Below are 115343 nucleotides of genomic sequence, written 5' to 3' on the forward strand. Positions count from 1 at the left end.
TTAAATTCAAACTTAAGATCATTATTATCGTAGTCATCTAAATCAATATTAAGTACGCGATATCCTGCTGTTAAACCAAGATCAATGAGTAGATTATCTGCAAATTTATATTTTACTTCTGCTAATGCGTCTGTGATTCGTGCATCATCAAAGTTTGTATAAGTTGCTTCACCTTTAGCACTTAGGCCTGTAAATGGAAGTTTGACTTCACCAGATAAATAAGCAATAGGATATGTTTTATTAATATCCACGCGCTTACCAGTATAAGCAGTAATATCACCATTTAGTACAGTTGCACCAAGTCCAGCATCTACACTCACAATATTGTCTAGTAACTCATAATAGAGAATAAAATCGCTATGATCTAAATCAACTTTATAGTTAGCTTGACCTAGAGTTTCTGATTTAGTTTGAGTATCTAAATTTACATAACGTATTTTTGCATTTGGAATAAATGGGATTGGGTGTTCTATTGCTAATGAGAGTTGAGCACTCCCTTTTTGATCTAAATCCTGATCTTCAGGGAATTGAGACGACATATTCGCTTTACCATCATAAAACCAGTAGCCTATATCTCCTTTTACTCCAACAAAGTCTGCTTGGGCAAAGCCACTTAAGCCCATCCCGAGCGTTAATAAAGATATTTTTAATATTTTCACTTTGAACATCCGCATAAAAGAAATCTTTGAGCGCATGATATAGACATCTTGCTACAGATGCATTGATAAAAAATATGAGTCTTAAGCGTATATTGTTAATAATTTTTCTAAGCTAGATAAAATATTAGTCATTTCAAATAATTAATATTTAAATTTTTCATTTGGATGACATTAGTCCTTTACAGATTTTAGTATAAATTTTGTCATATAAAAAATGGGTATTATCAAATTTTAATTGGAAATTAAGGAGGAAATTAATGGATAAGTCGAGTAATTAAATAGATCTTTTTAAGATTTGGAAGAAAATGTCATTGAACAATATTGTCTGACTATTTGATTTAAACGTAAAGATTAGCTGAAAAATAACCAATTGTGAAAAAAACTTAAAAAATTCGTAAAATTTCTGATGGAAATTACAGTAAAAAGAAATAAAAACAGGTATTGTTCAGCTATATAGGGGCAAAAAATGGACAAAAATCTTTAAGGAAGAATTTTCTATTTTTGCTTGTTTGAAATGAAAATAAAAATACTCACAAGGTGCCTTTTATTCTCAATCAAACACAAAAGTATTCTTTGGTTCTTTTTTTGCATGCGGAATAACAATCAACAATAGCAGTAAAAATAAGCAATCTTTTAACATTAGGTGTTTTATGACAGATTCTCGTGAAAACTGGACGTCACGATCTGGTTTTATTATTGCAGCCGTTGGTTCGGCTGTAGGCTTAGGTAATATTTGGCGCTTTCCATACGTTGCTTATGAAAATGGTGGTGGTGCGTTTCTTATTCCTTATCTATTGGCACTCATTACTGCTGGTTTACCGTTACTATTTTTAGATTATGCGGTCGGTCATCGTAGTACTGGTTCACCTCCAAAAGCATATCGGGCCTTATTTAAAGGTGGAGAAACATTAGGTTGGTGGCAAGTTTGTGTCTGTATCATTATTGGTTTGTATTATGCGAGCGTTTTGACATGGGCAGGTAGTTACGTTTACTTCTCTATTGGTCAAATGTGGGGAAGTGATCCGGAAGGCTTCTTCTTTAATACCTATTTACAAACCTCAAAAGCGACTGGTTTTGATTTACAGTTTGTAAGTCATTTATTCTGGCCGATTGTTGGAATTTGGGCACTTACTTTAATCATTCTTTATGGTGGGGTGAAAAAGGGTGTGGAATTATCCAATAAAATTTTCATGCCATTATTATTCATTCTATTTACTATTTTGGTGATTCAGTCATTGCGTTTACCTGGTGCAGTTCAAGGTTTGAATGCATTCTTTACGCCAAACTGGTCAGCAATGATGGACTATAAGGTATGGTTAGCCGCTTATGGTCATACTTTCTTTTCATTATCTGTTGGTTTCGGGATCATGGTTACCTATGCATCTTATTTAAAACCAAAAACGAATTTAACTGGTTCTGGCTTAATCGTTGGTTTTGCAAATGCATCAACTGAGATTTTAGCAGGGATTGGTATTTTTGCTGCGCTTGGTTTTATGGCACATGCAGCGGGTACTGATGTTAAAGATGTCGTGAGTGGCGGAATTGGATTAGCATTTATCGCATTCCCTAAAATTATTTCAAGCTTAGGCGCGGGGGCTGATTTATTTGGTCTTTTATTCTTCTCTTCACTTTTCGTCGCAGGTATTTCTTCGATGGTCAGTATTTTGGAAGTGCCGATTGCAGCAATGCAAGATAAGTTGAAATGGGGCCGTAAAAAAGCTGTAACGATTATTGGTGGTGGTAGTGCACTTGTATCAATTATTTTATTCTCAAGTGTAAATGCAATTAAGTTGGTTGATATTGTTGATCACTTTATTAATAACATTGGTATTATCGGTGGCGCATTAATATCAATTATTAGCGTAGCTTGGTTTAAACGTTCAGCTCTTAAAGAACTTAGTGACCATATAAATCGTATCTCAACCATTCAAGTGGGTAAGGGATGGGACTTCACTTTAACGGTTATTACATCTTTAATCTTGTTAACGACACTCTGTATGACTGTTTTTAATTTGATCAAAAATGGCTATGATACTTATAGTATGAGCTTACAAGGTGTATTCGGCTGGGGCAGTGTGATTTTCTGTGCGGTCGTTGCAATCGTGCTAAGCAAAATGAAAGATCGCTAGGAGGATAAAATAATGAATACTTCGGCAATCGTGATGATGGTGATTTCGATGGTGTTTTTATGGGGTGGGTTGGCTTTATCCATTCTTCATTTATCGAAACATCCTGAAGAGTTAGATGACGTTTTAGAAGATGTAAAAGATCAGCATACGCTTTGATGCTGGTCTAAAAAGCAGGCTTAAAGCCTGCTTTTTTTATGCAATTTTTTGAATTTTACAATAATAAAATCCGTCGCCAGATTGCGCTTGTGGTAATAATTGTCGACCATGAATTTGTTCAATTCCCCAATTCGCTTCAATCTTAATTTCTTTTGCATCAGTATGTTCTGCAAAGAAATTTATCATCTGCTGTTCATTTTCAGCTTTTAAAACTGAACAGGTAATATAGAGCAATGTGCCTCCAACGTTGAGTTGTTGCCACATGTGTTCCAAAATTTGCTTTTGCAGTTCAATCGTTTGAGCTATGTCGCTAGATTGGCGCAATAGGCGTATGTCAGGATGACGACGAATAACGCCTGTAGCGGAGCAAGGTGCATCAAGCACGATACAATCTACAGGTTGAGCAGGAGTCCACTTGGTTGCATCCGCAGCCAAAATTTCTGTTTGACTTTGATCAAGTGCTAAGCGATTTAAGTTCTCAGTTACACGCACTAAACGACTTGGGTCCTGATCAATCGCAATGAGCTGAGCAGGTTTAAATTTTTCAAGTAAATGAGCAGTTTTACCACCTGGGGCAGCACATGCATCAACTACTATTTTATCGTTCAAATCTGGCAATAATGTTGCACAAAGCTGAGCGTGTTCATCTTGTACGGAAAACCAACCTTGTTCAAAACCGGGTAGTTGAGTAATTTGTACAGACTGTTCAAGAACAATACCTGCCTCAGACAAAGTACAAGCACGTGCCTGAATTTCTAAACTCTGTAATTTTGCTAAATAAGCATCTCGACCAATATGACGCTGGTTCACCCTTAAGGTTAAAGGCGCGACTTGCTTCAAAGATTGGCAGAGAGATTCAGTTTGTTCACCCCAATCCTTTTTTAAGCGTTTGAAAAGCCAGCTTGGTAAACCATGCGCCTGCTGTAAGCCTTGCTGAAAGTCATCAGTTTCACGAGTAGCTCGGCGTAAAATTGCATTAACAATACCGCTAAGTGCAGGGAATCCAAGTTGTTTAGTCGCATCTACTGTTTCTGAAATAGCGGCATGCGCTGCAATACGCGTGCATAAAACTTGATAAAGCCCAACATACAGACAGGTTTCAACAGTTTCATTATTTAAAGGTTTGCTGAGCAAAGGTAGGCTAATTGATTTAAGAGCAAACCATTGGCGTAGCGTACCTAGAACAAGTTCATGAAATAGTGCGCGATCACGTTCTGCAACTTGATTCAGCTGTGTATTTAAAATACTAGCAAGTGATTGCCCTTGCTGGACTTTTAATAACGTCTGAACGACTTGAGCACGTAAGTTAAATCGTGACGAATTTGATGAAACCTGACTCATGGTAGAATTTGTCCTACGTGAAGTTTTTGAGTTTGTGCAATTTGTTGAGCATTCATTGCTTTACCACCCGGCCATTGCACGCTGGTCAGACAAATAAAAGAGTTTTGACCACAAGCAACATGTACGCCTTGTTTATCAATCGCGATAATTTCACCAGCTTGGGCATTTGCTTGGCTTTGAGTGGAAGTGGTTGAGTTCCAAACACGCAAAGCACTATTTTCATCTAACTGAATGAATGCAACTGGCCAAGGGTTGAACGCACGAATATTTCGGTCAAGTTGAACAGCATCATTTGACCAGTCAATACGAGCTTCTGATTTCACCAATTTGTGTGCATAGACAGTTAGGCTTTCGTCTTGGACTTCGCGTTCTGCCAAATATTTTTGTAGTGTTTCTTCTGACTCAAGTACGTCACAAATTGCTTCCGCACCTTGAGCTGCGAGTTTGTCATGTAAAGTCGCTGATGTATCTTCGGCTGTGATTGGACAGTAGGTTTTATACATCATATCGCCTGTATCTAAACCAGCAGCCATTTGCATGATTGTGATTCCGGTTTCTTTATCACCCGTTGCAATTGCACGCTGAATTGGTGCTGCACCGCGCCAACGTGGTAATAGTGAACCGTGAATATTTAAACAGCCATATTTAGGTGTATCGAGCACAGCTTGTGGAAGAATCAAGCCATAGGCTGCAACGACCATCACATCGGCACCTAAAGTTGCAAGTTCTTGTTGGGCTGCGAGCCCTTCTTCTGTAGATGCTTTAAAGTGAAGTGGTTGATAAACAGGGATACCATGTTCAAGCGCAAGCTGTTTTACAGGAGATGGCGTTAGTTTTTGTCCACGGCCTGCTTTACGATCTGGCTGGGTGTAAACGGCGATAATTTCATGGGAAGTTTTTAATAATGCCGCCAATGCTGTTGCAGCAAATTCGGGGGTGCCAGCAAAAATAATTTTCACAAATGCAATCCAAAAAGAGTTTATGGGTAGTATACGTGAAAAACGTTTGAAGCCCTAAACTCATGGCTATTGAGAGATTTGATTTTTAAATAGTGAACAAAAAATTATTCAAAAAATTTTATTGATAAAAAAAGGTTATGAAAAAATAAAAAATTATTCATGTAAGTTTTGCTAAATATTGACTGACTATTACTGTTCTTGGCTTTCCGAATATTATTTGCTTCTATAGAATGGAGAATGATCAAATTATGATGATGAGTCAATATTCCGACTGATCTAACGCTATATCAGTATCATTCAGCCAGAGTGGGAGAAATTCCGCTCAAGCACAACTTGTTGGAAACACTAATGCCTGACTATCGTTCAAAAACATCGACACACGGAAGAAATATGGCTGGCGCACGTGGCTTATGGCGTGCAACAGGAATGAAAGATGAGGATTTCGGCAAACCGATTATTGCGGTGGTCAATTCATTTACTCAATTTGTTCCGGGCCATGTACATCTTAAAGATTTAGGGCAACTAGTCGCAGCAGAAATTCAAGCGGCAGGTGGTGTTGCTAAAGAGTTTAATACGATTGCAGTAGATGATGGGATCGCGATGGGGCATGACGGCATGCTTTATTCATTACCATCACGTGATTTGATTGCTGACTCAGTTGAATACATGGTGAATGCACATTGCGCCGATGCAATGGTATGTATTTCTAACTGTGACAAAATTACTCCGGGAATGCTCATGGCTGCGATGCGCCTGAATATTCCAGTTGTTTTTGTGTCTGGCGGACCAATGGAAGCGGGTAAGGTCAAGTTCCGTGGTAATGAAAAAGCGATTGACCTTGTTGATGCAATGGTTGTTGCGGCTGATGAAAGTTATACAGATGAAGAAGTTGAAGAATTTGAACGTTCAGCATGTCCAACATGTGGTTCATGTTCAGGTATGTTTACTGCAAACTCAATGAACTGTTTAACCGAAGCTTTAGGTCTATCTTTACCGGGTAATGGTTCGATTGTTGCGACACATGCAAATCGCAAAAAACTATTCTTAAAAGCAGGCCAACTTATTGTTGAATTGGCTAAGCGCTATTACGAACAAGAAGATGCAAGTATTTTACCTCGTTCAATTGCAACCAAGGCTGCGTTTAAAAATGCGATGACCCTTGATATTGCAATGGGTGGTTCAACCAATACGGTTCTGCATTTATTGGCCGCGGCAAGTGAAGCAGAAGTTGATTTTACAATGGACGACATTGACGAGTTGTCACGTCGAGTTCCTGTATTGTCTAAAGTAGCGCCTGCAAAACAAGACGTTCACATGGAAGATGTACACCGTGCGGGTGGCATTATGGCCATTTTGGGTGAGCTTGACCGTGCGAAGTTACTTGATGTATCTGTACCGACTGTACACGAGAAAACTTTAAAAGATGCATTAGATAAGTGGGATATTATTCGTACTGAAGATGCAGATGTATATGAGTTCTATCGCTCATCTCCGGGTGGGGTTCCAACTCAAGTTGCGTTCTCTCAAAATCGCTACTATGCAACTTTAGATGGCGATCGTGAAAAAGGTGTTATTCGTAATGCAGAACATGCATTCTCGAAAGATGGTGGTTTAGCAGTGCTGTACGGCAACATCGCGCTTGATGGTTGTATTGTAAAAACTGCGGGTGTAGATGAATCGATCTTGAAATTTACGGGCACAGCGCGTGTATTTGAAAGCCAAGATGCTGCTGTAGATGCAATCTTGGGTCATGATATTAAAGCTGGTGATGTTGTTGTGATTCGTTACGAAGGCCCACGTGGTGGTCCAGGTATGCAGGAAATGCTTTACCCAACCAGCTACCTTAAATCGAAAGGTTTAGGAAAAGACTGCGCATTGGTGACAGATGGTCGTTTCTCTGGTGGTTCATCAGGTCTTTCGATTGGTCACGTTTCGCCAGAAGCTGCTGAGGGTGGTGCGATTGGTTTGGTTGAAGATGGCGATACCATCGAAATCGATATTCCGAACCGTACCATTCACTTAAACGTTGATGATGCGACTATGGCGCACCGTCGTACAGTTCAAGAAGCGAAAGGCTGGCATCCGAAAGAAGAACGTAAACGTAAGGTATCAAAAGCGTTAAAAGTTTATGCAATGCATACAACAAGTGCAGCGAAAGGAGCTGTACGCGTTCTATAAAATATTCAATTTTATTAATTGAATAGAAACTATGCATCCATTTGCACGATGAATTATTATCATGCTGATGGGTGCATTTTTTACATCTGTTCGAAAAAATAGGCTTGTAGATGAGGGTGTTGCAAGTCATTCTATGGGTTTGCCATAAAATGATGATAAAATCTTCACCGATGCAGGAATACGTGCAATAACATGAACTTTGTTCTGCGGTACTTTGTACTGCGATCAAAGCAGTTTTTTCGTCTTGCTTAGGATTTATTTTTTAGAGGCTCTACTCTCATGTCACTGCTACGCCGTTGGTTTGACCCTATCCGATCGAGTTGGTTTTACCAAAAACCTTCACGTCAAGCGGTGTTACCCACGGAAAATGGTTTAAGTATTTATTTACGACTTGATGATGTGTATAGCTATTTAGCTGTTCAACAACTGTCTCAGCTTGATGAGATTTTAAGTGATGAACTTAAGCCCTTAAAAATTATTATTTCCCATACGGCTTCTGAACCTCCGAATGGTATGTCGCATGAAGAATGGCAAAATTATTGTTTGAATGATGCCAAAATATTAGCCAAACAACATCGTTTTGCTTTTGATGAATTTCCAGAAATCCCAAGCCAAGAATCTTTAAAACAAGCCGCCATCATATTAAAAAGAACCCCATTACAAGGTCAGAATTTCTTACATTTACTTGAAGATATTTTTCACATGCTTTGGCAGCAGCAATACGGAAAGCTGCGTACTTTACATGCCATGGCAGTTAAACATCAGCTTCCTCAACATTTTTCAGAACGTATTTTTACGGATGAGCCTGTACCGGCAGCTTACTTTGAATTTGGTGGGCGTAAATATCATGCAGTAGATGATTTATTGCGTTTAACTCGTCGTCTAAAACAGCAAAAGTTACTGACTGGCAATCCGATCTTTTTAATTAATCATATCGAATGGCGTGAGCATTTAATTAATGATGCTGAAGCACTTACCGAAATTCAGACACTTCATCCTGAACTTGATTTATATATTGCCTTAGAAGATCCAATGAGTTGGCTATTGCTTGCTTATATTAAGGAAGAACTGGCTGATTATTATGATATTCAATTAAAAGTTTACCCTTTAAGCTACCAAGGCCGAGATTGGTTTGATTGGAGTTTGGCAACACGTGTTTCTAAACGAACAGATGTCGCTTTTACTCCTTTTTGCCGCCCTACCGAAGAAAGTGCGCTTGAAATGGCAAAGCTTTTCTATAGTGTGCAGGAAAATCAGCAAATCGATACGATTTTTACGATCTTGCAGGCCGTTTGGACAAAAGGCAAAGATTTATCTTTCCAAAAGCATTTCCAAGAATTACAGCATCAGCTGGGAATTGAGCAGTTAACCGAGCAGGATGTACCAGCTGTTTTGGCACAAAATGATGCTTTTTGCAAAGATAAGCATCAGCCTGATTTACCGGTTTTAGAGTTGCGTATTGATGGGCAAAGTTATGTATTTAATAGCTTGTACCGCGTTTGGATGATTGAAAGTATTTTTAGTAATGTTTTAGAAGAAAAATACAAAACGGCCTCAACTTCTAATTGAGGCCTACTCCTAAAAACAAGAATAGGGCAAAACCTGTTTTTTTCCGTAGCATAACCATGTAGGGAATCGGAGATAAACAGTGACTTTTTTAGTAATTATTATGATGGTGTTTGCCTTTGCTGGCATGATTAAAGGCATGATCGGTTTAGGGTTGCCCGCAGTATCGATGGGCTTACTCACCATCGCAATGAGTCCTTTTCAAGCAGCCTCTTTACTCATTGTTCCTTCAATGGTCACCAATGTTTGGCAGCTTTTTGCTGAAGGGCATGTCTGGGCTTTTATTCGCCGTTTCTGGACCTTACTCGTAGGCATTGTGGTCGGTTCAATATGGAGTTTTCTACCGACTTTAAGTCAAAGTCATGGGCACAGTAGTGAGATTTTATTGGGCTGTATGTTGGCCTTATATGGGCTCTATGGACTATGTGTCAAAAAGCTCCCGCACTTAGGAAAGCATGAACGTTGGCTATCACCGATCATTGGTTATATTGGTGGAGCAGTCACCGTAGCCACAGGCGTCATTATTATTCCTATCGTGCCATATTTGCAGTCTTTGCATTTAAAACGTGACGAGCTGGTACAGGCTTTGGGACTAACATTTACGGTGTCTACCATTTGTCTTGCCGTCTTTTTACACCACAACCCAATTTCAGGAATAACACTGGACTATCGGTTATCTTTTGCGGCTTTATTTGCTGCACTCGTTGGAATGTGGTTAGGTAAAAAAATTCGCTATCGACTCAATGAGCAGTTATTCCGTCGTATCTTTTTTATAGGGTTGGTGTCATTAGGGCTTTACATGATTCTACATTAAGCCGTTTTTTCAGGACGATGCTGCAATAAAAAATCTGCAAACTGTTGGTAACTGCTAGGCAGCTGGTTGAAGTTTTGTGTGGCTAAAAGGAGTTTACGATTTGCCCATGCACCTAGCAGTTGGATCGAATGAAAATCATAATCTGATTGCAAACGCTGTGCCGCACGAGCTGGCATAATCGCAATTCCCACGCCTTTGGCAACGACTTCAGCAATTGCACTAAAGTTAGGTAAGCGCAAACGGTATTGTATGTTAAAGCCTAATAGCTTAGCTTGGGTTTCGATAGACTGTTGCAAAGAGTGGTGGGGTTTAAGACCAATAAAACCATAGCTTAGAGCATCTACCAAATTCAGCTCTTGGTATTGAGCTAAATTGTGAGTAGTAGGGCAAATCAGAACTAACGGATCACTCGCAAATTCCTTAGTTTGCAAATGTCGGGTATCGAAAAAGCTTGAGACTAGACCGAGACTCGCAATTCCTTGGGTTAATGCATCTACAATTTCTGAGCTTTCTGCCTCATGCAAATCGATATTCATTTCAGGATGAAGCACTAAATATTGCGGTAATAATGTAGGCAAATATTCACTTTGAGCAGAAGAGTTACACCAAAGCGTTAATGCCTCTGTGGTAGGGTGCCTAAACCGCTGCATTTCTTGTTCGAGTTGATCTTTTTGTGCTAAAAGCTGACGAGCATGCTCTACAAAAGCATGTCCAGCTGTGGTGAGTTCTACCCCAGTGGTTTGGCGAACAAATAAGGGTGTCTCAAAATACTGTTCGAGTTTTTTTATACGCTCGCTCGCTGCTTGAAGTGAAATAGCAGAGCGATCAGCACCTTTAGTTAGGCTACCAGTCGAGACGATATGAAGAACCAACTGTAAATCAAAAAAATCAAAACGCATGATAGGAACGTATTGAAATGCAAAAATTCATCATACTAAATCGTAATGAAAAAAGGCAGCTTACGCTGCCTTTTTGAATTTAGGTTTTATCTTTTAAACTAAACAACCAATTTAGAATAATGGCCGCAAATGTTGCTGTACCAATGCCCCCTAAATTGAAATTACCAAACATTAATTCAAAATTTCCGGCACCTAAAATAATCGTCACAGAAGCAACAATCAGGTTTTTATTGTTAGAAAAATCAACTTTGTTTTCGATCCAGATTTTTGCACCTGCAATGGTAATCAAACCAAACACAACAATAGATGCACCTGTTAAGACAGCACTTGGAATCGTACTAATTACCGCGCCAAATTTTGGAGATAACCCCAAGAAAATAGCAAAGACACCTGCAATCACAAAAACAATGGTTGAGTACACACGAGTGACTGCCATGACTCCAATATTTTCGCCGTAAGTGGTCATACCTGGAGCACCCACACTACCAGAAAGAGTGGTTGCCAAACCATCTGCAACGAATGCTTTGCCTAATTGCGGCGTCAGGTTTTCACCAGTCATTGCACCAACAGCTTTAATATGGCCTAAGTTTTCTGCTACTAAAATAAGCGCAACTGGCGCAATAATCAGCATTGCTTTGGTATCAAAAGTAGGATGTGAAAAGCTTGGGATACCGAACCATGCAGCCTGTGAGATTTGGCTAAAATCGATTGGTTTACCAAAACCTAGCCCATTGGTGGTGATAGCATAAATTGCATACGCCAGAATTAAACCGACCAATAGAAGTAAACGTTGCAATAAGCCGCGAGTAAAGACTGCAATACTACCCATACAAAGTACGGTAATTAAAGCCATCCACATTTCAAATGGTTGGCCTGCAACACCTTTAATGGTAACGGGTGCGAGGTTTAGACCAATAATCATCACAATGGCGCCAGTCACCACAGGCGGCATGAGTTTTTCAATCCAGCGTGTACCCGTAAGCATCACAATAAAACCGATAATGGCATAAAACACACCACATGCTACGATTCCGCCTAAAGCCATCGAAAGGTTTGGATTGGCACCCGAACCTGTAATATGTCCCGTTGCTGCTGCAACCACACCAATAAATGCAAAACTTGAGCCTAAGTAACTCGGAACACGGCCACCCGTAATTAAAAAGAACAGGATGGTACAGATACCAGACATTAAAATGGCAAGGTTAGGATTAAAGCCCATGAGTAATGGTGCTAAAACCGTTGCTCCAAACATGGCAAACGCATGTTGAATACCTAAAATAGCACTCTGAACAGGGGGGAGATATTCGTTGGTAGAGACCGGTCGGTGGTCAATATCACCTTGGTAAGGCTGCCATTTTGGAAACCAATTGGACATAAAATAAGCTCATTATTCTTTAATTGGTGCCATGATACTCTTTCTTGAGAGTGCATTTAATCTCTAGAGAGAAGTATGTTAGTGAAAAGTAATTGTTTTTTAACGATTGGTATAATTTTATGAATTCTAAATATAAGGAATTAGTTATTTTTTTCTCATAAAGCCTATTTTTTTGATTTTAAAAAAATATTCAAAAAAATAGAAAATCGAGGAAAATTTAAGAAAAATAGAGAATTTTGCAAGTAAAAAGCAGCACATCAAGATGCACTGCCTTGTTAAACAATTGGTAAAATTAGCTTAGCCCGTATTACGTAAGCCAGCAGCAATACCCGCAATACTCACCATAAGTGCATGGTCAACAGGTGTGTTCTCTGCCTGACGCTCAGCAAGATAATCACGGCGGCGTTTCATGAGTTCAGCCTGCAAAAGATGCAAAGGAAGTAAGTACGGTTTACGAACTTGCATTGATTGATCAAGAACTTCGTTATTGCTAAGAAGCTTTGATTCATCTTTCAATTTAAGGAGTGTTTCAACAGCATCTTTTAGGCGCTGACGTAATTGATTGCCGAGCACTTTTAAATCTTCATCTTCAGTCAAATGAGACTCGTAATAGAGTGCAATGTTGGCATCAGATTTAGACAATACCATTTCCAACATATCAATAAGCGTCTGGAAATAAGGCCATTGCTGGAGCATTTCATCAAGCGTTGCTTTTTGCTGATCGGCAATCACTTCATTAATTGCTGCACCAGTACCTAGCCATGCAGGTAGCATCAAACGGATTTGAGTCCATGCAAATACCCATGGAATCGCACGTAAAGACTCAATACCTCCACTCACTTTACGTTTTGCTGGACGTGAGCCTAATGGCAACATTTGTAATTCGAGTTCAGGCGTAACGGTCCGTAAATACTTCACAAAATGTGGATTTTCACGCACTGTCTGGCGATAAACCTTAACGGAGTGATCTGTCATACGGTTCATGATTTCACGCCACTCGGCTTTAGGTTCTGGTGGCGGTAATAAGGTCGCTTCGAGAGTGGCAGCGGTATAGATTTCAAGGTTTTGCATGGCAATCCCTTCTAAACCGAACTTGAAGCGAATCATTTCACCTTGTTCTGTGACACGGATTGCACCAGAGATCGAACCCGGGGGTTGTGAAAATAGTGCCTGCTGTGTTGGAGCACCGCCACGACTAATTGAGCCACCACGGCCGTGGAACAGCGTCAACTGTACGCCGTGTTTTTGAGCAATTGCAGTTAGCTCTTCTTGAGCACGATATTGCGCCCAGTTAGCTGACATGAAACCAGCATCTTTTGCAGAGTCGGAGTAACCGATCATCACTTCGTGTTTACCCTGAATGTGCTGTTTATACCAATGCATATTGAACAGCGTATTCATGGTTGTTGCAGCGCCATCTAAATCTTTTAAAGTTTCAAATAGAGGAACTACACGTAAAGGGTGCTGAATACCTGCTTCTTTTTGCAATAACAACACCGCTAAAACATCACTTGGATATTCAGCCATCGAAATAATATAGGCACCTAAAGATTCAGGTGGTTGGTCTGCCAAAGTACGCATGGTTGCAAATACTTCTTGGACATCTGGGTGTCCAATCAAACTGCCTTCAGGTTCATTAATATATTTCGGTAAAAGCGGGCGCTTGCTCTGTAATTCCTGAATCAGGAAGTTTTGGCGTGCTTGTTCAGTCCACGATTCAAAATTACCTAAACCTAAATATTCGGTAATTGCTGAAATCGCTTGGCGATGACGACCTGATTCTTGGCGAATGTCGAGTTTAAGTAGTTCAATACCAAAACAGTTCACACGATAAATAAAGTCGAGGAGTTGACCATTCGCAATTTCAGGTAAGTTACTGTCGATTAAAGAGCGATAACAAAGCAATAGGGGTTGTAAAAGCTCATCTTTGCTTTTAATGACATTGCTGTCGTCTGCTTCTAAGCCTTGTAAGCGCTGTGCTAACCAGTGGCGAGTCGCTTTTAAGCGTTCGCGTGTAGCACGTAAATATTCACGATAAGGCTCTGCATGTTGGTTACCAATAGCCTGAATCATTTCTTCAGAACAGGTTTGGATTGAAAGTTCCCAACGTAAGTTTTCGATATCTCTTAGGTAAAGGTCGGCAGCTTGCCAGCGTGATAACCACAGTACTTCTTGAGTGATTTGGTGAGTAACATTTGGGTTGCCATCACGGTCTCCACCCATCCAAGAAGCAAAGCGCACTGGCGCAATGTTAAGGGGTAAGTTTTGTTGGCAATTATCTTGAACCAACTCATTTAATTCACGAATAAATTTAGGTACAGCATTCCAAAGTGTTTGTTCAATGGTTGCAAAGCCCCATTTTGCTTCATCAACAGGGGTCGGGCGGTGCTGGCGAATTTCATCTGTTTGCCATGCCGAACTGATTTGTTGCTTTAAGTTGGCAAGTGCATTTTGTCGTTCACGCGGAGTAAGTTTTTGCTGATCAAGCTGTGAGAGACATGCGTTAATATCGTCATATTTCTGAATCAGGGTACGACGACTCACTTCAGTTGGGTGCGCCGTAAGTACTAACTCAATATTGAGATCACAAATTTGCTGGAACAGTTTTTCTGTCGAAATACTTTTATCTTTAAATTTTTGAAATAGGTGAACAAGTGGATTTGGAGAATTAGCCTCCGAATCAAATTCTGCCTGTCTGCGACTACGAACCACATGGTATTGCTCGGCAATATTGGCAAAATTTAAAAAATGAGAAAAAGCGCGGGTAAGAGGCAATAGCTCTTCATCGGGCAATTCTAAAAATAATTGTTCTAATTGCTTTTCGGCTTCAGCTTGACCATCACGTGCACCTTTTGCAAGAGCACGGATTTGCTCGATCTGATTAAACAGTTCTTGTCCTGCATGTTGTTTTAGGGTTTCACCTAACAAATTGCCAAGTAAACGGACATCCTCACGCAGTGGCGCATCGATTTGCTGAACCATGCTATTTTCTCCTGTTCTTATTCTTATCGAATATAGCGCGATTAACAAACATTCCAAGCTTTGAGCGTAAGAAAATGTGAATTTTTGCTTAAAAAATAACATTTAATTCGCTTATGGCGTCTTAAAAGTAGACATGCACTCAGTGCGACTTTTGGCAATCGGACTTTGGTTTAATTCCGATATTTGAGCAAAAATAAATGAATTGCATCTCTAATAATGTGTTCTAGCTCTTCTGCGTTTGGTACGGCAATAATTCTAAGTAGAACCTTATGGTGACGTACACCAAGCAACAAAGTTAAAAGAAGCTCTGTTTGATAAATTGGATCATCGGCTTGGATAAACCCTAATTCAGCTGCTTTTTGGAAGAATGCGGCTAACTGATTTTGAAGTCGTGTATGTGATGCATCAAAAAACTGTTCAGCTAAAGGGCTTTGTTCTGCTGCGAGTTCAAATAATACATGTTCCAGCTTTAATGCTTCAGGTGAATAGATAATCTGTAAAGCGCGTGAACACACAATAAAGAGTGCTTGATAAAAGTCTACCGATGCATCTAATTCAAATTGTTTAGGATTTAGCGTCTCTTCACAGGTTTGCGTAATTGCACAGATAAACAGGTTTGCTTTGTCTTGAAAGTGATTATAAACCGTGAGTTTAGTGACACTTGCTTCCTGTGCGATCTGGTTCATGCTGGTACCGTGATAGCCAGATTTTAAAAAAATAGCTTTTGCGGCTTGTAAGATACGAGCACGTTTTTCCAGATCTTTAGGGCGACCACTTTGATTAACTGTTTGCACAAAATCCTCTGATAAAAATTTAAAAAGATAGCAATTTATAAGTTTTTCTTTAATTAATGTACCCATGGGTATATTAATTAAAAAATAAACAATTTATGATGCAAGCATATTGTGCCTTAAAAAATCAGTTTGAATAAGAGCGATAAGATATGAATCTGTTAAAACCTCTCATCATGAGTATGGTGATTGTTTGTACGGTCACATTAATGGGGTGTAGTAAAGAAGCTCCCAAAACAGAAGAAATACCCTATGTGATGGTGGCCCAACCCTTAACTACTCTCAATGAACAAAAAAGCTATGCAGGGGATGTGCAGGCTAGACAGCAAACAGCTTTAGCATTTCGGGTCGGTGGACAGGTTACGGCACGTTACGTGGATGTAGGTGATCGAGTTAAAGTCGGACAAGTTTTAGCAAAGCTTGACGTAGCAGATGCTCAGCTACAATTAAATGCCGCTAAAGCCCAACTGGACAATGCACAGGCTTCAGCAAAAACAGCAGCAGACGAACTTAAACGTTTTCAGCAATTATTGCCGATTAATGCGGTGAGTCGTTCGCAATTCGATACGGTAAAAAATCAATATGACGCTGCGCAAGCGGCTCTACAGCAAGCTCGTTCTAATTATGAAGTTTCTGCAAACCAAACTGGTTATAACCAACTCGTTTCTAATAAAAATGGGGTGATTACTGCGCGAAACATCGAGATTGGACAAGTGGTTGCTGCGGGTCAAGCGGCTTATCAACTGGCGATTGATGGAGAGCGTGAAGTTGTCATTGGTGTGCCAGAACAAGCGGTTTCCGAGATCAAGGTTGGGCAAGCAGCTTGGGTGACGTTATGGTCTAAACCGAATGATCGATTTGCTGGTTATGTGCGTGAAGTTTCCCCAGCAGCGGATCAGTCCCGTACATTTACAGTGAAAGTTGCACTCAAAGAAGGTCAATCTGCTATTCAGCTTGGACAAAGTGCACGCGTATTTTTTAGTTCGACTCAAACCAATGTGATGAGTGTGCCACTTTCGAGTGTTTCAGCAACAGATAATCAACCTTATGTGTGGGTGGTTAATGCGAACCAGACTTTGCGTAAAGTACCTGTAACGATTGGTGCATATGGCAAAGATAGTGTACCTGTGTTATCTGGATTGGCTCCAAATGATTGGGTTGTGATTGGCGGCGTACATTTGCTACGTGATAAACAGAAGATTCATCCGATTGATCGTGAAAACCGTGGGGTGAAAATTCAGGGAGCAACCCAGCCATGAAATTCAATCTCTCGGAATGGGCATTAAATAATAAAGGTATTGTCCTTTATTTTATGCTGTTGCTTGGCATTATCGGTGCAATCTCTTATTCAAAATTATCACAAAGTGAAGATCCACCATTTACCTTCAAGGTCATGGTGGTGCAGACCTACTGGCCTGGGGCGACTGCCAAAGAAGTTTCTACTTTAGTTACGGACCGTATCGAAAAGGAACTCATGACAACAGGGCAGTATGACAAGATCATGGCTTACTCCCGTCCGGGTGAGTCATTGGTCACTTTTGTAGCGAAGGATTCACTGACTTCTGACAAGATTCCTGATGTTTGGTACAACGTTCGTAAGAAGGTAAATGATATACGCCATGAACTACCAAACGGTGTACAAGGTCCATTTTTCAATGACGAATTTGGAGACACTTACGGCAATATTTATGTACTGACAGGCAAAGACTTTGACTATGCACTTCTTAAGGAATATGCAGATCGTTTGCAATTACAGCTGCAACGCGTCAAGGATGTCAGTAAGGTCGAACTCATTGGTCTGCAAGATCAAAAAATCTGGATTGAGATTTCTAACACCAAAGCGGTACAGCTTGGTATTCCAGTTACAGCGATTCAAGAGGCCTTACAAAAGCAAAACAGTATGGCAAGTGCAGGTTTTTTTGAAACAGGCACAGATCGCATCCAGATTCGAGTAAGTGGTCATTTACAAAACATTGATGAAATTAAGAAAATGCCTTTACTGGTAGGTGATAAAACCATTCAGCTCGGAGATGTCGCTGACGTCTACCGTGGTTTTAGTCAACCTGCTCAGCCACGTATGCGTTTCATGGGTGAAAATGGCATTGGTATTGCTTTATCAATGCGTAAGGGCGGCGACATTATTGCCTTAGGTAAAAATCTCGACACAGAATTTGCCCAGCTGCAAAAAACTTTACCTTTAGGCATGAAGCTCCAAAAAGTTTCTGACCAACCTGTAGCGGTACAGCGCAGTATTCATGAGTTTATAAAGGTACTCGCTGAAGCAGTTATTATTGTCTTGTTAGTGAGTTTTTTCTCTTTAGGTTTCCGTACAGGATTGGTTGTCGCTTTTTCTATTCCTTTAGTTTTAGCAATGACTTTTGCGGGGATGAATCTATTCGATGTCGGACTGCATAAGATTTCACTGGGTGCCTTGATTCTGGCGCTAGGTCTGTTAGTCGATGATGCCATTATTGCCGTCGAGATGATGGCAATTAAGATGGAGCAGGGTTATAGCCGAATTAAAGCCGCCGGATTTGCATGGAAAACCACTGCATTTCCGATGCTTACTGGAACACTGATTACTGCGGCTGGTTTCTTACCGATCGCTACGGCTCAGTCTGGTACAGGTGAATACACTCGCTCTATCTTTCAGGTGGTGACGATTGCCTTATTAGTCTCTTGGGTTGCAGCAGTTTTATTCGTACCTTATTTAGGCGAAAAGCTATTACCCGATTTTACTAAAACAGGTCATCAAGCGCCTTGGTATGTCCGTTTGTGGGCGAGATTAACCAAAAAACCGCAACCACAAACTGTAGCCATTTCACAGGACCATCACTACGATCCTTACCAATCTAATTTCTATTTACGTTTTAGAAAGATGGTCGAGTTTTGTGTGACTTACCGTAAAACCGTAATTGCGACGACGGTGGGTGTTTTTGTGCTATCTGTGCTGATGTTTAAGATAGTGCCTCAGCAGTTTTTCCCACCTTCAAACCGTGCTGAGATTTTAGTCGATTTAAAACTTGAAGAAGGCGCTTCTTTAACAGCGACAGAACAAGCTGTGAAAAAGGTTGAAAAATTCCTGTCTAAACAAAAAGGTATTGATAACTATGTGGCTTATGTCGGTACAGGTTCACCACGTTTTTATTTACCGTTAGACCAGCAATTACCGCAAGCCAGCTTTGCACAGTTTGTTGTACTTGCATCATCACTGGATGATCGTGATGAAATTCGACGCTCGTTAGACAAACAAATTAAGCAATTACTTCCGCAAGTTCGTACTCGCGTGTCATTACTGGAAAATGGTCCTCCTGTTGGCTATCCATTGCAATATCGTGTGTCGGGTGAAGATCAAAATCTGGTCCGTCAAGAAGCACAGAAAGTCGCTAAACTGATTAGCGAAAACTCGAATACCACCAATGTGCATTTAGATTGGGGTGAGCCGAGTAAGATTATTTCAATTCAAATTGACCAAGATCGTGCTCGACAAATGGGTGTCTCTAGTGTCGATTTAGCGAATTTCATTAATGCATCAATTACAGGTAGTGCGATTGAGCAATATCGTGAAAAGCGTGAACTCATCGAAATCCGTTTACGCGGCGATCAGAGCGAACGAGTTGAAGTGGCTTCCCTAGCAAGTTTAGCTGTACCAACGAACAACGGAACGACTGTGCCTTTAGCTCAAATCGCTAAAATTGAGTATAAGTTTGAAGATGGTTTAATTTGGCATCGTAACCGCTTACCGACCATTACTGTTCGCGCAGATATCCGCACTCAATTACAACCAGCTACAGTGGTTGGTGAGTTAGCTGAATCAATGGATAAGTTGCGTGCTGAATTACCAAGTGGTTATCTGGTTGAAGTTGGTGGAACTGTAGAAGAGTCTGCACGTGGGCAAAATTCCGTTAATGCGGGTATGCCACTGTTCTTGGCTGTGGTCATGACATTACTGATGATTCAGCTCAAAAGCTTATCACGCGCGACCATTGTGTTATTAACAGCTCCGCTTGGTTTAATTGGTGTGGTTTTATTCTTACTTCTATTTAACAAACCATTTGGTTTTGTGGCCATGTTGGGCACAATTGCGCTCTCTGGCATGATCATGCGTAATTCGCTTATTTTGATTGATCAAATTGAACAAGACAGGCAAGCAGGGCATCCAACATGGGAGGCGATTATTGAGGCGACAGTGCGTCGATTCCGCCCGATTATTTTGACTGCATTAGCCGCAGTTTTGGCCATGATTCCACTTTCACGAAGTATTTTCTTTGGTCCAATGGCAGTTGCGATCATGGGCGGCTTGATTGTTGCCACCTTACTGACATTATTTTTCTTACCTGCGCTCTACGCAGCGTGGTTTAAGGTGAAAAAAACCGCATAAAATACATAAATTTTTTGTGAATAAAGGTGCGAAATATTGAAAACTCCAATATAGTAGCACCTGTCTTTACACAAAAAATACAGGATTATTTCGCTGCATAAAAAATAGGCTAAGTGCAGTGAATTGAGGTGAAATACAGATGGGGCAAGACCATATCGAACAGCATCGCCGTTATATAGTAATTTCTTATGCGTTCATGTTTCTTGCATTGTTTACGGTTATTTTTGCGGCCTTTGCTTATTTGGTCGCTCGTAAAGTGGCGGTTGTAGATAATGCAGAAGTTTGGATTCATGCGCATGCACTATGGATTATGCGAAACGGGATTCTATTTCTTTGTATGGCAATTTTTGCTGTGGTCTGGTTTATTCCGCTCTTCTTCTTTGCATGGGACAGTAACCTCTGGGTAACCGCCTCTACGGTTGCGGGTGTGGTATTTAGCGCTATTGCGTGGTTATTTCTATTAAATGCATGGTTAAAAGGCTTGTCTAAATATTTAAAAAATAAGGCAGTTTTTTAATATATCTATTTTTTAAACATTTTACCCTTGTAAATTCGGCTAAAGCCCCCCATTTAGTCGGCAATAGAGTATTGATAAAATTCCGTGAGGAGCACCGCCAAAAATGGCTAAACGTGATTATTATGAGGTTTTAGGCGTTTCAAAAACCGCAAGTGATGATGAGATCAAAAAAGCCTACCGTAAATTGGCGATGAAATATCATCCTGATAGAAACCCTGACAATGCCGAAGCTGAAGAGAAATTTAAAGAAGCTGCTGAAGCTTATGAAGTTTTATCGGACAGCGAAAAGCGTAGCATGTACGATCGCATGGGTCATAATGCGTTCGAAGGCGGCTTTGGCGGCGGTGGTAGTGGCTTTGGTGGATTTAGTGCCGAAGACATTTTCAGCCAGTTCGGTGATATCTTCGGTGGTGCATTCGGTGGCGGTGGACGTCAACAGCGTCAACGTCGCGGATCAGATCTACGCTATGTAATGGAACTTACCCTTGAAGAAGCTGTAAAAGGGGTGAAAAAAACCATTACCTTTACTGCTCCAGCACCTTGTGATGTGTGTGATGGTAAAGGTTCAAAAAATCCAAAAGATGTTGAAACCTGTAAAACTTGTCATGGTTCAGGACAAGTACGTATGCAGCAAGGTTTCTTCTCTGTACAACAAACATGTGGTACTTGTCGTGGCCAAGGTAAAATTATTAAAAACCCTTGTCAGGCATGTCATGGTTCAGGTGTAGCTGATCGCCAGCAAACGTTGGAAGTTACAATTCCAGCGGGTGTAGATAATGGTGACCGCGTTCGTTTGAGTGGCAAAGGCGAAGCAATTCGTGATGGCCAATCAGGTGATTTGTACGTTGAAGTCGTTGTTCGTGAACACGAAATTTTCCAACGCGATGGTGCCGATCTTTATATGGACGTACCAGTGAGCATTGCTGATGCTGCACTTGGTAAAGAAATTGAAATTCCAACTTTGGAAGGTCGCGTTAGTTTGAAGATTCCTGAGGGAACTCAAACAGGTAAATTATTCCGTTTACGTGGTAAGGGCGTTCGTCCAGTACGTAGCAGCATGGTGGGTGATTTACTCTGCCGTATTGTGGTAGAAACACCGGTCAACTTAAATTCTCGTCAACGTGAATTACTTAAAGAGTTGCAAGCTTCTTTTGATGGCGAAGACAGTGCTTCTTCACCGAAGAAAAAATCATTCTTTGATCGTTTGTTCGATTAATGCTTGATTAGATAAGAAATTAAAAAGAAGGCGGATATTGATAAAATATCCGCCTTTTTATTGCGCTGATTCATCTTATTATTTTTATTCTGCTTAAAAGAAAATTACGTCTGCTTACTCTGTAGGATGAGCAACATCAATATCATTAACACTTACGGTCGGTTCGCTAGAAGCAAGAGTAGGAGCATTTTCGATTACTGTTGCGGCTACTGCGTCTGCCTGTACAGCTACTTTTGGCGCCTCTGCTGTTGTTTCGCCAATAATCGGGTCAATATCTTCAACTTTAACGTTAGTGTTGGCATCAGTTGCTACAGTTTGAGCTGTAGGTGTTGCTGTTTGAGTACTTACGTTAGTTGTAATACGTGCTTTAGATAAGCTTTCTAATGTGTCTCCTGGCTGGATTGCAGGCTCTGCAAATGCCACTGAACTCATAATCCCCATCATCACTGTAAAGCCAATAATTCTCGAATGCATGCTGAACTCCTTATAGTCATCTTTTTTTCATTCGTGGTCCGTAGTGTGCAGATCAATTCTTTAACTTTTGTGAAAACAGATTAAATTTCAGTTCATCTCAAAAAATAATTTTTACTTTTTATCGTGAGCAAAGAGTTTTGATATAGTAGACAAATTACGTAAAACAGAAGATTGGGAAGGATTATGTCAGCAGCTCCACGCATTGGTATTTTAGGTGCAGGCGGTCGTATGGGCCGTACGCTTATTCAAGCAGTTCAACAGGCAGGCTATCAATTAGCTGCTGCGGTAGAGCGTCCGGAAAGTAGTTTGGTGGGCACTGACGCTGGTGAGCTTGCTGGTATTGGTTCAGTGGGTGTGAAGGTTTCAGGAAACTTGGCAGAAGTTCTTAAAGACTGCGATGTAATCATTGATTTTACTGCACCAGTTGCAACTGCTCAGCATTTAAAGCTTTGTCGTGAAGCTGGGGTTGCCATGGTTATTGGTACAACAGGTATGTCAGATGAGCAAAAAGCTGAGTTAGACGAAGTTGCCACTCATACACCTGTAGTTTACGCTGCGAACTATTCAGTGGGCGTAAATGTATCAATCAAGTTACTTGAGCTTGCAGCAAAAGTATTTGGCGATACAGTAGATATTGAAGTGATTGAAGCTCACCACCGTCATAAAGTAGATGCGCCATCAGGTACAGCACTCATGATGGGTGAAGCGATTGCAGATACTTTAGGACGTAACTTAAAAGAAGTTGCTGTTTATGGGCGTGAAGGGCACACAGGTCCGCGTGACCGTCAAACGATTGGTTTTGAAACCATTCGTGGTGGGGATATCGTTGGTGAACACACTGTGATGTTCATTGGTGAAGGTGAGCGCGTTGAAGTGACTCATAAAGCAACGAATCGTATGAACTTTGCTTCTGGTGCAGTGCGAGCTGCTGCATGGGTTGTGGGCCGTGAAGCGCGTAAATATGACATGAAAGATGTTTTAGGATTGAACGACGTACAGGTTTAAAACCCTGTCCGTATTCCATGTGTAGCGAGAAAAACAAGATAGAGCAGAACATGAATAAAAAACAAATTGCCTTGACCACTCTTCTTTGCTTAAGCAGCCTCTGGACGGGGGCTGCTTCAACGGAAAAAGCTAAACTCAGCTTAGACCGTAATAATATTAAAGTCTGGACCTATCAAAAGACTGATAATCCAGTCTTTCAATATAAGGCTGAAACGACTTTTGATGTGCCACTTGAACGCGCTGTTGCTGTGATTTTAGATGTAAATCGTGCCGATCAGTGGGTGCCTTATATGGGCAAGGTTCAGATGTTGTCTCAAGATGAGAAAAAAGGTGAATTCACACTCTATATGCTGTTAGATTTTCCTTTTCCTCTAAAAGATCGCGATGTGGTTGTGAAAGGAAAAATGAGTAAAGCAGCCAATGGCCTCATTACCATTAAGAATACGGCGATTAATAGTAATTATCCGATACAACCTGATGTCGTGCGTTTAACACGCTATGAAGGGGATTGGACCTTCCAGAAACTTGCAAATAACAAAGTTAAAGTAACCACAAGTGGTTATGCTGATCCGGCTGGTGCGATTCCGCTGAGCTTCGTAAATATGTTTGTTCAACAGCAACCTTATCAGATGTTGCTGAAAATGAAGCGGGAAGTGACTAACCCGATTTATGAACAACCGAAATTACCAGATATTTTAAAATAAATAGCTTAAAAAAAAGCGCCTGAGATCAGGCGCTTTTTTTATTAATCTGAACACTGCTGTAATGCTTGGGCGGGACTATTCTCGCGTTTGATTTGGAATAAAACCAATAACAAACCTAACCCTGCTAGCAATGCACCAGCAAATGATACTGCGCTATAACCCCAACCTAAATCGAGTACTAAAGCACCTGCTGCTGCTCCAACTGCGTTACCTAAGTTAAAGGCACCGATATTTACTGAAGAGGCAAGGCCTGGTGCTTCGTGAGCGACAGACATTACACGCATTTGTAATGGTGGAACTAAAGCAAAAGTTGCAGCACCCCAGATTACTAATGCAATGGCTGCTCCAATCTGGCTTTGTGCAAGGATTGGGAAAGTCACCATCATTACAATTAACAGAACCAAGAAACCAATCAGAGTTTTGTTAATAGACAAATCTGCAAAGCGACCGCCTAAATGGTTACCAACCGAGAAACCGACACCAATCAACATGAGCATAAACGTAATGAAAGTCGGAGAAGCATGTGTAAACTCAGTCAAACTTGGCGCGATGTAGGTATAGAGCGTAAACATTGCACCTGCACCAAGCACGGTGGTAAGTAGAGCAAGTATTACAGGAGTGCGCGTTAACACTTTCAACTCAGCTTTCACATTCGGTTTTTGGGCAACCATACCTTGTGGTAATGCTTTCCATAAAGCGAGCATAGTAATCACACCAAGCAATGAAATCGCAAGGAAGGACATACGCCAGCCAATGTTTTGCCCAACCCATGTTGCCAACGGTACACCACCAATATTGGCAATGGTTAAGCCCATAAACATGGTTGCTACAGCACTGGCCTGTTTATGTGCGGGCACAATGCTTGCTGCTACAACTGAACCGATCCCGAAGAAAGCACCATGGTTAAGGCTTGTGATGAGACGCGCACCTAATAAGCTCATATAGCTTGGTGAAAACGCTGCTATCAGGTTACCTACCGTAAAGATCGCCATCAGAAAGATAAGCGCATTACGTCGTGCAAAACCACCAAACCACAGGGTCATGAACGGGGCACCTAGCATGACGCCAAGCGCATAGCCCGTAATTAACATTCCGGCTGTTGGAATTGAAATCCCTAAATCATTAGCGATATTCGGCAACAGCCCCATTGGTGAGAATTCCGTGGTGCCAATGGCAAAGGCACCAATTGCCAATGCCAATAACGAGAACGCCGTATTTGATTGAGTGTTCATGAGTTTAGTCCCAAACTGGTGCCCATGGCTCTGGGCTAACTTCACGACTGTTACGATCAAGTTCGGCAATCATTTGCATTTCAGCTGAAGTTAACTCGATATCCTGTGCTTTTAAGTTGCTAATCAGGTTTTCACGTTTAGTCGAAGATGGAATGACTGCAAAACCACGTTGCAATGCCCATGCAAGTGCAATTTGTGCTGTCGTTGCTTTATGAGCTGCTGCAATTTCAGTTAAAACAGGGTCTTGAAGCACTTTACCGTACGCAAGCGTCATATATGAAGTGACATCAATATTCTTCTCTTGTAAGAAATTTACAAGTTTATGGTTTTGAAGATAAGGGCTTAACTCAATCTGATTAGTTGCAATATTTTCAGCACCAATTGTGTCAATCGCTTGTTGGGTAAGCTCAATATTGAAGTTTGAAATACCAATTTGTTTAGTAAGACCTTGTTCTTTTGCTTCAAGTAAAAGCTTCATGATTTCAGGAATCGAAACGCCTAAATCTGGTGCTGGCCAATGAATCAAAGTTAAATCGACATGGTCAGTACGAAGCTTTTCTAAGCTTTCTTTTAAGCTTGGAATGAACTTATCTTGAGCAAAATTATCTACCCAGATTTTTGTGGTTAGAAATAAGTCCTGACGTGATACACCGCTTTCGGCAATGGCTTGACCAATAGCTGCTTCATTGTCATAAATTTGAGCAGTATCAATTACACGGTAACCTACGTCTAAAGCAGTTTTCACAGAATCAATGACTGCTTGTTCTTTAAGACGGAAAGTACCTAGACCAAAACGTGGAATATTCATGTGTTTTACCTAAATTTGAATAATCATTTAACTTGATGTGCATTTTGCTTTTTTTATTGTTGCGAAAAAATAGATGAATAAGCAAAATATCTTTGATCATTAGTCAATAATGGAATAAGACATGAAATCAACAATTGAAGAACTCGTCGCGTTTATCGCAATCGTTGATACGGGTTCTTTTGTTGCGGCAGCAGAGCATTTAAAACAAACACCTTCGGGAGTTAGTCGATCTTTAACACGCTTGGAAGCTAAGTTAGATGTGACTTTGTTAGAGCGAACGACACGTAAATTGAAACTCACTCAAGAAGGGCAGCAGTTTCTTATAAAGGCCCGTAAAATCTTAAATGAACTAAATGCGGCTGAAGAAGAACTACAAAAATCTGATCAGGGTACTGCGGGACTCATTCGTATTGATTCAGCAACGCCGTTTGTTTTACACGTGATTGCCCCATTAATGCATAAGTTTCGAGAGTGTTATCCAAATATTGAAATTGAGTTAAATAGTAATGATCAGGTGATTGATCTATTGCAGCATAAAACTGATGTGGCATTTCGGTTTGGGGAGCTTAATGATTCGAGTCTGCATGCCAAACTGGTGTGTAAAAGTCGCTTATTTATTGTTGCGAGCCCAGAATATCTAGCGATTAAGGGCACACCAACACAACCTGAACAACTCGAACAGCATGACCTGATTGGTTTTACCAGACCTGCCTATATTAATAGCTGGCCGATTAAAATCGGCGATGAATATTTTTTTGCAAAAGCAAATATTAAAGCTTCTAGTGGTGAGACGGTACGCCAACTCACGATTAGAGGCCATGGTATTGCACGACTATCTGAATTTGAAATTTGGAAAGATATTCAAGAAGGGCGATTGATTGCATTATTCGAAGATCAAATTGAGCATCAATATCAAAGCATCCATGCTGTGTATTATCAACAAGAGCATCTACCAAAACGAATCCGTTTATTCATTGAATTTTTGGCAGAACAGTTAAAAGATGGTTTTAAAAGCGCTCTCTAAAAGTAGCATAACCATCAGTTGGAAAATGAACTTCTAAAATTGGAGTGATTTGCCCCTCTGATGAATGCTGTGCCAGAAAATAGCTTTTTTGCTGTTGTCGGCAACTAAAATATAATTTGGAATAAGTCGAATTCACCATAACAACTTCATTTGAGCTATTACGCTTATATTGATAATGAGAAATCGTATTGGCTTCATCATCAGTGCGTTGCTCCATTTTATAGTCTTGTTGATTGGTCATTTTTAAATAACCTTCAATGAGACTTTGGCAAACCGTATGTCTGTACTGCTCGTTTTGTGGCTCAGTTTGGCAACCAGCTAAAACAATAGTAAATAACAATATAGCTTTTAATTTCATGATCTTGCTACTCTTTGAGTTGATTTCTATAGCGTAAAGGTGTTCTATAAACCAGTACAGATACAGAAATTTTTAAAAAAGCAGCACAGAATGACTTTTCAATATCAGGTTCTTGCCAATCAATTAGCACATCGAATTTATCAAGATGAGCTCAAGCCACATCAGAAGCTGATTTCATTACGAGATTTCGCTCGTCAGCACAGTATTAGCTTAAGCACAGCAAAAAGTTGCTATGAATTGCTTGAGGCGAGGGGCCTGATTTATGTAAAGCCGAAATCAGGTTACTTTGTGGTTGCTCGTAGTCAATCTAGCCCTATTCCTGATAGCCCAGATTTTTTGTCTTTACCTCGGCAAGTCTCAAATTTAGAGTTGCATAACCAAATTCAAGAAGCAGCCTTACAAAGCCATCTCGTACCGTTGGGTTCGATTCAGTTGACGCCGCATTTTATTCCGGTAGAGGGTTTACGTCGTTCTATTCAACGGGCTTTAAAAAATTGCCAGCCACAAGACTTTCTCTATTGTAATAAACAAGGACATGAGCAATTAAGAAAAGCGCTTTCTGATCATTGGCGCGAAGACGGAATCTTCATTGCAACGGAAGATATTTTTATTACCAATGGTTGTATCCCCGCTTTATCGTTAGTGATTCAGCACCTAACAGAAGTAGGGGATAGTATTTTAATTCCGACACCTACTTTTAATGGGCAACTACAGCTTTTAGCAAGTTTAAAACGGCAGATTATTGAAATTCCAGCGCATCATCGAGGCATTGATCTTGAACGTTTAGAATCATTGATGCAGCAGGGTTTGGCGAAGGTTTGCCTGATGACAGCCAACTATCAAAATCCTTTAGGATATTGTTTAAGTAATGCGGAAAAACAAAAGATTGCTGAATTAGCTGCAAAGTATCAGTGCTTTATTATTGAAGACGATATTTTTGGTGAATGCGGTTACAGCAATGAACGCCCGCTACCTATTCGCTACTGGGACCGCGAAGGCTATATCATTTGGTGTGGATCAGTTTCTAAGTCGCTGTCGAGCGCATATCGGGTGGGGTGGTTTTGTTTAAGCTCAAAGCTACAGCATTTAAAACTAGAGCTACTGGCAAGTAATATTGGCGTAAATACACCACTACAATTAGGCTTAGCTGATTTTATTTATAGCCGTGGTTATCGAGAGCATTTAGAGCAGCTACGACCAAATCTAATGCGACAGGTCGAGCAATATCGCAGTTGTATTTTAAGAGCCTTTGACGGCCTTCCAATTGCGTTAAGTCAGCCAGAAGGGGGTTACGCACTCTGGATACAGTTACCAAAGGGAGTGGATACCTTAGCGCTTTATTACACTGCGAAAGCTGAAGGAATTACTGTGGTACCGGGCCATGTTTTTGGTGAGGATGAACGATATCGACATTTCATTCGTTTAAATGCGGGTCATGAATTAACAGCAGATGTCCGCCAAGCAATTAGTGACTTGGCGGAATGGTCACGACAACAGATGAAAACCGTGAGTTAGTTTTATTCTGCGAAGTCTGCTTTCAACACAATGCGGTAGCGTGCTTGACCTGAGTGTAAACGTTCAATTGCCTCATTCAGCTGTGACATTGGAAATAGCTCAATTTGAGGTGCAATTTTTTTGCGTGCAGCAAACTTCAAAAGTTGACGTAGTGCAGCTGGTGAACCCGTCGGTGAGCCTGTCACTGACTTAGCACCACTAATAAGTGAACCTACAGAAACAGGAACAGGCTCCAGAGTAAGCCCCAAGAAGTGCAACGAACCGTTTGGTGCTAGCGTAGAAATGAAAGCACGCCAGTTTAGGGTCACGTTTACTGTGCTAAGCAATAAATCAAATTTCCCTTTTTGTGCCGTTACCGCGTCTGTATCGCGGCTATTCACGACATGATCTGCTCCCATTGCTTTAAGTTCCTCTGTTTTATCAGGGTTGGAACTAAATGCAGTGATCTCACAGCCCCAAGCTTTGAGTAGCTTAATGGCGATATGACCTAAGCCACCAATGCCAATCACACCAACATGATGTGTTGCTTGAATCTTATGTTTAAGTAGTGGGTCAAAAACGGTAATTCCGCCACAAAGTAAAGGACCAGCACTTTCAGCGTCTAAATCCTCAGGGAGGGGAATAGCCCACTGCCAGCCTGCACGGACTTTATCGGCAAAACCACCAGCATGCCCCACGATTGTTGCAACACTTCCGCCCGTACAAAGTACTTGCTGACCACCTATACACTCATCACAGGCTTGGCAACTTTCCGCGGTCCAGCCAATGCCGACACGTTGCCCGATTTGTAGACCTTTGGCTTCTGAACCCAAAGCAACAATTCGTCCAATAATTTCATGGCCCGCAACCACAGGGTACACAGTTGAACGCCATTCATTGTTCAGAACTGAAATATCAGAATGACATAAACCACAGTATTCAACTTTTACCTCAACCTGATGCGGTTGTAATTCACCTGCATCAAATTGGTAGGGAACCAGTTTCTCACCAGCCTGCATTGCAGCATAAGCCTGAATCGTATTATTGCTCATCGGAAACTCCTTAAGCGGATTTGAACCGTTCGAGTGGGTTATGAAGCTTTAAATTGACAATCGTTTTCATGATCATCGACCATGCCTACTGCTTGCATAAAAGCATAACAGGTGGTTGGGCCGACAAATTTGAAGCCATTCTTTTTAAGAGTCTTGGAAAGTTTTATGCTGAGTTCAGTTTGTGCAGGAGCCTGACGATAATCTACAACATTATTGTGTTGTGGAGCTGCATCTACAAACTGCCAAAGCCATTTAGGAACGTCACCGACTTGTGCTTTGAGCGCTTGCCAAGCAATTGCATTATCACGAATAGCTTTGAGTTTGCCTAAGTGGCGAATTAAGCCTGCATCGGATAATTTTAGTTCTAAAAAATCATCTGTGAATGAAGCAATTTCTGCAATCGGATGATTAAAAAAATGCTGACGGTAGCTTTCTCTTTTTTTCAGTACGGTAATCCAAGATAAACCAGCTTGCTGGCCTTCAAGGCAAAGCATTTCAAATAAACGTGCTTCGTCATGTTCCGGTTTGCCCCATTCTTCATCATGGTAGGCAATATAGAGTGGATCGTCGGAACACCATCCGCAACGTTGAGTTTTCATGATAATGCTCCTTATATTTATCTTAGAATTTTAAAGTTTAAACAGCACCCATTCATTTGGGCGAGTATCCCAATAATACAGTTCAGCTTGAGTTAAGTCTTCGAACTTTAGCCAAAAGTCTTTACCAACTTTATCTGAAAAACCGGTACTGATTAGCAGGGCATCATCGCTAATTTCCATGATCCAGCCTTGATAGCTATTGCCATTTAAAATGATCTTTTGCTGGTTGCCAGACTCGGCAAACTCTACTAAGCGATTGATCAGCGCTTCCGACATAAAATGTTCCTAGCGTAAATATGAATAAGGATTAACAGCACCACGTCCTTTACCATCTAGGTAAAGACCATAATGAAGATGAGGTGAAGTATAACGTGCATTGCCTGTATTGCCGACATAGCCAATTAGATCGCCTTTTTTGACATAGTCACCAACATTTAAGCCACGTTTATGGTCATCAAGGTGGGCATAATAATGCCATGTTCCAGCTGGACCTAAAATCCAGATGACTTTGCCACCTAAGTTGTTATTGCGAAGATCGGCAACGAGCCCTTCAGTTGCACTGTACACTTTGGTTCCACGTGGAGCCAAAATATCAATTCCTTCGTGACTACGACCCTGACTGCGAGCAGCTCCCCATGTGTCTTTTAACTCATCTCGATCGACACCTTTCACGGGTACGGGCAGTCGATTTGGAAGCTGCATACTTTTAAGTTTATTAACTTGAGCCGGTGGAAGTGGGGCAGGTTTTTTAGGTGTACTGGCACAGGCCGCCAATAGAATAATCAGAAAACCAAGTGAGAAATGAGAAACAAAACGTCGCACAAAATACTCCTTGTCACAGCCATATCAAAATTATTTTGCCCACTATGTCACGAACGGCTTGTCGAGATCAATTTTTTCATAGCTGTTGGTACACCTTTAGCAATAGCTTGTTCTGGGCTCAACCATTGGCCTTCAAGTTCAATTGACAGATGTTCTTTTTGATCAGGTTCCACGTGGAACATATGGGCATTAAGTAACCATGTAAAGTGAGTGAAGCTATGACTGATCTGAAAAGTTTGCGGTTGAGGTTGTAATTTAAATTGCTGACTTAAGCTCAGTCTTTCATGTTCATTTTCTAAAATAGGTAAACAGAATAGACCGCCCCATAGACCATGGGCTTGGCGTTGTTGCCAGAACCATTCATCTTCGCATTGAATAATAAGAACATCTGCGGTTCTAACAGGTGGTGTTTTTTTCGGTTTCTTAAAAGGTAATTCTTGTTCTAAACCTTGCTTATAAGCTTTGCAATGTTCTTGCATTGGACAATATAAACAAAGAGGCTTTTTGGGCGTACAGATAGTTGCACCCAAGTCCATAATGGCTTGCGTGTAGTCATGGTTACGATGTGTCGGGCAAAGCTCTTCAGCCAGTTTCCACATCTCACGTTCGTGCTGCGGCTTACTTAAATCATCTTCAATAGCAAAGAAACGGGCTAATACGCGTTTTACGTTGCCATCCATAATCACGCCGTACTGACGTAAACCCAAAGACATGAGTGCGCCTGCGGTAGAGGGACCAATGCCGGGTAGTGCAATCCATTCTTCTAGTGTTTCAGGAAACTTGCCCTGCTGAGTAACAAGGCCAGCAGCTTTATGCAAATTGCGTGCACGAGCGTAATAGCCAAGACCCGCCCAGTAAGGCGCTACTTCATCCCAAGTTGCATGACCTAACGTTTCTACAGTTGGGAAGCGCTCCATAAAACGGTCAAAATATTGCAGAACCGTTTTTACCTGAGTTTGCTGCAACATAATTTCAGAAACCCAAACTTTGTACGGATCATCTGCAACTTGCCAAGGCAAATCGTGACGACCATGTTGATCGAACCAGTTTAAAAGGGCATCAGAAAAAGAAAATTCAGGCATGAACAGCTATAGAAGAGAAGTAAGGGCTAAATTATAGCTGAAATTTAGATGAAATTTTGTTTAAAGCAGGCGAACAGCGAGAGTATGTTAAAACAGAGATTACCTGATAATGAGTAACCTCTGCTTTATTTATAAAAAGGATTAATCCTTTTGTACACCCCAACGTTGGTCAAGTTTCAACGGTTGGTTTTTGTAGTACGGAATGACATGAATGTGGAAATGATCAGAATTTTGTCCGAACACTTCACCATCATTGAAGCCAATATGGAAACCGTCTGGTTGATGGCGAAGTTGTGTTTCGTGGCGAGCAATTTCAAGAAGTGTAAGCAAGCCTTGATGTTCTTTAGAAGTGATATCAAAAAAAGAACGAACATGGCGCAGTGGCGTTACCACACAGTGGCCTTTAGATAGCGGATTAGAATCAGGCAAAATTACAGCAAATTCATTCTTATCAATGATGTCATATTCATCAAATTCGCAATACGGACATTTCTTGTCAGTCATTGTTGTATCCTCTCATGTTATTCCATTAAACCCCGAGTGCGGGAAATAAGACTAGGCTTTGCTCTAGCTCAACGGGAGTATAGTTATTGAAGTATGGTTTAAAAAATACAGTAAAAATATTGCAAAGTCATAAACATTTAAGGGAGCAAATGCGAAAAAACATTTGCTCCAAATTGGCTTCTTTTATTTTAAAGTACGATCTAACAACGCGTACATTTTAGCAAGGCCTTGTTTTTCCGCTTCGCTATTGTAGCCAAGGTCTACACCGTTCGCTTTAGCTTTTTCATCTGCAAGCGGGTTACTAAAGCCATGTTTAGCACCTTCTAAAACCACTACTTCGTGTTTAACCTCAGCAGCTTGCATCTCTTTTTCAAAATTAGCAACATCTTCTAAGGTGACCATGCTGTCTAGTTCACCATGTAGTACTAAAACTTCACCTTGAATGTTGCCTTTTTGAGCAGGTGCTTTCGGAGCTAATGTGGCATGGAACGTTATAATTGATTTAAGTGGTGCACCTGAACGAGCAAGGTCTAATACAACTTTACCACCATAACAGAAGCCAATTGCAGCAAGTTTTTCACTGTTTACTTCTGGTTGGGCCGCTAGAGTTTGAAGCGCTGCATTGGCACGATCGGTAACCGTATCTAAATTTTCAAATGTCTGCATCATCCATTCATAGGCTTGAGCGGCAGTCGAAGTTACTTTTTTATCGCCATACATATCAATTGCAAGCGCAGCATAGCCATGTTCAGCAAGCTCGCGTGCACGTTGTTCCGTATATTCGTTACGACCCCACCACTCAGGACCAACAATTACACCCGGAACAGGTGTTTCACTATCTGGAGCCGCAAAGTAACCAATTAAATGGCTTCCATCTGGTGCAGTATATTGAATTTCACGGGTTTTAATTGCTGTACTCATAACCTTAATCCTGAAATTTAAAGAGATTTAAACACGCTTGATTAAAGCATAAAAAGATAAAACTAATATAAATAACTGTGTAAGAATCTACATCAAAACAAAAGATAGAAATCTTCACGCAATAAAAAAGAAGGAAACCAGTTCCTTCTTTTTAAGTGATCATAATTAAGTTACGTTCTGCCTCGGGAAATGAACCCAATTACAGCGAGAATTACAGCCACAACTAATAAAATCACGGCAAAGTCTTTAGATAGTCCTGCAACACCACCAAACCCTAATAGACTGGCAATGAGTGCAATCACTGCAAAAATTATAGCCCAACGGAACATATGCTGTTCTCCTTATTTTTTCATTGTTGTTTAACTATATAGCTTGTTTTTTGCACCGAATGTGTCGTTTATGTGGTTGAAATGTATATTAAACAATCATTTTGTGATGCTAGGAATACAGCTTCTTTTTTCGTACAGACGACTTCAATGTTATACTTAGTCACTGTTTCATCTCATCAGCTGCTAAAACATTATGTCTACCGAGACCTCACTTCGACCACTCTTCTGGAAAAACTATCCATTAGAGCAACTCACTCAAATTGAGTGGGAAGCTTTATGCGATGGGTGTGGTTTGTGCTGTTTGGTCAAGCTTGAAGATGAAGATACCCATGAGGTGGCTTATACCAAAGTGGCTTGTAAATTACTCGATTGTGATACAGGACGTTGTACCGATTATCCAAATCGTCAGCAGCAAGTGCCTGACTGTTTGCAATTAACCCCAGAGTCTTTAAAAACAATTCATTGGTTACCATCGAGCTGTGCCTATAAGCGCTTGAACGAAGGTAAAAATCTACCTTCTTGGCATTATTTAAATACAGGTTCGAGACAAAGCGTCGTTAAGGCGAAAAAGTCAGTTGCTGGACGTTGTCTTTCTGAAGTTGATGTCCATGAAGATGATCTTGAAGATTATGTCGTACGATGGGTGCGTTAATATGCTCGTGATGGGCATTTTTAATTACAACGTATTATAAAGTAACATTTAATCGTAAATTTTTTGCTCATCTCCGTTATATAACAATAAAAACAAAAGGAGATAAGTGTAATGAGACGATTAGCAACCCCCTTATTATGTAGTAGCTTTTTTTTGTTAATGGCTTGTGGGTCTAATAATACAAATTCAAAAAATCTTGAAAAAAATACGTCTGCAAAAACAGAGCAGACCGCCTTAACCAAACAATCTTATCAAACTGAAATATTTGCCCAATTCAATGAACCTTGGGCTTTGACCAGCTTGCCTGATCAGCGTTTATTAGTCACTGAACGGCAAGGTAAATTAAAAATTTTTAACCCTAAAAATAAACAAATCTTAGATGTACAAGGCATTCCAGCAGTGAACTATGGGGGGCAGGGTGGTTTAGGAGATGTCATTTTGCATCCTGACTTTGCTAAGAATCATTGGGTTTATCTCAGCTACGCTACAAAAGGAGAAGGGGGATCTGGAGCAGTTATTTCACGTGCGAAATTAGATTTATCTAACCCCAATCAGCCAAAACTTACCGATATAAAGCAGATTTGGCAGCAAGTACCTAAAGTTTCAGGACAAGGCCATTATGGACATCGCATGCTTTTTGGGGTAGACGGTAAGCTTTGGGTCAGTTCAGGTGAGCGACAAAAGTTTGACCCTGCTCAAAACATGAAAACTAACTTGGGTAAAATCTTGCGTTTAAATGAGGATGGTTCAGCGGTTGTAGATAACCCTTTTTATAAGCAAGGCGGGGTTACTGCTGAAATATGGTCGCTTGGACACCGTAATCCATTAGGTATGGCTTTTGACCGTCAAGGACAGCTCTGGGTAGTTGAAATGGGACCTAAAGGTGGTGATGAGCTTAATATCATCGTAAAAGGTGAAAATTATGGTTATCCAATCGTTTCAAATGGAGACCATTATTCGGGCCAACCTATTCCAGACCACCACACTCGCCCAGAATTTAAAGCACCAGAAATTGACTGGACTCCTGTAATCTCTCCGTCAAGCCTAATCATTTATCGGGGACAACAATTTCCTGTATGGAAAAATAAGGCGTTAATTGGCGGGCTATCTTCAGAAGCAATTATTGTGGTGGATTTAGAGCATAAACCCGTGAAAGAAATGCAAAGATTAGATATGAAAAAACGTATTCGTGGATTACATGAAGCCCAAGATGGCTCGATTTGGGTGATTGAAGACGGCTCAAATGCGCGTTTACTGAAGCTGAGTAAGAAGCCCTCTTAATGCGAACCAGCCTGTAAATAACGGACGTGTCTCATAGATTCAAATTGTAGATTTCTGTGAGACACAATAGACTATAGTGAAAAGACGATAAAGCCATTTGAGATGTCAGACACCCATATTCCACTTCCTGAACGCCTGCGCCCGAGAGACTTGTCTGAAATTATTGGGCAAGATCATTTATTAGGTGAACAGGCGCCCTTACGTCAAATGATTGATCAGGGGCATTTGCCTTCTATTATTTTTTGGGGGCCACCAGGCGTTGGTAAAACAACAATTGCTTTGCTTTTGGCTCAAGCGATAGATCGCCCATTTGTGAGCTTATCTGCGCTGAATACGGGCGTAAAAGAATTACGTGAAGTGATTGCAGAAAGTGGTGATTTATTGACACCAGTGGTTTTTATTGACGAAATTCATCGTTTTAATAAATCACAGCAAGATGCATTATTGGGTGCAGTTGAAAAAGGCAAAATTACCTTAATTGGCGCGACGACTGAAAACCCCTCTTTTGAGGTGAATAGTGCGCTTTTATCTCGCTGTCAGGTCTATACCTTAAATAGTTTAGACAGTGAGGCAATTCAAACACTCCTCAATAATGCACTTCAAGCTGATAAATTCTTAAAAGAGCGTTACATTCATGTTGAAGAATACGATGCTCTGATTCAGTTTGCAGCAGGCGATGCTCGTAAAGCGCTTAATTTACTGGACTTGATTGCGAGTACTTTTGAGCCTGAAATTGAAAACACGATTACCAATGCTGTGGTGGTGAAAGTCGCTCAGCAAAATATTGCGCGTTATGACAAATCGGGGGAACAGCATTATGACCTCGTTTCTGCCTTTATTAAATCAATTCGTGGTAGTGATCCAGATGCAACCCTGTATTGGATGGCACGTATGCTCAAAGGCGGAGAAGATCCGGTTTTTATTGCAAGACGTATGCTGATTGCAGCATCAGAAGACATTGGAAACTCTAACCCTAATGCGCTATTACTTGCAGGTGAGTGTTTCCGCTCTGTACAAGCGGTGGGGATGCCTGAGGCTCGAATTATTTTGGGCCAAACCGCGGTTTATTTAGCAACGAGTGCAAAGAGTAATAGTACTTATTTAGCGATTAATAAGGCTTTGGAACTTGCTGAAAAAACGGCAAATTTACCTGTGCCTTTACATTTGAGAAATGCACCAACCAAGCTGATGAAACAGCAAGGCTATGGGATTAATTACCTCTATCCTCACGATTATCCTGAGCACTTTGTGTTGCAAGACTATTTGCCACCTGAGTTAAAGGGAACCAAACTCTATGAATCTGCAAGAAACAAGCGTGAGGTTGAAGGTGAGCGCTTACAGCAACGCAGATGGCAGCAGGAACAATAGTTTATTTATGCTTCTGTTCTAGTTCTTCAGTCACTTGACCATAAATCAGTAGGGTAAACACGCCTGTACCACCAATAATATTGCCAATGGTGGTGGGGATGAGGAAAGTAAACAGATAGTCATTAATGGAAGCCTCTCCTTGCCAGACGAGATAGGACATTTCTGTAGAACCCACCACTACATGGGTAAAGTCACCCAGTCCTATCAGGTAAGTCATGAAAAAGATGAGCAGGAACTTATTACTAACTGAGGGTAACATCCAGACCAAGGCAGCAATTAACAACCCTGACATAATACCTTTGAGCATATTCTGGGTGGCAGAAAAGGAACCGACATGATGGGCGAGTTCATCTAGTGCCTTGTCAATATCTGGAGTAAACAGGTGAGTAGTTAAGAAAAATAAACTCGCCAACGCTGTCCCAATAATATTGCAGAGAATCACAATGCCCCATAAGCGGCCCACTGCTCGTAATTTATCGAAGGTAAAGGGTTTGAATAAAGGTACAACAGTGGTGATGGTATTCTCGGTAAAGAGTTGCATGTGACCCAAAATAGCGATCAGGAACCCAATGGTATAACCGATATTGGTGATTAAATCGGTCCAAACAGCATCAGTTGGAAGATAAGAAGCGATAATGGCTTTAAATACAAATGAAAAACTGATGACTAAACCCGCTGCAATCCCTGAAAAGATCAGTGCGGCCGTTGGACGATCCAGCTCTTCGGCACCATCACGGCGGATAATTTCATAGACCAAACGGGGTGACAGTTTTTCATGTTCTTCAACTGCCATTTTTTCACGCCAGCTTAAGGTTTTCTCGACCTTTTTTTCCTCTATTTCATGATCCATCAGGTTTACTCCTCACTGAATAAATAATTTATATTTCTTATTTTTATTTATTGATAAGGCAGTGCTTGGGATAAATCCAGTCGATTCCTAACAGCTTTATGTGTCTTTTTATAAATTGAATGTGAAGTTGCAGCAGATCATCAGCAATAAGATTAAAAAAATGTATAAGCCCTTAACGTACGGATCAGTGCCATATAGTCACCTTGGGAGGCTTTAGAAATAACAGATTCGACTTCTGCCTGACTCCAGCCTTGTTTTAAGGCGGAATTGCTAAAGTTAGTTAATAAGACCAAAGGATTTTCACCAAAAAGGATTGGATGATTCGTTAATCTCTTTTCAAGCTTAGATATTTCCATAGCTTTACCCTAGTTTTGAAATTTAATTATTGTGAAGTGCTTAATGTTTTTTTAGATTTTAGTGTTTTAAATTGAGTTTGTGCAAGTGCTAATTTACTTTAATAGACAAATCTGTCTACTTTTTACTATCTCAAGTAATTAAATATAAAAAAACCGGGCTAAAGCCCGGTTTTTCATGAAGTTTGAACGATTAGAGAGCAGATAAATCTACGCCTAAACGAGCAGCAACTTCTTCATAAGCTTCAACAACACCGCCTAAACCTTGACGGAAACGGTCTTTGTCGAGTTTTTTCTTAGAGTCTTTATCCCATAGACGGCAGCCGTCTGGAGAGAATTCATCACCAAGCACGATACGGTCATGGAAAACACCGAATTCAAGCTTGAAGTCCACCAAGATCATGTTGCCTTCAGCAAATAATGCTTTTAATACATCGTTTACTTGGTAAGTTAACACTTTCATTTGTTCTAATTGTTCAGCAGTCGCCCAACCTAAAGCAATCGCTTGAGATTCGTTAACCATTGGGTCGCCTAGACCGTCATCTTTATAGAACAATTCAAATGTAGGAGGAGTTAACTCTTTACCTTCTTCTACACCTAAGCGACGGCATAGAGAACCAGCTGCGTAGTTACGAATTACGCATTCAACAGGAATCATTTGAAGTTTTTTAACAAGCACTTCAGTTGGAGAAAGCAATTTTTCAAAATGCGTTTCAATACCCGCAGCAGCAAGTTTTTCCATGATGAAGGCGTTAAAAAGGTTGTTCACCTTGCCTTTACGATCTAGTTGTTCGATTTTTTCGCCGTTGAACGCAGAGGCATCATCACGAAAGACTAAAATCAGATGGTCGGCATTGTCTGTTTCATATACAGATTTTGCTTTACCAGTATAGAGCAAGGTTTGTTTTAACATGAGGGAACCTTTTAAAAAAAATGCCTAGTAAACGACTAGGCTGGCCAATTTTGGTAAATCTGGTTTAACACTTCAGCAGCCACATCTGGGCTTGCAAAAGTGTTGTCTACATTAAATAGAGCAAGAGTATGACTTGAACCTACACCAGTAAGTTTAAGCACATAAGTATTGTCATTTACTTTAATCGTCGCCTGATTACTGCCTTGAGCGATGATGTTGTAATTTAAAGTACTTAATGTCGCTTTGGTGTATTGCCAGATCTCGGTCGTATTCCCATCAACTTTTAATAATGGGTTTTTATTACCGTCGGTCACAAGCTGAGGACGTCCAAGCGCAGTTGTCGTTTGAGCAGATGCATCTGCTGTTGCATTGTTACCTTGAGTTTGTTCAGGGCGTGGCAATGCAAAACGGTTACCACGCTGGTTTTCAAACTTCGGCGCGTGCTCAATAGCGAGCTGGTCAACAGTTGGTGCAGGATACAAAGGTGTCGCTGGTCGTACAGTTGCATCGGCAGGATACTCAAGCGGGGCAAGTTGCTTGGCATTTTTATAATCTAAAGAGTGATTATTAATTGCGAAGCGACCACAACCAGCTAAACTTAAGGCTGAAACTGCAAGGACTAAACCAAGACGTAATTGCATCATAAATTGCTCTTATTAAATAATTCCCGCATCTTTTAGGGCATTGCGGAGAGGTTCGCGATATTGCTCAGCGAGAGGAGTGAGTGGTAAACGAATACCAGTATCAATCAGTCCCATCTCATGTAGTGCCCATTTCACAGGAATTGGGTTTGATTCGCAAAATAGAATATTGTGTAAATTTGCAATCTTATTGTTAATCGTCTTCGCTTGTTGTTCATCTTTAGCAATCGCAACAGCGCATACTTCACTCATTGCTTTAGGTGCAACATTTGCAGTAACCGAAATATTACCGTCAGCGCCAAGAAGCATGAGTTCCCAAGCAGTTTCATCGTCACCTGAGTAGACAGCCATCTTGCCGTTTAAAGCTTCGATTAATGCTTTACCGCGAGGTACATCACCTGTCGCATCTTTAATACCAACAATATTAGGGATCTCTGCTAAACGTACAGCTGTATCGTTTGCAAGATCTACACCAGTACGACCAGGTACGTTATAAAGAATAAGAGGTAGTTCTACGGCTTCAGCAATCGCTTTATAGTGTTGGAATAGGCCTTCTTGAGTTGGCTTGTTATAGTACGGCGTCACAAGTAAAGCTGCATCCGCGCCAAGATCTTTCGCAGCTTTAGTTAATTCGATTGCTTCACGGGTTGAGTTTGCACCAGTACCGGCAATAATTGGAATACGTTTATTGGCTACACGAATAATTTCTTTAATAACCTGTGTGTGCTCTTCCATGCTCAATGTTGAGGCTTCGCCGGTTGTACCGACGGCTACAATACTGTTTGTACCTTGTTCTATGTGCCACTCAACCAGCTTCTCAAGACCCTTCCAATCTACACCGCCGTCTTTCAACATTGGTGTGACGATTGCGACGATTGAGCCTTGAATGGTCTGTGCTTGCTGAGTCATTTTTAAAAATATCCTATTTATCCATCCGAATCTGAGGTAAGAAAAACAAAATGTGGGATGGTTGCAGTATTTTGATTGTCCAGTTCTAACAATAACAGATTGTTGAATGACAATTATGCAAATTATGACTGATCAGACGCATAAGAACAATACGCCTAACGGATAATCGCGAGGTAAACTTGAGGAAAAGATAGGATGTTTTCATTATTGTCAGCTGAGAGAGGCCAGTAAATATAACAATAGAGCCTGATTCGACTGGACCTTACTTAATATGTACTTTTTTTATGGCAAGATAGAATGCAATTTTCCCGGTTGGGATTGAAGATGACATGAATATGAATAAACAACCACAAAATGCGGTTTTAATCGTAGTTGATGTGCAAAATGGTTTTACACCGGGTGGAAATTTAGCAGTTGCCGATGCCGATACAATTATTCCAAAGATTAACCAACTTGCTGATTGTTTTGAAAATGTTGTTTTGACACAAGATTGGCATCCCGATAATCATATATCTTTTGCACAAAACCATTCGGGTAAGCAGCCATTTGAAACCATTGAACTCGACTATGGGCCACAAGTGCTTTGGCCTAAGCATTGTGTGCAAGGTACCCAAGATGCCGAATTTCATCCGAGTTTAAATATTCCGACTGCTCAACTGATTATTCGAAAAGGTTTTCATGCTCATATTGATAGCTACTCGGCTTTTATGGAAGCAGACCATGCCACAATGACGGGTTTAACGGGTTACTTAAAAGAACGCGGTATTGATACGGTTTATGTGGTCGGAATTGCTACGGACTTTTGCGTGGCATGGACTGCCTTGGATGCAGTTAAACAAGGTTTTAAAACTTTAGTGGTTGAAGATGCTTGTAAAGCTATTGATCTGAATGGCTCGTTAGAACACGCGTGGCAAACCATGCAGCAACAAGGTGTTATCCGTATTCAATCGACTGATCTGTTGAGTGGGCGCTAAGTCTATTGGTCTAGTATTTTAACTTTTAGGGATAGAAAGTATGTCTGCATTACTTCGCTTTACCCAATTTATTCAAAAAACTTTTGCCCTATGGGTTATTGTTTTTGCAGCACTAGCGTTATGTCAGCCTGAATTTTTTGTTTGGCTCAAAGCTTACATTCCATGGATTTTGGGCATTATTATGCTCGGCATGGGAATGACCATGACGGTAGACGACTTTAAAGGTGTATTGCAAAGTCCTAAAGCTGTGTTGATTGGGGTAGTTGCCCAGTTTGTGGTGATGCCCGGTTTAGCATATGTTCTATGTAAATTATTTAACTTACCGCCTGAAATCGCTGTAGGTGTGATTTTAGTGGGGTGCTGTCCCGGTGGAACGGCTTCAAACGTGATTACCTACATGGCCAAAGGCAATGTGGCTTTATCGGTGGCTTGTACATCAGTATCAACGCTTTTAGCTCCAGTCTTAACACCTGCTATTTTCTATCTGCTTGCTAGCCAATGGTTAAAGATTGATGCAGCTTCGATGTTTATTTCGATTTTGCAGGTGGTGCTACTGCCTATTGTGGTTGGTCTGATTTTAAGAACGTGGCTCAAGCGTCAGGTCGAATCCTATATTCAAGTCATGCCATTAGTTTCAGTGATTGCAATTGTAGCGATTGTGGCAGCTATTATTGGTGGGAGCAAAGCAGCTATTCTTCAATCGGGTTTGCTCATTTTAGCTGTGGTGATCTTACATAATGGATTTGGATATTTATTAGGTTTTGCAGCAGCGCGATTCTTTAAATTGCCTTATGCAGACAGTAAAGCAATTGCTATTGAGGTAGGGATGCAAAACTCAGGTTTAGGTGTTGCGCTCGCAGCAGTACATTTTGCAGCTTCTCCAATTACAGCTGTACCAAGTGCGATTTTCAGTCTTTGGCACAATATTTCTGGTCCCGCACTTGCGACTTATTGGGCAAGTAAACACAAACAAGAATAACTGTATAAACAACATATAATATAAAAGAAGGCCAAACGAATAGTTTGGCCTTTTTATTTAGAGCATATTTTGCGGGAGCTGAATTTAGAACTGGTATGTCTTTTGCTTTGGATTGATGCACTAAAAATAACGTGAATATGAGTATAAATCGCAAAGAAAAATAAGGTATTTCCTAGATGAACCAGATTTTTAAATTATTTATTCCCATGCTCTCAAGCAATTTAATTCTAGTTTTAAGTGGATTGATTGATCTTGCTTATGTAGGGCATTTTAGCAATGACCATGTCGCCGCATTATCGGTGACCTTATCTTTATATACAGTGATTTATGTCATTGGGATGGGTATTCTGCAAGGTGTGATCCTCAAGCTCTCGGAAGCTTATGGTTGCCATGACATACCCCATATTCGTCAAATTTTTATTCAAGGCATTTGGCTGATGTTATGTTCGGCATTGGTGAGTATTGGCTTGCTTTACTTGTTCCGCGATTTACCAAAATTATTTGGTGCATCTGAACATGTCGTTTCAATTACTAAAAACTGTATGTGGGCTTTGGTATTTATTTTACCTGCGCATTTACTAATGCGTTTATTTACAGCTTTGTCCCAAGTCACTGAAAATGCGCATAAGGTTTTATTATCAGATAGCATTTTCTTCATTCTTAAAATTATTTTGTCCTATCTTTTAATTTATGGTGTCGCTTTATTTTCAATTCCACCACTCGGTGCGATAGGGGCTTTGTTAGCCACTCTCATTGTACGGTGGTTTATGTTGGCTGTTTATTACCTGTTTTTCTTAGAGAAAAGATACATCTTTATTGAACATCCAGAACGTTCGGTTGAAGATAGCCGACAGAGTCTGCGGATGATTTTAAAAATAGGTATCCCGACAGCAATCATGGCGTTGATGGATGTTGTTGCATTTTGTTCGGTTGCTATTCTGATTTTACCTTTTGGGAGTGTGGTGTCTGCAGCCCATCAAATTGTCGCGAGTACTGGCGGCTTCATGTTTATTTTCCCTTCATCAATTGCCTCGGCCTATAGCATTTTAGTGTCACGATCTATGGGGAGCGGCAACATGGAAGAAGCAGACAAAATTGCCAGACAAAGTATATGGGTAATTATGGCAGTGAGTGGCAGTCTGTCCCTGTGTTTATGGTTAGAGCGGGACTTAATTGTCACGTTCTATTCAGATGATTTGGCCGTGCAGATTTTGGCTGCATCACTGTTGTTGATCGTGTGTCTGTTTCATTTCCTTGATGGCTTAATGGCGTTATTGACCTCTTTGTTGCGCTGTTGGGATGTGTCGATTTTACCGATGCTAATTTTCTTGGTCGTAGTAATGGGCTGTGGATTGGGCGGTGGTTGGTGGATGGCCTATAAAGGGTTGTATTGGCAGGATATCTCGATTTCTGCGATGGGAATTTATGGTTTTTGGTGGATGGCCGCTCTGAGTTATTTAGTAGCTTGTGTATTGAGTACCTTCTGTTTTCATTTTAGGAAACAATTAAGAGGGTTTTGATTGAGCAGACAACCATTAAAGAGGAGGGGTTACTAACCAATCTTCAATCTCATTTTCAGAAATTACTTCAAAACCATGGCGCTGCAATAGTGCCGTGGTAATTCCAGTTCCAACAATTTTTTCCCCTTGAAAAGTCCCGTTATAAATTTTTTGACTACCGCAAGAAGGGCTATTTTCTTTTAAAACCACACAGCTTGCTTTTATTTGCTGTGCAATTTCTAAAGTGCGGTATGCACCTTTTAAATATAATTCTGTTACATCTAAACCAGATGAGTCGGTAATTTTTGCTTTGCCATCAAGTACATCTCGACCTGTTCCTCCTACAATTTCTGCGGGTAAGCGAGGAGTAGTAAAACCGCCTAATAACTCTGGGCATAATGATTGGGCTTTTTTATTGAGTAATAGTTGCTTCAGTAAAGTATTTGAACAAGATTTACCATCATATCGAACAGGTTCACCAGTTAAACAGGCGCTGACTAAGATCATAAGTTTTCCTAAATCAAATGGATGGTAGGGCTTATTGTAGAAATCATAAACAAAATTTGAAAACTGACCATTAATTTTAAAATTACTTAATTTAATATTACTAAAATTATGCAATTCATAATTAAGTTATGTATTGCATAATTTAATTGTTTTTAGTAGCATCTAATTCAAGGTAAATGGCCAATGGAGATCCAACAAGGATGTTGGTCTCCATAAATCTATAAATGATTTTTAGGAAAAGACGATTTTTAAAGGTTTATTGAAAAATCTCAATCGTACTTTTAGATAACAAAGGACAGTGTGTATGGAAAACAAACACCACATGGAACGGAAATTAATCATCAAAGGCTCTACGCTCATCATATCTTCATTTTAATGATTCGTTTTTTTCTCATAGGATGCGTTGGGTTAAGGCATTTTGACGGTTCAAATACTCACCCAATGATTACGTATTCTATAGAGAAAGGAGCTGAGTTCATCAGCAATAGAGATAAACGGAACAGGTAATCACCAGAGGGAAACTAGATGGATATTTTAGAGAACCCATTAGAATTATGCGGTTTTGCATTTATTGAGTTTGTTTCAAAAGAAAATGAATTAGATCCAATTTTTGAAACAATCGGCTTTTCAAAAGTAGCCAAGCATAAATCGAAAGAAGCGTACTTATGGCGTCAAGGAAATATCAATATTATCCTGAATTATCAGCCAGAATCTTATGCTTCATTCTTCTTTAATGAACATGGTCCATCTGCTTGTGCGATGGGTTTCAAAACACGTGATGCAGCAAAAGCTTTCCAAAAAGCAGTAGAGCTTGGCGCTGAACCAATGTATTCAAAAGTTGGGCCAATGGAGCTTAACATTCCGGCAATTAAAGGAATTGGTGGCATGCCGATCTTCTTAGTTGACCGCGATATTTATGAAAACGACTTTACTTTCTTTGATGATGCTCAAAGACACCCAGTAGGTGCAGGCTTAAATGAAATTGACCATTTAACTCATAATGTCTACAAAGGCCGTATGGAGTATTGGGCAAACTTCTATGAAAAAATCTTTAACTTCCAAGAAATTCGCTACTTTGATATTAAGGGCGAATATACGGGCTTAACGTCTAAAGCATTAACAGCACCAGACGGCAAGATCCGTATTCCATTAAACGAAGACTCAGACAAAGGAAACGGCCAAATTGCAGAGTTCCTGTCTGACTTTAATGGCGAAGGTATTCAACATATCGCGTTTATTTGTGATGACTTAATTTCGACTTGGGATAAGTTAAAAGGCCTTGGTCTGAAATTTATGACACCGCCGCCAAATACCTATTATGAAATGCTACCAGAACGTTTACCTGAGCATGGTGAGCCGACTGAAGAGTTAAAACAGCGTGGTATTTTGTTAGATGGCAACACTAAAGATGGTCAGAAGAAACTGTTATTGCAAATTTTCTCTGAAAACATGATTGGTCCAGTCTTCTTTGAATTTATTCAACGTAAAGATGATGACGGTTTTGGTGAAGGTAACTTCAAGGCGTTATTTGAGTCGATTGAACGTGACCAGATTCGCCGTGGTGTTCTAGAAGCTAAATAAGCTGAGCTTTATTCCTGATATAAAAAAACCAAGAGTTTGATCTCTTGGTTTTTTTATTGCTGTTGATTAGCGGCTTTTAATATATTGATTGATGAGCTTTACTTCATTTTTTAAGATTTCAATCGTTTTACTGTGTGGGTCGACTGGTAAAAACATTTCGCTATCTAGGGCGACAATACAAAATTCAATGCTCTGATTTGAGTTAAATACAGGTAAACCCACCGCATTAATTCCTGTTAGTAAGTCACCTTTTGCTGCCGACATTTCTTGCTGGCGAATGGTTTCTTTAAGCTCTGTAAACGCTTCCCAGTTTTGTGGTGCGATGTTTAGACCAAGCTCTTGATGCTTTTGCCATTCGGTTTCCATTAAGGGGCGAACAAAATGCTCTGGAAGATAAGAAGCAAATAAACGTCCTGCAGCAGAATTGACTAAAGGCATAATCGAGCCAACTTTAGTGACAATCGAAATAGGGTGGTTTGATTCAATCGATTGAACAACTACAGGACCTTTCGGTGACCATTTACTAATTTGTATACCGCAACCAATTTTGTTTTGTAGGTCGTAAATTAAATGCTGTACCAGCTGTAGTGTGTCGCTATGTTGAACACAGTTTAGACCTAAGCGCCATGCCTGATCACCTAGGGCATATTGCCCATCATCAAGTTGTTTTGCATATTCCATGCGAATAAGGCTGACCAGATAGCGATGCACTTTGGCAGGATGCATTTCTAGCTTGCTCGATAGATCTTTGAGAATAATAGGTTGATTGTGCTCTAAAAGGGCGTTTAGTACAGATAAACCGACTTCAAGTGATTGAACCCCCCCAGATACTTTTTCTTCAATCATTTAAATACCCTTAATAAAGTTACTTCAGCTGTTAAACAGCGATGTTCAAAATATAAATTGAAATTGCTGCGATTTACATCATGCCTGAGCCCAGTGCGAAATAGAAATCACCTTTTTCTATTAGCGAAATTGGCATGTTTAATAATCAACAATTTTCTAAAATCACGATACTCTTATTTATAGCGCGATTTTCTAGAAATTTAGCAGTTTTAAATAATATAAATCGGCATTGATATAGAATCGTTCATTTAAACAATTCTAATCAATGCCGACTTTTTAGTTTGCTCTTTTTAAATTAGGTTCCTAACTCTGCTTCATGTAAGAAATGAGTGTGGTGTGGAGCACGTTTAGTTTTGCTCCACTCCTCTAGCATTTCAGCTTTCATTTCTTCTGTAATTTTTGCAATTTTTTCTTCAGCATGCACATCGTTATAAGTCAGTTCTAAACGATGGCCATTTGGATCGAAGAAATAAATTGAGTGGAAAATGCCATGATTGGTTACGCCCAAAACTTTCACGCCATTTTCTTCTAAATGTTGCTTCGCAGCCATCAACGCATTTAAGTCTTCAACTTCAAAAGCAATATGTTGTACCCATTGAGGGGTATTTTCGTCTCGGCCCATGTCTGGTTGAGTTGGCAATTCAAAAAAAGCCAAAACATTGCCTTGACCTGCATCTAAGAATAAATGCATGTAAGGGTCAAAGGCTTTAGTTGAAGGCACATGGTCTTCAGCAAAAGCTAAAATGAAGTCCATGTTGAGCATTTTTTTATACCACTCAACAGTTTCTTTCGCATCCTTACAACGATATGCAACGTGATGTATTTTTTTAATGGCAAATGTCATATTAAAACTCCTTTTTACTATTCCCAATCTGGTTGTTGTTCTGGCGCCGCGTTATAGAAGGCTGGGATAGACAAACAATGGTGATAAATCGATTCAATTTTTGGAAACGCAGATAAATCAATCTTGAAGCGTTTCGCGTTGTAAACCTGTGGAATCAGACAGCAATCAGCAATTGTTGCTTCGTTTCCAAAGCAAAATTGTCCGTTTGAATCTTGAAGTAGCTGTTCGAGATTTTGAAAGCCTTCAATAATCCAGTGCTGATACCAATAATTTTTTTGTTCGTCCGAAACATTTAAGTCATTTTTTAAATATTTCAGTACGCGTAAGTTGTTTAAGGGGTGAATATCGCAAGCGATTGCTTGGGAAAAAGCACGGATTTTGGCTCTCTCTTGCACATTACTTGGAAGTAATTTGGTTTCTGGATATTGCTCATCCAGATATTCCAAAATACTTAACGATTGAGACAAGGTTAAATCGCCGTCAATTAATGTTGGAACCAGAGCACTACGGTTTAACTTTAAATAGTCTTCGCTTTGCTGTTCGTTTTTTACCAGATGAACTGGAACAGTCTCATAAGCTAAGCCTTTAATGTTTAGACCAATTCGTACTCTGTAGGCTGCAGAGCTACGAAAGTAACTATACAGCTTCATAGTCTGGCTCCGAAGTTTCTGCAAAGTCGAACGTTAATGCAGGAAGAACCGTATTTCGAACTTCACCGAAGCCAATGCGAATACCATTTTTCTCACAGTGGCCTTTCATAATGAGTGTATCGCCGTCTTGTAAGAAACCACGAGTTTCGCCATTGGCAAGTGTTAAAGGCTTGGTGGTGTTCCAAGTAAGCTCAAGCAAGCTGCCATAAGAGTCAGGTGTAGAACCTGAAATCGTACCTGAACCCATTAAATCACCAACCTGAACGTTACAGCCGCCAATGGTGTGGTGAGTGAGCTGCTGAGACATAGACCAATACATATATTTGAAATTGGTTTTGCAGATTACGTCGCTTTGTGCCGATTTGGGGCTTTGAATTTCAACACTCAAATTAATGTCGTAACTGTTGGCGATATTTTCTTGTAAATAAGCTAAAGGTTTCGGCTCTTGTTTTGGACCTTCCACTTTAAATGGCTCAAGTGCTTCAAGTGTTACCACCCAAGGTGAGATGGCACTAGCAAATGATTTTGAATTGAATGGACCTAGAGGCACATATTCCCATTGCTGGATATCGCGTGCTGACCAGTCATTGAGTAATACCATTCCAAAAATATGGTCCCACGCATTTTCAATCGAGATCGGTTGACCAAGCGCCGTTGGCTTACCAATAACAAATGCTGTTTCAAGTTCAAAATCGAGTTTACGCGATGCAGAAAAAACTGGGCGCTCTTCATTTGGAAGTTTAATTTGTCCAGAAGGACGCACAACTTGAGTGCCGCTGACTACAACAGAGCTAGCACGACCGTTATAACCAACAGGCAATTCAGTCCAGTTTGGTAGTAAAGCATTTTTTGGATCACGAAACATACAGCCCACATTGGTTGCATGCTCTTTAGAAGAATAGAAATCGGTATAACCAGGCACCTGAAGAGGTAAATGCAAAGTAACGCTGTCTTGTTTAACTAAAACTTCTTGGCGTAATGCTTCATTTTCTTGAAGTGTTAAATTTTCAACTGAAAGAAGAGACTGTAGTGTCTTACGAACTTTTGACCAGTTGGCTTTGCCAGACTCGATAAATTTATTCAGTGTCGGTTGATTAAAGTATGTGTCTTGTTCTGAGAGTTTTAAAAGACCGTGCTTTTCAAGAGCAGCGAGATCAATCACCCAATCACCAATAGCTACACCGACCTGACGCTCGCCATCAGCTGTTTTGCTAAAAATACCATAAGGCAAATTATGAATAGTGAAATCTGATTGAGGTGAAACTTCAATAAAAGAGTTTAGTTTTTGTTCCATTTTCGCGTCCTTGTCTTCATCTCGGGTCTTATACAAATAAAAGTTCGGTCTAGGACTGAGCTACTCAATAAGTTTTTAACCTTTGCTTAGATCATCTGTCTTATGAGTTTGATATAGACCGAGCACAACCAATTGCTTCATGTCTCTATAATACTGAATTCATCAAATTACGCAATACATAATTTAATTACACATTTCATAATAATTGTCATTTCTTGTATTTTCTGTTTTCATTCGCGGTCATGAGAAAAGTCACGCAATTATTTTTTCATGAATATCTATGAAAGTTTGATCAATTTATGATATACGTAATTTATTGGAAAAAAATTACGTGACACGGATGAGAATAATCATATGTCAGCACAAGAGCAAGGAAACCTGAAACATGGTTTGAGTAATCGGCACATCCAGCTTATTGCATTGGGTGGGGCGATTGGCACAGGGCTTTTTCTTGGTATATCACAATCGATTAAATTAGCAGGTCCATCGGTCATCCTCGGTTATGCCATTGCAGGATTTATTGCTTTTTTAATGATGCGTCAGCTTGGCGAAATGGTGGTTGAAGAGCCAGTCAGTGGGTCTTTTAGTCATTTTGCCTACAAATATTGGGGACCATTTGCAGGGTTCATGTCAGGATGGAACTATTGGGTACTCAATGTGCTCGTCTGTATGGCAGAACTAAGCGCAATTGGTCTTTATATTCAATATTGGTGGCCGCAAATCCCAACGTGGGCATCTGCTTTAACCTTCTTTGTCTTAATTAATGGCATTAATTTGCTACATGTTAAGTTTTTTGGCGAAATGGAATTTTGGTTTTCTATTGTCAAAATCTTAGCGATTCTTGCAATGATTGGTTTTGGTTCATATTTACTTGCAACAGGCACGGCAGGTCCACAAGCAAGCATTTCGAACCTTTGGGCACTTGGTGGTTTCTTCCCATTTGGTGTTGAAGGTTTAGTCATGGCAATGGCTGTCATTATTTTTGCTTTCGGTGGTATCGAACTTTTCGGTATTACTGCGGCTGAAGCACGTGACCCTGATAAAACTTTACCTAAAGCTGTGAATCAAATTATTTACCGGATTTTGATTTTCTATATTGCGACACTTTTTGTTTTATTCTCGCTATTCCCATGGAATCAAATGGCACAAGGCGGCAGCCCGTTTGTGATGGTATTTGCTTCTTTAGATAGCCAAGGAATTGCAACGTTATTAAACTTTGTGATTTTGACTGCTGCTGTTTCAGTTTATAACGGTACAAGCTATTGCAGTAGCCGTATGCTATTGGGCCTTGCACAACAAGGAAATGCGCCAAAAGTATTTGCACACATTAATAAACGCGGCATTCCAACCAATGCAGTGATCCTTTCTGCGGCGGTGACTATTTTATGTGTATTGTTAAATTATATTTTCCCTGAAAAAGCATTTGGTTTACTCATGATGCTCGTGGTTGCAGCCATTGTGATTAACTGGGTTGTAATTTCATGGACGCATTTAAAATTCCGCAAATATATGCAACGCCAGGGGCAAACAACGAAGTTCCCAAGCTTCATGTATCCATTTAGCAACTATTTATGCATCGTATTTATGTTGGGTATTTTAATTGTGATGTCTTTAACACCAGATATGCGTGTTGCGGTCATGATGATTCCTGGCTGGATCTTGTGTTTGATGGTGGCTTATCAATTTAAACGCCGAAAACTAAAAGCTGAGCAGTCTTTAACTGCTGTAGAAGCCGATATTTAATAACAGCGTAAGTTGTAGTTATCAAAAGGACGTATCTCATACGTCCTTTTTTATTTTTAAAATTTAATAACAGAAATTAAAGGACTTTGTTATTGTTATAATATAACATTTGTTCAATTTAATGATGAGCAGTCTTCCCATTTTTGGCGAAGACAGAGCATATTTATGAAACGTTATTTAGGTTTAATTTTATTATCTCTTACAGCGTGTAGTACTCAAACGCCCAAGCCAACAACTCCTCTACACACCCACACTTTGCCGCAGCCTAAAAAAACAGTGGTCAGGATAAAACAACAACCCGAAGATTATGTGGCTTGGATCGCAACCGCAGATCACGGACAGTCTGTACAAGCTTATAAGCAATTTCTTAAGCAAAAAGGGCTTGCCAATTTAGTTCCAGACCATGAGTTATTACGCTCGGCTCGCGATTGGCAAAAATGTGGAGTTGAACCCTATGCGGTGCCACCAAGAGAGATTTGGTCCAACATCGTTCCGACGCTTAGCATTTTAAAAGCATTGGTTGACGATGGTGTGATTAACGATTTTGAAGTGACATCGGCCTATCGAGCTTTATCTTTAAACCGTTGTGCGGGTGGTGCAGATGCTTCTCGACATGTCTTTAATGCAGCGCTTGATTTTCGAATTGGGCCAGAACAGCCTACCGATTTAGACCAGTTCAATATTCAACAAACCAAAACTAAACTTTGTCAGTTCTGGGAAACCAAGGGTCAAGCACTTAATATGGGGCTAGGTGTTTATGCTTCGGGACAAATCCATATTGATAGCCAAGGATTCCGTTCATGGGGGCCTGACCATCACTATAGAACCTCGATTTGTCAGTAACTATAAAAGCAATTTTTTCAAAGACTAAGTGATTTGGCTTAAATAAAACAGGAATAAAAACTTGATCAATAGTTATGTTATAACATAACATTATTGTGGTTTAGAAATAGATTACGCCTGTGATCTGGTCATATTTAAATGGCCAGCCATGATCAGTTTAAATATTATTCAAAGAGATCAAGCCATGCGCACTGCAATCGCCAACTCATTTGCCAAGCTTCCCGTCACTGTTTTATCTGGCTTTTTGGGTGCAGGAAAGACCACATTACTCAACCATATTTTAAATAATCGTGAAGGTCGCCGTATTGCCGTGATTGTCAATGATATGTCAGAGGTGAATATTGACGCGGCATTAGTACGCGAAGGTGGGGCGGAGCTTTCAAGAACAGATGAAAAGCTGGTTGAAATGAGTAATGGCTGTATCTGTTGTACGTTACGAGAAGATTTACTGGTTGAGGTTAAACGTTTAGCCGATGAAGGACGTTTTGATCAATTGGTGATTGAGTCAACAGGCATTTCAGAACCATTGCCTGTTGCAGAAACCTTTACCTTTGAAGATGAAGATGGAAACTCACTCAATGAGTTTGCTCGACTCGACACCATGGTCACGGTAGTCGATGCTTTTAACTTTCTTAAAGATTACGGTTCAATCGACTCACTGCAACAACGTGGTGAGTCCTTGGGCGAACAAGATGAGCGAACTGTGGTTGACCTTCTTATTGATCAGATCGAGTTTTGTGATGTGATTATGCTGAATAAAATTGACCTGATTGATCAGGCTCAGCAAGACCAACTCATTGCAATTTTAAAAACTCTAAACCCGCGCGCTCGAATTGAAATTGCTCAATTTGGAAAGATCGCTTTAGATAAAATTTTAAATACACAGCTATTCGATTTTGATGAAGCTGCACAAGCACCAGGATGGTTAAAAGAGTTACGTGGTGAGCATACGCCAGAGACTGAAGAGTATGGCATTAGTAGCTTTGTTTACCGTGCCCGCCGACCGTTCCATCCAGAACGTTTTTATGATTTGGTACAGGCTGAATGGCCGGGAGTCGTGCGTTCCAAAGGCTTTTTCTGGTTGGCTGCTGAACCGACATTGGCTTATTCTTGGTCACAAGCGGGTGCAATGGCTCGACATGGCTTAGCAGGTTATTGGTGGGCCGCCGTTGCAGAAGAAGATTGGCCGAGTGACTTAGACAGCATCGAACAAATTAAAAAGGTTTGGGACGCTCAAACAGGTGATGCACGTCAGGAACTGGTTTTAATTGGTATGCAAATGGATGAGCAAGCTTTAATAGAACGCTTAGACCGTTGCTTGTTAAGTGATGAGGAAATGGCTTTAGGACCACAAGCTTGGCAGAACTGGTCTAATCCTTTTAAGCAAGAAGATGAAACCATGTTGATCGCTTAATTAAAAAAGCCCCTATTTTAAAGGGGCTTTTTTTTATGATTTATCTTTAATGAAAACCTTTCGAATATAGCTGTTAAGTGGTGTCGAATAATATTTTTCAATTGCTGCGCTGATAATAAAGGTCAGAACCAGATAGCCAATTAAAAGCATAATTTTGATGCTAGAGTCGGTTTGAGCCGGAACAAAAGCAACTTTCATAAGACCCAGCACAACTAGATGAAACAAATAAGTTTCATAACTTCTTTGCCCCAACCAAACCATGATTTTTGTAAAGAGGTTATGCGCTTGCGTTCCTGACGGATGTTGAAAACACAAAATCAATAAGCCTGTGGCAAGAGCAAATAAGCTGATACCCCAAGTACTCACTTCTTTAATTGGCGCATATAAATATAGAGCGACCATGCTCAAAATAATCAACCACGAAAGAGGTTTTTTATAGGGCCAATTTGGCTGATATTTATGAGAGAAAATGGCAGTTAAACAGCCAATGGCTATACCATCAAAGCTCGAAAAATAATGATATAAATAGGCACCGCTTTCTTCTCCAAAATGCAGAGATCTAAAATACGGCCCGTATAAAATGACTCCAATCAATACAGCAATAAAGACCTTATTACTACGCGTGAGCAGACATAATAATGGAAAAACAAAGTAAAAAACTTCTTCTACAGAGAGTGACCATAACACGCCTAAAGCGTAGTTTACCCAACCGAATTTAATAATCAGGATGTTCATCCAGAAGGTTAAAGCTGCAAAAATTGTTAGTGGATAGGAAACCTCAATGCCATTCGGAGCTTGGTTCATAAAGGGTTTTAAGCCAAATGACCCAAGTATGCTTACTCCTAAAATGAGTAATATCAGACACGGTAAAATACGCGCTGCTCGGCGGATATAAAAATGTTTGAGGTTAATTGCAGAAAATTGTTTGTCTCTTTTTAAGGTGTGATGGGTAATTAAAAAACCTGAAATCACAAAAAACATGGTGACGCCATAATTTCCGTTTCTTGCGATGACTGTGCTAAATGCTTCACCTAAGAAATCAAAACCTAACCATGTATCTTTAAGTTTATAAGGAATATTAAAATGGTGTAAAAGAACCAAAAGGATAGAGATTCCTCGAAGAATATCTATTTTATAATTACGCATTCGATGTGCTTCCAGCTTTATTAATATACTGTGTGGCAGAAGAATACTATCGATCAGTTATTTTAAATAAAAATTTTAAGCAGCATTTCGTAAACCAGAAAAGACGATACTTTTTACATCCTTGAATTGAGCACAGGCATAGCAGAAATAACTATTAAATAAATATTGATAAAGCCTTTATATATTTGAATTTCTCTACATAAAACTTTAAATTAGCTCTTATCGAGCTATGTTTATTTTTTAAACTTTTTAAAATCTATTTAATTCATAAATTAACATGTTGTATGTGGTTGTATATACATAGCATGTCAACTAAAATACCTTTTTGCCTGCCGCCTTTTTGAGTATTTGTTATGCCCAGAACATCAAAACAAGAACATGCTGAGCTTTCGATTGAAGCTGATAGTCCAGTTCCTTTATATCAACGCGTAAAACAACTGATTTCACAAAAAATTTATGAAGGTTCATGGGCTGTAAATAAAAAAATTCCTTCGGAAAGTGAACTCGTTAATCAACTCGGTTGTAGCCGTATGACGGTAAACCGTGCGCTACGTGAGTTAACGACAGAGGGCTTACTTGTTCGAATTCAAGGCGTTGGTTCGTTCGTTGCTGAAGGGCAGGGCCGAACTGCACTTTTTCAGATTAATAATATTGCCGATGAGATTATTGCACGAAACCATAAGCACCACGCTGAAGTTTTAGTCTTAGAACAAATTTATGCAAATGCAGAGCAAAGCGTGTTAATGCAAACTCGCGAAGGGCAAAGATTATTTCACTCGATTATTGTGCATTATGAAAATGATGTACCTGTTCAGGTCGAAGATCGTCTGGTTGATGCAGCGCTCATTCCAGATTATCTACAACAAGATTTTAAAACCATTACCCCAAATGCTTACCTCATGGCAAAAGCACCTGTATCAGAGGGTGAACATATTGTTGAGGCAGTTTTAGCATCTCCGCAAGAGTGTAAATGGTTGAAGATTACCAAAGCTGAGCCGTGTTTACTGATCCGTCGCCGTACATGGTCAAACAAGCAATTGATTTCAAGTGCGCGTTTGATTTATCCGGGCAGCCGCTATTATCTCGAAGGGAAATTTAACCCATGATTGAATTGATCAGGGCAGATCAATATACAAAAATGCTTTGGAAAAACGGTGCGGGTTTCACTTTAGAAATTGCGCGAAGCCAAGGTGAAGCCGACTTTGACTGGCGTATTTCCATGGCTGATGTGACTACTTCTGGGCCATTTTCGCTATTTCCTCATAAGCAGCGCATTATTAGCGTTCTTGATGGGAAGGGTATGGTGCTGCATGTCGATGATCTTCCTGCCAAAACGCTGAACCAAGGCGATATTTTTGCTTTTCATGGTGAGAGTCAGGTTCAAAGTGAACTGGTCGATGGGGCAATTCGGGATTTAAATTTAATTTATGATCCTGCAAAGTTTCATGCCCGTTTTCAGTGGTTGAATGATGCAGCGGAGCAGGCATTTATTAGCTCGGCAGATCTGATTTTCATTTTTAATAGTGGTTCTGAAACGGAAGTAAATGTTGATGAACATTCCGTTCAGCTTGCTGCTCACGAGACGCTAAAAATTGAGAAAAACGCTGGCGTGACGTCGATCAGTTTTCCCAAAAAACAACTTAAAAGCTGCTATGTCATTGAGTTAATTCAAGGATAAAACTAAATAAATTATTTTTTAAAAGCACATGTCTAGTGAAAAGATATGTGCTTTTTTTATGCCTAATATAAAAATAAATTAATTTAATTCATAAGCTTATTCAATTTTTTTAAAAAAATATGAGGAACCCTCTTCACGCCGTAAAATATTTGTGTAGTATATGGATGTATATACAAGTTAATACATTACTATACAAATGCAGAAACAAGTGATGTTCTGCTGATGTAAGCTCAAAGGAAGGAGTCCGCCTGTGACAACAATGACAACAAAATTTCGTGATGTAGAAATTCGTGCGCCACGCGGCACTGAATTGACGGCTAAAAGTTGGTTAACTGAAGCTCCATTACGTATGTTGATGAATAACCTTGATCCGGACGTTGCAGAAAACCCGAAAGAGTTGGTTGTATACGGTGGTATTGGCCGTGCAGCACGAAACTGGGAATGTTTCGACAAAATTGTAGATACTTTAAAAAATCTTGAAACTGACGAAACTTTATTAGTTCAATCAGGCAAACCAGTCGGCGTATTTAAAACTCATAAAGATGCACCACGCGTTTTAATTGCAAACTCAAACCTTGTACCGCACTGGGCAAACTGGGAACACTTTAACGAGTTAGATGCAAAAGCTTTGGCAATGTACGGTCAAATGACAGCAGGTTCTTGGATCTACATCGGTAGCCAAGGTATTGTGCAAGGTACTTACGAAACTTTCGTTGAAGCAGGCCGCCAACATTACAACGGTGACTTAAACGGTCGTTGGGTTCTTACTGCTGGTTTAGGCGGTATGGGTGGTGCTCAGCCTTTAGCTGCAACACTTGCAGGTGCATGTTCTTTAAACATCGAATGTCAGCAAGCAAGTATCGATTTCCGTTTACGTACTCGTTATGTAGATGAACAAGCAACTGATTTAGATGATGCTTTAGCACGTATTGATCGTTACACGAAAGAAGGTAAGGTCATTTCAATTGCACTTCATGGCAATGCTGCAGAGATTTTACCTGAGCTTGTTCGCCGTGGTGTACGTCCTGACATGGTAACTGACCAAACAAGTGCACACGATCCACTCAATGGCTACCTACCAGTAGGCTGGACTTGGGATGAATACCGTGAACGTGCGAAAACTGAACCAGAAGCTGTTGTAAAAGCTGCAAAACAGTCGATGGCGAAACACGTACAAGCGATGCTCGATTTCCAAAAAATGGGTGTTCCAACATTTGACTATGGTAATAACATCCGTCAAATGGCGAAAGAAGAAGGCGTAGAAAACGCTTTTGATTTCCCTGGCTTCGTACCTGCATATATCCGTCCATTGTTCTGCCGTGGCATTGGTCCATTCCGTTGGGCAGCGCTTTCTGGTGACCCAGAAGACATTTATAAAACAGATGCCAAAGTTAAAGAGTTAATTCCTGATGATGAACATTTACATCACTGGTTAGACATGGCTCGTGAACGTATTAGCTTCCAAGGCTTACCAGCACGTATTTGTTGGGTTGGTCTAGGCTTACGTGCAAAACTTGGTTTGGCATTTAACGAAATGGTTCGTAGCGGTGAATTATCAGCTCCAGTTGTGATTGGTCGTGACCACTTAGACTCAGGTTCAGTTGCGAGTCCAAACCGTGAAACTGAAGCAATGCAAGATGGATCAGATGCAGTGTCAGACTGGCCTTTATTAAATGCATTGTTAAATACAGCGGGCGGTGCAACTTGGGTTTCTTTACACCATGGTGGTGGTGTAGGTATGGGCTTCTCTCAACACTCAGGCGTTGTAATTGTGTGTGACGGTACAGATGAAGCTGCTGCACGTATTGCTCGTGTACTGACCAATGACCCTGCAACAGGTGTTATGCGTCATGCCGATGCCGGTTATGAAATTGCGATTAACTGTGCGAAAGAGCAAGGCTTAAACTTGCCAATGATCACGCAATAAAAATACATGGAAGAACTGGCGGTGCTTTTTGCAATTGTGAAAAGCACTGTCTCAGCAGAATATAGTGCAAAAAATTAGGAAGCCAACATGGAATTACTGATCCAACCGGGAAAATTAACCTTAGCTGATTTACGTCAAGCTTACCTCAACCCGATTAAAGTTAAATTAGATGAAAGTGCTTCAGCTGCAATCAACGCAAGCGTGGCTTGTGTAGAACAGATTGTAAATGAAGGGCGTACAGCTTACGGTATTAACACAGGTTTTGGTTTACTTGCTTCAACCAAGATTGCTCCTGAAGATTTAGAAAAATTACAGCGTTCGTTAGTTCTTTCGCATGCAGCAGGTGTAGGTGAAGCACTTGATGATGCAATGGTTCGTTTAATTATTCTATTGAAAGCAAATAGCTTGGCACGTGGCTTCTCAGGTATTCGCCGTAAAGTCATTGATGCTTTGTTGGCTTTAATTAATGCTGAAGTTTATCCGCACATTCCTCTTAAAGGTTCAGTCGGCGCTTCAGGTGACTTGGCACCACTTGCACATATGTCTTTGATTTTACTTGGTGAAAGTAAAGCGCGTTATAAAGGTGAATGGTTACCAGCAGTTGAAGCTTTAAAAATTGCAGGTTTAGAGCCAATTTCTTTAGCAGCGAAAGAAGGCTTGGCACTTTTAAACGGTACACAAGTTTCGACTGCTTATGCTTTACGTGGCTTGTTTGAAGCTGAAGATTTATTTGCTGCTGCGACAGTTTGTGGTGGCTTAAGTGTTGAAGCAATGCTGGGTTCACGCTCACCGTTCGATGCTCGTATTCATGAAGTACGTGGTCAACGTGGCCAAATTGATGTTGCTGCGGCTTATCGTGACTTATTGACGGATTCGAGTGAAATTGCACATTCACACGAAGACTGTAGCAAAGTTCAAGATCCGTATTCTTTACGTTGCCAACCACAGGTGATGGGTGCATGTCTAACTCAAATCCGTCAGGCTGCTGAAGTTTTAGAAATTGAAGCAAATGCTGTATCTGATAACCCACTTGTTTTCGCAGAACAAGGTGATGTGATTTCTGGTGGTAACTTCCACGCAGAACCTGTAGCAATGGCGGCAGATAATTTAGCATTGGCAATCGCAGAAATTGGTTCACTTTCAGAACGTCGTATTTCGATGATGATGGACCGCCACATGTCACAGCTTCCACCGTTCTTGGTTGCAAATGGTGGTGTGAACTCAGGTTTCATGATTGCACAAGTGACAGCAGCAGCTCTTGCGAGTGATAACAAAGCACTTGCACATCCAGCGAGTGTTGATAGTTTGCCAACTTCAGCGAATCAGGAAGACCATGTATCAATGGCTCCAAATGCAGGTAAACGTCTTTGGTATATGGCTGACAACGTCCGTGGCATTTTAGCTGTCGAATGGTTAGGCGCTTGTCAGGGTCTAGACTTCCGTGAAGGCTTAAAAAGCTCGCCTAAACTTGAACAAGCTCGTAAAATCTTGCGCGATCAAGTTCCTTACTACAGTGAAGACCGTTTCTTTGCTCCTGATATTGAACAAGCAAGTGAATTACTTTCGAGTGGCTGTTTAAACGAGTTACTTATTCCAAAACTACTCCCTAGTTTATCTGAAGTGTGATTGATAAAACGGTCACATGGAGTGGCCGAATCTAACTAAATTTCCTCAAGGATTGGAGATTATAATGTCACAAAACTCCACACTACAGCGGGGATTGAACACCCGCCATATTCGTTTCTTGGCATTGGGCTCAGCAATTGGAACTGGGCTTTTCTATGGTTCGGCTACCGCCATTAAAATGGCGGGGCCTTCAGTATTATTGGCGTATATCGTTGCAGGGATTGCAATTTATATCGTTATGCGCGCACTGGGTGAAATGGCTGTCCATAACCCAGTATCCGGTTCATTTAGCCACTATGCATCACAATACATTAGTCCTCTGGCAGGTTTTACTACAGGCTGGACTTATGTTTTTGAAATGGTGATTGTCGCGATTGCCGATGTCACCGCTTTTGGTATTTATATGGGGTTCTGGTATCCCGATGTACCACGGTGGATCTGGATTTTATCTCTGATTATGTTCTTGGGTGCCATTAACCTGATTCACGTTAAAGTCTTTGGTGAACTCGAATTCTGGCTTTCCATCATTAAAGTCAGTGCCATTGTTGCCATGATTTTAGGCGGAATAGGGTTAATGTTCTATGGCTTCCACGCTGACCATAGCAGTGTGGTACCGGGTATTCAAAACTTATGGATTTATGATGGCTTTATGCCGCATGGCATTGCAGGCTTAGTTGCGTGTTTATCTGTAGTTGTATTTGCTTTCGGTGGTATCGAAATTATCGGTTTAACTGCTGGCGAATCACAAGACCCTAAAACCACTTTGCCAAAAGCAATTAATGCTGTTCCAGTACGTATTTTACTTTTCTATGTACTGACCATTTTTGTTTTGATGTCGATTTTCCCATGGAATCAAATTGGTAGCCAAGGTAGCCCATTCGTACAAATTTTTGAAAATTTGGGCATTAAATCTGCTGCGAATATTCTAAATATTGTGGTGGTGACTGCTGCGATTTCGGCAATTAATAGTGATGTATTTGGCGCTGGCCGTATGCTTTATGGTATGGCAAACCGTGGTCAAGCACCTCGCATTTTCCAAAAATTATCGCGTAATGGTGTGCCATGGATGACTGTTGTGGTTATGGCTGGTGTGCTGTTAATTGGTGTGGTGTTGAACTACCTAATTCCTGAAAATGTATTCATGATCATTGCATCAATTGCGACTTTTGCAACGGTTTGGGTATGGCTCATGATTTTGCTTTCGCAAGTTGCGATGCGCCGTAAATTATCTGCTGCTGAAATTAAAGCACTTGATTTCCCTGTATGGGGTTGGCCAGTTGCACCTGCGTTCGCGATTGGTTTCATGGTGTTTATTTTAGTGATGATGGGTTATTTCCCTGATTCACGTCCTGCAATTTATGTCGGAATAACATGGCTTGCACTCTTAACTATTGCTTATCGCATATGGGTAAAACCACAGCAAAACTTGGGAAAGGAAAGTAATCCTATCCAGCAAAATGTTGAGATAGAAAGCTAACAAATGAACTGCCCAATGGTTTAACTATTGGGCAGTTTTGAGGAAAGGCTCATGAAAAAACTTTGGCAGAATTGCCACATTGCGACCATGCAAAATGGGCAATACTCCTACATTGAAGATGCTGCAATTGTTACCGAAGGGCATCTCATCCATTGGATTGGAAAACAACAACAACTTCCTGCCGACACTTACTCCGAAACAGTTGACTTAAATGGCGCTTGGGTGACCCCAGGTTTCATCGATTGTCATACGCATAGTGTTTTTGGTGGTAACCGTAGCGTTGAGTTTGAAAAGCGCTTACAAGGCGTAAGTTATGCTGAAATTGCAGCAAGTGGTGGTGGTATTGCCAGCACAGTGCGTGCAACCCGTGAAGCCAGCGAAGAACAATTATTAAATTCGGCACTGAAACGTATTCGCTGTATGCAACAAGATGGTGTAACCACCATCGAGATTAAGTCTGGTTACGGACTCAACTACGAAAATGAGCGCAAAATGTTGCGTGTGATCCGTCAAATTGGTGAAAAATTACCAATGACGGTTAAAAGCACCTGTTTAGCTGCTCATGCTTTACCACCAGAATACAAAGATCAAAGTGATGCTTATATCGAGCATATTTGTACAGAAATGCTGCCTAAACTGCATGCTGAAGGTTTAGTCGATGCCGTTGATGCTTTCTGCGAGCATTTAGCATTTTCACCTGCTCAGGTCGAACGTGTTTTTAAAACAGCACAGTCTTTAAATTTACCCGTTAAGCTGCATGCTGAACAGCTTTCATCGCTAGGTGGCTCAAGCTTGGCAGCACGTTATCATGCTTTGTCGGCTGACCATTTAGAGTACATGACCGAAGATGATGTCAAAGCAATGGCAGAGTCGGGTACGGTTGCTGTGTTACTACCGGGCGCCTTTTATCTATTACGTGAAACGCAATATCCACCGATTGAAAGTCTCATTAAACATGGCGTGCGTATTGCGCTGTCGAGTGATTTAAATCCGGGTACATCTCCAGCACTTTCTTTACGTTTAATGCTGAATATGGGCAGTACGCTCTTCCGTTTAACGCCTGAGCAAGCATTAGCTGGTGTCACCATTCATGCTGCACAAGCACTTGGTTTAGAACAAACGCACGGCAGTCTGGAGCAGGGTAAAGTCGCTGACTTTGTGGCTTGGGATATTGAGCATCCATCTGAAATTGTTTACTGGCTGGGCGGAGATTTGCCTAAGCGAGTCATTCAGCATGGACAAGAAGTTATTTTTTAAACGGTGTCACATGAATCACACATTTAAATGGCAAGGTCGCCATGATGGCGAAGGTGAAGCACACCAACGTATTCACCATATTATGAATAAAACCCAACATGCTGAATTTGCGTTGATTGGTTTTAGCTCTGATGAAGGCGTGAAGCGTAACAAAGGCCGAGTTGGTGCTGCCGATGCGCCAGATGCAATCCGTAATCAGCTTGCCAATTTACCTATTCATCATCCAGTCAGTATTGTCGATTTAGGTACAGTGACCTGCGAATATGACAATTTAGAGCAAGCCCAAACCGAGTTGGCGGAGCAAGTCGCAACTAGCCTACAAAATGGTTTAAAACCGATTGTACTTGGTGGTGGACATGAAGTTGCATTTGGTAGCTTTAGCGGGCTGTTCCAATATGTACAAGCCCACGCGCCAGATAAAAAAATAGGCATTATTAATTTCGATGCCCATTTCGATTTGCGTGAAGCAGAGCATGCAACTTCTGGAACACCTTTTTTACAAGCAGCGCGACTTTCAGAACAGCATCAAAAACAATTTAATTATTTATGTATTGGGGTAGCCAACCATGCCAATACTAAAGTTTTGTTTGATACAGCCGATGCGCTAAATTGTTCATATTTACGCGATCATGAGGTTAATATTTTTAACCTAAACAACGTGCTTGCAGCGGTTGATGCTTTTATTGAAAAAGTAGACTATTTGTACGTTACGATTGATTTAGATGTCTTCGCGGCTGCGGTTGCACCCGGAGTCAGTGCACCTGCTGTAAAAGGAATTGATTTAGCCACTTTTGAAGCAATTTTTAAGCATATTCAAGAGACTGGAAAAATCAAACTTTTAGATATTGCTGAGTGCAATCCAAAATTTGATTTAGACAATAGAACAGCAAAACTGGCTGCGTACATTGTTTATCAATATTTGTTTTCTTGAGAAACAATTTTTAATGTAGAAATTCAAAAGTGCACTGAGATCGCTCATGTGCGCTTTTTTTGACTTTCTGGTAAATTAAAGTCAGCTACGGAATATAGATAGCAACTATAAATAATTTAATTACAAAGAAAATTAATTTATAAAATCATTGAGTTAAAAAATACTCGATTTTTACATTATTTTATATGCTGCTTGGCACGTAATTTGTTTTGTCTTTATTTTAACCTTCGTTAAATATTTCTGGATAATTAAATGAAAAACAGAACCTTACATTTTGCTTGTATCAGTGTTTTATTTTGGATGTCTCATTCTTCTAATGCTACACCCCCCGAAATAAATACAAATACCATCGAAAAATCACAATCTAAGCAAAACAGTGATGTCTCTGTTCGGGTGAAAGCTTTAAACCAGCTTTTACAAGAACAGTGGGAATACACTTTGAAAAATAATCCTGAAACTGCAACGACTTTAGGAGATTTACGCTACAACAATCGTTGGACCGAGTCTTCAAAAAATCAGATTGAGAAAGATAAAAAAAGTACTCAAAATTTTTTAAAACGTTTTGAAGCAATTGATAGCACGGGGTTTTCAGCAACTGATCAATTAAATAAAGATTTAATGATTTATCAGTTGAAAGAGACACTTAAAAATTATGATTTGAAACTCTATGAGATGCCTTTCAATCAAATGTGGGGACTACATTTACAATTTCCGGGATTTATTAGTTCGATTCCATTTAATAATACTAAGCAATATCAAGACTATATTGCTCGTTTAAAACAAATCCCTCTTATTCTTGATCAAGGTATTCAGTTAGCGAAACAAGGACAAAAAGATGGCTTGATGCCACCGAAATATTTAATTGAAAAAGTGGCAAAGCAGATTGATAGTATTGCAACTCCCGCAGGGAAAGACAGTGTGTTTGCTTCTCCATTAAAGCAATTTCCAAACAACATTTCGAAAGCAGAACAAGAGCGTTTAAGCCGTGAAATACTACAGGCCATAGATCAGCAAGTTCGACCTGCCTATCAAAAACTCGGCACGTTTATTCAGAAAGATTACTTACCCTATGGACGACAACACGAGGGAATATGGAGCTTGCCAAAAGGTGATCAGCTCTATCGCTTTTATGTAGAAAACAATACGACCACGCCTGAAAGCCCTGAAACTATTCATCAGCTTGGGTTAAAAGAAGTTGCTCGTATTGAAGCGGAAATGCTGAAAATTGCTAAAGCACAAGGTTTCAATGACTTAAAAAGTTTCCAACGATCCTTAAAAACAAATCCTGCGGTTTTCCCAAAATCTCGTGAAGAAATTTTAGAGATTTATCGCGGGTATATTGCCCAAATGCAGCCAGAGTTGCCGAAGCTGTTTGGTTTATTACCCAAAAATAAAGTCGAAGTTTTGCCTGTAGAGCAATATCGAGAAAAAGAAGCGGCAGGTGCGGAGTATCACCAAGGCACACCTGATGGCTCACGCCCTGGACAAGTGTATGTAAATACTGGCGACTTCTCTGAACGTTCCAAAATATCAATGGAAGCGACTGCTTACCATGAGGCCATTCCCGGGCACCATATGCAGATTGATATTGCCCAAAACCTGCCAAACTTGCCGATGTTCCGAAAGCAGCCTAACCACACTGCCTATATAGAAGGATGGGCACTTTACGCCGAGCAATTGGGTAAAGATGTTGGTTTCTATAAAGACCCGCTTTCAGACTATGGAAGACTATCGAGTGAATTGTTCCGTGCTTGTCGTTTAGTGGTTGACACTGGCGTGCATTATAAAAAATGGACCCGTCAGCAAATGATTGATTTTATGCGAGAACATTCAGCTTTAGATGAACCTGATATTCAGGCAGAGACAGACCGATATATTGCTATTCCTGCCCAAGCATTAGCTTACAAGATGGGACAACTGAAAATTTTAGAGCTACGGGAGTTAGCGAAACAGGAGCTTGGAGACCGTTTTGATATCAAAGCGTTCCACGACATGGTTTTAAATGCAGGAACTTTGCCTTTAAATATATTGGATGCACGTATTAAAAATTGGATTAAGGAACAAAAAGCGGCAGCTTAAAACAAAAATCGAAATTTAGGTCAGGTCCTCGTTGGACCTGATTCAAAAACAGTGAGAAAACATAATATAATAATGAAAAATATAGTTTCTTTTAGAATTTTAAATTGGAAAAATAATGGACCAGAAGAATAACCCGATTGGAATGATTGATTCTGGTTTAGGCGGACTGTCTCTCTTTAAACACATTCGGCAGGCCCTTCCGAATGAAGACATTATCTATTTCGCTGACTCGAAATATGTTCCTTATGGCGACAAAGATAGCGACTGGATTGTTTCAAGAACCACTCACTTAATCTCAAATCTTATAAATGATGGGAAGTGCAAAGCGATTGTGGTTGCTTGTAACACCATGACCGCTGTAGCGATTGAAACGATTAGAGCGCAAATTAATGTGCCACTTATTGCGATAGAACCAGCGGTAAAACCCGCAGTGGCAATCACTCAAAGTAAGCATATTGCTGTCTTGGCGACTGCCACCACAGTGAAGGGCAAAAACTTAAAAAGTTTAATTGAAACGTATGCGCAAGATATTAAAGTGTCTTTAGTGCCGTGTATTGGTTTGGCCGAAAAAATTGAAACGGGCAAAGCGCATACCGCGGAAGTTAAAGATTATTTAAAAAATATTTTAGCGCCGTTGGTCGAGCAAAAAGTCGATACGATTATTTTAGGATGCACACACTATCCATTTGTCTCAGACACGATTCAGGAAATTGTAGGTCGTGATATCCAAATTATTGAGCCTTCGGAAGCTGTAACAGCGCAATTAATTCGGCAGCTCAATCAATATCATTTAGGTTCTGAAAGTCCAAATGAGGGGAATCATATTATTTGGACCAGTTCAGATCCATTGGAAGTTGCGGATGTTACGTTTTCCTTGTTAGGTACGCATTTACCTGTAAAAGATATCGTAATATAAATTTTATAAAGATGGTAAGAGCATTTTCTCTTACCATCTTATGTTCTAGCTCAAATTAAGCTCTTTTAAGTTCCCAGCGCTGTTTTGGATCATTAGATCGTTGACTAATACCTACAGATGAACCCCAGAGATGTGTCAGTACAGCATCTGGTTGGCCTTCTACAAAGATATAACCATCTTCAAATGCCCAATTAGTTTGGTACTGGCAACCCGCACCTTGTAAGAAAAGATCGCCGCTATGCCAATTAACTGGTTTTATTTCTTTACCATTGGTACTGTTCAATGCGGTTTGAAGTTGTTCAAAAGACTCGTTTGACTTTAAGCTTGTCTGTAAAATCTTTTTTACCGTATCCAATTTTTTTTCATTCGTATGTAAATCTAGAGTTTTTCTAAGCTCTAAAAGGACTTTTACTGCTTCTTTTTTAAGATCCTGAGTATTTTCATATTCTTTATATACTTTTCCATAAAGCTCTTGCAGGTTCTCTTTTTTCATATTTTTTAGAAGAGCATTGATATTGTCATGGTGTAAATACAATCGGAACTCTGAATCTCGATGCCCATCTTTAAGATCTAAGACATCTAATTGGACAGAGGCAAGAATAATCTTATAGAGTTGTTCATTATGCTGAGCGAAATGATTCACAAGCAAATCTTTAAGTTCAGGAATATCTAAACCTAGAAACGGAGATTTAGCATATTCATTGAACTTTTGTTCGATGTGACGAATTGACTCATGAGCGAGTACCGCATTTAAATATTCATTCAGCTTAGTTTCATCTAGTTTACCAACAAGCTCCGATTTAATGGTTTCTTCGCCGTTACTATAAATAAATGTCTGTAATAAATGAACAATATCAAGACAATCACTGGTTTTTAAGTGAGCGAGTGTTTCTTCATCTTGCTTTGGTAAAAGACTAAGGAAATGTTCTAAGTCTTTGTCTAATAATTTATATGCAATCGCATTTGTCTTAACACGAGCACCAAGCACCCAATTAGAACGGATATCTTTAACTTTATTGTATAGCTTATTCTCTCGACCACTGCTATATACGCGGCTGTCAAAATACCAAAGTTCTTCTTCTATGTTTTTAACCTTGTCATGTACTGTAAATTGTCGGTCATTTGTATGAGAGTAAGCTAACTGACCCGTTTCACCACGTGCAGTTACGGCATCTTGCATACCATGGGTTTGTCCACCGTATGCGCTTGAAATACATGCACCTGTTTCTTTGTTAACGATTCTAAAGTTTCCACCTGGAAAGCCATTAGCCATGATAAGTCACTCCTTATAATTAGAAAGTTTTTGTAGTTGTCGAAATTAATAGTTATCAAGTAAATTTCGAAGCGTGATTTATACCATAATTTTTCACATATAAATCCAAGTGTTTTTGTTGGTTTTTGTATATAACATCTTGATTTAAATGTATTTATTAGAATATCTTAATAAATAGCGGAGACTGTGTTTTAGAGCTTTATGAGCACACTAAAAAAGCCCAATATACTTTTAAATCTATATAACGTACTGATGGTCTTTTGCTTTCTTAGATAAAAATTATCCGTAAAAGCTGTAGGAAAATAAGCGCTCGAACAGATGGTAAGAGATGGGCGATAGCATCTTTGGAGTAAGTGCTTTCTAAAATTTTTTTCTATATCTCACTTTTTCTCATTTTATATATTTATATAAACTGTTAAATTGGAATTAATGATTATTCTATTTTATTAACTAAATATATATAACTCAATTTTATATTTTAAATTTAATTAAAAGCCATAAATATAATAATATTATTTAAACATTAATTAAATTATTATATTTAAACTTTTTCATTAAAATAAATTGACGTTCTTTATTATACCGATTAATATTTCGTTGCTGGCCTACATTGCCAGTCGGTTTTAGCAGACCGTATCCTAGCGAATGGGTTATACTTTCTGAGTATTTCCCATGTGGAACCTTTGTGCCCCCTTTTTCTCTATGGTAGGGCGGAAGGGGGACGCGTTCGCGCGTGCTGGTCGCTAGGTCAGTCTGCTAACCCTCTTTCGTTCTGCCACCCTAATCAATTGACGGTGATTTGGTGGTAGGACTCCATTTTTAAGGAGTTGGCCATGCCATTATTCAAACTCATTTTCTCTCTCATTTAACTATTTTATTTATTTAAAATTTGGGTTTTTGCTACCTGATATTTTAAATTTATAAATTATTTTTATTTTAAAATCTTAATTATTTTATTTTCCTGTTTTTATGGGAGGATTAATTATTATTTATAAATTATTTTAATATTTAAGCGAATCATATTTTTATTTTATCTAAAGATATAAATAATTATGAGAATAATATGAAACTTCATAAATTTATATTGGTTTTAAACCTTGTGGTCGGTGCTTACGGTATTACAAATGATGACGCTAATGCTCAGCAGGAATTTAAAAGAATTTGCTTGTCAGGTGAACACATGCAAGCCAGTTGCGATTGTATTTGCCAACAGCTTGCGCAGGTGTATTCACCTCAAACCGTACAACGTTTAAAACACACCAGTTTGCAAAGTCCTGTTCTCCCACAGGACTTTGCCCCTAACTTGTTTAGCAGCATTCAACGCTGCGACAAAACTCAAATGGGCTAAGTTCGCTTAGCTCCTTTATCTCTGTGTCGCAATGATCTCTCAAACTTTAAATCAGCGCAAAAGTAAAAGTCCGTTGTGGCACGGGGGCCTAGGGGGAGGGTCTTCTAATCTTTTCTTCAATTTTTGTTTTTTATCAATTAATAAGGTTTAACTTCAGAATCGCATAATACTTCTTGATCAGCATTGATCGATTGGCTTTGCATCCAAGAATCTTTTTTCCCCTCATACAACTCCAATGTATAAGTAAGCTTTTCCTTATCAAGCATCGATATCTTATAAAACCTTAATCCCCAGTTTTCAATTGGGTATTTATCTACACTTAAGTCTTTACATTTACTAATATTCACAAGATATTGAAATGAGCAAACCATAGAGCTTTTTGAATATTCCTTACAATAATTCCAATATCCATTTTCACCTTTTGGATAAATATGGTGATTATCTATCCATGATTGCTTTTGATCAGAAGAGATTTCTTTATTATTTATATATAAGGAACGTTCAACAGAATTTGAATATTTGAACTCCGACGTGCAAATAGAACCCTTTAAGTAACAAGAAGGATTTGCACTATATAATTGATAAATAAAGTATATAACACATAATCCAATAATAACTAATGCAATACGTTTCATTATTTTACTCTTGGTGCTGGAGTGCATGCAGGGTAGTAAACTTAATTAAAAAATGAATTTCTCCTTGCATGTAAACATATTTACCTTTACTCGCATCTATTCTTATTTCTATATTTCTTTCCTAAACGACTATGCCATCAAGCACACCTGTTTCATTAAAATTCCAATTGTAATCATGTCTTTCAAAATTATAATTATAAAGGCATACCTCATTGGGGTAGCTTACAAAGTATACCACGACCTTCCTTTTTCCATTTTGTATTTGTTTTATATGAATCCTCTGAATCAGGCAATAAAAAAGCCCGATATGCGTTACATATCGGGCTTAATCAATCAGTTATTAAAGCAGGTGATGCCTTAATAATGATCTTTTTTGAATTACTCTACAGTTACTGACTTCGCCAAGTTACGTGGCTGGTCAACGTCTGTACCACGTAATACAGCAACGTGATACGACAACAACTGAACTGGTACGCTATAAACAATTGGAGCTAGCCATTCGTTTACTGCTGGAATATGCACAACGTGTTGACGGTCTTTTTCATTGATTCCGCTATTTTCATCAGCGAAAACGAATAATTCACCACCACGTGCCTGAACTTCTTCCATATTTGATTTTAGCTTATCAAGCATTTCATCATTTGGAGCAAGAATCACGATCGGCATTTCATTATCAACAAGTGCCAATGGGCCGTGTTTTAACTCACCAGCTGCATAGCCTTCTGCATGAATATATGAAATTTCTTTAAGTTTTAATGCGCCTTCCAATGCGATTGGATAATTCGTACCACGGCCTAAGAATAAGCAGTGATTTTTTTCAACGAATAATTCAGACAAACGCAAAATTTCTGGATCATGTTTAAGCGTATCAAGAATCACTTTCGGGCTGTGCCATAGCTCACGTGTAATTTCTTCAAGAAGAGCAGGGCTAATACGTTGTTTCACTTGACCAATTTTCAAGATTAACAACATAAGCGCAGCGAGCTGAGTCGTGAACGCTTTAGTTGAAGCAACACCAATCTCAGGACCAGCAAGAGTCAATAAGTGATGATCAGTTTCACGAACCATTGAAGACGTAGCAACGTTACAGATAGTCAAAGTCTGAATATCGATATTGTTTGCTTTCGCACGTTTTTGAGTTTCACGTAGTGCCGCTAAAGTATCAGCAGTTTCACCTGACTGTGAAATACAAATATAAAGTGTATTTTCAACAATTACAGGGGTGCGATAGCGGAATTCACTCGCGATTTCAACTTGGCAAGGCACGCCAATCAGTTGTTCAAACCAATATTTCGCAATCATTCCTGAGTGGTAACTTGTACCACAAGCAATGATTTGTACGCTTTGAATTTTGTTGAAATCTGCATCAGCATTTTTCAAGAAATCATCACGTAAGCTATTGCCATCAAGCGCTTGAGAAATTGTTTGCTTGATTGCTTCTGGTTGCTCATAAATTTCTTTGAGCATGTAGTGCTTGTATTCACCTTTTGATGCACTGCTTACGGTTGCATCAAGCTCTCGCACTGGACGTTCAACGCGCTCGCCATTTGCGAATACTTCAATTGAAGTGCGAGTAAGACGTGCAATATCGCCTTCTTCTAGGTACATAAAGCGGTTAGTCACTGGTAAAAGTGCAAGTTGGTCTGAACTAATAAAGTTTTCACCAATACCTACACCAATGACTAAAGGTGAACCTTCACGTACAGTAATAAGTTCATCTGGATAGTCGCTGTGGATAATACCTAGCGCGTAAGCACCTTTAAGCTGAGGTACAACAGTTTCAACAGCATCTAAAAGGCTATCTGTGCTTTTTAGTGCTTCAGCAACTAAGTGTGCAACAACTTCAGTATCTGTTTGAGAAGTAAAAACATAACCTAAAGCTTGAAGGTCGTCTTTTAATTCTTGGTAGTTTTCAATGATACCGTTATGTACAACAGCAACCTTACCCGACATATGTGGGTGAGCATTGTTTTCAGTTGGTTTACCGTGTGTTGCCCAACGGGTATGCGCAATGCCGATAGCCCCTGTAAGCTGGTGTTCAGCAACTGCATCGGCAAGATTGATAACTTTACCTACACGACGCTCACGTAAAATTTGTTGGTTATTCAGTAAAGCAACACCCGCAGAATCATAACCGCGGTATTCAAGACGTTTTAAACCTTCAATTAAAATCTCGGTTACACAACGCTCTGCAACGCCTCCGACGATACCACACATACTTCAATCCTCTTATTTTTTAACCTTTTGGGGACGTTGATAATTTGCTTTTGAAATTTGTTGCGCACGTTCAAAGGAGAGACTTTGTTCGGCTACATCTTTCGTAATCACAGAACCCGCACCAACTGTTGCGCCATTCCCAATGGTCACCGGAGCAACCAGCGAGCTATTAGAACCGATAAAAACGGCATCGCCAATAGTGGTTTTGTGTTTATTTGCACCGTCGTAATTACAAGTAATAGTACCTGCCCCAATATTTGATTCAGCACCGATTTCTGCATCACCTAAGTATGTGAAATGGTTAGCTTTACTACCTAGTCCAATCGATGTGTTTTTAACTTCAACAAAGTTGCCAATATGTACTTCATTTGCCAATTTAGCCCCTGGGCGTAAGCGTGCAAATGGTCCAATTTGAGCATTTTCACCTACAACTGCGCCATCAAAAACGCTATAGGCCTGAACTTTAGTGCCTGCTGCAATTTTGGTGTTCTTTAAAATACAGCCAGCGCCGATTTCTACAAAATCACCAAGCTCACATTCACCTTCAATAATAACATTGATGTCAATACGAACGTCTTGTCCAACTTTTACAGAACCACGTAAATCAAAGCGTGCAGGGTCAAAGAACATTACACCTTGCTGCATGAGCTTTTTGACTTGCTCTTGCTGGAACTGGCGTTCTAAAGCTGCAAGTTGTATGCGGTCATTAACACCTTCAACTTCAAAAGCAAGCTCTGGTTCAACAGAGGCAACTTCTAAGCCATCTGCAATTGCCATTGCAACGATGTCAGTTAGGTAATATTCACCCTGTGCATTTTCATTTGAAAGTTTAGGCAACCACTCATGAAGTTTTGCGTTGCTAACACAGTAAATGCCTGTATTGAATTCTTTAATTTGGCGTTGTGCTTCGTTTGCATCTTTATGTTCAACAATGGCTTGAATTTTGCCATCTTGACGCACAATACGACCATAGCCTGTTGCATCATCTACAGTGAGCGTAACCAAGCCAATTCCTGTTTGGGTCGATGCATCTAATAATTTTTGTAGCGTATTTGCATTAATACATGGCACATCGCCTGATAAAATCAGTGAAACACCTTCTTTAGGAAGTACAGGTAAGGTCATTTGTACTGCATGACCTGTACCAAGTTGTTCAGCTTGCTCAACCCATTGAACATTTTCTTGGGCAAATGTTTGTTGTACGCGGTCACCACCATGACCATAAATCGTAATAATATTTTTAGCTTGTAATTGTTTTGCCGTTTGAATGACATGCCCTAATAGTGGGCGACCCGCTAAAGGTTGTAATACTTTAGGAAGCTGAGAACGCATACGCGTTCCTTTACCAGCAGCAAGAATAATGACGGTAGTTGACATGAATAACTCTAATGATTAAGTCAAATGGATAATAATTAGTGTACAAAGAGCAGCCCATACACCGGCAATAATATCGTCAAGCATAATACCAAAACCACCATGCACTTGACGATCAATAACACGTATAGGCCAAGGTTTCCAAACATCGAAAATTCGAAATAATATGAAGCCGACGATCACCCACATCCAGTTCATTTGTTGTAAGTAAATGAGAGGAAGAAAGGTAATAGATTGCCCTGCAAATTCATCCCACACAATTCGACCATCATCGTGTACATTTATGACTTTCGCAGTTTGACCACAGATATAAATCCCGACCAAGGACATGATAATTATCGCGATTAAGCTTAAGTTAAATCCAAGCGATAACCAGATCGGAACGAAGAGTAGGGCAAAAGCAGAGCCAAAAGTACCAGGGGCTTTAGGTGCGAGACCAGATCCGAAACCAACTCCACAGAAAACGATGCAGCGGTTGAACCAAGACATGTCTTTAAAATGAATCGGCGGCTTATGCAAAGTGTTGGTATCCATGAATTTGCAATGGGTAATCCGAACCCAAATGCTCAAAAGTTAGTTGTGTTTGCTCAACGATCTGTCCGATCATTGTAAACTTAATGTCTAGTTGTTTTTGCAAAAGTTTTTCATAATTTTGCGGTGTTATTGTAAAACATAATTCGTAGTCATCACCACCAGCTAGCGCATATTGCCAACGCTGCTGTTCTGGTAGTTCCTCTAGCGTTGAATCAATCGGTAACTTTTCTAAAAATAACCGAGCACCGACATTTGAAGCTTTTAAAATATGACCTAAATCTTGGGCTAATCCATCAGAAATATCAATCATGCTAGAAGCAAGGCCCTTTAACTGTTGTCCAAGCTGACAACGTGGCGTCGGGTAGTCTAGTCTTTTTTGTAATGGATGACCTAGGTGTTGTAAACCATATGCTGCGTCTCCAACTTGACCGCTCACACACACATAGTCACCGACTTTTGCGCCCGAGCGTAACACCGCTTGTCCAGCTTCAATCCAACCCATAGCCGTCACGGTAATGGTCAGATGTGGACCTTGGGTCGTATCTCCACCAATGAGAGCAACGCCAAATTGACTACAGCAGTCATAGATGCCCTGACTGAATCCTTCGAGCCATTCATGGTCAATGGTAGGGAGACTTAACGCAAGTAAAATACTATGGGGTTTAGCACCCATGGCAGCAATATCTGAAAGATTTACAGCCACACTTTTCCAGCCAATTGCATGCGCTGAGGTATTAAGAGGAAAGTGACGACCAGCAACTAGTGTATCTGCACAGATCACCAATTGTTGATTTTGGGGAGGGGTGATTAAGGCTGAGTCATCTCCAATACCTAAGGTGACATCTGCATAAGATTGTCTGTTAAAGTATTGGTCAATAATAGAAAACTCAGCCATATCAACTTCAAACCTATTAGTTTGCTTGTTGTTTTTCAGCACTACGTAGTGTTGAACTTAAACGATCTAAAACGCCATTAATGTATTTATGGCTATCTGCTCCACCAAAGTGTTTGGCGAGTTCAATGGCTTCATCAAGAACTACACGATAAGGTACTTCTAAATGATCACGTAACTCGTAAGCACCTAAACGTAAGGTTGCGAGCTCTACACCATCAAGTGCACTAAGTTCACGGTCAAGTACCGGAATGAGTAATGCATCAAGATCGTCGCGCAGTGCAATCACTTGCGTTAGTAGTTCGTGATAGTAATTTAAGTCTACCTTGTGCATGGCATTTTCAGCACGAGTACGTGCTTCGATTTCATGTACAGGATTGTGACTCATTTGCCACTCATAAATACCTTGTACAGCAAAACGACGTGCTTTGCGTTTTGCTGCATAAGCGGCTTGCAGTGTTTGAGACATGCTTTAAATTGCCTTTAATAAATTAACCATTTCAATTGCAGTTAAAGCAGCTTCGCTACCTTTGTTTCCTGCTTTTGTACCTGAACGTTCGATGGCTTGCTCGATGCTATCAGTAGTTAATACACCATTGATGACAGGCAAGCTGCTTTCTAACGCGACTACACCTAAACCTTTTGCACATTCACCAGCAACGAAGTCAAAGTGTGGTGTGCTACCACGAATAACTGCGCCAAGTGCGATGATTGCATCAAATTGATTTGATGTAGCTAATTTTTTAGCAACAATCGGGAGTTCCCATGCGCCAGGTGCATGAATAACAGTAATGTTATCTTCATTTACACCATGACGTTTTAATGTGTCGATTGCACCATCCAATAAGTGTTCAACAACAAAACTGTTGAAACGACCCACTAAAATCGCATAACGACCTTCGCTTGCGAGATGTAATAAACCTTCAATACGGCGAATTGCCATAGCAACCTCGATTATTTCGTTGTGATTTGATCAGCAGTGACATATTCCACTACTTCTAAATTAAAGCCAGATAAAGCATTGAAACGTAATGGTGAGCTAAGAAGCTTCATTTTTTCAACACCTAAGTCACGCAAAATTTGAGCGCCTACACCAATGGTTTGATATTGGTGTGAAAGTGCTGCATTGGATTTCACCGGTTTTGGTTTATTTAAATCATCCAACGCTGGTCCCAAGTCTTGCAAATGATCTTGCCCGATCCAGACTAAAACACCGCGATCACTCGCTGCAATTGTCTGTAGTGCACGGTCTAGATTCCACGCAGGTTCACCATCAGCTTTATTGAGCTTAAGTAAATCGCGAATTGGACTGAAACCATGTACACGTACTGTTGTAACACCTTCTTTTGGCTCGCCTTTGACTAAAGCCAAATGGATGTCCGGGTTACCAATTTCACGATAACGATAGAGTTCAAATGAACCATATTCTGTTTGAATGGTTTTTTGATCCAGACGTTCAACCGTTTGCTCATTAGTCATGCGGTAGTGAATCAAGTCCGCAATTGTACCAATTTTTAAGCCATGCTTCTCGGCAAAAATTTCTAAATCTGCACGGCGTGCCATTGTGCCATCTTCATTGATGATTTCACAAATGACAGAAGCTGGTTCAAGACCTGCTAAGCGTGTTAAATCACAGCCCGCTTCGGTATGACCCGCACGATGTAGAACACCGCCTGGCTGTGCCATTAACGGGAAAATATGGCCCGGCTGTACAATATCACTTGGCTTTGCATGCGCTGCGACAGCAGCTTGAATTGTATGTGCACGCTCTGCTGCTGAAATACCAGTTGTAATACCTTCAGCGGCTTCGATTGATAAGGTAAAGTTTGTACTATGCTGAGCACCATTTTGGTCAACCATCAACGGAAGGTTTAACTGCTTACAGCGCTCACGGCTTAACGTTAAGCAAACTAGACCACGTGCATGGGTAATCATGAAGTTAATATCTTCAGGACGAACATGCGTTGCTGCAATGACAAGATCACCTTCATTTTCGCGATCTTCGTCATCCATCAAGATAACCATTTTGCCTGCACGAATATCGGCGACAAGATCTTCAACACGACTCAGCGGCATTCGCTCTCACCTTTTTTTGTCGTTAGACAATTTCTATTTAATAAATTTTGCATAGTTTACGCTGTTTAGAGAATTTTGCCTATGATTCTGATTTATCCAACTTTGCAATGAGATAGAATAGATCCAGCTTTATTTATACAAATAAATCATAAGAAAATGGAATAATTTAAAATAAAAACAATGAATTTAAATAAAAAAAACCTAGCCAAAAGGCTAGGTTCTGATATGCGCAGTTATTTTTTATGAAGCTGCACTGCTTGGACTATCATTTTGTGGGATTGATTTTTTTCCCATCAAAATTTCAGTGCGGATATTTTGAGCAAGTTCAGCGCACTCTGCATTCATACCATTGATCATAAAGGCATGACGAGTCATCACATTGCTTGGGTTTGGCATTGCAACAAGTTGATAGCTGTCTTGAATTGCTTTGAGTTGATCATTCTCAAGATATAAAGCAGATTCTTTCGCATGAAGATGCTGTGCTAAACGTTGAGCAGCTTCTTTCGCATCAATTTGCATTGCTTCCACAGCATTACATGTTGCACTACGAGTTTGAAGCGCAAAGCGTTTATCTTCGCGATAACGTTTATATAAAACGTCAGAGAGCAACTGGAATACGGTTCCAACCATAAGCAGACACTCTACAGCGTGAGTATGCGAGGTTGAAATCGCAAGTGTAGCGCCGTCAGCATTAAACTCATTTACGACTTCAATGTCCGCTAACTTTAACTGGTAATGCTTCACGCATAACTCAATACTCTTGTTTAAAAAGAGCTGACAGAGTTTAAAGTACGGAACAGATACCGATTGGTTAACACTGCTTAATAACTGTTTAGGGTCATAAAACTGAATATTGAGTGCCAACATATGTTGGTCAGCTGAATCTGCTGTTTTCTCTGGTTGTGGTCGAGCCGCTGGTTTACCTTTCGCTTGTTGTTGAGCTTGAGCAACCAACGTTACTGTATTTTGTTTTTCTAGAGCCAATGCCTGAGTTAACTGCTGAATTTCATGTTTTAAGCGGTTTTCTTCGTTAATACGTGCCAAATATTCGCTACGGGTTGGGCGAGCAATCGCGCGATAGGCAAGCCATAATAAAACATGCAAAAACAGTGAAGCTAAAATTGCTAGCCATTGAGTGCGCAGAATTTCACCAATACTTGGTTGAATCAGCGTAATTTCAATAGAGCCCACTTTCTTTTCATTTTGCAGAGCATCGCGAGCAAAAATCTCACCTTGGCGAGTTTTTGAAATTCCACTCGTTGCCAGCACTTGTTTGTTGGCATCAAGAATGCGAATAGACGCAACGCTTGGATTGGTCGCATAGCGATTAGCAATCAGAGCTAAAGATACCGTATTGGCAGGTTCTAGCTCAGATAAGCTGTCTGCAACGAGTTGACTGGTCATGAGCTGACCTTGACTCGCACGGTTTTCATTGAGCTGGTGTGTCGTTGCAATCACCATTAAAAAGGTATGCAATGCAAAACTAACGATCAGTAGGCTAGCAAATAGCCCTTGTCTAGGCGCAATCAAGTTAAACTTCCAAGGCAATTATATTGAAATTCGATTATGATTCTTACAATAGTTGTCACTCAGACTAGAGTCAATTCATGCGAGAAATCATTCTTATATCCTTTTTAGGACCAGACCAACCAAACCAGTTTACCCGATTAATGCAAGTACTATCCGTACATTCATTGCAAATACTGGATGTAGGTCAGGCTGTTATTCATAATCAACTCACATTGGGCATTGTAGTCGCTTCCGATAATGAAACTGCGACCGCATTGGCAATGAAAGAAATTCTGATTTTAGCACATGATATTGGCTTAACAGTGCGCTTTAAACCAATCACAGGCGCAGAATACGATCAATGGGTAACTGAAGGTGGCCGTACTCGTTATATCGTCACGGCTTTAGCCCCTGAACTCACTGCTGCACACTTACAAGCGGTTACACAAATTGTGTCTAGCCAAGGCTTTAACATTGAAACTGTTACCCGTTTATCAGGCCGTGTCGACTTTGAAAAGGATAGCGCATTCCCGCGTCGTGCATGTGTACAGTTTGGTTTAAGCAGTGGCCCAACTCTAGATGCTCAAGCTATGCGTGCAGCATGTTTACTTCTTTCAAGTGAATTAAATATTGATGTCGCTGTTCAAGAAGACAACGCTTATCGACGTAACCGCCGTTTAGTTTGTTTTGATATGGACTCAACACTCATTGAACAAGAAGTGATTGATGAGTTAGCGATTGAAGCAGGGGTAGGCGCACAAGTTGCTGAAATCACTGAAAGAGCGATGCAAGGTGAACTTGATTTCCAGCAAAGCTTCCGTGCTCGTGTTGCATTATTAAAAGGGCTAGATGCTGCTGTTTTACCTAAAATTGCAGAGCGTTTAACCATTACTGAAGGTGCAGAGCGTCTCATCTCAACCTTAAAAGCGCTTGGTTATAAAACGGCAATTTTATCTGGTGGATTCCAATATTTTGCCGAATATTTACAAGGCAAACTTGGTATTGATGAAGTTCACGCTAACATCTTAGATGTGCAAGACGGTTTCGTAACGGGTGAAGTGAAAGGCGCAATTGTTGATGGCGCTCGTAAAGCTGAGTTATTACGCGAACTTGCAAATAAAATGGGTATTTCTTTAGAGCAAGCGATGGCAGTAGGCGATGGCGCAAACGATTTGCCAATGCTTGCGATTGCAGGGCTTGGTGTAGCTTATCGCGCTAAACCTTTAGTTCGTCAAAATGCAAATCAGGCTATTTCAAGCGTTGGCTTAGATGGGGTTCTGTATTTACTTGGTATGCATGACAAAGATTTAAACCGTGCTTAATCTATAAGGCTAAGCTTTAAGCGCTACTTCAGAGTAGCGCTTTTTTTATGCAGAATAGTCATAAAAACAAGCATGTTATGCTCAAATCATGCACAGAAAAAAGGCAATAAAAAAATCTGAAAAAAACTTATTTTGGTCCTTAAAAACAGCATATTTTTTTGTAATGACACGCCAGAATTGATGCCATATAGGGAATCGAACTTTTTGAATTTTACAAAAATGTAATGACAAAAGAATGTTGCGACAAAGTATGTCGCATTAAGAAAAAACGGGTCTTTTTTTCTAAAAAAAAACATCCATAATGCATCCTAAGCTTCAACACAAATTATGAATTAAAGTTGTTTTTGGAATGAGGTCGGGTTTTTAAGACCGAATCTTTTTAGACGTTTTCATTAAGACGGAGGTTTCTATGGTAACAGCGAATTTTGCCGCTATCGCCGGATTCAGCTTGATCGCTGTCGCGCTTGTTGCTGTTTTCTTTTCTCCTTACCGTCGTTGGCTTGGTTTTATGCTTGCAGGGATGTTCTTTTGGGGGCTATTAGAAGTGGTCCGTTTTGGAGTTCAAGTCACTTTTGAAATGCCAGTCACATATAGTTATTTAACTGCACTAAGTCTAGCGATGGTAATGGTTACATTTGTTTTGTTACGTGAGGATAAACAGGCACAAAAGGCTTTGGCAAATCGCCAATATATAGAACACACGCCAGTATATGAAGATGATCAGCAGCAATGTTCTAGCCGATAATTAAATTGTTATCTAACGGTAAAGAGGTATGCACAGCATGCCTTTTTTATTTACGAAACGTGATTTTTATTATACAAAGCATTTATTAAAAAATAGCCAGTTATGCTACGATAGACGCGTCTGTTGACGTTTCATCTAGATTGCGTTGCCAGCTAAAAATTATCAGTTGATGCACAAAACACAAGCAATGGTATGTCCTTGCTGAGTTTTGCTCTAAAGTTTTCATAAAAATACAATAGGCGTGAATGTTCATGAAACTTTCTTCTATACCTGTAGTCAAGTTACCTCTCGTTGATGTCAGTACAGACCCGTTAGATTTATTGGTAGCAGGTTTAGTGCTGCGTATGAAGCAATTGGCACGTACTAGCCCTAAGTTTATTGAATTGATTCATGACCGCGCTTTCCGTATTCAGATTGGTACGGACTTAGGTGTTGCACGTCAGATCATTATTAATAATGGACAGATCGATACAGTTGCAGGTGCACCTGAAAAAGCTGACTTTATCTTGCAGTTTGCAGATAGCGAACAGGGTGTAAAAACTTTGATTAAAGGTGACCCAACTGCATTTATGACAGGCATGCAAAACGGCAGTATTAAAATGGAAGGAGACTTCAGTCTACTTGTTTGGTTTAACCAAGTGGCTAGACTCATCCCACCTAAGTTGCCAAAACCAGTTAAAGAGAAAGTACGTCAAGCACGTGCTTTTATTAAAGAGAAAACTGGTCGTTAATCGCCAGATATAAAAAAACTCCCAAATGGGAGTTTTTTTATATCTATGCTTCAACTTCTAAGTTAAACGTAACCGGACCATCATTAATGAGATGAACCTTCATATCAGCTGCAAAAATGCCAGTTTGAACTTTTTCAAATTGTGAATGGGCATATTCAACTAACTGTTCATATAACGCTTTGGCATCTGCTGGTGGCATGGCTGGACCAAAATCTGGACGTAACCCTTTTTGCGTTTGAGCCATTAGAGTAAATTGTGAAACAAGCAGGATTCCACCATTTGCTTGAGAGACATTCCAACCCATTTTGCCTTGTTCGTCATCAAAGATGCGATATTTCAAAATCTTATCAATAAGCTTCTGGCCCATCGCTAAAGTGTCATCACGGCCAATGCCTAAAAAAACCAGTAGTCCGTGTTGGATTTCACCAGTAGTCTCACCGTCAACCACCACTTTGGCTTCAAGAACTCGTTGTATTAAAGCGCGCATAGTTAAAGCAAATTTCTGCAATTAATTGAATTGATTTAGTTTAGCAGAATTTAAATTAAATGATTTTTAAAAGGAAATTTCATGGAATTGCAACAATGGTCTAAAAGCTCGCAATTGATTTATAAAAATATGCTTTAATGCTAAGAAGCAAGCGAATAATCATTGACTATGTCTCCAATTATCCATTCTTTACTAGATACAGACTTGTACAAATTTACGATGTTACAAGTGGTTTTGCATAAATTCCCGCAAACCCATAGTGTCTACCATTTCCGCTGTAGAAATTTAGAAGATACTGTCTATCCACTAGTAGATATTTTGGATGATTTAAACGAGCAACTCGACTATTTGTGTAGTCTTAAATATAAAGAAGACGAGCTTCAATATTTACGTAAATTACGCTTTATAAAAAGTGACTTTGTCGATTACTTAGAACTGTTTCAACTGAAGCGACGCTTTATTCGGGCTAGCATCGATGCGGAAGGTCGTTTGGATATTCATATTGAAGGTCCGATGGTCCAAGCCATGATGTTTGAAATTTTTGTATTGGCAATTGTAAATGAACTTTATTTTAGCCGTATCAAAACTGATGAAGTATGGGCTGAAGGCGAGCGTCGTTTAAAAGCCAAGCTTGAATTGATTCAAGAATATGAAAAAACACAAAAACCGAATGATCCGCCATTCTTAGTTTCTGATTTTGGTACACGTCGCCGTTATAGCTTCGTATGGCAAAAACATGTGGTGGCAGCCTTTCATAAAACAGTGCCAAATGTGTTCCGTGGTACAAGTAATGTCCTGCTTGCAAAAGAGTTAAACATTACACCAATTGGAACCATGGCTCATGAATTTCTACAAGCTTTTCAGGCACTTGATGTGCGATTGCGTGACTTTCAAAAAGCGGCTTTAGAGACGTGGGTTCAAGAATATCGCGGAGACTTAGGAATTGCTTTGACTGACGTTGTTGGTATGGATGCGTTCCTCCGGGATTTTGACTTGTATTTTGCGAAACTATTTGATGGCTTACGTCATGACAGTGGTGACCCTTACGAATGGGGCGATAAGGCCTATGCGCATTATCGTAAATTAAAAATTGATACCAAAACCAAGATGCTGACTTTTAGCGATGGTCTTAATTTGCCAAAAGCATGGGAATTACATCAATACTTTAAAGATCGTTTTCAGGTGAGTTTTGGTATTGGAACTAATTTGACCAATGATATGGGCCAAAAGCCGCTCAATATTGTGTTGAAACTAGTCGAATGTAATGGTCAGTCGGTTGCGAAAATTTCTGATAGTCCCGGTAAAACCATGACTGATAACGATACTTTCTTGGCTTATTTACGTCAGGTTTTTGAAATCGAAGAACTTGAAGAAGTGGTTTAAGTAATAAATAGTCTCGCTATTTTGTATTTTTAAAAGTAAGAATGCTGATATCTGATTTTCTGCTAAAGAGTTGCAGAAAATCAGAGTTTGTTAGATATAAGCTTATGCTAATATGAAATTAAGCTGGTATAAAAAGAAACCATGACGATGACACTCCCGAATTTTAAACTCGATTTATTAATAGAAGCAGAAGAATTAGTGCCTTATTTAGGCAATGAATATATTCGCATTGTAGATTTGAGCCGTGCGTCTGTTTATGAGCAACTTCATATTCCGCATGCTATTCACTTACAACCAAAATGGTTAGTGTCTCAACACGAAGAAGCCACTGGCATTTTGCCAGATGAAGCAGGTTTACAAGCACTGATTGAGAAATTGAATATTTCACCGAATCATCATGTTGTGGTCTATGACGATGAAGGCGGAGCATGGGCTGGACGTTTAATCTGGAATTTGCATTGCTTAGGATTCACACGTACCAGTTTAATTAATGGCGGTATCCATGCATGGTTAGGAGCAGGGTTACCAACGACAGCAGAAGTCGAAGAAGTTTCTCGTGTTACAGACTTAATTCAGATTGATTTATCACATGCCGCTCAGTTCCGTGTGAACTATGAAGAGCTACGCAAACAAGTAGAACAAGAAAATGTTCAATTGTGGGATTGCCGGACGAGTGATGAATATAGTGGGATCCGTTTAGCAGCGCGACGCGGCGGTCACATTCCAAATGCACTCCATTTTGAATGGAGTACTGCACTTAATCGCCAAAATCATCTAAAATTGCATCCGCTTGAACGCACGCGGCAGCGCCTTGAACAACTTGGGTTCGATTTACAGCAACCTGTAGTTGTGTACTGCCAGTCACATCACCGTTCTGGTTTGGCCTATATTTTGGCTAGGCTCTTGGGCTGGGAAGCAAAAGCCTATGATGGTGCGTGGAGTGAATGGGGCAATCGCCTCGATAGTCCTATTATTACTGGAGAATCACCGTCGTGAGTTTCACATCTCGATTAAAAAAAGAATTATTTATTAAGGCACAAAACCTTGTACCACAGCACCAATTGAGCCGTGTGGTAGGTAAAGTTGCTGCGAGTGAAAATCCAGTTGTGAAAACTGCTGTTATTCATGCATTTAAAACCAAATATGGGATTGATTTATCCATTGCTGAACAAGGCAATGCACTGAAATATAAATCTTTTAATGACTTTTTTACCCGTGCTTTAAAAGATGGCGTGCGTCTCGTTGACGAAAATGCAGATAGCATCGTGTCACCTGCTGACGGTGCTATTTCTCAGATTGGTAAAATTACTGCGGGTGAAGTATTTCAAGCAAAAGGTCAAAGCTTCTCTGTAGAGAAACTCATTGGCGACCCTCAACTTGCTCAGCCATTCCAAGAAGGTGAGTTCGCGACAGTCTATTTATCTCCACGCGATTACCACCGTGTTCATATGCCGTTTGCAGGTACATTAACTGAAACTTTGTATGTACCGGGTGAGCTATTTTCGGTAAATCAGGTGACTGCTGAAAATGTACCGGGACTATTTGCCCGTAATGAACGCATGGTGTGTTTGTTTGATACTGAACTTGGCCGTATGGCTGTTGTGTTAGTGGGTGCAATGATTGTTGCTGGTATTGAAACTGTGGCAACAGGTAAAGTGAAACCTTCAGGTCGTATTGAATTACAGCATCATCAGTTAAAGCTAGAGAAAGGTGCTGAGCTTGGACGTTTTTATTTAGGTTCTACAGCGGTTATTTTATTTGAAAAAGATAAGATCGAATGGGAACAACGTTTTAAAGCTGAGTCTGTGGTTGTAATGGGTGAGCGCATGGGACATACAGTTTAGTAAACGATATAACCCCTATAAGATAAATAAACCCTGACTTTAATTATTCAGGGTTTATTTTTTTGATTTAAATTATATAAACGTAAAATATATAACTTTGTTTATATTTATAATATATAGAAATATAATTATTATTAAGTGATCTGAAATAGGACATTATAGAAGTTAGTCTAAAAATATGTGTCTGGAGAGAGCAAAAATATTAATATGATTGAAAATTAATAAATAAAAATAGAAAGAAATATTTAAGTTAGACTTAAGTCGTAATTTTAATTTTATTTGAAGGTAAGTTATTAAATCTAAAAAAATTATTTAATTTTATAAATATGAAGCGCTTTTTAGATATTGTACAGCCTTTAGCCTTGGCACAATGCTTGCTAACTATTCAGGACCTTACTGTAATTTTCATATTTTTTAGGTTCTGAAATCATGTTAAAAGTTAAACGCCTGACAGCTTCGGTTTTATCTGTACTTTGTATTTCATTCAGCCATGCCAATGATTTTAAAGTTTTAAATCAAATTTCAAAACAGCCTACTCAACTTCAAAGTGGCGAATATAAAGGTAATTATTACGTTCCATCTACTTTAAATACCATTACATGGGGTTATTTACCGAATCGGGATGCTAAACCCGTCCTTACTGTTCCGTCGGGTAGTGTTGTGACATTTGATACGGTTTCTCATGAAGGTTTGCTTGAAGACCAAGGGCGTAATGCTGAAAAGTTCTTTCAATCGAAAGGTGTCAAATCTAATGAAATCTTGGAAGATGCAAAAACAATTACGCAGTCAAATTTAAAGCATGATTTTCATAAAGATGGGCCACATATTGTGACAGGTCCTGTTGCAATTGAAGGCGCGCAGCCCGGTGATATTTTGAAAGTTGAGGTACTTAAAGTTGAGCCGCGTGTACCTTACGGTGTTATTTCAAATCGACATGGTAAAGGTGCTTTAGTCGGGGAATTTCCTAAAAAAGCAAAGCAAGAAAATGCATCGGCTGAGCATCCTGAACGCTATGGAAATGTCTCAATTTTCACACCAATTGAAAAAAATGCGAAAGGTGAGTACGAAGGTGTATTAAAAACAGAATCGGGTAAATCAATACGTTTCCCGCTTTATCCTTTTATGGGAATTATGGGGGTAGCAGCCAATACTTCTGAGCCTGTTCACTCTGTACCGCCTGCAATGTATGGGGGAAATATTGATATTAATGAACTAGGTGCAGGTTCAACAGCCTATTATCCTGTTCAGGTCAAAGGCGCATTATTCTATACGGGTGATAGCCATTTCGCGCAAGGGGATGGTGAAGTAGCATTAACGGCACTCGAAGCTTCAGCACGTGCAACACTAAAATTTACCTTGCTCAAAGCAGGTAAAGATAAAATACCGGGCAAAGAGCTAAAACAACCTTTAGCTGAAAATGCTGAGTTTTGGATTACACCGGGACTTGATGAAGATCTAGATGAAGCGATGAAAAAGTCTACACGTGAAGCCATTCGTTTCTTAAACCAAGAATACGGTATTGATGAAGCAACGGCTTATGCGTATTTAAGTGCCGCAACTGATTTTGAAGTTTCACAAGTTGTAGATAAAACCAAAGGGATCCATGCAAAAATTAGAAAAGCTGATTTTAAAGAGTTTGAGAGTAAATAATTAAGTAAACTAAGCTTGGTATTTAAAATATTAAATACCAAGTTAAATTTATTTTAACTATTAATAAGTTTTATATATTTTATAATTGAGTATAATAAATATCACATATATTAATTAGTATAAAATCTAATGCATTCACTTCCGAACGCTCTACTTTATATTGCTGCATTATTAACATTCTGTGCCGCATTACTTCATTTTGTTTGTGTGTTCTGGGGGGCAAATGGTTTTCGGTTTTTAGGGGCTGGGAAAAGTATTGTCCAGATGGTCGAAAGAGGGCATTGGTATCCTAATTTTACAGCCATAGCTGTGGGGTTAATTCTAACTGTATGTGCTACTTATGCTTTCTTTGCAGCAAAGGGAATACAGGTATTACCATTTACTAAACTTATTTTGTCGCTTGTTGCAGCGGTTTTTCTTATCCGTGGTCTGGCTTTTCCATGGTTAAAGTCAAAATTTGTCGGTAATAGTGATTTATTTTGGTATATCAGTTCAGCCTTTTGTTTAATACTGGGAAGTTTATATGCCGTTGGAATATATTTAATTTGAAATGAATATATTCTAGATGAACTAGAGTGAATAATTTAAAAAAATAAAAGGGAGCTAAGCTCCCTTTTTTACTTATTTAGTCCAACCATATTTTTTGAAAATAGTATTACCTTGCTGAGATGATAAGAACTCTACAAAACGTTTAGCTTCAGTATCTTTTAAACTATGCTTGGTTAAGGCTACACCTGTATCTCGATAGACAACTAGCTCTGGTTCGATAGGGATAATTTGCCCAACATCTGGGTTACTAATTCCCCAAATATTAAAAACTAACCAAGCATCATAGCTGCTGTTTTCTTCCCAGTTTTTCTTGGCAATACCTGTATTAGCTGCATAGGTGGCAATATTTTTTCGAACAGATTTGGTTAATTGAATATTGCCAGTTCTACCAGCGATATCCTCCCACATATCGACCTGACCTGCACCATGAGTAACTAAAACTTTAACGCCAGATTTAGCTAGATCTTTAAATCCTTTAATATTTTTAGGATTTCCTTTGCGTACTAAAATGGCGGCGGGACGTAAATATAAAGGTTCCACCGAGTCTTTTATAATTTGCTCAGAAAAAGTATTTTCAAAATCAGACATCATGGCTTCTGAACCACTATAGATAACATCGGCATCTAGTTTCGCTTTGTCAGACCATTGAGAAGTAGGCCCAGACGTTACATGGACTACTATGCCCGTTTTATTGGTGAATTTTTTGGCGGCTTCTTTCATGGCGGGTGCTGGCCCACCAGGACCATACACTTCTACATCTGCAAAACTATGGATGGGTAGAGAACCGAGAATAAGACAAATCAGGTACGGTATAAATTTATATTGTTTTGACATTTTAATCGCTATAGTAATTAAGAAAATATCAGCATATATTTTTTATTATTTAAACGGGATTAATTTTTGAAACGATATTTATAATACATTTCTTTAAAATATATTTTAATTAGATTTTAAGTGACTGTATAAATGTAAATTCTTTTGAAGTAAATATAACTATAGAAGTTTTTATGGTAATTTATATTTTATAAATTGATTATTTGAATAGATGTAATGTAAATAATAGAGGAGTAATCCCTTGATTAGAAAAAGTAATTCTTTTTTAAAAATTTTATTTAGCAGCGCTTGTTTGGTTTCTGGTTCTGCTATGGCTGCTCCCATTACAGATTTGGGTAAGCAAATTGTGAGCGACAAACCGGGTTCAATACTGTCTCTAGAACAGCAAGATGTGACGGATTTATTTCCTCATGCTGATAAGCGTTTGTTAGTTAATTATCGTAGTCGAGGGATTCAGGGCGAGCCCATTGTGGCATCGGTTTTTATTTTATTACCAAAAGGCACTCCGCCAAAAAATGGTTGGCCGATACTGGCTTGGGCGCATGGCACGACTGGAGTTGCCGATACTTGTGCACCTTCGGGCGACTATGTCGGTGGACCAGTTCACTCATATCAAGAAGTTGCTTCCAAAGCTTTAGATGATTGGCTTGCACGTGGCTATGCAGTTGTTGCACCTGATTATCAGGGTTTAGGTACACCGGGTGGGCATCCTTACATGAATGCAAAGAGCCAACTGCATACAGTGGTCGATGCAGTGCGTGCATTACATGTGCTTAAGCCCAAGAGCTTTAATAAACAGTGGTTGGTGATGGGGCACAGTCAAGGTGGGGCTGCGGCAATTGCAGTGTCTGCCTATGGTCAAAAAGATGCGCCCGAACTGGATTTAAAAGGGGCGATCGCTCTTGCACCAGGCGGCTATCAATATGAAGGCATTGCAGAATATGTGAAAACTAATCCGAACCCAGAACCAAGTGTGGCAGCATTTTTCCCGATTGTATTATTGGGTGCGCAAGCAGCAGACCCAAGCATTGTTCCTGAGAATTTAGTCAGTCCAGAAATGAACACAGTCCTGACTCAAGGACGCAGTCGTTGTTTATCTGAACTTCAATCTGATTTGAAGAAATCTCCTTCTAGCATATTTCGATCTGATGCTGATTTAAAACCTCTTTTGGCTTATCTAAAACAACAGTCCATTGAAAATATGGTGCCTACCGTGCCATTAATGATTGTTCAAGGTTCTAAAGATCATTTAGTCGACCCTAGAGGCACATCTGCTTATTATCAGCAGCTATGTAAATTAAAAAAACCAACTATATATCAAACGATTGATGGCGGAGATCACCGCGATGCATTACGCCAGAGCAATACGTTTGCCATTAGCTTTTTAAACGTAATAGAAAAAAATCAGACGAAATCATATTGCTCTAATTTTAAGTAAATTGGTTTAAATCATACAAAAAAGCCGACTTTTCATGAGTCGGCTTTTTATATGTACGGGAGATAATTTTAGGTCATGTTATATAGTCTTTCTTTTGGAAAAACTGCGGTAAATGTTGATCCTTCGTTTTCTTTAGACTGTACATCTAAATACGCGCCGTGTTGCATCAACACGTGTTTTACAATCGCAAGACCTAAACCTGTACCACCTGTTTGGCGACTACGGTCACTGTCAACACGATAGAAGCGTTCAGTTAGTCGTGGCAAATGTTTAGGGTTAATTCCAATACCTGTGTCTTGTACACTAAAGTACGCATGTTCACCGTCATCATGCCAGCCAATGGTAATCGTTCCACCTTTTGGCGTGTACTTAATTGCATTGGTAATTAAATTACTGAATGCACTAGCAATTTCCATGTCAGAACCAATCAGGTCACAGTGGCTATCAATGTGTAAATTAAGCGTGTGTCCATAATCGGCATTGTAGGCCTGAGCATCGTCAAAAAGTTGACTCATTAAACTCGGCATTTCAATAATCTGATTTTTTGCAATTTTCTTGTTATTTTCTAAATTCGATAACAGCAATAAGTCATTCACCAAAGCATTCATACGCTTGGTTTGTGACTGCATCTGATCAAACGCACGTTTCCAGCGCGGACTAATATCTTCCTGATCGGTAAATGTCTCGATATAACCACTCAGTACAGTTAATGGTGTACGAAGTTCATGAGAAATATTATCGACGAAGTCTTTACGCATTTGCTCAAGGTTGTGCATACGAGTCACGTCGTAAGCCACCAATAAGCGACTTTCTCCACCGAACCGTGTGAGCTTGACCTGTACATATCGGTCATCATCAAAATTTGAGTGAAGCTTAATGCCGTCAGGTGCCTGATCAATATTGTTAAAATATTCAATAAAGGTCGGCTGACGTAAAATCGTTAATAAGTTACGACCACGATCGAGAGGGCTGATTCCTAACAAACGTTCGGCAGCAGGGTTCCACCACTCGATTTGATGTTGGTCATCAATTAAAACAACGGCTTCAGCAAGTGCAACTAAAGATGACTGTGCGCGGTCAATTAAACCGACCATTTCTGCCTGAACAATTCGTTCTTGGCGCTGAGCACGGTAGACATTAAATAATAATGCCCCCCAAATCCCATTAAGATTTGGAGGAACGTCATAAGGTTTATTCGCAATCCAGTCATTGACCAGATATAAAGAACGCAACTGGAGTGTAAAAAACACCACGAAGGCGATAAAAATACAGCTCCAGAAATACCCAAGGCCTAAACCGACTAAACCGGCAATAATTAGAAAAAATAATAAGAGCCGTAAATCTTGTTTGGCAAACGTCCATAAACTACTGTAGCGGGAAAGTTTTTGTTCACGTACCTGTTCGGGGACGGGGTAGGGTTCATACATAAATCTTGGTTAACCTGCGGCTAAATCTGCACGTGTTGAGAAACGGTAGCCAGTTCCACGTACAGTTTGAACAAATCGGTCTACACCAAAAGGTTCTAAAACTTTACGCAAACGGCGAATGTGCACATCGATAGTGCGGTCTTCGATATATACATTACCGCCCCACACCTGATCGAGCAACTGGGCACGTGTATATGCACGCTCTGGATGGGTCATAAAAAATGCAAGTAAGCGATATTCAGTTGGACCCATATCTAAAATGCTGTTGCCAAAGCTAACACGTTGGCTTACAGGATCAAGAATTAAGCCATTGGCATCAATGGTTTTTTCACCACTTAATGCATTAGCACGACGCAGAACTGCCTTAATACGTGAAACCAGTTCACGTGTAGAGAAAGGCTTAGTCATGTAGTCATCTGCACCTGCGTCAAGACCTTGTACTTTGTGGTCTTCTTCTCCGCGGGCAGTCAGCATAATCACTGGAATTTCTGCTAGGTTTTCATCTCGTTTTAAGCGGCGACATAAATCGACACCACTTACGCCTCCAGGTAACATCCAATCAAGCAAGATAAGCGCCGGACGTTGGTCGACGATAATTTGATGAGCTTGTTTGGCATCTTCTGCCTGTAAACACTGAAAGCCTGCCATGTCCAAAGACGTATGGATCATTTCGCGAATAGGAAGCTCATCATCGACAATTAAAATATAGTCATCTTTCACAGCGCAATATCCTATAGATTTAACGGTGAACCGTTTTGTAGTTATGACAGGCTTATTACAAAGATTAATTATGACAATTTCATTGCAGAAAAGTCTATAAAATTAAATTTAGCAATAATTTGTGACAAAACTAAGGCAAAGCTATGACCAAATTGTGACATGGAGACTTTAATTTTCTTAAAATCATTCAATGGGTTACCACTTTAATGGCTTAGCTTGTTTTGCACATTTATGGCTGTCAAAAAACTTTAATATTATTTTGAAACTTGCGCTAATAAAGATAAGAAAACGATACGGCATGCGGTTAAAACCTGCTCAAGCGACTGTTCAAACCCTCCCATGACCCATCGAATCGCTATTTGAGTGACATATCCATTTAAGCCAGTTGCGATTAAAGAGAGCTCATTTTCATGGTGTTGAATTTGCGGCATGGTCAGCATAACAAAGGCTTGAATCATGCGATCAAATTGCGCAAGAGTTTCTTGAATGGTGGCCTGATTATGTAACTCTTGTACCAAAACTGCGTCGACATAGACAATACGAGCTAATCTTGGGTCGTCTTTTAAGGTCGTCAGTAGGGCTCTTAAACCAGCATCGACCATTTTTTCAGGATCGGGTGCAGCTTTAATCACAGCTTGCATCAGATTTTGCTGTAATTCTTCAATCATTTTTAAAAAGATGGTTTGGAATAAATCTTCACTCTTCTTAAATGATTCATAAAAATAACGTTCTGTGAGTTTTGCCTCTTGGCATACATCTTTTACCGTCACGGAAAAAAAACCGAGTGTTCCGTAGGTCGCAATACCTGCTTCAATCAGTTTTTCACGGCGCGCCTCTTTACGTTCAGATAGAGATAACCCTTTGAACTGACGTTCTTTACTCACACTTTTTGTTTTCTTTTTACTGGTTGAGTCGTTAGTCGCCATAAATAAGTCGTTTCCTAAAGATTGGTTTCCTAATTTATAGGTTTTGGCCAAATATGCTCACTATGATAAAGCCCTCAGAAGAATTGTGCCATTCTATCTGAAATTACAGTGTACTATATTGACAATGGATATTGTCAAAATTATATTGAAGATGTCTGAACTGCACATGCAATGAACCGATTGTGCAAATATCGAAAAACAAAGGATGGACAATGAAAAATTTTAAAAACAAAGTCGCTGCTATTACGGGCGCAGGTTCTGGCATTGGGCAACAGTTAGCAATTCTTTTGGCAAAACAGGGCTGCCATCTTTCGTTGAGTGATATTAATGAAAAAGGGTTACAACAAACTGTCGAGCTTTTAAAACCGTACAGCAATATTACTGTTACAACCAAAAAGCTGGATGTGTCTGACCGCGAAGCGGTAAAGCAGTGGGCGCAAGAAACTGTGCAAGATCACGGTTCTGTTAACCTGATTTTTAATAATGCTGGTGTTGCGCTAGGCTCAACTGTTGAAGGTGCGACCTACGAAGATTTAGAGTGGATTGTTGGGATTAACTTCTGGGGTGTCGTGTACGGTACTAAAGAGTTTTTACCGTTCATTAAGCAAACTCAAGATGGCCATATTATTAACATCTCAAGCTTATTTGGTCTGACTGCTCAACCGACTCAATCTGGTTATAACGCGACTAAATTTGCTGTACGTGGTTTTACTGAATCATTACGCCAAGAGTTGGATATTGAAAAAAGCGGCGTAAGCTCGTTGTGCGTACATCCGGGTGGAATCCGCACCAATATTGCTAAATCTGCAAAAATGAGTGATAGCTTGAATAGTTTAGGTATGGACCCGACTAAATCAATTCAAAACTTTGACAAGCTACTACGTACTCCGCCTGAAGAAGCAGCTCGTCAAATTTTACAAGCTGTCTTAAAAAATAAACGCCGTTTATTGATTGGTAGCGATGCAAAAATTCTTGATGCATTCCAGCGTTTATTCCCAACGGGATATCAACGTGCTTCAACCATTGTGACCAAATTAATGAAGTAATTTTTTAACGTAAAAAAGCCATCAAATGATGGCTTTTTTTATGTGGTTTAGTTAGTTCTAAATAAGAACTTTGATCTTCTTTTTCTTCCAGATAAATTGATAATACAGGCCTTGAATAATACATAAACTAACGAATGCCAAAGCATAAGCAACCCAGATTCCTTTAAGGCCCCATATTGAGCTAAACCAGTAAGCACATGGAATTTCAATAAATAAAATAGCAGAAATATTAAGGAGCATTGGGACAGTCACGGTTCCACTGGCACGCATGATCGATGCAAAAATGGCACCTGCACCAAAGAATAAAATTGCCCAAAGTACAATAAATAAAAGTTGCTGCCCTAACACCACCACAGTTGGATCGGTAATAAACAAAGCCATTAAATATTTTGAAAAAAGATAGCCAAGTGCAATTAAGGTACCTGTAAATAAAAAGTTCATTCCCAAAGCTGTACGGGTTACCCGTGCTAACAGATCTGATTTGCCAGCACCAATCGCTTGTGCTGCAAAAATTGAAGCCGCAATGGAGATCGACAAGGCAGGGAACTGAATGTAGTTGAGCACCTGATTCACTGCACCATACGCTGCTGTAGCATGTGATCCATAACGGTTAACTAACCCAACAATAACCAAGCCAGCCATTGAGGTGGTGATCATTTGAATGCCGGTCGGAACGCCTAAGCGCAAAATGATTTTGCTTAGTTCTGGATTGTGACGGATATGTTGCAGAAGCTGACGATTCGGCCGAAGTGGATGATTTTTCTTATTTAGATAAATCGCGAGAAAAATTAATATTGCGATATAACTAATAATTGATGCTATAGCAGGAGCAATAATCCCTAGAGCAGGAAAGCCAAAATAACCTTTAAGTAGAATTGGTGTAATAATTACGCCGATGACACTGGTTAAAGCCAATGCTAGTAAAGGCGTGGTACTGTCGCCTACACCACGTAAAATTGAGGTATAAATAATATAAACAAACAGAAGCGGGCTACCCGCCAGCATCCATTGCACATAAGGCAAAGCAAGATGCATTACCTTTGGATCTGTGCCCAATAACTCTAAAATATCATGGGCAAAAAACACACCGATAATCGCAGTAATTACCCCACCAATCAGTGTCATAAATAGGGTAGAACCGACCACACTTTGGACTTTCTCTATATTTTGTGCACCCCACGCTTGCCCTACTAAAACAGTAGTACCCGTTGAAATCCCGATAATAAAAGCGAGAAGCAAGAATAAAATAGGGAAATATACAGAAACTGCTGCAATTGCATCTACTCCCATCATTTGGCCAACAAAGATGGTGTTAATCGTCCCCGACAAGTTTTGCAAAATATTGGTTGCAATGAGAGGCAGTAAGAAAACGAAAAACGTTTTCCATAGATTTTGCTGGTGAATTAAAGACTGTCTTGGTGGCATGTGTTCTCCATCGCCCATCTCTTTGATGAGCGGGGCAGACATTCAACTTAGCATATTTAGGTGAAACTTCTTGTAGTGTTTTACTATGCTAAGTTTCTAAATTTATTAACATTCATTCAAGATTTCTCCTGCTTTTTGCAATGTCTCATCATTTTTAGCAAAGCAGAAGCGAATTAGGCGTAAAGATTCTGGCGCTTGCTGGTAGAAAACCGAAACAGGAATAGCCACAATTTTATGTTGCTCGGCAAGAAACTGGCACATTTCTACATCGTTTAAGTCCGGTCTAATCTGACTGTAATCAAGATTTTGGAAATATGTCCCTTGAGATGGTTTTAGTAAGAAACGACTATTTTGAATAGCGTGATTAAAATGATCTCGCTTAGTTTGGTAAAACTGCGAAAGCTCTTGAATATGTTCCGGATGTTGCTGCATATATTGCGCTAGGGCAATCTGACAAGGTGTCGTGCCACAGAAATTCGCATATTGGTAAATCTGGCGGAATAAACGCATTAACTCAGGTGAAGCGACGCAATAACCTGTTTTCCAGCCTGTCACATGAAAGGTTTTCCCAAAAGACCCAATCACAAAACTACGTTCTCTGAGCTCTGGAAAATGCAATGCACTAAAGTGTTGTTGACCATCAAACACTAAGTGTTCATAGACTTCATCAGATAAAACCACAATGTTTTTATCTTGAATTAGTGCAATAAGCTCTAACCAATCCTGTTTTGCCCAGATGGTACCTGTTGGATTATGGGGAGTATTCACCACAATCATACGGGTTTTGTCATTAATTAAATCTTTAACTTGCTGCCAGTTCACCTTAAAGTCAGGTGCCTCAAGTGCGATATGAACTGCTTTACCACCTGCTAACTGCACAGAAGGGCCGTAGCTGTCGTAACTTGGGTCAAAAATAATGACTTCATCACCTGCATTGATGCATGCCTGTATGGCACAAAAAATTGCAATGGTTGCGCCCGGAGTAATCGTGATTTGCGTTACAGGATCAAGTTGAAGTTGGTCACGCTGCTGAAATTGTAAAGCGAGCTGCTCACGTAAACCGAGAATACCATCGCCAGGTGGATATTGATTATGCCCAGCTAAAGTCGCCTGAGATAAAGCTTCCAGTAAGGCTTGTGGTGCCGGAAAATCTGGAAAGCCTTGTGACAGGTTGAGAGCACCTAAACGATGTGCCATTGCCGTCATGGTACTAAAAATAGTCACGCCTTGAGTGGCCAGTTTTGACTGTAGCTGTAGCATATTGTTCTCTTATTAAAAATATTTAAAGTTATAAAATTGATTCAATCACTGCTCGAATTACACCGAGAGTTAAACCAATAAATGCACCGACTACAACGCCATTTACTCGGATCATATGTAGGTCGCCACCGACTTCATTTTCAATTTTCCCGATCATTTCGCGTGAATCCCATTCATGAATGCGTTCACTGACATAGCGTATGATTTTATGGCTATATTGATCTGTAAAAGTCAGCGCAAGTCCTGTCATTTCTTTGTTGAGCACTTCACGTACCTTGGCATTTTGAACAAGGTTTTCACCTAGTTGTTGAATAGCCGCTCTTAGGTTCATTGCAATGCCAGAATCTTCTTTCATTAAATCTTCTTTAATGGCATTACACAAAATCGTAACGGCCCCACTGATGAAATTGAGGACTTGTGGACTATCGAGAAGGGCATCTTTACCGCTGTTGAGACGTTGGCTAGCAACGCTGTCTGGTTTTGCCAGCTCAAGCATGAGAGAGTGGGCAATGGTTTCAATTTCTTGTCGCCATGGGTGTTCAGGGTCTGCCAGCATCGATTCTACTTTTTCAACCAGTGAATCGATGGTACGTTGTTGAACATCAATACCAATCCAGCTTGCGCCTTTTGCAAGTGACCAGACACCAAGTGCTTTAAACATTTTTCGGGTTAATTCACGGGTTTTATCTGGGTTTTGTACCACCCATTCATGAGCGATATCGAGTCCACGCTGCAAGACGTCTTGATGGAAATCATTTTCCAATACCGCGCGTAGCATTTCACTTGCGAGTTTATTGACTTCGGTATTACGCACCCATTGCACACTATTGTTTTGCACAAAATTGGCAATTTGATCTTGACTAACAAACTCAAAAATTTTCGGAACAGTTTGCTGAATGAGCTGCACCACTTGAGTATTGTTTTGTGGGCTTGCCAACCATTGACCAATTGCAAGGCTTAAATCAGTTTTTTCTAAGCTGCGTTCGACCACTTGAGGCGAAAGAAAATTTTCTTGTACAAAACGGCCCATTGACTCTGCAATGCGAGCTTTGTTGCGTGGAATAATTTCGGTGTGGTCGCGTAAAAACTTAGGAATGGGTAACTTACCAAATGGGTTCCGAAACAGAACCGTAATCGCGTACCAGTCGGCTAAACCACCGACTACACCGGCTTCTGCCCCTAACATTAAAATATGAATAAAACCTGTGTACTCTGGCAGAAAACGATCAGCCACCATCAGTGCAATCCACAGCACAACGACAATAATAAGCGCCAGAGTAGCAAAATATTTGCTACGTTTAAGACTGGGCACGTGGTGAACTTCTTCTGCCATGTTCATAAATTTATCCTATTCATTTTTGTTTTACTGGAGGCTCAGGCGGTGGCAACAGCTCTCCTGTCGGACTCAATCCATATTTTTGTCCGATTGATTTCAAGATCAAGGTTGCATCAAAAGCATCCTGTGGAGCCTGCTTTTGATCCCGATAACATTCAATAGTATACGACACTTGAACAGGGTCGATATTGACCACTTGTGGGTAATCATAGAACGGATCATGCCAGAAACCTGGGTAGCGACGACCATAACCATATGGGTAAAAGCTTGGAGCTGATGGATAAACCACAGCCTGACGTGGCGGTTTCTGGCTCTGATTACTTGGATCATTTTGCACTTTAAAAAAGCGGAAACCCTTTTGTATCGTCGTTTGTGCCGCTTTCACCAAGGTAATTTCTTCAGCTCTGCCATAACTCATATTTGGGTCGGCTTGAAAACTAATACGGAACGTTTGTGCATTTAGAGGATATGCTGAAAACTGGCCAAGCTGATCAAAGGTTCTTGGTTTACTTGGAGTCGTTGCACACGCAGTTAAAGTTAAGGCAGTGCCTAAGGCTAAACAAAGAGAGAGATATTTCATGATGAACTCCCAGCTGAGCATTAAAAAATAGATGACTCAGCATTAAAAATTAAGAAGTTTTAAAAACTACTGTTCGGTTCTAATAAAAATTCGGTTTCCTCTGGAGTGGAAACACGCCCGAGAATGGTATTTCGATGAGGATAGCGTCCAAAGCGATCAATAATGACTTTATGCTTTTTCTCAAAACTTAAATTAATTTCATTGCCGAGGCGTTGAAAGAGTTTCAAGGCAAACTCATGAATCAGCTTCGATTCACTATGCATAAACGGCATATATAAAAAAGAACGTTGCTCTGGATTAAGCTGTGCGTCGAGTTGCAAGCTAATCGTTTCTTGTGCCAAAGCTAATGCCAAACTGTCATAGGCAAAAGATTCGGGTTGATCACGATAAATGTTGCGAGAAAACTGGTCTAGTACAATAATCTCTGCCAAACGGCCTTCCGCTGTTTTTCGCCAAGACCACAGTTCTGCTTGAGTTGCCTGTCGATGAACGTCAGAAAAATTTTCACGAATTTTTTTGTCAAAATCATCACTTTTTGCAAACCAAAGTGAACGGTGTTCAGGAGAAAACCAGAAGTTTAAAATGTCTTGTTCGTTCATGATATTGACAACTCTTTAGCAATTATTCTTCAATAAAATCACAATTCTTTCGTGTCTTAAATAACAAGATTGTGATAAAAATTGCCAAACTGGAATGATGTGAGTATATAAATAGCCGTATCATCTCACGATTTTGTATATAGTGATCTTTAATAAGCGAGCAAATGCATGAGTCAACCCACTACACCCTCTCAATCAGTTATTCCTGCTTGGGTGGATTCGTCGCTACTACAAGGCATGTTACGTGGAATAGAGCGTGAAAGCCTACGTATGCAAAGTAATGGGTTCTTATCACAAGAGTTACATCCAAAGGCATTGGGTTCGGCTTTAACACATCCACAGATTACAACTGATTATTCAGAAGCATTAATGGAGTTTATTACCTCACCTAAGCCAACCATTGGTGAAGCTTTGAATGAGCTCACCGATATCCATGCGGTTGTGCATCGTCATTTAGAAAATGGTGAGAAACTCTGGCCGCTGTCTATGCCATGTATGTTAGATGACAATGAAGAACGGATTCGTCTAGCACAATACGGCACCTCTAATATTGGTCGTTTTAAAACACTATACCGCCGTGGGCTGGGAATTCGATATGGTCGCCGTATGCAAACCATTTCAGGCGTGCACTACAATTTATCTTTTCCAGATACACTTTTTGCCGAGCTACAAGCTCATGAAACTGACGAACAATTAAAATCATTAAGTTTGCAGGATTATCGTAGCCATCGTTATTTTGGCCTTATTCGTAATTTTATCCGTTTAACACCGTTAGTTATGTTTTTAGTGGGCGCTAGCCCAACAGTATGTCGTTGTTTCTTAACTGGACATAAACATCAGTTGTTACCTTTAATCAAAGGTTCATACTATTTACCGTATGCTACAGCTTTGCGCATGGGACGATTGGGCTATCAAAACTCAGCTCAAAAAAGCTTGGGTATTCATTACAACAATTTGACTGGCTATCTGGATGGTTTACAAAAAGCCGTTCATTCTCCTTACCCACCATTTAGCCGTTTAGGGTTAAATGATGCCTCTGGTGAGCCGTTGCAAATTAATGATCATGTTTTACAGATCGAGAATGAATATTACAGTCTCGTACGTCCAAAACAGGTGCCTCAAAAAGGTGAAACACCGTCTCAAGCCTTGAAAAATCGAGGAGTGGGATATGTTGAGCTACGTGCTGTTGATGTAAACCCATACTCGGCAATTGGCGTTGATGAAACAACGGCAGGCTTCCTTGAGGTGTTAGCACTTTATTGTCTGTTAAGTAATAGTCCAGACTTGTTAGGTCCTGAGCAAGACTTGGTTGAGAAAAATCAGACCGAGGTGGTAAACCGAGGTCGAGCACCGAACGCAACCATTACAGATTTAACAGGGTCATATCACATCGAAGATTGGGCACGTTTATATATTGCAAAAATGCAAGATTGTGCACAGCTACTCGATCAGACCTACGCAACGGACTTGTATGGTTCCGCATTAGCGATCATGCAAGCACGAATTGATGAAGTTGATGAGACTTTATCTGCCCATGTTATTGACGATACGTTAAAACATGGTGGAACTTGGAGTTTTGGTAGCCACATGGCGCAATTACATGCTGAAAGTTATGAAGAGCATGAGCTTAGTGTGGAAACTTTGAAACATTTTGAACAATTGGCTGCACAGTCGTTACAGCAGCAAGAACAACTTGAGCAAGATACTCAGGTCAGTTTTGATCAATATCTTGAACAATATCGATAATAAAACGAGGTTTTACATGCGATTAAGTTACCGTTTGGTGAGTGGGCTACTTGTTTTAGCAAGTATTGTCGGCATGTCTTTTGCGTTGTATTTGGAACATGTAAAAGGTTTAGAGCCATGTCCGCTCTGTATTTTTCAACGTGTTGGCTTAATGGCGATGGGTTTTGTGGCGCTCGTCGCTTTTTTGCATAACCCAGTTTCCAATGCGATTAAACGCTTTTATGCATTTTTGGCTGGCATTGCAATTTTATGGTCAGTCGGTGTGGCAGGGCGTCATGTGTGGATACAGCATTTACCTGCAGATCAAGTACCGAGTTGTGGACCAGGTTTAAATTATTTAATTGATGCTTTACCTATGAAAGCAGTTTTGCAAGAAGTGCTTTCTGGTTCAGGTGAGTGTGCAGCTATTGACTGGACCTTTTTAGGTCAGTCTTTACCAGTTTGGTCATTGGTTTATTTTGTTTTGCTCTTACTGGTCTGTTTATGGCAGTTATTCCGTTTTTATCCAGTGTTTAAGAGTGCTAAAAAGTAAGTTTAAACAGATTAAAAAAAGCTCAATATTATGTTGGGCTTTTTTTATTGTTCTAGAATTAATCAAACTATAAAAAAACAAATTGAAAAAAAGAATAATGATATAGACAGATAGGTCTGTTTTTTATAAAGTGCAGCCGTTTTATATCCTTATGATTATAAAAAATGTTTTTTAATATCTTTAATGTTTTGGAAAAAATAGGGTTAACTGCACAGAAACGCGCGATTCACGTGCAATTTTCTAATGAACTACTCAATAACCAAGTTTTTTTACAGCGTATCGAAGGCCAACACCAGCTAAATGGGGAAATTGAAGCTGAGTTGATTTGTCTTTCGACGAGTGCACAAATTGCATTGAAGCAGTTTATAGGGGTGCAAGTTGCTGTTGATCAGGTTACTGATTCAGGGCAATTGTTCCGAACTACAGGAATTGTAACGGAAGCCAGTTATGGCCAAAGTGACGGTGCTTTAACGCTTTATAAACTTACCTTAAAAGACGCGACAAATTTATGGAACAAACGCCGTAATAGTCGTGTTTTTATGAATAAAAGTATTATTGAAGTCACGGAAGTTTTATTTAAAGAGTGGCAAGAAAAAAGTCAGCTTTTTGCGACAAGTTTAAGTCTCGATCTTAGTGGGCTAAGCCAGAGTTATGATATTCGCCCATTTATCATGCAGCACAATGAATCTGATTATGACTTTCTTACACGCTTATGGCGAAGTGAAGGCGTTAGCTGGCTAATTGATGAATCTGAGCTTTTTGTACCTCATTTTACTGCGCCAATACAGGCTCAAAAACTAAGACTCATTGATGACAATAGCCAGTACCAAGCTTTAGAACGTCGAAGCATTCGTTATCACCGCAGTAGTGCAACAGAATATCAAGATAGCATTACGGGTTTTGTAGCAGTGCGGACTCTGCAACCGACAGCAGTACATGTGCAGCGCTGGCAACCCGATGCTCTGGCACACGAAGAAGGTGTAGGTTCAGTTATTACTACACACATACATTCAGAGCAGTTTGATTCAGCGAGTTTGAGCCTTGAACAAGCATGGCACATGAGCCCAGCTTGGATGCAAGATTTAAAAGGGGAAGATCAAGCTACCGCTTCAAGTAGTAATCAACTAGAGAAATTAAATCAGCAATTCACTGACATGTACGCAAGTCAGGCCAAATACTTTAAGGCCTATAGTAGTGTCCGTGATAGCCAAGTTGGCTATTGGTTTAATCTACAGGAGCATCCAGAAATTGATCAGCATGATGGGGCTGATCAAGAGTTTCTCATCATTGCTAAAAATTTCTATAACCAAAATAACCTACCGAAAGATTTGCATCAGCAAGTTAGCCAGTTGTTAACCCAAAGTCGTTGGGATAAACATGGTTATGAAGATATTGAGCGCCAAGGTAATGAGCTGACCTTAATACGCCGTCAAATTAAAAATGCACCTGAATATCATCCAGAACAGCATCGACCAATTGCCTACCCACAAAGGGCGAAAGTTGTAGGGCCAGAGGGAGAGACTATTCATGTCGATGAATGGGGGCGTATTAAGGTGCGTTTTCTATTCACCCGTAGTGATGATCATGGGCATGACGGTGGAGCAGGGAGCAATGACAACGATACCGACTCGGCTTGGGTTGATGTACTGACTCCTTGGGCTGGCGAAGGTTATGGAGCACGCTTCTTGCCACGTATTGGTGAAGTGGTTGTCATAGACTTCTTTGATGGCAATATTGACCGTCCATTTGTGACAGGGCGTATCCATGAAGCGCAGCGTTCGCCAACCAAGTTCGATGTAAAAGGGCAGCTTCCTGCGACTAAAAAACTAAGCGGGATTCGCAGTCAGGAAATCAGCGGTAGTGGTTTTAACCAATTACGTTTTGATGACACAACAGGGCAAATCAGTACCCAACTACAAAGTAGTCATGCAACGACGCAACTGAATTTAGGTAACTTAAGCCATCCGAAAGAACAAGCGACGAGCCAAGGACGTGGAGAAGGTTTTGAGCTGAGAACAGATGCTTGGGGCGCTGTGCGTGCAGGCAAAGGCATGCTCATTAGTACCTATGCGCAAGAGCAGGCAATTGCAGACCATTTAGAAGCTGCACAAGCACAATCTTTACTTTCACAAGGTTATGACAGCATGAAAATGCTCAGTGAAGTTGCAGCTAAGCAACAAACTGATGCTTTGAATGTGATTAATCGATTACCCAAATTCATCCAGTCCCTTGAGCTAAAAACCACAGGACAGGCATTAAATAGTACGGTAAACCTATTTAAGGAAGGCATTAATAACGACCCTATTCACGCATTAAAAGACTGCGGTGGCTTTATTCAAGACATGGGTGCTCTAGGTGGCGATACAAAAAGTGTTGTAGACGAATTTAATGCTTTCTTTACCGACGCTAAAGATGCGGTAGAGAATTTAAAAGCTTTCATCGAAAATGTTGAAGAACATGGCGCTGACATCGTTAAAGGAAAACTTGCCAGCATTAAAGATCGGATTCATAAAAATCCATTTGAAAGTATTAAAGAGGTCGGAAAAGTCTTAGGGAATGTCGAGACTAAAGACTTTGACATGATGAGTGTATGTGGAACATTTAGTAAAGGCAGTAAATTAGAAGTATCACCATCAAAAGCATTGAGTTCTTTGCAAGGCTTTATGGAGGGTTATACCCAAGGTTTAGAAAGTAGTGCAGATACGAAACAACAAGAACAAGGCAAAATCTTTAGACAAGCGCTTATGTTATTAGCATCGCCAAATGGTATTGCTTTAACGACACCTGAAAATATTATTCTGCAAGCTTCACAAGATATTGCTGAGAGTGCTAGCGGTTCAATTAATTTAAGCGCACAGAAAAATATTATTGGGCATGCACAAGACAAAATCAGCTTGTTTGCTGCACAAAAGGGTTTCCGCGCTTATGCAGCAAAAGGAAAGCTCGAACTACAAGCGCAAGATGATGCTATTGAAGCGATTGCCAAGAAGGTCATCAAGCTCATTTCTACAGAAGAAAAAATCGAGCTTACGAGTCCAAAAGAAATTGTACTAACAGCAGGTGGATCACAGCTCAAAATTAATGCGGATGGCGTATTTTCAACAACAGGCGGTAAGTTTGAAAGTAAAGCTGGGCAGCATTTGTTTACGGGTGGGGCTAAGGTTTCTTATGAGGTTCCTGAGTTGCCTAGTTCTTTTGATTATAGTAATAGAATTGATTTGTATAAGATTTTTCAATGGAGTGATTTCGAAAATATTAAATATAGCGCAATTTTTGAAAATCAAAGAGTTACGCAAGGGAATTTAGATGATTTAGGAAGAACAGAAAGATTCAAGAGTAGTACCCCTGATAAAATGAAGGTTTTAGTGGGATATAGTGCTGATAAGTGGCATAAAGAAACAGAAGAGTTTGAGGATTTTGATGACTATGGAATCCACAATGATTCTAACTTAAATAATAATTCTAATTAAGGGGAGAGAAAATGAATAAGAAAGGTTTAATTCAGTTTAGGTTTGTTGAATTATTTACTGCTAATAACATACCTAATTTATATCATGTTATTAAGAATGAAAAGGGTGTAACTATTGCTTCTGGAATGACGAATAGTAATGGCTTAACAGTAATGATAAGTAGAGATGTAGGTGATACTATTTATGTATATTTAAAAAATATTATAACAGGTGATTTGAAAGAAAAAGTTAGACACACTATTGTTTATAAAAAGGAGATAGTAAGAGTAACATCATCAAAAATACTATTAGATAATATAACCTTAGCAAAATCAACGAATAAACCAGGTAATTATAGATATTTAACGCATAAAGTAAAAAGAGGAGAGAATTTATCTTCAATTTCTCATCGATTTAATTGTAAAATTAGTGAAATTGTAAATTTAAATAAATTAAAAAATCCTGATTATATAGATGTTGGACAAATTATTAAGATTCCATATAAAGGTGCATCGAGTGATACCAGAAAAAATCCTGATAAAAATCAATCTAAGCATGAAAATAATAAATCATCTTCTACTCAGAAAGTAAATTCACATGAAAATAATAATAAAAATACTTCAGATAAACCTCAAAAAAGAATAGAGTCAAAAGATATAACTGATGAATATACAAAAGAGTCAGGAAAACCAATGAAAGTTGCTACTAATGCAACTTCACCATGTATTTGTAAACAATATAATTTGGCTTGGGGATCTAAAGTTAGTTGTGAATTTAGGAAAAGAGTTATAAAAATAGCACAAAATTTGTGGCCTAATGATTCAGAGAATATGGCAAGTCAATTAATGGCTGTTATGCATTTAGAGTCTGCCGGTACTTTTAGTCCAAAAATTGGAACTTTTGTCAGCAAAAAATTAACAGATGATGCTAAAGGTGGTTATGTTGGTCTTATCCAATTCGGAAAATTTGCTTCAATTGATTTAAAAGTTAAAAGATCTGATTTAGCAAAAATGTCAGCCGTACAACAATTAGATTATGTGGAAAAATACTATAAACTAAACTCTGCTCATACAAAGATTAAAACTCTAACTGGATTATATTTATGGGTGAATTATCCTAAAAATGTCAAAGAAAATCGATTAGAAGATGAAGATATTGTGTATGCGGCACCTAAAGACGCAGAAGTAACTTCTAAAAAATTTTTAGAAAGCCCATATCACCAAAATCCTAGTTTTATGAAAGAGAGTGATGAATATAAACGGGATGGCAAAAAAGTTATTAAACAAGGATTTAAAAATGGTTCAACTAAAGTTTGGGAGGTTGAACAAGAAATTAAAAAACATTTAACCGAAGGTATAAAAAATCAAAATTTAGAGAAAAATTATAATTGTGCATACATAAATCATACTCAGGTAAAAAATACTCAGAAAATTAATTTGGAAAAATTTGCTGAAATTTTAAGAAAGAGAGCTAAAGAAAAAAGTCAACATCAATGTGCAAAATATGTAAGAATTGCATTAGAGGCTGGGGGAGCCGACACTTCAGGACATCCTATCGCAGCATCAGATTGGGGGCCAACTCTCAAAAAAATAGGTTATAAAGAAATACTTGAAGAGTTTAATAAACCTCAATTAGGTGATATTTATATCATCACCAAAACTGATAAGCATCAATATGGCCATATTGCAGGCTATGATGGTAGCCAATGGATTTCTGATTTTAAACAAAAAGGTCATAGAATTTATAGTGATCATGTTAACTACAGATATTTTAGAATGTAATTTGTTAAATAGGAGATTTTAATGAAACTTTTAATTTTAGAAATTTTATGTTTAAGCCTTTTATCTGGTTGCGCTTCCGCAAAAGAAGCTGAATGTTACAATACTTCAAAAGCTCTAATTACAGATTTATACAATAAATTTCCTATTAATAGCGATGAGGTTGTTGAAAATAAAAATATAAAAACCTTAAGTAGTTTTTTTGATAAAAACCTTACAAATTTACTTATAAAAGATCAAGAATGTAGTGCAAGAAATAATGGGGTTTGTAATATTGATTTTAATATTTTAATTCATTCTCAAGATACTCCTAATAAATATAAGATATTACAGGATACGGATAATTTAGTAACAGTTAAAGTTGAATATCATCAATACTCGGAATTTATTAACTTTGTTATTAATAAAGAGTCTTCTTGTAAAAAAATAGAAAATATAAAATATGATGATGGAAGTGATTTAATTAAATTGCTGCGGAAATAACATGAAATATTCAATATTGTTCTTAATTTTACTATTTGCTAATCATACATTTGCAAATACAGAAATATGGAATGGTACATATCACTATTATAGTTCAGAGGAGCTACCTAGTGGAAATGTTGCGACGATAGAGTCAACTTTAACATTAGCACCAAAAAAATGTGTGTACTCTATTATAGGTTTTCAGGTTGATAAATCCTATATGTGCAAAGTAAAAGAGAAAAATAACGAGCTATATTTCTTTAATGTTCAAAGTGGTGAAAAGTTAGGAAAAGTAGTCTTTAAGAAAGGAAAATACTATCTTTATTCTGATGAAGTTTTAGATAGTAAAGACAACTTATTTTTTAAAGATAAATAATAGTTATAGAGCTCTTTTTAAAATATTTTCAGATTCTGTAAAAAAGCCCAACTTAAGTTGGGCTTTTTTTTACGTCTCTACAATTCCTTCTAAATCTTCGAGCGTATAGTTCGGCATATCAATAATATGGGTTTGAATACCTTCTTGCACATAATCATTAACATTAGGATATAGCCAGCGAGTAATTTGTTCCGCAACACTCGAGTGATACTGAATTTCAAAGTGATTTAAGCCATAAAACACGGCTTTATGAGAATCTGGAACTTTGAGCTGAAAACGTGGATTTGGATGTTCGCCTAGCGCGCTTTTCACACTCACCAAGTAATCGCCAATTACGGTCAATGCTTTGTTACGTACTTTTTCAAATTCGAGTGTGCCTGCCACTAAAAAGGTATTGATATGGGAAGGCAGTGGAGCAGGAGCGCGGTTATCATCCATCATGCCAATTCGAGCATCCATATATTCCCAGTCGTCATCACGAACGCTACCGTGGCGTAAGTCTAAAATGCCATTACTACGAATATTAACTAGTTGACCGAGTAAACCCACAAAAGGGAAGGCCCCGAGTTTATCTTGTATGGTAAAGCCAAAGCGCTCCAACACTGCACCATGATGTGGAGAGCCAATGCAGACTAGATTCTCGACCATATGAATCCATTGATACATGTTTTGTTTGCCATAAAACAAGGCGCTACGAGAAACCAGTCCACCCATACTATGGCCAATAATATCAATACTGGTAATTCTTGGATTACGTTGTACCAAATCTTCTAATAAATTTGAAAAACTGCGTCCATTGGCTGAAATGCGTCGACCTGTATTGTAGTTTAAATACAGCATCGTGTTATGGTCGCGCTGTGCTAACAGACGCTCCCCAATACCCCCATAATGTGCATTTGACCAACTCAGATGATTCATACATAAACCATGAACCAAAATTACAATACGTCCTGCAAGTTCCCCTTGTTGTATTGCACCGTAGTGATCGTATAGGACCATTGGTAAAGCGAGAGGGCTATGTTGTTTAAGTAGATAATCCCCAAAAATTCCATTCAAAATTCCGACTAAAAAATGTAAGCTCGGGGTGAGTGGTTTTTCGTGAAGTGTGGGATATTTTTCAATAATGTGACGTAAACTTGGCGCTAAAAAGTGGCTACCATATTTTTGTAAAGCGCCATAAGAAAATTGATATGCCTTTTGCACAAATGGTCGTTTTTGAAAGTTTTTAGCATTTTGTGTGCTCACACCAAAAGCATTTTTTAATACTTCAATATTAATAACTTGTATTAATTCATGTACACCATTTAAGCTGGTACTGAACAGTTGAGCTAAACCTTCTAGTACGTCTGCCTGACTCGGTGGCGTACGATCCCATTTACAATAAGTTTCATGTAGTGGTGTTAAGCTCGGCATATCTTTTCCCCATATACGTTATAACCGACGTTTTAAGCTGTACTTTTTATCAACGGCAGTAAACGTTTCCATCTTAGTAGTTTAAATAACACATGTTTTTAAAATACTGATGAATGGTTAGTTGAGTGGTTTTTCTTGTCTGACAATAGTGTTTTTATATACAAACTGAGAACAAAAATGTGAGTTTATTCTCAATTTAGAGGGAAATATATGAATATTATCTACCTCCATGGCTTTAATAGTAGCGCTCTTTCAATTAAAGGGCTAAGCCTGAAGCAGTATTGTAGCGAATTAGGCATAAATGTGCATTTGCCAGACCTAAACAGATCTCCTAATCTAGTGGTAGAGCAAGTTTCAGCGCTGATTGAATCGTTGCAAGACGTGGCTTTAGTTGGTAGTAGTCTCGGCGGGTTTTTTGCGACATATTTTGTCGCGAAATATAATATTCCGGCTGTACTGATTAACCCTGCTATGCAACCATGGAAGTTGTTTGATGAGTTATTCCAAGTTGAAAGCATGCCCTATGTGGTGAATGATCAATGGTCAATTGACCATATTCAGTTGCGACAATTACAACACTTGGAACTGAAACAACCTGAAAATGCTGACAAAATACTCGTCTTGTTGCAACAAGGCGACGAAATTTTGGATTATCGTCAAGCACAACGCTATTATAGTGCTGCAACGCCATCCTCATTGATTTTGACGGATGCTCATGGCAATCATGCTATGGAAGATTTTGAAGAAAAATTACCGTTAGTGATCGAATTCTTTGCGCACACCATCAAATAAGGAAAACGTACAACGTGACACAATATACGGCTCAATCGCTTGAAGTCCTTTCTGGTTTAGACCCTGTTCGTCGTCGTCCAGGGATGTATACCGATACGACTCGACCTAACCATTTAGCCCAAGAAGTTATTGATAATGCTGTTGATGAAGCATTAGCTGGTCATGCCGACAAAATCTGTGTCACAGTTTATAAAGATGGTTCATTGTCTGTTGAAGATAACGGCCGTGGTATGCCAGTGGATATTCACCCTGAATATGGCCAAAGTGGTATCGAAATCATTCTGACTAAGCTCCATGCTGGTGGTAAATTCAGTACCGATAACTACCTGTTTTCAGGTGGTTTGCATGGTGTGGGCATTTCCGTTGTAAATGCTTTATCAACACGTGTTGAGGTCGAAGTTCAACGTCAGGGTAACCTATATCAAATGGCCTTTGAGCAAGGTGAACCCGTAGCACCTTTAGCTGTTCTCGAAGGTAAAGCTCCAAAACGCGCGACAGGTACAACGGTACATTTTTGGCCAGAAGCGAAATATTTTGATAGTCCAAAATTTGCGTTAAAAGCACTTAAACACAATTTAAAAGCCAAAGCTGTTTTAGCGGCTGGTTTAAAAATTATCTATATCGATCAAATTAACGATGAAAAAATCGAATGGCAATTTGAAAATGGCCTCGTCGATTATTTGATGGATGAATTACAAGACCGCGAAATTTTGCCAAATCCCGCTTTTGTGAGTAATGGTCAGGCAGACCGTGCGGCGTGTGAATTTGCGATTTGCTGGAATGTGGAAGGCGGTGAGCAGGTTCAAGAAAGTTACGTTAACCTGATTCCAACCGCGCAAGGCGGTACTCATGTGAATGGGTTACGCTCAGGTGTAACTGAGGCATTACGTGAGTTCTGTGAGCTACGTAACTTGTTGCCTCGTAACCTCAAACTTTCGGCAGAAGATGTATGGGATGGTGTTAACTATATTTTATCACTGAAGTTCCAAGAACCGCAGTTTTCAGGTCAAACCAAAGAGCGTCTTTCGAGTCGGGAAGCATCTAATATTGTTTTAAATATTGCTAAAGATGCTTTTGCACTCTGGCTCAACCAACATGCTGAAATTGCCATGCAATTGGCAGAAATGGCGATTTCTAAAGCTGGTCGTCGTTTAAAAGCAGCGAAGAAAGTCGAACGTAAAAAAATTGTTTCTGGCCCTGCTCTACCGGGTAAGTTGGCTGACTGTGTGGGACAAACGCGTGAAGACAGTGAGCTATTCATTGTCGAGGGTGACTCTGCGGGCGGTAGTGCCAAGCAAGCGCGTGATAAAAACTTTCAGGCTATCATGCCAATTCGTGGAAAAATCTTAAACACATGGGAAGTTTCTTCTGATGAGGTTTTGGCTTCTCAAGAGGTTCACGATATTGCGATTGCCATTGGTGTAGACCCTGGTAGTGATGATTTATCAGAACTACGCTATGGCAAAATCTGTATTTTGGCCGATGCTGACTCGGATGGTTTACACATTGCGACTTTGCTTTGCGCTTTATTCGTTAAACACTTTCCAACATTGGTTGAAGAAGGGCATTTGTATGTGGCAATGCCACCATTGTTCCGTATCGATATTGGTAAAGATGTCCATTACGCACTGGATGAAGATGAGCTTGAAGTCATCTTGAAGAATGTAAAAGGCAATCGTAATCCGCAAATTACCCGATTCAAAGGATTGGGTGAGATGAACGCGATTCAATTGCGTGAAACGACCATGGATCCAAACACGCGTCGTTTAGTTCAGCTCGATCTAGATGATGCTCATTTTACAGCTGGTTTACTTGATAAATTGCTTGCGAAAAAACGTTCAGCAGATCGTAAGCAGTGGCTTGAGCAGAAGGGTAACCTAGCTGATATCACTGTTTAAAATAGAATTAAAAAATCCCCGTTCAATTGACGGGGATTTTTTATATAAACCTAAGATTGTTAGAAATCACCACAACGATTTCTGCTATTAAGGTTTAGATCATTAAATTAGACAGATCTGTATATTTTAATTTAGATCGTAATTTTTATAGTCTGTGGAAATTGAAAAATATCACAATTCGCTCCACCTCCAATTCGATCTACCACTGCAAAATCACTTGGTGCCTCAAAGGTAAGCAAAGGATGATGCCATGTGCCTGCCCGATAATTGATACTTTGCTTCCCATTTGAAACAAATGCACATAGCTTTGAAATGTCGGGAGTATTCTCGTCTAAAGCGGGCGCGACAATAATTAAAAACTTTTGTTGCTGTAATGGAATAAATGCCTGAGAGCCTTTTGGATGGCGCTCTAGCATTGAAATTTCCAGAGGTAGTACACTGGCCTTAATATTACGGAAAATACTAATTCCTGCCTTTGCTTCCCCTTCAATTTCAGTTTCAACGAGCGCATGGTAGCGCTCGGTGTGGGCATCGTTAATATGAAAAAAGTCATGCCCGTCGCAACAGATGACCTCTCCGAAAGACTGAAAGTTCTCAATGGTTAAAGGCTGAATTTGAACATTCTTCATGATCATGGCTTGGCAATTTTTCCCCATAAACGAACACGACTAATACCACCGTCTGGAATCATGTTAATGCGAATATGAGAGATTTTTTCATGCTGTAAAATCTCATTCACATATTCATGAATATGGTCCATTTGCATCGGTTGAGCTTCAAGTAAATAAGACCAGAACATACTTTGTGGAATCAGCTGTGCATCGGTAGCATTTTCAAGGTAAACCGCTTGAATGGATACTTGGGCAGGGAAGTTCCCTTTAAAGTGAGCCGTATCAATTTCAAGTTTCTCAATTTTTCCGCTTTTACCCAACGAAAGAATACACCAGTCATAACCCGGAGCTCGGCGGCGTTTGGTTTCCCATCCATCGCCCATGTTGACGCCACGACCGGGGTTAATCAAATTACGCGGATGTCCAAAGTGCGCATCGCTATAGGCAACTACGCGGCCACCATTTTCTAGGGCTAATAAATCAAGAGTTTGCTCGCTATCAGTCACCTGAATATGAACGTCTCCATAGACACGTAAACGAGCAATACCACCATCTGGGAAAATATTGAGGCGTATATGAGTGAAAAGTGCATCATTATTGACCATAAAAATATGATGCTGGCTTGGGCCGAGTTCCGTATTTCCTAAAATGCTCTCCCATTTTGCCCCTGTAAGGTCACCATTTGGTGCATAACAAGCTTCTAATGATGCAGATGCTGGATAGTTTCCTGTAAAAAAGCTGGTATCAATATCAAGTGCACTGATTTTTCCACTTACACCTAGTTTTACGATGCACCAGTCATAGCCCGCATGACGTTTACGACGCGTTTCCCAACCGTCCATCCATTTGCCGTTATCATCAAATTTATCTTCAACAAAAATAGGTGCATCAAATTGCAGCATACGCTTTGCTTCTGCAAAGAAATCATCTGAACACTCAATGACTTGTGCACCAATTCGGGCATCTGCCAAATTGGTTTTCGTATTCAAAATTTCAGGAAGTTCAAATGCTGGAGCGTGCAATGTTGCCATAGTGGATTATCCGTATTTCTTGTTAAAAACATGATTTTTCATTTAAAACTGCGCCAACACGGAGCGTGCTGAGACGAGTTTTACACCTAAATATATAAGCATGGTGCATGCCAGTTTTGTGGAAAAGCTAAATAAATTTTGAAGGATGGCATGTTTTTAGCATAAGCACTCTATAGGTGAATATCTATAGGAGCGTGTTATGAATGTGGTGATTATTGGTGCGGGAATGGGAGGTCTAACCACAGGCATTGCATTAAAAAAATTTGGTCACCAAGTTCGTATTTTTGAGCAAACTGAAAAGATTCTTCCAGTCGGTGCTGCAATTTCGCTGTGGTCGAATGGTGTCAAATGTCTAAACTATCTGGGATTAACTGACAAAATCGCCAAACTTGGTGGACAAATGGATGATTTGGCCTATGTGGATGGTCTAACTGGAGATGTGATGACACAATTCAGTTTACTACCATTAATTGAAGAAGTAGGCCAAAGACCTTATCCAGTTGCACGTGCCGATTTACAAAATATGCTGATGGATGAATTTGGCAGAGATCAGATTCATTTAGGCAAGAAAATGGTCAGCCTTGAAGACAAGACCGATTATGTTGAGGTCCATTTTGCAGATGGCAGTTCAACGCAAGCTGACTTACTGATTGGGGCGGATGGTACTCATTCAATGACTCGTGCCTATGTGTTGGGTCAGCAAGTACAGCGCCGTTATGCGGGTTATGTGAACTGGAATGGCTTGGTTGAAATATCTGAAGATTTAGCTCCAGCTCAGCAATGGACGACTTATGTGGGGGAAGGCAAGCGAGCTTCTTTAATGCCAGTTGCAGATGGTAAGTTCTATTTCTTTTTAGATGTGCCTTTGCCAGCAGGATTAGATAATAATCGAGATGACTATAAAAAACTTTTAAAACAATATTTTGCGGATTGGTGTTTGCCAGTACAGCAACTCATTGAACGCTTAGACCCGCAAAAGACGAATCGGGTAGAAATCCATGACATTGAACCGTTTACACAATTTTATAAAGGTCGTGTGGTGATTTTGGGTGATGCTGCACACAGCACGACACCTGATATTGGTCAAGGCGGTTGCCAAGCGATGGAAGATGCGATTTATTTAGCGCGTTCTCTGCAAATTAACACTTTAGGTGTCGAAGATGCTTTACGTCGCTATCAAAACAAGCGCAATGAACGTGCAAATGAATTGGTACTTCGTGCGCGTAAACGCTGTGATGTGACTCATATGAAAGATGAAAGCGTTACACAAGCGTGGTATGCAGAATTACGCCGTGAACAAGGCGGACATATTATGCAGGGGATTATTAGCAATATTGTAGGTAATCCACTCGATTAAAACAAAAACAGCAAGGAATTTTCCTTGCTGTTTAATCTTCTAAATCATAATTTTAGAAGTGGTATTTAACCAAAGCACTGACGTTATTTTCATCTCGGCCTTGTAGACCAAATTTATTATTCCATACAGAGTGCTCAATACCGAGGTATAGACGTGTATCAGGAGAAATGTGTTTACCTACATTCC

Annotated in this window: 105 protein-coding genes and 1 pseudogene (1 of these 106 running past the window's edge); 52 read left to right on the top strand and 54 right to left on the bottom strand. The window is 39.8% G+C overall.

Features of this window, described 5'->3' with window-relative positions:
• On the bottom strand, window positions 1-668 hold a 668-nt coding region (locus ODQ17_RS07585; RefSeq protein ID WP_322902938.1), incomplete at its 3' end, for a TIGR04219 family outer membrane beta-barrel protein.
• A gap of 641 nt (window positions 669-1309) precedes the next feature.
• Between ODQ17_RS07585 and ODQ17_RS07590 the strand changes: the two genes are divergently transcribed.
• Window positions 1310-2788 (top strand): sodium-dependent transporter, encoded by a 1479-nt coding sequence (locus ODQ17_RS07590; protein ID WP_005300319.1) that lies wholly within the window; start codon window positions 1310-1312, stop codon window positions 2786-2788.
• A 12-nt stretch (window positions 2789-2800) separates the two neighbouring features.
• Window positions 2801-2944 (top strand): methionine/alanine import family NSS transporter small subunit, encoded by a 144-nt coding sequence (locus tag ODQ17_RS07595; RefSeq protein WP_004790262.1) that lies wholly within the window; start codon window positions 2801-2803, stop codon window positions 2942-2944.
• 36 nt (window positions 2945-2980) lie between these two features.
• On the opposite strand, the gene rsmB is transcribed toward ODQ17_RS07595, so the two are convergent.
• Both rsmB and fmt read right to left on the bottom strand, forming a co-directional pair.
• Window positions 2981-4285, bottom strand: a complete 1305-nt coding sequence (gene rsmB / locus ODQ17_RS07600; RefSeq protein ID WP_322902760.1) for a 16S rRNA (cytosine(967)-C(5))-methyltransferase RsmB — start codon at window positions 4283-4285, stop codon at window positions 2981-2983.
• Window positions 4282-5244, bottom strand: coding sequence for a methionyl-tRNA formyltransferase (gene fmt / locus ODQ17_RS07605; RefSeq protein ID WP_322902761.1), 963 nt, complete (start codon window positions 5242-5244; stop codon window positions 4282-4284). Before fmt ends, rsmB begins: the two co-directional genes overlap by 4 nt.
• Window positions 5245-5592: 348 nt before the next feature.
• On the opposite strand from fmt, the gene ilvD reads away from it, so the two are divergent.
• The 3 genes from ilvD to ODQ17_RS07620 all read left to right on the top strand — a co-directional run bounded on the left by ilvD (window position 5593) and on the right by ODQ17_RS07620 (window position 9802).
• On the top strand, window positions 5593-7422 hold the full coding sequence (gene ilvD, locus ODQ17_RS07610) for a dihydroxy-acid dehydratase (protein ID WP_034590616.1): 1830 nt from the start codon (window positions 5593-5595) through the stop codon (window positions 7420-7422).
• A 279-nt stretch (window positions 7423-7701) separates the two neighbouring features.
• Entirely contained in the window at window positions 7702-8991 is a 1290-nt protein-coding gene (locus ODQ17_RS07615) for a hypothetical protein (protein WP_151822902.1), read from the top strand.
• A 79-nt stretch (window positions 8992-9070) separates the two neighbouring features.
• Window positions 9071-9802, top strand: coding sequence for a sulfite exporter TauE/SafE family protein (locus tag ODQ17_RS07620; protein ID WP_005300336.1), 732 nt, complete (start codon window positions 9071-9073; stop codon window positions 9800-9802).
• Here ODQ17_RS07620 and ODQ17_RS07625 read toward each other — a convergent pair.
• The 4 genes from ODQ17_RS07625 to ODQ17_RS07640 all read right to left on the bottom strand — a co-directional run bounded on the left by ODQ17_RS07625 (window position 9799) and on the right by ODQ17_RS07640 (window position 15852).
• Window positions 9799-10701 carry a LysR family transcriptional regulator gene (locus tag ODQ17_RS07625; protein WP_322902762.1) on the bottom strand — a complete coding sequence of 301 codons (903 nt, stop codon included), beginning with the start codon at window positions 10699-10701 and terminating at the stop codon, window positions 9799-9801. The genes ODQ17_RS07620 and ODQ17_RS07625 overlap by 4 nt on opposite strands.
• Before the next feature lie 79 nt (window positions 10702-10780).
• Window positions 10781-12076, bottom strand: a complete 1296-nt coding sequence (locus ODQ17_RS07630; RefSeq protein ID WP_004790247.1) for a solute carrier family 23 protein — start codon at window positions 12074-12076, stop codon at window positions 10781-10783.
• 297 nt (window positions 12077-12373) lie between these two features.
• A complete protein-coding gene (ppc, locus tag ODQ17_RS07635; RefSeq protein ID WP_049837589.1) occupies window positions 12374-15058 on the bottom strand; it encodes a phosphoenolpyruvate carboxylase in 2685 nt (894 codons plus the stop codon).
• Between the two features lie 170 nt (window positions 15059-15228).
• The gene (locus tag ODQ17_RS07640) at window positions 15229-15852 is read right to left on the bottom strand and encodes a TetR/AcrR family transcriptional regulator (RefSeq protein ID WP_322902763.1); all 624 of its coding nucleotides are present in this window, start codon (window positions 15850-15852) and stop codon (window positions 15229-15231) included.
• Between the two features lie 149 nt (window positions 15853-16001).
• On the opposite strand from ODQ17_RS07640, the gene ODQ17_RS07645 reads away from it, so the two are divergent.
• From ODQ17_RS07645 to dnaJ, 4 genes are all read left to right on the top strand, one after another.
• Complete coding sequence (locus ODQ17_RS07645; RefSeq protein ID WP_005300346.1) at window positions 16002-17108, top strand: efflux RND transporter periplasmic adaptor subunit; 1107 nt, start codon at window positions 16002-16004, stop codon at window positions 17106-17108.
• Entirely contained in the window at window positions 17105-20230 is a 3126-nt protein-coding gene (locus ODQ17_RS07650) for an efflux RND transporter permease subunit (protein WP_322902764.1), read from the top strand. The genes ODQ17_RS07645 and ODQ17_RS07650 overlap by 4 nt, the downstream gene beginning before the upstream one ends.
• Window positions 20231-20369: 139 nt before the next feature.
• Complete coding sequence (locus ODQ17_RS07655) at window positions 20370-20747, top strand: hypothetical protein (protein WP_004790237.1); 378 nt, start codon at window positions 20370-20372, stop codon at window positions 20745-20747.
• A gap of 103 nt (window positions 20748-20850) precedes the next feature.
• Complete coding sequence (gene dnaJ / locus ODQ17_RS07660) at window positions 20851-21963, top strand: molecular chaperone DnaJ (protein WP_322902765.1); 1113 nt, start codon at window positions 20851-20853, stop codon at window positions 21961-21963.
• 114 nt (window positions 21964-22077) lie between these two features.
• Here the strand turns inward: dnaJ and ODQ17_RS07665 are convergent, their stop codons facing one another.
• Window positions 22078-22437, bottom strand: a complete 360-nt coding sequence (locus ODQ17_RS07665) for a hypothetical protein (protein ID WP_322902766.1) — start codon at window positions 22435-22437, stop codon at window positions 22078-22080.
• 183 nt (window positions 22438-22620) lie between these two features.
• On the opposite strand from ODQ17_RS07665, the gene dapB reads away from it, so the two are divergent.
• The gene (dapB, locus tag ODQ17_RS07670; RefSeq protein ID WP_322902767.1) at window positions 22621-23442 is read left to right on the top strand and encodes a 4-hydroxy-tetrahydrodipicolinate reductase; all 822 of its coding nucleotides are present in this window, start codon (window positions 22621-22623) and stop codon (window positions 23440-23442) included.
• Between the two features lie 50 nt (window positions 23443-23492).
• Window positions 23493-24146, top strand: a complete 654-nt coding sequence (locus ODQ17_RS07675) for an START domain-containing protein (protein WP_151827000.1) — start codon at window positions 23493-23495, stop codon at window positions 24144-24146.
• 41 nt (window positions 24147-24187) lie between these two features.
• Here ODQ17_RS07675 and ODQ17_RS07680 read toward each other — a convergent pair whose 3' ends face one another.
• Both ODQ17_RS07680 and dkgB read right to left on the bottom strand, forming a co-directional pair.
• On the bottom strand, window positions 24188-25378 hold the full coding sequence (locus tag ODQ17_RS07680) for an MFS transporter (protein ID WP_013196525.1): 1191 nt from the start codon (window positions 25376-25378) through the stop codon (window positions 24188-24190).
• Window positions 25379-25382: 4 nt separating this feature from the next.
• A complete protein-coding gene (gene dkgB, locus ODQ17_RS07685; RefSeq protein ID WP_005300363.1) occupies window positions 25383-26186 on the bottom strand; it encodes a 2,5-didehydrogluconate reductase DkgB in 804 nt (267 codons plus the stop codon).
• A gap of 121 nt (window positions 26187-26307) precedes the next feature.
• Between dkgB and ODQ17_RS07690 the strand changes: the two genes are divergently transcribed.
• Complete coding sequence (locus ODQ17_RS07690; protein ID WP_322902768.1) at window positions 26308-27210, top strand: LysR family transcriptional regulator; 903 nt, start codon at window positions 26308-26310, stop codon at window positions 27208-27210.
• Here the strand turns inward: ODQ17_RS07690 and ODQ17_RS07695 are convergent.
• Window positions 27194-27568 (bottom strand): hypothetical protein, encoded by a 375-nt coding sequence (locus tag ODQ17_RS07695; protein ID WP_322902769.1) that lies wholly within the window; start codon window positions 27566-27568, stop codon window positions 27194-27196. The genes ODQ17_RS07690 and ODQ17_RS07695 overlap by 17 nt on opposite strands.
• Window positions 27569-27658: 90 nt before the next feature.
• Between ODQ17_RS07695 and ODQ17_RS07705 the strand changes: the two genes are divergently transcribed.
• Window positions 27659-29083 (top strand): aminotransferase-like domain-containing protein, encoded by a 1425-nt coding sequence (locus ODQ17_RS07705; protein WP_322902770.1) that lies wholly within the window; start codon window positions 27659-27661, stop codon window positions 29081-29083.
• A gap of 2 nt (window positions 29084-29085) precedes the next feature.
• Here the strand turns inward: ODQ17_RS07705 and ahr are convergent, their stop codons facing one another.
• From ahr to ODQ17_RS07745, 8 genes are all read right to left on the bottom strand, one after another.
• Window positions 29086-30114, bottom strand: coding sequence for an NADPH-dependent aldehyde reductase Ahr (ahr, locus tag ODQ17_RS07710; protein ID WP_199943277.1), 1029 nt, complete (start codon window positions 30112-30114; stop codon window positions 29086-29088).
• 38 nt (window positions 30115-30152) lie between these two features.
• Window positions 30153-30713 carry a DNA-3-methyladenine glycosylase I gene (locus tag ODQ17_RS07715; RefSeq protein WP_322902771.1) on the bottom strand — a complete coding sequence of 187 codons (561 nt, stop codon included), beginning with the start codon at window positions 30711-30713 and terminating at the stop codon, window positions 30153-30155.
• Window positions 30714-30743: 30 nt separating this feature from the next.
• The gene (locus ODQ17_RS07720) at window positions 30744-30989 is read right to left on the bottom strand and encodes a hypothetical protein (RefSeq protein WP_001287364.1); all 246 of its coding nucleotides are present in this window, start codon (window positions 30987-30989) and stop codon (window positions 30744-30746) included.
• Between the two features lie 9 nt (window positions 30990-30998).
• The gene (locus tag ODQ17_RS07725; RefSeq protein ID WP_199945706.1) at window positions 30999-31535 is read right to left on the bottom strand and encodes a M23 family metallopeptidase; all 537 of its coding nucleotides are present in this window, start codon (window positions 31533-31535) and stop codon (window positions 30999-31001) included.
• 47 nt (window positions 31536-31582) lie between these two features.
• Window positions 31583-32617, bottom strand: coding sequence for an A/G-specific adenine glycosylase (gene mutY, locus ODQ17_RS07730; protein ID WP_322902772.1), 1035 nt, complete (start codon window positions 32615-32617; stop codon window positions 31583-31585).
• Between the two features lie 141 nt (window positions 32618-32758).
• Entirely contained in the window at window positions 32759-33121 is a 363-nt protein-coding gene (locus ODQ17_RS07735; protein ID WP_005300389.1) for an HIT family protein, read from the bottom strand.
• A 183-nt stretch (window positions 33122-33304) separates the two neighbouring features.
• Window positions 33305-34042, bottom strand: a complete 738-nt coding sequence (locus tag ODQ17_RS07740) for a dienelactone hydrolase family protein (protein ID WP_322902773.1) — start codon at window positions 34040-34042, stop codon at window positions 33305-33307.
• Between the two features lie 170 nt (window positions 34043-34212).
• Complete coding sequence (locus ODQ17_RS07745; protein WP_002053759.1) at window positions 34213-34371, bottom strand: DUF1328 domain-containing protein; 159 nt, start codon at window positions 34369-34371, stop codon at window positions 34213-34215.
• Between the two features lie 193 nt (window positions 34372-34564).
• Between ODQ17_RS07745 and ODQ17_RS07750 the strand changes: the two genes are divergently transcribed.
• The 3 genes from ODQ17_RS07750 to ODQ17_RS07760 all read left to right on the top strand — a co-directional run bounded on the left by ODQ17_RS07750 (window position 34565) and on the right by ODQ17_RS07760 (window position 37672).
• The gene (locus tag ODQ17_RS07750; RefSeq protein ID WP_004790211.1) at window positions 34565-35023 is read left to right on the top strand and encodes a YcgN family cysteine cluster protein; all 459 of its coding nucleotides are present in this window, start codon (window positions 34565-34567) and stop codon (window positions 35021-35023) included.
• A gap of 111 nt (window positions 35024-35134) precedes the next feature.
• Window positions 35135-36304 (top strand): PQQ-dependent sugar dehydrogenase, encoded by a 1170-nt coding sequence (locus tag ODQ17_RS07755; protein WP_322902774.1) that lies wholly within the window; start codon window positions 35135-35137, stop codon window positions 36302-36304.
• A 102-nt stretch (window positions 36305-36406) separates the two neighbouring features.
• Window positions 36407-37672 carry a replication-associated recombination protein A gene (locus ODQ17_RS07760; RefSeq protein ID WP_322902775.1) on the top strand — a complete coding sequence of 422 codons (1266 nt, stop codon included), beginning with the start codon at window positions 36407-36409 and terminating at the stop codon, window positions 37670-37672.
• Between the two features lies 1 nt (window position 37673).
• Here the strand turns inward: ODQ17_RS07760 and ODQ17_RS07765 are convergent, their stop codons facing one another.
• From ODQ17_RS07765 to dapA, 5 genes are all read right to left on the bottom strand, one after another.
• Window positions 37674-38522: a formate/nitrite transporter family protein gene (locus ODQ17_RS07765; protein WP_151827010.1), complete on the bottom strand. Its 849-nt coding sequence runs from the start codon at window positions 38520-38522 to the stop codon at window positions 37674-37676.
• Between the two features lie 152 nt (window positions 38523-38674).
• On the bottom strand, window positions 38675-38878 hold the full coding sequence (locus tag ODQ17_RS07770; protein ID WP_151988791.1) for a hypothetical protein: 204 nt from the start codon (window positions 38876-38878) through the stop codon (window positions 38675-38677).
• 190 nt (window positions 38879-39068) lie between these two features.
• Window positions 39069-39788, bottom strand: coding sequence for a phosphoribosylaminoimidazolesuccinocarboxamide synthase (gene purC, locus ODQ17_RS07775; RefSeq protein ID WP_004790203.1), 720 nt, complete (start codon window positions 39786-39788; stop codon window positions 39069-39071).
• 35 nt (window positions 39789-39823) lie between these two features.
• Window positions 39824-40429 (bottom strand): lipoprotein-34 precursor (NlpB), encoded by a 606-nt coding sequence (locus ODQ17_RS07780; protein ID WP_081399090.1) that lies wholly within the window; start codon window positions 40427-40429, stop codon window positions 39824-39826.
• Between the two features lie 15 nt (window positions 40430-40444).
• The gene (dapA, locus tag ODQ17_RS07785) at window positions 40445-41338 is read right to left on the bottom strand and encodes a 4-hydroxy-tetrahydrodipicolinate synthase (protein WP_005300412.1); all 894 of its coding nucleotides are present in this window, start codon (window positions 41336-41338) and stop codon (window positions 40445-40447) included.
• Window positions 41339-41667: 329 nt separating this feature from the next.
• Between dapA and pncA the strand changes: the two genes are divergently transcribed.
• The 3 genes from pncA (at window position 41668) to ODQ17_RS07800 (ending at window position 44811) form a co-directional block, all read left to right on the top strand.
• Window positions 41668-42312: a bifunctional nicotinamidase/pyrazinamidase gene (gene pncA, locus ODQ17_RS07790; RefSeq protein WP_151988790.1), complete on the top strand. Its 645-nt coding sequence runs from the start codon at window positions 41668-41670 to the stop codon at window positions 42310-42312.
• A 40-nt stretch (window positions 42313-42352) separates the two neighbouring features.
• The gene (locus ODQ17_RS07795; RefSeq protein WP_322902776.1) at window positions 42353-43291 is read left to right on the top strand and encodes a bile acid:sodium symporter family protein; all 939 of its coding nucleotides are present in this window, start codon (window positions 42353-42355) and stop codon (window positions 43289-43291) included.
• Window positions 43292-43467: 176 nt separating this feature from the next.
• Window positions 43468-44811 (top strand): MATE family efflux transporter, encoded by a 1344-nt coding sequence (locus ODQ17_RS07800; RefSeq protein ID WP_322902777.1) that lies wholly within the window; start codon window positions 43468-43470, stop codon window positions 44809-44811.
• Window positions 44812-44826: 15 nt separating this feature from the next.
• Here the strand turns inward: ODQ17_RS07800 and ODQ17_RS07805 are convergent, their stop codons facing one another.
• Window positions 44827-45297, bottom strand: a complete 471-nt coding sequence (locus ODQ17_RS07805; protein WP_322902778.1) for a DUF523 domain-containing protein — start codon at window positions 45295-45297, stop codon at window positions 44827-44829.
• A 525-nt stretch (window positions 45298-45822) separates the two neighbouring features.
• Here ODQ17_RS07805 and hppD point away from each other — a divergent pair.
• A complete protein-coding gene (gene hppD / locus ODQ17_RS07810) occupies window positions 45823-46878 on the top strand; it encodes a 4-hydroxyphenylpyruvate dioxygenase (protein ID WP_005300424.1) in 1056 nt (351 codons plus the stop codon).
• Between the two features lie 66 nt (window positions 46879-46944).
• Here hppD and ODQ17_RS07815 read toward each other — a convergent pair whose 3' ends face one another.
• The 4 genes from ODQ17_RS07815 to fahA all read right to left on the bottom strand — a co-directional run bounded on the left by ODQ17_RS07815 (window position 46945) and on the right by fahA (window position 50512).
• The gene (locus tag ODQ17_RS07815; protein ID WP_005300427.1) at window positions 46945-47724 is read right to left on the bottom strand and encodes an IclR family transcriptional regulator; all 780 of its coding nucleotides are present in this window, start codon (window positions 47722-47724) and stop codon (window positions 46945-46947) included.
• 295 nt (window positions 47725-48019) lie between these two features.
• The gene (locus ODQ17_RS07820; RefSeq protein ID WP_004790185.1) at window positions 48020-48568 is read right to left on the bottom strand and encodes a VOC family protein; all 549 of its coding nucleotides are present in this window, start codon (window positions 48566-48568) and stop codon (window positions 48020-48022) included.
• A gap of 17 nt (window positions 48569-48585) precedes the next feature.
• A complete protein-coding gene (gene maiA / locus ODQ17_RS07825) occupies window positions 48586-49218 on the bottom strand; it encodes a maleylacetoacetate isomerase (protein WP_199945701.1) in 633 nt (210 codons plus the stop codon).
• Entirely contained in the window at window positions 49205-50512 is a 1308-nt protein-coding gene (fahA, locus tag ODQ17_RS07830) for a fumarylacetoacetase (RefSeq protein WP_049837571.1), read from the bottom strand. Before fahA ends, maiA begins: the two co-directional genes overlap by 14 nt.
• Window positions 50513-50866: 354 nt before the next feature.
• Here fahA and ODQ17_RS07835 point away from each other — a divergent pair, with 354 nt between their 5' ends.
• From ODQ17_RS07835 to zigA, 3 genes are all read left to right on the top strand, one after another.
• On the top strand, window positions 50867-52255 hold the full coding sequence (locus ODQ17_RS07835) for an amino acid permease (protein WP_005300436.1): 1389 nt from the start codon (window positions 50867-50869) through the stop codon (window positions 52253-52255).
• Window positions 52256-52420: 165 nt separating this feature from the next.
• Window positions 52421-53098, top strand: coding sequence for a D-Ala-D-Ala carboxypeptidase ZrlA (gene zrlA, locus ODQ17_RS07840; RefSeq protein ID WP_252060772.1), 678 nt, complete (start codon window positions 52421-52423; stop codon window positions 53096-53098).
• Between the two features lie 148 nt (window positions 53099-53246).
• Entirely contained in the window at window positions 53247-54512 is a 1266-nt protein-coding gene (gene zigA, locus ODQ17_RS07845) for a zinc metallochaperone GTPase ZigA (protein ID WP_322902779.1), read from the top strand.
• A gap of 33 nt (window positions 54513-54545) precedes the next feature.
• On the opposite strand, the gene ODQ17_RS07850 is transcribed toward zigA, so the two are convergent.
• Window positions 54546-55658, bottom strand: a complete 1113-nt coding sequence (locus ODQ17_RS07850; RefSeq protein WP_322902780.1) for an acyltransferase family protein — start codon at window positions 55656-55658, stop codon at window positions 54546-54548.
• Window positions 55659-56011: 353 nt separating this feature from the next.
• Between ODQ17_RS07850 and hutC the strand changes: the two genes are divergently transcribed.
• The 9 genes from hutC (at window position 56012) to murI (ending at window position 67549) form a co-directional block, all read left to right on the top strand.
• Entirely contained in the window at window positions 56012-56764 is a 753-nt protein-coding gene (hutC, locus tag ODQ17_RS07855; protein ID WP_005066641.1) for a histidine utilization repressor, read from the top strand.
• Entirely contained in the window at window positions 56761-57336 is a 576-nt protein-coding gene (locus ODQ17_RS07860; protein WP_322902783.1) for a HutD/Ves family protein, read from the top strand. The genes hutC and ODQ17_RS07860 overlap by 4 nt, the downstream gene beginning before the upstream one ends.
• 259 nt (window positions 57337-57595) lie before the next feature.
• On the top strand, window positions 57596-59263 hold the full coding sequence (gene hutU / locus ODQ17_RS07865; protein WP_081399456.1) for a urocanate hydratase: 1668 nt from the start codon (window positions 57596-57598) through the stop codon (window positions 59261-59263).
• Window positions 59264-59350: 87 nt separating this feature from the next.
• Complete coding sequence (gene hutH, locus ODQ17_RS07870; protein WP_005300454.1) at window positions 59351-60889, top strand: histidine ammonia-lyase; 1539 nt, start codon at window positions 59351-59353, stop codon at window positions 60887-60889.
• 64 nt (window positions 60890-60953) lie between these two features.
• Complete coding sequence (locus tag ODQ17_RS07875) at window positions 60954-62366, top strand: amino acid permease (RefSeq protein WP_107880410.1); 1413 nt, start codon at window positions 60954-60956, stop codon at window positions 62364-62366.
• A 51-nt stretch (window positions 62367-62417) separates the two neighbouring features.
• On the top strand, window positions 62418-63623 hold the full coding sequence (gene hutI, locus ODQ17_RS07880) for an imidazolonepropionase (protein ID WP_322902786.1): 1206 nt from the start codon (window positions 62418-62420) through the stop codon (window positions 63621-63623).
• Between the two features lie 10 nt (window positions 63624-63633).
• Window positions 63634-64554 (top strand): formimidoylglutamase, encoded by a 921-nt coding sequence (gene hutG / locus ODQ17_RS07885; protein WP_322902789.1) that lies wholly within the window; start codon window positions 63634-63636, stop codon window positions 64552-64554.
• A 252-nt stretch (window positions 64555-64806) separates the two neighbouring features.
• Entirely contained in the window at window positions 64807-66633 is a 1827-nt protein-coding gene (locus tag ODQ17_RS07890) for a DUF885 domain-containing protein (RefSeq protein WP_322902792.1), read from the top strand.
• Window positions 66634-66748: 115 nt separating this feature from the next.
• The gene (murI, locus tag ODQ17_RS07895; protein WP_322902794.1) at window positions 66749-67549 is read left to right on the top strand and encodes a glutamate racemase; all 801 of its coding nucleotides are present in this window, start codon (window positions 66749-66751) and stop codon (window positions 67547-67549) included.
• A 55-nt stretch (window positions 67550-67604) separates the two neighbouring features.
• On the opposite strand, the gene ODQ17_RS07900 is transcribed toward murI, so the two are convergent.
• Window positions 67605-68822 carry a hypothetical protein gene (locus ODQ17_RS07900; protein ID WP_322902797.1) on the bottom strand — a complete coding sequence of 406 codons (1218 nt, stop codon included), beginning with the start codon at window positions 68820-68822 and terminating at the stop codon, window positions 67605-67607.
• Between the two features lie 1063 nt (window positions 68823-69885).
• Here ODQ17_RS07900 and ODQ17_RS07905 point away from each other — a divergent pair.
• Window positions 69886-70180 (top strand): annotated as a pseudogene (locus tag ODQ17_RS07905) (hypothetical protein).
• A gap of 127 nt (window positions 70181-70307) precedes the next feature.
• Here the strand turns inward: ODQ17_RS07905 and ODQ17_RS07910 are convergent.
• The 9 genes from ODQ17_RS07910 to ODQ17_RS07950 form a co-directional block, all read right to left on the bottom strand.
• On the bottom strand, window positions 70308-70805 hold the full coding sequence (locus ODQ17_RS07910) for a hypothetical protein (protein WP_322902799.1): 498 nt from the start codon (window positions 70803-70805) through the stop codon (window positions 70308-70310).
• A 378-nt stretch (window positions 70806-71183) separates the two neighbouring features.
• Window positions 71184-73022 (bottom strand): glutamine--fructose-6-phosphate transaminase (isomerizing), encoded by a 1839-nt coding sequence (gene glmS, locus ODQ17_RS07915; protein ID WP_017386164.1) that lies wholly within the window; start codon window positions 73020-73022, stop codon window positions 71184-71186.
• Window positions 73023-73034: 12 nt separating this feature from the next.
• Window positions 73035-74399 carry a bifunctional UDP-N-acetylglucosamine diphosphorylase/glucosamine-1-phosphate N-acetyltransferase GlmU gene (glmU, locus tag ODQ17_RS07920; RefSeq protein WP_174745462.1) on the bottom strand — a complete coding sequence of 455 codons (1365 nt, stop codon included), beginning with the start codon at window positions 74397-74399 and terminating at the stop codon, window positions 73035-73037.
• Between the two features lie 15 nt (window positions 74400-74414).
• Complete coding sequence (locus tag ODQ17_RS07925) at window positions 74415-74930, bottom strand: phosphatidylglycerophosphatase A family protein (protein WP_013196559.1); 516 nt, start codon at window positions 74928-74930, stop codon at window positions 74415-74417.
• Window positions 74908-75825, bottom strand: coding sequence for a thiamine-phosphate kinase (gene thiL, locus ODQ17_RS07930; protein ID WP_322902804.1), 918 nt, complete (start codon window positions 75823-75825; stop codon window positions 74908-74910). Before thiL ends, ODQ17_RS07925 begins: the two co-directional genes overlap by 23 nt.
• Before the next feature lie 16 nt (window positions 75826-75841).
• Window positions 75842-76291, bottom strand: a complete 450-nt coding sequence (gene nusB, locus ODQ17_RS07935; protein WP_004790142.1) for a transcription antitermination factor NusB — start codon at window positions 76289-76291, stop codon at window positions 75842-75844.
• Window positions 76292-76294: 3 nt separating this feature from the next.
• Entirely contained in the window at window positions 76295-76765 is a 471-nt protein-coding gene (gene ribH / locus ODQ17_RS07940; protein WP_002119264.1) for a 6,7-dimethyl-8-ribityllumazine synthase, read from the bottom strand.
• A gap of 11 nt (window positions 76766-76776) precedes the next feature.
• Window positions 76777-77898: a bifunctional 3,4-dihydroxy-2-butanone-4-phosphate synthase/GTP cyclohydrolase II gene (gene ribBA / locus ODQ17_RS07945; RefSeq protein WP_003654193.1), complete on the bottom strand. Its 1122-nt coding sequence runs from the start codon at window positions 77896-77898 to the stop codon at window positions 76777-76779.
• 240 nt (window positions 77899-78138) lie between these two features.
• Window positions 78139-79446: a hypothetical protein gene (locus ODQ17_RS07950; protein WP_107880420.1), complete on the bottom strand. Its 1308-nt coding sequence runs from the start codon at window positions 79444-79446 to the stop codon at window positions 78139-78141.
• A gap of 59 nt (window positions 79447-79505) precedes the next feature.
• On the opposite strand from ODQ17_RS07950, the gene serB reads away from it, so the two are divergent.
• The 3 genes from serB to ODQ17_RS07965 all read left to right on the top strand — a co-directional run bounded on the left by serB (window position 79506) and on the right by ODQ17_RS07965 (window position 82205).
• Window positions 79506-80729 carry a phosphoserine phosphatase SerB gene (gene serB, locus ODQ17_RS07955; RefSeq protein WP_004790139.1) on the top strand — a complete coding sequence of 408 codons (1224 nt, stop codon included), beginning with the start codon at window positions 79506-79508 and terminating at the stop codon, window positions 80727-80729.
• 409 nt (window positions 80730-81138) lie between these two features.
• The gene (aciT, locus tag ODQ17_RS07960; RefSeq protein WP_004704819.1) at window positions 81139-81474 is read left to right on the top strand and encodes a ciprofloxacin tolerance protein AciT; all 336 of its coding nucleotides are present in this window, start codon (window positions 81139-81141) and stop codon (window positions 81472-81474) included.
• Window positions 81475-81725: 251 nt separating this feature from the next.
• Entirely contained in the window at window positions 81726-82205 is a 480-nt protein-coding gene (locus ODQ17_RS07965; protein ID WP_013196563.1) for a hypothetical protein, read from the top strand.
• 43 nt (window positions 82206-82248) lie between these two features.
• Here ODQ17_RS07965 and dtd read toward each other — a convergent pair whose 3' ends face one another.
• Window positions 82249-82692, bottom strand: coding sequence for a D-aminoacyl-tRNA deacylase (gene dtd / locus ODQ17_RS07970; RefSeq protein WP_322902810.1), 444 nt, complete (start codon window positions 82690-82692; stop codon window positions 82249-82251).
• A gap of 168 nt (window positions 82693-82860) precedes the next feature.
• On the opposite strand from dtd, the gene pncB reads away from it, so the two are divergent.
• The 5 genes from pncB to ODQ17_RS07995 all read left to right on the top strand — a co-directional run bounded on the left by pncB (window position 82861) and on the right by ODQ17_RS07995 (window position 88118).
• Window positions 82861-84075 carry a nicotinate phosphoribosyltransferase gene (gene pncB / locus ODQ17_RS07975; RefSeq protein ID WP_005300500.1) on the top strand — a complete coding sequence of 405 codons (1215 nt, stop codon included), beginning with the start codon at window positions 82861-82863 and terminating at the stop codon, window positions 84073-84075.
• A 147-nt stretch (window positions 84076-84222) separates the two neighbouring features.
• Entirely contained in the window at window positions 84223-85071 is an 849-nt protein-coding gene (locus ODQ17_RS07980; RefSeq protein ID WP_322902813.1) for a sulfurtransferase, read from the top strand.
• On the top strand, window positions 85068-85919 hold the full coding sequence (gene asd, locus ODQ17_RS07985; RefSeq protein ID WP_004790127.1) for an archaetidylserine decarboxylase: 852 nt from the start codon (window positions 85068-85070) through the stop codon (window positions 85917-85919). Before ODQ17_RS07980 ends, asd begins: the two co-directional genes overlap by 4 nt.
• A 429-nt stretch (window positions 85920-86348) precedes the next feature.
• On the top strand, window positions 86349-87569 hold the full coding sequence (locus ODQ17_RS07990) for an acetamidase/formamidase family protein (protein ID WP_322902815.1): 1221 nt from the start codon (window positions 86349-86351) through the stop codon (window positions 87567-87569).
• A 129-nt stretch (window positions 87570-87698) separates the two neighbouring features.
• On the top strand, window positions 87699-88118 hold the full coding sequence (locus ODQ17_RS07995; protein ID WP_322902817.1) for a hypothetical protein: 420 nt from the start codon (window positions 87699-87701) through the stop codon (window positions 88116-88118).
• 72 nt (window positions 88119-88190) lie between these two features.
• Here ODQ17_RS07995 and ODQ17_RS08000 read toward each other — a convergent pair whose 3' ends face one another.
• A complete protein-coding gene (locus ODQ17_RS08000; RefSeq protein ID WP_322902819.1) occupies window positions 88191-88952 on the bottom strand; it encodes an AcfC family putative adhesin in 762 nt (253 codons plus the stop codon).
• A 241-nt stretch (window positions 88953-89193) separates the two neighbouring features.
• Here ODQ17_RS08000 and ODQ17_RS08005 point away from each other — a divergent pair, with 241 nt between their 5' ends.
• Window positions 89194-90390 (top strand): alpha/beta fold hydrolase, encoded by a 1197-nt coding sequence (locus ODQ17_RS08005; protein WP_322902821.1) that lies wholly within the window; start codon window positions 89194-89196, stop codon window positions 90388-90390.
• A gap of 68 nt (window positions 90391-90458) precedes the next feature.
• On the opposite strand, the gene phoR is transcribed toward ODQ17_RS08005, so the two are convergent.
• The 3 genes from phoR to ODQ17_RS08020 all read right to left on the bottom strand — a co-directional run bounded on the left by phoR (window position 90459) and on the right by ODQ17_RS08020 (window position 93463).
• Window positions 90459-91817, bottom strand: a complete 1359-nt coding sequence (phoR, locus tag ODQ17_RS08010; protein ID WP_049837551.1) for a phosphate regulon sensor histidine kinase PhoR — start codon at window positions 91815-91817, stop codon at window positions 90459-90461.
• 9 nt (window positions 91818-91826) lie between these two features.
• Window positions 91827-92537 carry a phosphate regulon transcriptional regulator PhoB gene (phoB, locus tag ODQ17_RS08015; RefSeq protein ID WP_000650776.1) on the bottom strand — a complete coding sequence of 237 codons (711 nt, stop codon included), beginning with the start codon at window positions 92535-92537 and terminating at the stop codon, window positions 91827-91829.
• Window positions 92538-92791: 254 nt separating this feature from the next.
• A complete protein-coding gene (locus ODQ17_RS08020) occupies window positions 92792-93463 on the bottom strand; it encodes a TetR/AcrR family transcriptional regulator (protein ID WP_000224580.1) in 672 nt (223 codons plus the stop codon).
• Window positions 93464-93675: 212 nt separating this feature from the next.
• Here ODQ17_RS08020 and ODQ17_RS08025 point away from each other — a divergent pair, with 212 nt between their 5' ends.
• Window positions 93676-94509 (top strand): SDR family NAD(P)-dependent oxidoreductase, encoded by an 834-nt coding sequence (locus ODQ17_RS08025; RefSeq protein ID WP_004790118.1) that lies wholly within the window; start codon window positions 93676-93678, stop codon window positions 94507-94509.
• A gap of 57 nt (window positions 94510-94566) precedes the next feature.
• On the opposite strand, the gene ODQ17_RS08030 is transcribed toward ODQ17_RS08025, so the two are convergent.
• From ODQ17_RS08030 to ODQ17_RS08050, 5 genes are all read right to left on the bottom strand, one after another.
• The gene (locus ODQ17_RS08030; RefSeq protein WP_250375011.1) at window positions 94567-95934 is read right to left on the bottom strand and encodes an MATE family efflux transporter; all 1368 of its coding nucleotides are present in this window, start codon (window positions 95932-95934) and stop codon (window positions 94567-94569) included.
• A gap of 105 nt (window positions 95935-96039) precedes the next feature.
• Complete coding sequence (locus ODQ17_RS08035; protein WP_322902824.1) at window positions 96040-97194, bottom strand: pyridoxal phosphate-dependent aminotransferase; 1155 nt, start codon at window positions 97192-97194, stop codon at window positions 96040-96042.
• Between the two features lie 28 nt (window positions 97195-97222).
• A complete protein-coding gene (locus ODQ17_RS08040; protein WP_049837549.1) occupies window positions 97223-98533 on the bottom strand; it encodes a DUF445 domain-containing protein in 1311 nt (436 codons plus the stop codon).
• Window positions 98534-98546: 13 nt separating this feature from the next.
• The gene (locus tag ODQ17_RS08045; RefSeq protein ID WP_004790114.1) at window positions 98547-99110 is read right to left on the bottom strand and encodes a CC0125/CC1285 family lipoprotein; all 564 of its coding nucleotides are present in this window, start codon (window positions 99108-99110) and stop codon (window positions 98547-98549) included.
• Between the two features lie 59 nt (window positions 99111-99169).
• The gene (locus tag ODQ17_RS08050) at window positions 99170-99709 is read right to left on the bottom strand and encodes a DUF924 family protein (RefSeq protein ID WP_005300536.1); all 540 of its coding nucleotides are present in this window, start codon (window positions 99707-99709) and stop codon (window positions 99170-99172) included.
• A gap of 168 nt (window positions 99710-99877) precedes the next feature.
• Here ODQ17_RS08050 and gshA point away from each other — a divergent pair, with 168 nt between their 5' ends.
• The 6 genes from gshA (at window position 99878) to ODQ17_RS08080 (ending at window position 108055) form a co-directional block, all read left to right on the top strand.
• Window positions 99878-101455, top strand: a complete 1578-nt coding sequence (gshA, locus tag ODQ17_RS08055; RefSeq protein WP_322902826.1) for a glutamate--cysteine ligase — start codon at window positions 99878-99880, stop codon at window positions 101453-101455.
• A gap of 16 nt (window positions 101456-101471) precedes the next feature.
• Window positions 101472-101987 carry a disulfide bond formation protein B gene (locus ODQ17_RS08060; RefSeq protein WP_322902828.1) on the top strand — a complete coding sequence of 172 codons (516 nt, stop codon included), beginning with the start codon at window positions 101472-101474 and terminating at the stop codon, window positions 101985-101987.
• A 164-nt stretch (window positions 101988-102151) separates the two neighbouring features.
• Window positions 102152-105457: a type VI secretion system Vgr family protein gene (locus tag ODQ17_RS08065; RefSeq protein ID WP_322902830.1), complete on the top strand. Its 3306-nt coding sequence runs from the start codon at window positions 102152-102154 to the stop codon at window positions 105455-105457.
• An 11-nt stretch (window positions 105458-105468) separates the two neighbouring features.
• Complete coding sequence (locus tag ODQ17_RS08070; protein ID WP_322902832.1) at window positions 105469-107217, top strand: LysM peptidoglycan-binding domain-containing protein; 1749 nt, start codon at window positions 105469-105471, stop codon at window positions 107215-107217.
• 21 nt (window positions 107218-107238) lie between these two features.
• Window positions 107239-107697, top strand: coding sequence for a hypothetical protein (locus ODQ17_RS08075; RefSeq protein ID WP_322902834.1), 459 nt, complete (start codon window positions 107239-107241; stop codon window positions 107695-107697).
• 1 nt (window position 107698) lies between these two features.
• A complete protein-coding gene (locus tag ODQ17_RS08080; protein ID WP_322902836.1) occupies window positions 107699-108055 on the top strand; it encodes a DUF5991 domain-containing protein in 357 nt (118 codons plus the stop codon).
• Between the two features lie 69 nt (window positions 108056-108124).
• On the opposite strand, the gene ODQ17_RS08085 is transcribed toward ODQ17_RS08080, so the two are convergent.
• The gene (locus ODQ17_RS08085) at window positions 108125-109468 is read right to left on the bottom strand and encodes an alpha/beta fold hydrolase (protein ID WP_005300558.1); all 1344 of its coding nucleotides are present in this window, start codon (window positions 109466-109468) and stop codon (window positions 108125-108127) included.
• 210 nt (window positions 109469-109678) lie between these two features.
• Here ODQ17_RS08085 and ODQ17_RS08090 point away from each other — a divergent pair, with 210 nt between their 5' ends.
• Entirely contained in the window at window positions 109679-110260 is a 582-nt protein-coding gene (locus tag ODQ17_RS08090; protein WP_192836154.1) for a YqiA/YcfP family alpha/beta fold hydrolase, read from the top strand.
• Between the two features lie 14 nt (window positions 110261-110274).
• The gene (parE, locus tag ODQ17_RS08095) at window positions 110275-112158 is read left to right on the top strand and encodes a DNA topoisomerase IV subunit B (protein WP_322902839.1); all 1884 of its coding nucleotides are present in this window, start codon (window positions 110275-110277) and stop codon (window positions 112156-112158) included.
• A gap of 131 nt (window positions 112159-112289) precedes the next feature.
• Here parE and ODQ17_RS08100 read toward each other — a convergent pair whose 3' ends face one another.
• The gene (locus ODQ17_RS08100) at window positions 112290-112793 is read right to left on the bottom strand and encodes an ureidoglycolate lyase (RefSeq protein WP_322902941.1); all 504 of its coding nucleotides are present in this window, start codon (window positions 112791-112793) and stop codon (window positions 112290-112292) included.
• Window positions 112790-113800 (bottom strand): allantoicase, encoded by a 1011-nt coding sequence (gene alc, locus ODQ17_RS08105; protein WP_322902841.1) that lies wholly within the window; start codon window positions 113798-113800, stop codon window positions 112790-112792. The genes ODQ17_RS08100 and alc overlap by 4 nt, the downstream gene beginning before the upstream one ends.
• A gap of 199 nt (window positions 113801-113999) precedes the next feature.
• On the opposite strand from alc, the gene hpxO reads away from it, so the two are divergent.
• Window positions 114000-115157: an FAD-dependent urate hydroxylase HpxO gene (hpxO, locus tag ODQ17_RS08110; RefSeq protein ID WP_322902843.1), complete on the top strand. Its 1158-nt coding sequence runs from the start codon at window positions 114000-114002 to the stop codon at window positions 115155-115157.
• Between the two features lie 52 nt (window positions 115158-115209).
• Here the strand turns inward: hpxO and ODQ17_RS08115 are convergent, their stop codons facing one another.
• Window positions 115210-115343 carry the 3' end of an outer membrane protein OmpK gene (locus ODQ17_RS08115; RefSeq protein ID WP_322902845.1) on the bottom strand. 592 nt of this gene lie beyond the right edge of the window, so only the last 134 of its 726 coding nucleotides appear in the window; its start codon lies beyond the right edge, outside the window; the stop codon is at window positions 115210-115212.

The organism is Acinetobacter sp. IRS14 (assembly GCF_034650275.1).
Classification (GTDB): domain Bacteria; phylum Pseudomonadota; class Gammaproteobacteria; order Pseudomonadales; family Moraxellaceae; genus Acinetobacter; species Acinetobacter oleivorans.

Excerpts from the sequence above, each read along its gene's own strand:
- hppD (WP_005300424.1), top strand. The coding sequence starts at position 45,823 with ATGGATATTTTAGAGAACCCATTAGAATTATGCGGTTTTGCATTTATT.
- hutH (WP_005300454.1), top strand. The coding sequence starts at position 59,351 with ATGGAATTACTGATCCAACCGGGAAAATTAACCTTAGCTGATTTACGT.
- ODQ17_RS08045 (WP_004790114.1), bottom strand. The coding sequence starts at position 99,110 with ATGAAATATCTCTCTCTTTGTTTAGCCTTAGGCACTGCCTTAACTTTA.
- ODQ17_RS07835 (WP_005300436.1), top strand. The coding sequence starts at position 50,867 with ATGTCAGCACAAGAGCAAGGAAACCTGAAACATGGTTTGAGTAATCGG.
- hutC (WP_005066641.1), top strand. The coding sequence starts at position 56,012 with ATGCCCAGAACATCAAAACAAGAACATGCTGAGCTTTCGATTGAAGCT.
- nusB (WP_004790142.1), bottom strand. The coding sequence starts at position 76,291 with ATGTCTCAAACACTGCAAGCCGCTTATGCAGCAAAACGCAAAGCACGT.
- maiA (WP_199945701.1), bottom strand. The coding sequence starts at position 49,218 with ATGAAGCTGTATAGTTACTTTCGTAGCTCTGCAGCCTACAGAGTACGA.
- gshA (WP_322902826.1), top strand. The coding sequence starts at position 99,878 with ATGAGTCAACCCACTACACCCTCTCAATCAGTTATTCCTGCTTGGGTG.
- ODQ17_RS08065 (WP_322902830.1), top strand. The coding sequence starts at position 102,152 with ATGTTTTTTAATATCTTTAATGTTTTGGAAAAAATAGGGTTAACTGCA.
- ODQ17_RS07795 (WP_322902776.1), top strand. The coding sequence starts at position 42,353 with ATGTCTGCATTACTTCGCTTTACCCAATTTATTCAAAAAACTTTTGCC.
- rsmB (WP_322902760.1), bottom strand. The coding sequence starts at position 4,285 with ATGAGTCAGGTTTCATCAAATTCGTCACGATTTAACTTACGTGCTCAA.
- ODQ17_RS07655 (WP_004790237.1), top strand. The coding sequence starts at position 20,370 with ATGGGGCAAGACCATATCGAACAGCATCGCCGTTATATAGTAATTTCT.
- dtd (WP_322902810.1), bottom strand. The coding sequence starts at position 82,692 with ATGCGCGCTTTAATACAACGAGTTCTTGAAGCCAAAGTGGTGGTTGAC.
- thiL (WP_322902804.1), bottom strand. The coding sequence starts at position 75,825 with ATGGCTGAGTTTTCTATTATTGACCAATACTTTAACAGACAATCTTAT.
- ppc (WP_049837589.1), bottom strand. The coding sequence starts at position 15,058 with ATGGTTCAGCAAATCGATGCGCCACTGCGTGAGGATGTCCGTTTACTT.
- dapB (WP_322902767.1), top strand. The coding sequence starts at position 22,621 with ATGTCAGCAGCTCCACGCATTGGTATTTTAGGTGCAGGCGGTCGTATG.
- ODQ17_RS07665 (WP_322902766.1), bottom strand. The coding sequence starts at position 22,437 with ATGCATTCGAGAATTATTGGCTTTACAGTGATGATGGGGATTATGAGT.
- ODQ17_RS07690 (WP_322902768.1), top strand. The coding sequence starts at position 26,308 with ATGAAATCAACAATTGAAGAACTCGTCGCGTTTATCGCAATCGTTGAT.
- aciT (WP_004704819.1), top strand. The coding sequence starts at position 81,139 with ATGGTAACAGCGAATTTTGCCGCTATCGCCGGATTCAGCTTGATCGCT.
- ODQ17_RS07990 (WP_322902815.1), top strand. The coding sequence starts at position 86,349 with ATGTTAAAAGTTAAACGCCTGACAGCTTCGGTTTTATCTGTACTTTGT.
- ODQ17_RS07625 (WP_322902762.1), bottom strand. The coding sequence starts at position 10,701 with ATGCGTTTTGATTTTTTTGATTTACAGTTGGTTCTTCATATCGTCTCG.
- ODQ17_RS07735 (WP_005300389.1), bottom strand. The coding sequence starts at position 33,121 with ATGACTGACAAGAAATGTCCGTATTGCGAATTTGATGAATATGACATC.
- ODQ17_RS07815 (WP_005300427.1), bottom strand. The coding sequence starts at position 47,724 with ATGATTGAAGAAAAAGTATCTGGGGGGGTTCAATCACTTGAAGTCGGT.
- ODQ17_RS07695 (WP_322902769.1), bottom strand. The coding sequence starts at position 27,568 with ATGAAATTAAAAGCTATATTGTTATTTACTATTGTTTTAGCTGGTTGC.
- hutI (WP_322902786.1), top strand. The coding sequence starts at position 62,418 with ATGAAAAAACTTTGGCAGAATTGCCACATTGCGACCATGCAAAATGGG.
- ODQ17_RS08090 (WP_192836154.1), top strand. The coding sequence starts at position 109,679 with ATGAATATTATCTACCTCCATGGCTTTAATAGTAGCGCTCTTTCAATT.
- ODQ17_RS07705 (WP_322902770.1), top strand. The coding sequence starts at position 27,659 with ATGACTTTTCAATATCAGGTTCTTGCCAATCAATTAGCACATCGAATT.
- ODQ17_RS08100 (WP_322902941.1), bottom strand. The coding sequence starts at position 112,793 with ATGATCATGAAGAATGTTCAAATTCAGCCTTTAACCATTGAGAACTTT.
- ODQ17_RS07890 (WP_322902792.1), top strand. The coding sequence starts at position 64,807 with ATGAAAAACAGAACCTTACATTTTGCTTGTATCAGTGTTTTATTTTGG.
- ODQ17_RS07860 (WP_322902783.1), top strand. The coding sequence starts at position 56,761 with ATGATTGAATTGATCAGGGCAGATCAATATACAAAAATGCTTTGGAAA.
- ODQ17_RS08080 (WP_322902836.1), top strand. The coding sequence starts at position 107,699 with ATGAAATATTCAATATTGTTCTTAATTTTACTATTTGCTAATCATACA.
- ODQ17_RS07980 (WP_322902813.1), top strand. The coding sequence starts at position 84,223 with ATGACACTCCCGAATTTTAAACTCGATTTATTAATAGAAGCAGAAGAA.
- ODQ17_RS07745 (WP_002053759.1), bottom strand. The coding sequence starts at position 34,371 with ATGTTCCGTTGGGCTATAATTTTTGCAGTGATTGCACTCATTGCCAGT.
- alc (WP_322902841.1), bottom strand. The coding sequence starts at position 113,800 with ATGGCAACATTGCACGCTCCAGCATTTGAACTTCCTGAAATTTTGAAT.
- glmS (WP_017386164.1), bottom strand. The coding sequence starts at position 73,022 with ATGTGTGGTATCGTCGGAGGCGTTGCAGAGCGTTGTGTAACCGAGATT.
- dkgB (WP_005300363.1), bottom strand. The coding sequence starts at position 26,186 with ATGAATATTCCACGTTTTGGTCTAGGTACTTTCCGTCTTAAAGAACAA.
- ODQ17_RS08050 (WP_005300536.1), bottom strand. The coding sequence starts at position 99,709 with ATGAACGAACAAGACATTTTAAACTTCTGGTTTTCTCCTGAACACCGT.
- ODQ17_RS07850 (WP_322902780.1), bottom strand. The coding sequence starts at position 55,658 with ATGCGTAATTATAAAATAGATATTCTTCGAGGAATCTCTATCCTTTTG.
- ilvD (WP_034590616.1), top strand. The coding sequence starts at position 5,593 with ATGCCTGACTATCGTTCAAAAACATCGACACACGGAAGAAATATGGCT.
- ODQ17_RS07900 (WP_322902797.1), bottom strand. The coding sequence starts at position 68,822 with ATGGCTAATGGCTTTCCAGGTGGAAACTTTAGAATCGTTAACAAAGAA.
- ODQ17_RS07780 (WP_081399090.1), bottom strand. The coding sequence starts at position 40,429 with ATGCAATTACGTCTTGGTTTAGTCCTTGCAGTTTCAGCCTTAAGTTTA.
- mutY (WP_322902772.1), bottom strand. The coding sequence starts at position 32,617 with ATGCCTGAATTTTCTTTTTCTGATGCCCTTTTAAACTGGTTCGATCAA.
- ODQ17_RS07760 (WP_322902775.1), top strand. The coding sequence starts at position 36,407 with ATGTCAGACACCCATATTCCACTTCCTGAACGCCTGCGCCCGAGAGAC.
- ODQ17_RS08040 (WP_049837549.1), bottom strand. The coding sequence starts at position 98,533 with ATGAACATGGCAGAAGAAGTTCACCACGTGCCCAGTCTTAAACGTAGC.
- ODQ17_RS08025 (WP_004790118.1), top strand. The coding sequence starts at position 93,676 with ATGAAAAATTTTAAAAACAAAGTCGCTGCTATTACGGGCGCAGGTTCT.
- ODQ17_RS08085 (WP_005300558.1), bottom strand. The coding sequence starts at position 109,468 with ATGCCGAGCTTAACACCACTACATGAAACTTATTGTAAATGGGATCGT.
- ODQ17_RS07740 (WP_322902773.1), bottom strand. The coding sequence starts at position 34,042 with ATGAGTACAGCAATTAAAACCCGTGAAATTCAATATACTGCACCAGAT.
- ODQ17_RS08030 (WP_250375011.1), bottom strand. The coding sequence starts at position 95,934 with ATGCCACCAAGACAGTCTTTAATTCACCAGCAAAATCTATGGAAAACG.
- ODQ17_RS07765 (WP_151827010.1), bottom strand. The coding sequence starts at position 38,522 with ATGGATCATGAAATAGAGGAAAAAAAGGTCGAGAAAACCTTAAGCTGG.
- ODQ17_RS07680 (WP_013196525.1), bottom strand. The coding sequence starts at position 25,378 with ATGAACACTCAATCAAATACGGCGTTCTCGTTATTGGCATTGGCAATT.
- ODQ17_RS07875 (WP_107880410.1), top strand. The coding sequence starts at position 60,954 with ATGTCACAAAACTCCACACTACAGCGGGGATTGAACACCCGCCATATT.
- ODQ17_RS08000 (WP_322902819.1), bottom strand. The coding sequence starts at position 88,952 with ATGTCAAAACAATATAAATTTATACCGTACCTGATTTGTCTTATTCTC.
- hpxO (WP_322902843.1), top strand. The coding sequence starts at position 114,000 with ATGAATGTGGTGATTATTGGTGCGGGAATGGGAGGTCTAACCACAGGC.
- glmU (WP_174745462.1), bottom strand. The coding sequence starts at position 74,399 with ATGTCAACTACCGTCATTATTCTTGCTGCTGGTAAAGGAACGCGTATG.
- ODQ17_RS07595 (WP_004790262.1), top strand. The coding sequence starts at position 2,801 with ATGAATACTTCGGCAATCGTGATGATGGTGATTTCGATGGTGTTTTTA.
- fahA (WP_049837571.1), bottom strand. The coding sequence starts at position 50,512 with ATGGAACAAAAACTAAACTCTTTTATTGAAGTTTCACCTCAATCAGAT.
- ODQ17_RS07630 (WP_004790247.1), bottom strand. The coding sequence starts at position 12,076 with ATGTCCAATTGGTTTCCAAAATGGCAGCCTTACCAAGGTGATATTGAC.
- ODQ17_RS07615 (WP_151822902.1), top strand. The coding sequence starts at position 7,702 with ATGTCACTGCTACGCCGTTGGTTTGACCCTATCCGATCGAGTTGGTTT.
- ODQ17_RS07965 (WP_013196563.1), top strand. The coding sequence starts at position 81,726 with ATGAAACTTTCTTCTATACCTGTAGTCAAGTTACCTCTCGTTGATGTC.
- ODQ17_RS07750 (WP_004790211.1), top strand. The coding sequence starts at position 34,565 with ATGTCTACCGAGACCTCACTTCGACCACTCTTCTGGAAAAACTATCCA.
- purC (WP_004790203.1), bottom strand. The coding sequence starts at position 39,788 with ATGTTAAAACAAACCTTGCTCTATACTGGTAAAGCAAAATCTGTATAT.
- ODQ17_RS08070 (WP_322902832.1), top strand. The coding sequence starts at position 105,469 with ATGAATAAGAAAGGTTTAATTCAGTTTAGGTTTGTTGAATTATTTACT.
- pncA (WP_151988790.1), top strand. The coding sequence starts at position 41,668 with ATGAATATGAATAAACAACCACAAAATGCGGTTTTAATCGTAGTTGAT.
- ODQ17_RS07715 (WP_322902771.1), bottom strand. The coding sequence starts at position 30,713 with ATGAAAACTCAACGTTGCGGATGGTGTTCCGACGATCCACTCTATATT.
- ODQ17_RS07925 (WP_013196559.1), bottom strand. The coding sequence starts at position 74,930 with ATGGATACCAACACTTTGCATAAGCCGCCGATTCATTTTAAAGACATG.
- hutG (WP_322902789.1), top strand. The coding sequence starts at position 63,634 with ATGAATCACACATTTAAATGGCAAGGTCGCCATGATGGCGAAGGTGAA.
- ribBA (WP_003654193.1), bottom strand. The coding sequence starts at position 77,898 with ATGCCGCTGAGTCGTGTTGAAGATCTTGTCGCCGATATTCGTGCAGGC.
- ODQ17_RS07995 (WP_322902817.1), top strand. The coding sequence starts at position 87,699 with ATGCATTCACTTCCGAACGCTCTACTTTATATTGCTGCATTATTAACA.
- dapA (WP_005300412.1), bottom strand. The coding sequence starts at position 41,338 with ATGACTCAGCAAGCACAGACCATTCAAGGCTCAATCGTCGCAATCGTC.
- ribH (WP_002119264.1), bottom strand. The coding sequence starts at position 76,765 with ATGGCAATTCGCCGTATTGAAGGTTTATTACATCTCGCAAGCGAAGGT.
- zrlA (WP_252060772.1), top strand. The coding sequence starts at position 52,421 with ATGAAACGTTATTTAGGTTTAATTTTATTATCTCTTACAGCGTGTAGT.
- ODQ17_RS07910 (WP_322902799.1), bottom strand. The coding sequence starts at position 70,805 with ATGAAACGTATTGCATTAGTTATTATTGGATTATGTGTTATATACTTT.
- murI (WP_322902794.1), top strand. The coding sequence starts at position 66,749 with ATGGACCAGAAGAATAACCCGATTGGAATGATTGATTCTGGTTTAGGC.
- hutU (WP_081399456.1), top strand. The coding sequence starts at position 57,596 with ATGACAACAAAATTTCGTGATGTAGAAATTCGTGCGCCACGCGGCACT.
- ODQ17_RS08075 (WP_322902834.1), top strand. The coding sequence starts at position 107,239 with ATGAAACTTTTAATTTTAGAAATTTTATGTTTAAGCCTTTTATCTGGT.
- ODQ17_RS08060 (WP_322902828.1), top strand. The coding sequence starts at position 101,472 with ATGCGATTAAGTTACCGTTTGGTGAGTGGGCTACTTGTTTTAGCAAGT.
- ODQ17_RS08020 (WP_000224580.1), bottom strand. The coding sequence starts at position 93,463 with ATGGCGACTAACGACTCAACCAGTAAAAAGAAAACAAAAAGTGTGAGT.
- ODQ17_RS07650 (WP_322902764.1), top strand. The coding sequence starts at position 17,105 with ATGAAATTCAATCTCTCGGAATGGGCATTAAATAATAAAGGTATTGTC.
- ODQ17_RS08035 (WP_322902824.1), bottom strand. The coding sequence starts at position 97,194 with ATGCTACAGCTACAGTCAAAACTGGCCACTCAAGGCGTGACTATTTTT.
- ODQ17_RS07645 (WP_005300346.1), top strand. The coding sequence starts at position 16,002 with ATGAATCTGTTAAAACCTCTCATCATGAGTATGGTGATTGTTTGTACG.
- ODQ17_RS07805 (WP_322902778.1), bottom strand. The coding sequence starts at position 45,297 with ATGATCTTAGTCAGCGCCTGTTTAACTGGTGAACCTGTTCGATATGAT.
- ODQ17_RS07820 (WP_004790185.1), bottom strand. The coding sequence starts at position 48,568 with ATGACATTTGCCATTAAAAAAATACATCACGTTGCATATCGTTGTAAG.
- ODQ17_RS07770 (WP_151988791.1), bottom strand. The coding sequence starts at position 38,878 with ATGGAAATATCTAAGCTTGAAAAGAGATTAACGAATCATCCAATCCTT.
- ODQ17_RS07590 (WP_005300319.1), top strand. The coding sequence starts at position 1,310 with ATGACAGATTCTCGTGAAAACTGGACGTCACGATCTGGTTTTATTATT.
- ODQ17_RS07675 (WP_151827000.1), top strand. The coding sequence starts at position 23,493 with ATGAATAAAAAACAAATTGCCTTGACCACTCTTCTTTGCTTAAGCAGC.
- serB (WP_004790139.1), top strand. The coding sequence starts at position 79,506 with ATGCGAGAAATCATTCTTATATCCTTTTTAGGACCAGACCAACCAAAC.
- zigA (WP_322902779.1), top strand. The coding sequence starts at position 53,247 with ATGATCAGTTTAAATATTATTCAAAGAGATCAAGCCATGCGCACTGCA.
- ODQ17_RS07755 (WP_322902774.1), top strand. The coding sequence starts at position 35,135 with ATGAGACGATTAGCAACCCCCTTATTATGTAGTAGCTTTTTTTTGTTA.
- dnaJ (WP_322902765.1), top strand. The coding sequence starts at position 20,851 with ATGGCTAAACGTGATTATTATGAGGTTTTAGGCGTTTCAAAAACCGCA.
- ahr (WP_199943277.1), bottom strand. The coding sequence starts at position 30,114 with ATGAGCAATAATACGATTCAGGCTTATGCTGCAATGCAGGCTGGTGAG.
- pncB (WP_005300500.1), top strand. The coding sequence starts at position 82,861 with ATGTCTCCAATTATCCATTCTTTACTAGATACAGACTTGTACAAATTT.
- phoR (WP_049837551.1), bottom strand. The coding sequence starts at position 91,817 with ATGTATGAACCCTACCCCGTCCCCGAACAGGTACGTGAACAAAAACTT.
- ODQ17_RS07800 (WP_322902777.1), top strand. The coding sequence starts at position 43,468 with ATGAACCAGATTTTTAAATTATTTATTCCCATGCTCTCAAGCAATTTA.
- ODQ17_RS07720 (WP_001287364.1), bottom strand. The coding sequence starts at position 30,989 with ATGTCGGAAGCGCTGATCAATCGCTTAGTAGAGTTTGCCGAGTCTGGC.